The 111994-nt window shown below is 64.0% G+C and carries 116 protein-coding genes and 2 tRNA genes (2 of these 118 only partly in view); 45 read left to right on the top strand and 73 right to left on the bottom strand.

The genetic code is table 11. From position 1 onward, the window contains the following. Both secG and A9995_RS00790 read left to right on the top strand, forming a co-directional pair. On the top strand, window positions 1-231 hold the 3' portion of the coding sequence (secG, locus tag A9995_RS00795) for a preprotein translocase subunit SecG (RefSeq protein WP_067607812.1). Its footprint begins 141 nt before the window's first position; 231 of the gene's 372 nt are visible here — the last part of the coding sequence; the start codon falls outside the window, past its left edge; its stop codon occupies window positions 229-231. Between the two features lie 104 nt (window positions 232-335). Next, window positions 336-1970, top strand: coding sequence for a CTP synthase (locus tag A9995_RS00790; RefSeq protein ID WP_067607809.1), 1635 nt, complete (start codon window positions 336-338; stop codon window positions 1968-1970). Window positions 1971-2353: 383 nt separating this feature from the next. Here A9995_RS00790 and A9995_RS00785 read toward each other — a convergent pair whose 3' ends face one another. Beyond that, window positions 2354-2827: an Hsp20 family protein gene (locus tag A9995_RS00785; RefSeq protein WP_067607806.1), complete on the bottom strand. Its 474-nt coding sequence runs from the start codon at window positions 2825-2827 to the stop codon at window positions 2354-2356. 176 nt (window positions 2828-3003) lie between these two features. On the opposite strand from A9995_RS00785, the gene grxC reads away from it, so the two are divergent. From grxC to A9995_RS00760, 5 genes are all read left to right on the top strand, one after another. Continuing rightward, the gene (gene grxC, locus A9995_RS00780; protein WP_067607803.1) at window positions 3004-3267 is read left to right on the top strand and encodes a glutaredoxin 3; all 264 of its coding nucleotides are present in this window, start codon (window positions 3004-3006) and stop codon (window positions 3265-3267) included. A gap of 10 nt (window positions 3268-3277) precedes the next feature. Then, window positions 3278-4093, top strand: a complete 816-nt coding sequence (locus tag A9995_RS00775; protein ID WP_067607800.1) for a carbon-nitrogen hydrolase family protein — start codon at window positions 3278-3280, stop codon at window positions 4091-4093. A 9-nt stretch (window positions 4094-4102) separates the two neighbouring features. Next, complete coding sequence (locus A9995_RS00770) at window positions 4103-4570, top strand: DUF1178 family protein (protein WP_067607798.1); 468 nt, start codon at window positions 4103-4105, stop codon at window positions 4568-4570. A 63-nt stretch (window positions 4571-4633) separates the two neighbouring features. Next, window positions 4634-4710 (top strand) — tRNA-Arg (locus A9995_RS00765). A 285-nt stretch (window positions 4711-4995) separates the two neighbouring features. Then, the gene (locus A9995_RS00760) at window positions 4996-5322 is read left to right on the top strand and encodes a hypothetical protein (protein ID WP_067607795.1); all 327 of its coding nucleotides are present in this window, start codon (window positions 4996-4998) and stop codon (window positions 5320-5322) included. Here A9995_RS00760 and A9995_RS16905 read toward each other — a convergent pair. From A9995_RS16905 to hppD, 17 genes are all read right to left on the bottom strand, one after another. Next, window positions 5299-5463: a hypothetical protein gene (locus A9995_RS16905; protein ID WP_168157303.1), complete on the bottom strand. Its 165-nt coding sequence runs from the start codon at window positions 5461-5463 to the stop codon at window positions 5299-5301. The two genes, A9995_RS00760 and A9995_RS16905, sit on opposite strands and share 24 nt — an antisense overlap. Before the next feature lie 337 nt (window positions 5464-5800). Then, window positions 5801-6889: a phage major capsid protein gene (locus A9995_RS00755; protein WP_067607792.1), complete on the bottom strand. Its 1089-nt coding sequence runs from the start codon at window positions 6887-6889 to the stop codon at window positions 5801-5803. An 11-nt stretch (window positions 6890-6900) separates the two neighbouring features. Then, window positions 6901-7527 (bottom strand): HK97 family phage prohead protease, encoded by a 627-nt coding sequence (locus A9995_RS00750; protein WP_067607789.1) that lies wholly within the window; start codon window positions 7525-7527, stop codon window positions 6901-6903. Between the two features lie 135 nt (window positions 7528-7662). Further along, window positions 7663-7884: a hypothetical protein gene (locus A9995_RS00745; protein WP_067607786.1), complete on the bottom strand. Its 222-nt coding sequence runs from the start codon at window positions 7882-7884 to the stop codon at window positions 7663-7665. Further along, the gene (locus tag A9995_RS00740; RefSeq protein WP_067607783.1) at window positions 7881-8123 is read right to left on the bottom strand and encodes a hypothetical protein; all 243 of its coding nucleotides are present in this window, start codon (window positions 8121-8123) and stop codon (window positions 7881-7883) included. Before A9995_RS00740 ends, A9995_RS00745 begins: the two co-directional genes overlap by 4 nt. Before the next feature lie 778 nt (window positions 8124-8901). Continuing rightward, window positions 8902-10293, bottom strand: a complete 1392-nt coding sequence (locus A9995_RS00735) for a phage/plasmid primase, P4 family (protein WP_082992443.1) — start codon at window positions 10291-10293, stop codon at window positions 8902-8904. 50 nt (window positions 10294-10343) lie between these two features. Continuing rightward, window positions 10344-10646, bottom strand: a complete 303-nt coding sequence (locus A9995_RS00730) for a hypothetical protein (RefSeq protein WP_067607780.1) — start codon at window positions 10644-10646, stop codon at window positions 10344-10346. Window positions 10647-10887: 241 nt separating this feature from the next. Then, window positions 10888-11082, bottom strand: coding sequence for a hypothetical protein (locus tag A9995_RS00720; protein ID WP_067607775.1), 195 nt, complete (start codon window positions 11080-11082; stop codon window positions 10888-10890). Continuing rightward, window positions 11082-11261, bottom strand: a complete 180-nt coding sequence (locus A9995_RS00715) for an AlpA family transcriptional regulator (RefSeq protein WP_067607773.1) — start codon at window positions 11259-11261, stop codon at window positions 11082-11084. The genes A9995_RS00720 and A9995_RS00715 overlap by 1 nt, the downstream gene beginning before the upstream one ends. 105 nt (window positions 11262-11366) lie before the next feature. Further along, window positions 11367-11822, bottom strand: a complete 456-nt coding sequence (locus A9995_RS00710; protein ID WP_145916755.1) for a hypothetical protein — start codon at window positions 11820-11822, stop codon at window positions 11367-11369. Between the two features lie 101 nt (window positions 11823-11923). Then, window positions 11924-13087 (bottom strand): site-specific integrase, encoded by a 1164-nt coding sequence (locus A9995_RS00705; RefSeq protein ID WP_067607767.1) that lies wholly within the window; start codon window positions 13085-13087, stop codon window positions 11924-11926. A 2-nt stretch (window positions 13088-13089) separates the two neighbouring features. Next, window positions 13090-13317: a hypothetical protein gene (locus A9995_RS17290; RefSeq protein WP_067607764.1), complete on the bottom strand. Its 228-nt coding sequence runs from the start codon at window positions 13315-13317 to the stop codon at window positions 13090-13092. Beyond that, window positions 13314-13601: a hypothetical protein gene (locus tag A9995_RS16450; RefSeq protein ID WP_145916754.1), complete on the bottom strand. Its 288-nt coding sequence runs from the start codon at window positions 13599-13601 to the stop codon at window positions 13314-13316. The genes A9995_RS17290 and A9995_RS16450 overlap by 4 nt, the downstream gene beginning before the upstream one ends. Window positions 13602-13872: 271 nt before the next feature. Beyond that, a complete protein-coding gene (locus A9995_RS00695; protein WP_067607761.1) occupies window positions 13873-15063 on the bottom strand; it encodes an MFS transporter in 1191 nt (396 codons plus the stop codon). Between the two features lie 70 nt (window positions 15064-15133). Further along, complete coding sequence (locus tag A9995_RS00690; RefSeq protein WP_067607758.1) at window positions 15134-16003, bottom strand: mechanosensitive ion channel family protein; 870 nt, start codon at window positions 16001-16003, stop codon at window positions 15134-15136. An 82-nt stretch (window positions 16004-16085) separates the two neighbouring features. Then, window positions 16086-16658 (bottom strand): VOC family protein, encoded by a 573-nt coding sequence (locus A9995_RS00685; RefSeq protein WP_067607755.1) that lies wholly within the window; start codon window positions 16656-16658, stop codon window positions 16086-16088. A gap of 48 nt (window positions 16659-16706) precedes the next feature. Continuing rightward, on the bottom strand, window positions 16707-17819 hold the full coding sequence (hppD, locus tag A9995_RS00680) for a 4-hydroxyphenylpyruvate dioxygenase (RefSeq protein WP_067607752.1): 1113 nt from the start codon (window positions 17817-17819) through the stop codon (window positions 16707-16709). A gap of 183 nt (window positions 17820-18002) precedes the next feature. Here hppD and A9995_RS00675 point away from each other — a divergent pair, with 183 nt between their 5' ends. The 3 genes from A9995_RS00675 to A9995_RS00665 all read left to right on the top strand — a co-directional run bounded on the left by A9995_RS00675 (window position 18003) and on the right by A9995_RS00665 (window position 20960). Further along, window positions 18003-18329: a septum formation initiator family protein gene (locus tag A9995_RS00675; RefSeq protein WP_067607749.1), complete on the top strand. Its 327-nt coding sequence runs from the start codon at window positions 18003-18005 to the stop codon at window positions 18327-18329. Window positions 18330-18479: 150 nt separating this feature from the next. After that, entirely contained in the window at window positions 18480-19571 is a 1092-nt protein-coding gene (gene pdhA / locus A9995_RS00670) for a pyruvate dehydrogenase (acetyl-transferring) E1 component subunit alpha (protein WP_067609391.1), read from the top strand. Window positions 19572-19574: 3 nt separating this feature from the next. Beyond that, window positions 19575-20960 carry a pyruvate dehydrogenase complex E1 component subunit beta gene (locus A9995_RS00665; RefSeq protein WP_067607747.1) on the top strand — a complete coding sequence of 462 codons (1386 nt, stop codon included), beginning with the start codon at window positions 19575-19577 and terminating at the stop codon, window positions 20958-20960. A gap of 27 nt (window positions 20961-20987) precedes the next feature. Here A9995_RS00665 and A9995_RS00660 read toward each other — a convergent pair whose 3' ends face one another. The 3 genes from A9995_RS00660 to A9995_RS00650 are packed head-to-tail and all read right to left on the bottom strand — an operon-like array spanning window position 20988 to window position 23789. Continuing rightward, window positions 20988-21623, bottom strand: a complete 636-nt coding sequence (locus tag A9995_RS00660) for a TadE/TadG family type IV pilus assembly protein (protein WP_067607744.1) — start codon at window positions 21621-21623, stop codon at window positions 20988-20990. A gap of 1 nt (window position 21624) precedes the next feature. Continuing rightward, on the bottom strand, window positions 21625-22239 hold the full coding sequence (locus A9995_RS00655) for a TadE/TadG family type IV pilus assembly protein (RefSeq protein ID WP_233998031.1): 615 nt from the start codon (window positions 22237-22239) through the stop codon (window positions 21625-21627). Then, a complete protein-coding gene (locus A9995_RS00650) occupies window positions 22239-23789 on the bottom strand; it encodes a Tad domain-containing protein (protein WP_067607738.1) in 1551 nt (516 codons plus the stop codon). The genes A9995_RS00655 and A9995_RS00650 overlap by 1 nt, the downstream gene beginning before the upstream one ends. Window positions 23790-23921: 132 nt before the next feature. On the opposite strand from A9995_RS00650, the gene A9995_RS00645 reads away from it, so the two are divergent. Continuing rightward, window positions 23922-24608 (top strand): hypothetical protein, encoded by a 687-nt coding sequence (locus tag A9995_RS00645; protein WP_067607735.1) that lies wholly within the window; start codon window positions 23922-23924, stop codon window positions 24606-24608. Window positions 24609-24636: 28 nt separating this feature from the next. After that, window positions 24637-25101, top strand: a complete 465-nt coding sequence (locus A9995_RS00640; protein ID WP_067607732.1) for a hypothetical protein — start codon at window positions 24637-24639, stop codon at window positions 25099-25101. Here A9995_RS00640 and trmFO read toward each other — a convergent pair. Further along, window positions 25098-26465 carry a methylenetetrahydrofolate--tRNA-(uracil(54)-C(5))-methyltransferase (FADH(2)-oxidizing) TrmFO gene (trmFO, locus tag A9995_RS00635; RefSeq protein WP_067607729.1) on the bottom strand — a complete coding sequence of 456 codons (1368 nt, stop codon included), beginning with the start codon at window positions 26463-26465 and terminating at the stop codon, window positions 25098-25100. The genes A9995_RS00640 and trmFO overlap by 4 nt on opposite strands. 65 nt (window positions 26466-26530) lie before the next feature. On the opposite strand from trmFO, the gene A9995_RS00630 reads away from it, so the two are divergent. Beyond that, window positions 26531-27193 (top strand): lysoplasmalogenase family protein, encoded by a 663-nt coding sequence (locus A9995_RS00630; protein WP_067607726.1) that lies wholly within the window; start codon window positions 26531-26533, stop codon window positions 27191-27193. Between the two features lie 83 nt (window positions 27194-27276). Here A9995_RS00630 and gyrA read toward each other — a convergent pair whose 3' ends face one another. Continuing rightward, window positions 27277-30123 carry a DNA gyrase subunit A gene (gene gyrA / locus A9995_RS00625; RefSeq protein WP_067607723.1) on the bottom strand — a complete coding sequence of 949 codons (2847 nt, stop codon included), beginning with the start codon at window positions 30121-30123 and terminating at the stop codon, window positions 27277-27279. A gap of 304 nt (window positions 30124-30427) precedes the next feature. On the opposite strand from gyrA, the gene A9995_RS00620 reads away from it, so the two are divergent. Beyond that, on the top strand, window positions 30428-31747 hold the full coding sequence (locus A9995_RS00620) for a hypothetical protein (protein ID WP_145916753.1): 1320 nt from the start codon (window positions 30428-30430) through the stop codon (window positions 31745-31747). Window positions 31748-31851: 104 nt separating this feature from the next. On the opposite strand, the gene A9995_RS00615 is transcribed toward A9995_RS00620, so the two are convergent. Next, window positions 31852-32562, bottom strand: a complete 711-nt coding sequence (locus A9995_RS00615) for an NYN domain-containing protein (protein ID WP_067607719.1) — start codon at window positions 32560-32562, stop codon at window positions 31852-31854. Between the two features lie 36 nt (window positions 32563-32598). After that, a complete protein-coding gene (locus A9995_RS00610; protein ID WP_067607715.1) occupies window positions 32599-33237 on the bottom strand; it encodes a carbonic anhydrase in 639 nt (212 codons plus the stop codon). 62 nt (window positions 33238-33299) lie between these two features. Between A9995_RS00610 and lipA the strand changes: the two genes are divergently transcribed. After that, the gene (gene lipA / locus A9995_RS00605) at window positions 33300-34253 is read left to right on the top strand and encodes a lipoyl synthase (RefSeq protein ID WP_067609389.1); all 954 of its coding nucleotides are present in this window, start codon (window positions 33300-33302) and stop codon (window positions 34251-34253) included. After that, window positions 34253-34708 (top strand): type II toxin-antitoxin system RatA family toxin, encoded by a 456-nt coding sequence (locus tag A9995_RS00600; RefSeq protein ID WP_067607712.1) that lies wholly within the window; start codon window positions 34253-34255, stop codon window positions 34706-34708. The genes lipA and A9995_RS00600 overlap by 1 nt, the downstream gene beginning before the upstream one ends. Here the strand turns inward: A9995_RS00600 and A9995_RS00595 are convergent. Further along, window positions 34705-35223: a CinA family protein gene (locus A9995_RS00595; RefSeq protein ID WP_369815786.1), complete on the bottom strand. Its 519-nt coding sequence runs from the start codon at window positions 35221-35223 to the stop codon at window positions 34705-34707. The two genes, A9995_RS00600 and A9995_RS00595, sit on opposite strands and share 4 nt — an antisense overlap. A gap of 19 nt (window positions 35224-35242) precedes the next feature. After that, a complete protein-coding gene (locus tag A9995_RS00590; protein ID WP_067607709.1) occupies window positions 35243-36391 on the bottom strand; it encodes a bifunctional 2-C-methyl-D-erythritol 4-phosphate cytidylyltransferase/2-C-methyl-D-erythritol 2,4-cyclodiphosphate synthase in 1149 nt (382 codons plus the stop codon). 78 nt (window positions 36392-36469) lie between these two features. On the opposite strand from A9995_RS00590, the gene dusB reads away from it, so the two are divergent. From dusB to hflX, 7 genes are all read left to right on the top strand, one after another. Further along, a complete protein-coding gene (gene dusB, locus A9995_RS00585) occupies window positions 36470-37489 on the top strand; it encodes a tRNA dihydrouridine synthase DusB (RefSeq protein WP_067607706.1) in 1020 nt (339 codons plus the stop codon). Next, a complete protein-coding gene (locus A9995_RS00580) occupies window positions 37486-38571 on the top strand; it encodes a nitrogen regulation protein NR(II) (protein ID WP_233998030.1) in 1086 nt (361 codons plus the stop codon). The genes dusB and A9995_RS00580 overlap by 4 nt, the downstream gene beginning before the upstream one ends. Next, on the top strand, window positions 38568-39977 hold the full coding sequence (gene ntrC / locus A9995_RS00575) for a nitrogen regulation protein NR(I) (protein ID WP_067607703.1): 1410 nt from the start codon (window positions 38568-38570) through the stop codon (window positions 39975-39977). Before A9995_RS00580 ends, ntrC begins: the two co-directional genes overlap by 4 nt. 61 nt (window positions 39978-40038) lie before the next feature. Beyond that, on the top strand, window positions 40039-42282 hold the full coding sequence (locus A9995_RS00570) for an ATP-binding protein (RefSeq protein WP_067607700.1): 2244 nt from the start codon (window positions 40039-40041) through the stop codon (window positions 42280-42282). 9 nt (window positions 42283-42291) lie between these two features. Further along, window positions 42292-43677 carry a sigma-54 dependent transcriptional regulator gene (locus A9995_RS00565; RefSeq protein WP_067607697.1) on the top strand — a complete coding sequence of 462 codons (1386 nt, stop codon included), beginning with the start codon at window positions 42292-42294 and terminating at the stop codon, window positions 43675-43677. Between the two features lie 168 nt (window positions 43678-43845). After that, window positions 43846-44415 (top strand): RNA chaperone Hfq, encoded by a 570-nt coding sequence (hfq, locus tag A9995_RS00560; RefSeq protein WP_082992390.1) that lies wholly within the window; start codon window positions 43846-43848, stop codon window positions 44413-44415. A gap of 47 nt (window positions 44416-44462) precedes the next feature. Then, window positions 44463-45731: a GTPase HflX gene (hflX, locus tag A9995_RS00555; RefSeq protein WP_082992389.1), complete on the top strand. Its 1269-nt coding sequence runs from the start codon at window positions 44463-44465 to the stop codon at window positions 45729-45731. Here hflX and mazG read toward each other — a convergent pair. Genes mazG through A9995_RS00510 form a run of 10 tightly spaced genes read right to left on the bottom strand, consistent with a single transcriptional unit; the run spans window position 45728 to window position 54587 of the window. Further along, on the bottom strand, window positions 45728-46498 hold the full coding sequence (gene mazG, locus A9995_RS00550) for a nucleoside triphosphate pyrophosphohydrolase (RefSeq protein ID WP_067607688.1): 771 nt from the start codon (window positions 46496-46498) through the stop codon (window positions 45728-45730). The genes hflX and mazG overlap by 4 nt on opposite strands. 53 nt (window positions 46499-46551) lie before the next feature. Further along, window positions 46552-46722, bottom strand: coding sequence for a hypothetical protein (locus A9995_RS16900; protein WP_168157302.1), 171 nt, complete (start codon window positions 46720-46722; stop codon window positions 46552-46554). After that, the gene (locus A9995_RS00545) at window positions 46719-47486 is read right to left on the bottom strand and encodes an MBL fold metallo-hydrolase (RefSeq protein ID WP_067607685.1); all 768 of its coding nucleotides are present in this window, start codon (window positions 47484-47486) and stop codon (window positions 46719-46721) included. The genes A9995_RS16900 and A9995_RS00545 overlap by 4 nt, the downstream gene beginning before the upstream one ends. Then, the gene (locus tag A9995_RS00540) at window positions 47483-48259 is read right to left on the bottom strand and encodes a TatD family hydrolase (protein WP_067607682.1); all 777 of its coding nucleotides are present in this window, start codon (window positions 48257-48259) and stop codon (window positions 47483-47485) included. Before A9995_RS00540 ends, A9995_RS00545 begins: the two co-directional genes overlap by 4 nt. After that, complete coding sequence (gene metG / locus A9995_RS00535) at window positions 48259-49815, bottom strand: methionine--tRNA ligase (protein WP_067607679.1); 1557 nt, start codon at window positions 49813-49815, stop codon at window positions 48259-48261. The genes A9995_RS00540 and metG overlap by 1 nt, the downstream gene beginning before the upstream one ends. Continuing rightward, complete coding sequence (locus A9995_RS00530) at window positions 49808-50755, bottom strand: DNA polymerase III subunit delta' (protein WP_067607676.1); 948 nt, start codon at window positions 50753-50755, stop codon at window positions 49808-49810. Before A9995_RS00530 ends, metG begins: the two co-directional genes overlap by 8 nt. After that, the gene (tmk, locus tag A9995_RS00525) at window positions 50752-51396 is read right to left on the bottom strand and encodes a dTMP kinase (RefSeq protein ID WP_067607673.1); all 645 of its coding nucleotides are present in this window, start codon (window positions 51394-51396) and stop codon (window positions 50752-50754) included. Before tmk ends, A9995_RS00530 begins: the two co-directional genes overlap by 4 nt. Beyond that, window positions 51393-52547, bottom strand: a complete 1155-nt coding sequence (locus A9995_RS00520) for a D-alanyl-D-alanine carboxypeptidase family protein (RefSeq protein WP_233998029.1) — start codon at window positions 52545-52547, stop codon at window positions 51393-51395. The genes tmk and A9995_RS00520 overlap by 4 nt, the downstream gene beginning before the upstream one ends. 32 nt (window positions 52548-52579) lie before the next feature. Next, entirely contained in the window at window positions 52580-53587 is a 1008-nt protein-coding gene (locus A9995_RS00515; protein ID WP_233998028.1) for an SPOR domain-containing protein, read from the bottom strand. Further along, window positions 53571-54587: a lytic murein transglycosylase gene (locus A9995_RS00510; protein WP_199797188.1), complete on the bottom strand. Its 1017-nt coding sequence runs from the start codon at window positions 54585-54587 to the stop codon at window positions 53571-53573. Before A9995_RS00510 ends, A9995_RS00515 begins: the two co-directional genes overlap by 17 nt. Before the next feature lie 162 nt (window positions 54588-54749). Here A9995_RS00510 and A9995_RS00505 point away from each other — a divergent pair. Beyond that, window positions 54750-54839: transfer RNA gene (locus A9995_RS00505), tRNA-Ser, on the top strand. A gap of 27 nt (window positions 54840-54866) precedes the next feature. On the opposite strand, the gene A9995_RS16895 is transcribed toward A9995_RS00505, so the two are convergent. From A9995_RS16895 to A9995_RS00485, 5 genes are all read right to left on the bottom strand, one after another. After that, on the bottom strand, window positions 54867-55040 hold the full coding sequence (locus A9995_RS16895) for a hypothetical protein (protein ID WP_168157301.1): 174 nt from the start codon (window positions 55038-55040) through the stop codon (window positions 54867-54869). Window positions 55041-55137: 97 nt separating this feature from the next. Then, a complete protein-coding gene (gene lpdA / locus A9995_RS00500) occupies window positions 55138-56547 on the bottom strand; it encodes a dihydrolipoyl dehydrogenase (RefSeq protein WP_067607662.1) in 1410 nt (469 codons plus the stop codon). 164 nt (window positions 56548-56711) lie between these two features. Further along, entirely contained in the window at window positions 56712-57134 is a 423-nt protein-coding gene (locus A9995_RS00495) for an acyl-CoA thioesterase (protein ID WP_067607659.1), read from the bottom strand. After that, window positions 57131-57616 (bottom strand): hypothetical protein, encoded by a 486-nt coding sequence (locus A9995_RS00490; RefSeq protein WP_067607656.1) that lies wholly within the window; start codon window positions 57614-57616, stop codon window positions 57131-57133. Before A9995_RS00490 ends, A9995_RS00495 begins: the two co-directional genes overlap by 4 nt. A gap of 14 nt (window positions 57617-57630) precedes the next feature. Beyond that, window positions 57631-58965, bottom strand: a complete 1335-nt coding sequence (locus A9995_RS00485; protein ID WP_067607653.1) for a pyruvate dehydrogenase complex dihydrolipoamide acetyltransferase — start codon at window positions 58963-58965, stop codon at window positions 57631-57633. Window positions 58966-59118: 153 nt separating this feature from the next. Between A9995_RS00485 and A9995_RS00480 the strand changes: the two genes are divergently transcribed. Further along, window positions 59119-59571, top strand: a complete 453-nt coding sequence (locus tag A9995_RS00480; protein ID WP_067607651.1) for a universal stress protein — start codon at window positions 59119-59121, stop codon at window positions 59569-59571. A gap of 27 nt (window positions 59572-59598) precedes the next feature. On the opposite strand, the gene A9995_RS00475 is transcribed toward A9995_RS00480, so the two are convergent. The 10 genes from A9995_RS00475 to radA all read right to left on the bottom strand — a co-directional run bounded on the left by A9995_RS00475 (window position 59599) and on the right by radA (window position 71517). Beyond that, window positions 59599-60114 carry a redoxin domain-containing protein gene (locus tag A9995_RS00475; RefSeq protein ID WP_067607648.1) on the bottom strand — a complete coding sequence of 172 codons (516 nt, stop codon included), beginning with the start codon at window positions 60112-60114 and terminating at the stop codon, window positions 59599-59601. A gap of 68 nt (window positions 60115-60182) precedes the next feature. Then, the gene (rnr, locus tag A9995_RS00470) at window positions 60183-62624 is read right to left on the bottom strand and encodes a ribonuclease R (protein ID WP_067609383.1); all 2442 of its coding nucleotides are present in this window, start codon (window positions 62622-62624) and stop codon (window positions 60183-60185) included. 21 nt (window positions 62625-62645) lie between these two features. Continuing rightward, window positions 62646-64022 (bottom strand): M28 family peptidase, encoded by a 1377-nt coding sequence (locus A9995_RS00465; protein ID WP_067607645.1) that lies wholly within the window; start codon window positions 64020-64022, stop codon window positions 62646-62648. Window positions 64023-64098: 76 nt separating this feature from the next. Beyond that, window positions 64099-65643, bottom strand: coding sequence for a proline--tRNA ligase (proS, locus tag A9995_RS00460; protein ID WP_067607642.1), 1545 nt, complete (start codon window positions 65641-65643; stop codon window positions 64099-64101). Window positions 65644-65743: 100 nt separating this feature from the next. Next, window positions 65744-66325, bottom strand: coding sequence for a polyhydroxyalkanoate synthesis repressor PhaR (phaR, locus tag A9995_RS00455; protein WP_067607639.1), 582 nt, complete (start codon window positions 66323-66325; stop codon window positions 65744-65746). An 84-nt stretch (window positions 66326-66409) separates the two neighbouring features. Continuing rightward, on the bottom strand, window positions 66410-67444 hold the full coding sequence (locus tag A9995_RS00450) for an alanine racemase (RefSeq protein WP_067607636.1): 1035 nt from the start codon (window positions 67442-67444) through the stop codon (window positions 66410-66412). After that, window positions 67437-69098: an MFS transporter gene (locus tag A9995_RS00445; protein ID WP_067607633.1), complete on the bottom strand. Its 1662-nt coding sequence runs from the start codon at window positions 69096-69098 to the stop codon at window positions 67437-67439. The genes A9995_RS00450 and A9995_RS00445 overlap by 8 nt, the downstream gene beginning before the upstream one ends. 50 nt (window positions 69099-69148) lie before the next feature. Beyond that, window positions 69149-69592, bottom strand: a complete 444-nt coding sequence (locus tag A9995_RS00440) for an iron-sulfur cluster assembly scaffold protein (protein ID WP_199797187.1) — start codon at window positions 69590-69592, stop codon at window positions 69149-69151. After that, on the bottom strand, window positions 69589-70128 hold the full coding sequence (locus A9995_RS00435; RefSeq protein WP_067607630.1) for a CvpA family protein: 540 nt from the start codon (window positions 70126-70128) through the stop codon (window positions 69589-69591). Before A9995_RS00435 ends, A9995_RS00440 begins: the two co-directional genes overlap by 4 nt. 21 nt (window positions 70129-70149) lie before the next feature. After that, complete coding sequence (gene radA / locus A9995_RS00430) at window positions 70150-71517, bottom strand: DNA repair protein RadA (RefSeq protein WP_067607627.1); 1368 nt, start codon at window positions 71515-71517, stop codon at window positions 70150-70152. A gap of 71 nt (window positions 71518-71588) precedes the next feature. On the opposite strand from radA, the gene A9995_RS00425 reads away from it, so the two are divergent. Next, window positions 71589-73907 carry a patatin-like protein gene (locus tag A9995_RS00425; protein ID WP_067607624.1) on the top strand — a complete coding sequence of 773 codons (2319 nt, stop codon included), beginning with the start codon at window positions 71589-71591 and terminating at the stop codon, window positions 73905-73907. A gap of 22 nt (window positions 73908-73929) precedes the next feature. Here A9995_RS00425 and dnaJ read toward each other — a convergent pair whose 3' ends face one another. Then, window positions 73930-75045, bottom strand: coding sequence for a molecular chaperone DnaJ (gene dnaJ, locus A9995_RS00420; RefSeq protein ID WP_067607622.1), 1116 nt, complete (start codon window positions 75043-75045; stop codon window positions 73930-73932). 74 nt (window positions 75046-75119) lie between these two features. Then, the gene (dnaK, locus tag A9995_RS00415; protein WP_067607618.1) at window positions 75120-77051 is read right to left on the bottom strand and encodes a molecular chaperone DnaK; all 1932 of its coding nucleotides are present in this window, start codon (window positions 77049-77051) and stop codon (window positions 75120-75122) included. 164 nt (window positions 77052-77215) lie between these two features. On the opposite strand from dnaK, the gene A9995_RS00410 reads away from it, so the two are divergent. From A9995_RS00410 to A9995_RS00400, 3 genes are read left to right on the top strand one after another with little or no spacing between them, the layout of a single operon-like run. Then, complete coding sequence (locus A9995_RS00410; RefSeq protein WP_082992387.1) at window positions 77216-77701, top strand: copper chaperone PCu(A)C; 486 nt, start codon at window positions 77216-77218, stop codon at window positions 77699-77701. Further along, window positions 77698-78243 (top strand): vgr related protein, encoded by a 546-nt coding sequence (locus A9995_RS00405; protein WP_067607615.1) that lies wholly within the window; start codon window positions 77698-77700, stop codon window positions 78241-78243. The genes A9995_RS00410 and A9995_RS00405 overlap by 4 nt, the downstream gene beginning before the upstream one ends. Beyond that, a complete protein-coding gene (locus tag A9995_RS00400; RefSeq protein WP_067607612.1) occupies window positions 78240-78824 on the top strand; it encodes a hypothetical protein in 585 nt (194 codons plus the stop codon). Before A9995_RS00405 ends, A9995_RS00400 begins: the two co-directional genes overlap by 4 nt. An 85-nt stretch (window positions 78825-78909) precedes the next feature. On the opposite strand, the gene A9995_RS00395 is transcribed toward A9995_RS00400, so the two are convergent. The 4 genes from A9995_RS00395 to hrcA all read right to left on the bottom strand — a co-directional run bounded on the left by A9995_RS00395 (window position 78910) and on the right by hrcA (window position 82162). After that, window positions 78910-79203: a glycine zipper domain-containing protein gene (locus tag A9995_RS00395; RefSeq protein WP_067607609.1), complete on the bottom strand. Its 294-nt coding sequence runs from the start codon at window positions 79201-79203 to the stop codon at window positions 78910-78912. Between the two features lie 66 nt (window positions 79204-79269). Continuing rightward, entirely contained in the window at window positions 79270-80499 is a 1230-nt protein-coding gene (locus tag A9995_RS00390; RefSeq protein ID WP_199797186.1) for a threonine synthase, read from the bottom strand. 6 nt (window positions 80500-80505) lie between these two features. After that, window positions 80506-81105, bottom strand: coding sequence for a nucleotide exchange factor GrpE (gene grpE, locus A9995_RS00385; RefSeq protein ID WP_233998027.1), 600 nt, complete (start codon window positions 81103-81105; stop codon window positions 80506-80508). Between the two features lie 13 nt (window positions 81106-81118). Continuing rightward, a complete protein-coding gene (gene hrcA / locus A9995_RS00380; RefSeq protein WP_067607607.1) occupies window positions 81119-82162 on the bottom strand; it encodes a heat-inducible transcriptional repressor HrcA in 1044 nt (347 codons plus the stop codon). Window positions 82163-82268: 106 nt separating this feature from the next. On the opposite strand from hrcA, the gene rph reads away from it, so the two are divergent. Both rph and rdgB read left to right on the top strand, forming a co-directional pair. Further along, complete coding sequence (gene rph / locus A9995_RS00375; RefSeq protein WP_067607604.1) at window positions 82269-82985, top strand: ribonuclease PH; 717 nt, start codon at window positions 82269-82271, stop codon at window positions 82983-82985. Beyond that, complete coding sequence (gene rdgB, locus A9995_RS00370; protein WP_067607602.1) at window positions 82982-83608, top strand: RdgB/HAM1 family non-canonical purine NTP pyrophosphatase; 627 nt, start codon at window positions 82982-82984, stop codon at window positions 83606-83608. Before rph ends, rdgB begins: the two co-directional genes overlap by 4 nt. Window positions 83609-83621: 13 nt before the next feature. Here rdgB and A9995_RS00365 read toward each other — a convergent pair whose 3' ends face one another. Next, a complete protein-coding gene (locus A9995_RS00365; protein WP_067607599.1) occupies window positions 83622-84221 on the bottom strand; it encodes a CAP domain-containing protein in 600 nt (199 codons plus the stop codon). Window positions 84222-84267: 46 nt separating this feature from the next. Here A9995_RS00365 and hemW point away from each other — a divergent pair, with 46 nt between their 5' ends. Both hemW and A9995_RS00355 read left to right on the top strand, forming a co-directional pair. After that, window positions 84268-85419, top strand: a complete 1152-nt coding sequence (hemW, locus tag A9995_RS00360; protein ID WP_067607596.1) for a radical SAM family heme chaperone HemW — start codon at window positions 84268-84270, stop codon at window positions 85417-85419. Next, window positions 85416-86315: a tyrosine recombinase XerC gene (locus tag A9995_RS00355; RefSeq protein WP_067607593.1), complete on the top strand. Its 900-nt coding sequence runs from the start codon at window positions 85416-85418 to the stop codon at window positions 86313-86315. The genes hemW and A9995_RS00355 overlap by 4 nt, the downstream gene beginning before the upstream one ends. Before the next feature lie 3 nt (window positions 86316-86318). On the opposite strand, the gene A9995_RS00350 is transcribed toward A9995_RS00355, so the two are convergent. From A9995_RS00350 to rsmI, 4 genes are read right to left on the bottom strand one after another with little or no spacing between them, the layout of a single operon-like run. Then, the gene (locus A9995_RS00350) at window positions 86319-86921 is read right to left on the bottom strand and encodes a DedA family protein (protein ID WP_067607590.1); all 603 of its coding nucleotides are present in this window, start codon (window positions 86919-86921) and stop codon (window positions 86319-86321) included. Between the two features lie 30 nt (window positions 86922-86951). Further along, window positions 86952-87917, bottom strand: a complete 966-nt coding sequence (gene gshB / locus A9995_RS00345) for a glutathione synthase (RefSeq protein ID WP_067607587.1) — start codon at window positions 87915-87917, stop codon at window positions 86952-86954. Window positions 87918-87957: 40 nt separating this feature from the next. After that, window positions 87958-88308, bottom strand: coding sequence for a YraN family protein (locus A9995_RS00340; RefSeq protein ID WP_067607585.1), 351 nt, complete (start codon window positions 88306-88308; stop codon window positions 87958-87960). Beyond that, complete coding sequence (rsmI, locus tag A9995_RS00335; RefSeq protein WP_067607582.1) at window positions 88305-89159, bottom strand: 16S rRNA (cytidine(1402)-2'-O)-methyltransferase; 855 nt, start codon at window positions 89157-89159, stop codon at window positions 88305-88307. Before rsmI ends, A9995_RS00340 begins: the two co-directional genes overlap by 4 nt. A gap of 38 nt (window positions 89160-89197) precedes the next feature. On the opposite strand from rsmI, the gene A9995_RS00330 reads away from it, so the two are divergent. After that, window positions 89198-90355 carry a penicillin-binding protein activator gene (locus A9995_RS00330; RefSeq protein WP_067607579.1) on the top strand — a complete coding sequence of 386 codons (1158 nt, stop codon included), beginning with the start codon at window positions 89198-89200 and terminating at the stop codon, window positions 90353-90355. 86 nt (window positions 90356-90441) lie between these two features. Further along, window positions 90442-92433, top strand: a complete 1992-nt coding sequence (gene parE / locus A9995_RS00325; RefSeq protein WP_067607576.1) for a DNA topoisomerase IV subunit B — start codon at window positions 90442-90444, stop codon at window positions 92431-92433. A 25-nt stretch (window positions 92434-92458) separates the two neighbouring features. On the opposite strand, the gene A9995_RS00320 is transcribed toward parE, so the two are convergent. Next, entirely contained in the window at window positions 92459-93670 is a 1212-nt protein-coding gene (locus tag A9995_RS00320; protein WP_067607573.1) for a bifunctional alpha/beta hydrolase/OsmC family protein, read from the bottom strand. Between the two features lie 206 nt (window positions 93671-93876). Here A9995_RS00320 and A9995_RS00315 point away from each other — a divergent pair, with 206 nt between their 5' ends. Then, entirely contained in the window at window positions 93877-95172 is a 1296-nt protein-coding gene (locus tag A9995_RS00315; RefSeq protein ID WP_067607570.1) for a serine hydrolase, read from the top strand. 75 nt (window positions 95173-95247) lie between these two features. Further along, window positions 95248-96099: a MoxR family ATPase gene (locus A9995_RS00310; RefSeq protein WP_067609373.1), complete on the top strand. Its 852-nt coding sequence runs from the start codon at window positions 95248-95250 to the stop codon at window positions 96097-96099. A gap of 42 nt (window positions 96100-96141) precedes the next feature. On the opposite strand, the gene A9995_RS00305 is transcribed toward A9995_RS00310, so the two are convergent. Then, window positions 96142-97542, bottom strand: coding sequence for a methyl-accepting chemotaxis protein (locus tag A9995_RS00305; protein ID WP_067607566.1), 1401 nt, complete (start codon window positions 97540-97542; stop codon window positions 96142-96144). 134 nt (window positions 97543-97676) lie between these two features. Between A9995_RS00305 and A9995_RS00300 the strand changes: the two genes are divergently transcribed. After that, entirely contained in the window at window positions 97677-98858 is a 1182-nt protein-coding gene (locus tag A9995_RS00300) for a VWA domain-containing protein (RefSeq protein ID WP_067607563.1), read from the top strand. 88 nt (window positions 98859-98946) lie between these two features. Next, window positions 98947-99354: a hypothetical protein gene (locus tag A9995_RS00290; protein ID WP_145916752.1), complete on the top strand. Its 408-nt coding sequence runs from the start codon at window positions 98947-98949 to the stop codon at window positions 99352-99354. A gap of 45 nt (window positions 99355-99399) precedes the next feature. Here the strand turns inward: A9995_RS00290 and A9995_RS00285 are convergent, their stop codons facing one another. Next, window positions 99400-100692: an MFS transporter gene (locus A9995_RS00285; RefSeq protein ID WP_067607554.1), complete on the bottom strand. Its 1293-nt coding sequence runs from the start codon at window positions 100690-100692 to the stop codon at window positions 99400-99402. An 81-nt stretch (window positions 100693-100773) separates the two neighbouring features. Beyond that, the gene (locus A9995_RS00280) at window positions 100774-101973 is read right to left on the bottom strand and encodes an exo-beta-N-acetylmuramidase NamZ domain-containing protein (RefSeq protein WP_067607551.1); all 1200 of its coding nucleotides are present in this window, start codon (window positions 101971-101973) and stop codon (window positions 100774-100776) included. Window positions 101974-102056: 83 nt separating this feature from the next. On the opposite strand from A9995_RS00280, the gene A9995_RS00275 reads away from it, so the two are divergent. After that, window positions 102057-102554, top strand: coding sequence for a TspO/MBR family protein (locus A9995_RS00275; protein ID WP_067607548.1), 498 nt, complete (start codon window positions 102057-102059; stop codon window positions 102552-102554). Here the strand turns inward: A9995_RS00275 and A9995_RS00270 are convergent. Beyond that, window positions 102551-103081 (bottom strand): DOMON-like domain-containing protein, encoded by a 531-nt coding sequence (locus A9995_RS00270; RefSeq protein ID WP_369815785.1) that lies wholly within the window; start codon window positions 103079-103081, stop codon window positions 102551-102553. The genes A9995_RS00275 and A9995_RS00270 overlap by 4 nt on opposite strands. 41 nt (window positions 103082-103122) lie before the next feature. Here A9995_RS00270 and tyrS point away from each other — a divergent pair, with 41 nt between their 5' ends. The 4 genes from tyrS (at window position 103123) to cysK (ending at window position 107123) form a co-directional block, all read left to right on the top strand. After that, window positions 103123-104352 carry a tyrosine--tRNA ligase gene (tyrS, locus tag A9995_RS00265; protein WP_067607544.1) on the top strand — a complete coding sequence of 410 codons (1230 nt, stop codon included), beginning with the start codon at window positions 103123-103125 and terminating at the stop codon, window positions 104350-104352. Between the two features lie 109 nt (window positions 104353-104461). After that, a complete protein-coding gene (locus A9995_RS00260; protein WP_067607541.1) occupies window positions 104462-104800 on the top strand; it encodes a PilZ domain-containing protein in 339 nt (112 codons plus the stop codon). A gap of 83 nt (window positions 104801-104883) precedes the next feature. Then, window positions 104884-106206 carry an MFS transporter gene (locus A9995_RS00255; RefSeq protein WP_067607538.1) on the top strand — a complete coding sequence of 441 codons (1323 nt, stop codon included), beginning with the start codon at window positions 104884-104886 and terminating at the stop codon, window positions 106204-106206. Beyond that, window positions 106203-107123, top strand: coding sequence for a cysteine synthase A (gene cysK / locus A9995_RS00250; protein ID WP_067607535.1), 921 nt, complete (start codon window positions 106203-106205; stop codon window positions 107121-107123). Before A9995_RS00255 ends, cysK begins: the two co-directional genes overlap by 4 nt. 117 nt (window positions 107124-107240) lie before the next feature. On the opposite strand, the gene A9995_RS00245 is transcribed toward cysK, so the two are convergent. The 4 genes from A9995_RS00245 to A9995_RS00230 form a co-directional block, all read right to left on the bottom strand. Next, window positions 107241-109046 (bottom strand): acyl-CoA dehydrogenase C-terminal domain-containing protein, encoded by a 1806-nt coding sequence (locus A9995_RS00245; protein ID WP_067607532.1) that lies wholly within the window; start codon window positions 109044-109046, stop codon window positions 107241-107243. A 71-nt stretch (window positions 109047-109117) separates the two neighbouring features. Next, the gene (locus A9995_RS00240) at window positions 109118-109585 is read right to left on the bottom strand and encodes a MerR family DNA-binding transcriptional regulator (RefSeq protein WP_082992386.1); all 468 of its coding nucleotides are present in this window, start codon (window positions 109583-109585) and stop codon (window positions 109118-109120) included. 32 nt (window positions 109586-109617) lie between these two features. Further along, entirely contained in the window at window positions 109618-109992 is a 375-nt protein-coding gene (gene hisI / locus A9995_RS00235; RefSeq protein ID WP_067607526.1) for a phosphoribosyl-AMP cyclohydrolase, read from the bottom strand. Window positions 109993-110288: 296 nt separating this feature from the next. Then, complete coding sequence (locus A9995_RS00230; RefSeq protein WP_082992440.1) at window positions 110289-111125, bottom strand: ComF family protein; 837 nt, start codon at window positions 111123-111125, stop codon at window positions 110289-110291. A 10-nt stretch (window positions 111126-111135) separates the two neighbouring features. Between A9995_RS00230 and A9995_RS00225 the strand changes: the two genes are divergently transcribed. Beyond that, window positions 111136-111936, top strand: a complete 801-nt coding sequence (locus A9995_RS00225) for a methyltransferase domain-containing protein (RefSeq protein WP_233998026.1) — start codon at window positions 111136-111138, stop codon at window positions 111934-111936. Here A9995_RS00225 and ppdK read toward each other — a convergent pair. Beyond that, window positions 111933-111994: the 3' end of a pyruvate, phosphate dikinase gene (ppdK, locus tag A9995_RS00220; RefSeq protein ID WP_067607516.1), read on the bottom strand. Its footprint extends 2602 nt past the window's final position; only the last 62 of its 2664 coding nucleotides appear in the window; the start codon falls outside the window, past its right edge; the stop codon is at window positions 111933-111935. The two genes, A9995_RS00225 and ppdK, sit on opposite strands and share 4 nt — an antisense overlap.

The following is a 111994-nucleotide window of genomic DNA, read 5'->3' as shown; positions in this document are numbered from 1 at the left end:
TTCTTGACTCGCTCGACTCGCTGGCTGGCTGTGCTGTTCGTGGCGCTGTCGATCGCGCTGGCCGCGGTCGCTGCCAGCACCGGCGGCGCGGACACTCTGGAAACGACGCTCGATCGCTCCGTGACGCCGGTCGAAAACAGCGATCCGCTCGGTAGCAATCCGCTCGGTGGGAGCACTCCTGCACCTGCGACCGCTCCGGCCGAGCCGGCAACCGACCCGCTCGCTCAATAAAGTTGTCGCTGCGGAAACATCTGTGGATTGAACGCCTCGGCGGGCGTTCCATCTGCCGAATGCGCTTGCGCCGACTCCCGATGCACGACTAACAGCCACCTCCCATGGCGCGGTACATTTTCATCACCGGCGGCGTGGTCTCCTCGCTCGGCAAAGGTCTCATGGCGGCATCGCTTGCAGCGCTGCTGCAGGCGCGCGGCTACAAGGTCCGCATTCGCAAATTCGATCCCTATCTGAATGTCGATCCGGGGACGATGAGCCCCTATCAGCATGGCGAGGTCTATGTGACCGACGACGGGGCCGAGACCGATCTCGACCTCGGCCATTACGAACGCTTCACCGGCGTTTCCGCGCGACAATCGGACAATGTGACCTCGGGCCGGATCTATCAGCAGATCATCGCGCGCGAGCGCCGCGGCGACTATCTGGGCGCCACCGTCCAGGTGATCCCGCATGTCACCGACGCGATCAAGGAATTCGCGCTGGCCGACCAGGGCGACCACGATTTCATCCTGTGCGAGATCGGCGGGACGGTCGGCGATATCGAGAGCCTGCCGTTCATGGAGGCGATCCGCCAGATGCGGAACGAGCTGGAGCCGCTGCAGACGCTGTCGATCCACGTTACGCTGGTGCCTTACATCGCCGCGGCGGGCGAACTGAAGACCAAGCCGACGCAGCACTCGGTCCGCGAACTGGCGAGCCTGGGCATCAAGCCCGACATGCTGCTGTGCCGCGCCGAACGGCCCATTCCGGAAAGCGACCGGCGCAAGATTGCCCAATTCTGCAACGTCCGCGCCGAAGCGGTGATACCCGCGCTCGATGCGAGCTCGATCTATTCGGTGCCGCTGCAATATCACGGCGAAGGGCTCGATCGCGAGGTACTGCGCGGCTTTGGCATCACCGATGCGCCCGAGCCCGACCTTTCGCGCTGGTACGACGTCGTGGATCGCTATTCCAACCCCGAGGGTGAGGTCACGATCGGCGTCGTGGGCAAATATGTCGGCCTGCCCGATGCCTACAAATCGCTCAACGAGGCGCTGGTCCATGGCGGAATGGCGCACCGGGTGAAGGTCAACATCCGCTGGATCGACGCCGAAGTGTTCGAGCAGGACGATGGCGATATCGCCGCCCAGCTCGAGCCCATGCACGCCATTCTCGTGCCCGGCGGGTTCGGCGAGCGCGGTTCGGAAGGAAAGATCGCGGCAGTGCGCTTCGCCCGCCAGCGCAAGGTCCCGTTCTTTGGGATCTGCCTGGGGATGCAGATGGCCTGTATCGAGGGCGCGCGCGAGGCCGGCTTCGATGCCGCCTCGTCGACGGAGTTCGGCACGACCAACGAACCGGTGGTGGGCATCATCAACGAATGGATGAGCGAAGCCGGGTTGCAGCAGCGCGCCGAGGATGGCGATCTTGGTGGCACGATGCGGCTGGGTGCCTATGACGCGAAGCTGGCCGGCAACAGCCATGTCTCGCGGCTCTATCACGGGGCGACCACGATCTCGGAGCGCCATCGCCACCGCTACGAGGTCAACAGCGCCTATATCGAGCCGCTGGAGAAGCAGGGACTGGTGTTCTCCGGGATGTCGCCCGACGGCTTGCTGCCGGAGATCGTCGAACGCCCGGACCATCCATGGTTCGTAGGAGTGCAATTCCACCCCGAATTGAAGTCGAGGCCCTTCGATCCACACCCGCTTTTCGCCGGATTCGTCGGTGCGGCGCTCGAACAGGCGCGGTTGGTCTGAATTTTTTACTGGCCGCCGGTCGGTCCAATTCGGTTCTAACATTCTGAAAACGAGCGCAATGCGGGCGGGAAACCTATGCCCCGTCTCGCGGCGCTCGAACCGAACCGTGCATCGCCCCTTTATCTTTTGACACACTTGTTGCAAACAAGCTGTCCGCAGTGCCTTTCGGCATCGAGGGAAGATTGCGGGTCGCGCGACAGATTGTTGCGCCGACAGGGGCTTGCTTCGACGTTGGTTGTCTTCTGCGACCCGGACGATCGACATCGGGGCTTGGCGGCGTCAAGCGTCGCGGGGGCGGAGCGTTAAGCTCCGCCCCCTATTCGTTTACAGGGCCTGCGGAGCGTCAAGCTCCGCCGCCTGTGGGTGTCATTGGGGCAGGGGGGTCACGCCGCTTCGGCGCTGGCCTCCTCGTCATCCTTCACCACTTCGAGCGTGGCCTTGCCGCCGATGGCGATCTTCTTTGGCTTCATCGCTTCGGGCACTTCGCGCACCAGATCGATGGTCAGCATCCCGTCGGCGAGATCGGCATTGGCGACCCGGACGAAATCGGCCAGTTCGAAGCGTCGCTCGAACCCGCGATTGGCAATGCCGACATGAAGCATCTCGCCATCGGGCTGTTCGTCGCGCTTGCGGCCCTGCACGGTGAGCAGGTTCTGCTGGGCAATGATATCCAGGTCAGCGTTGCGGAAGCCTGCCACCGCCAGCGTAATGCGGTAGGAGTCCTCGTCGCGGCGCTCGATGTTGAAGGGTGGGTAGTTCTCGCTCGAACTGTTGCGCGCCTGACTTTCGAGCAGGTCGAAAAGCCGGTCGAAGCCGACGGTCGAGCGACGATAGGGGGTCAAATCAATACGGTTCATCGAAACAAATCCTCTTGTGAGCAATTTGATACAGTGAAGGAGCCTGCGCTCGGCAGCGCCCCCTCGATCGTCCACCACGCCCGTTCGGGCCGAAGTGGACGCATTCGAGATAGTTTCGTGCAGACCCATGTCAAGACGGGTATGGCATCCGCGATTTCAATTTTTTAAGGTCCGATATGTCTCAGCCCGAAGTCACCATCTACACGAAATTCACCTGCGGTTTCTGCGCACGGGCCAAGCAATTGCTGGATCAGAAAGGCGTCGATTACACCGAGTACGACATCACCATGGGCGGCCCGAAGCGGGACGAGATGCAGGCGCGGGCACCCGGCGCGCGGACCGTGCCGCAGATCTTCGTCGGCGACACCCATGTCGGCGGTTCGGACGAACTTGCCTCGCTGGAGCGCCAGGGCAAGCTCGACCCATTGCTTGCACGCTGAGCCGGCCGGCATGACCCGCATCGCCGTCCTGCAGATGACTGCCGGGATTGATCCCGAGGCCAACGCCGCGGCTATCGAGAGTGCGATCACGCAAGCAAAGGCCGGCGGCGCAGTGATGCTGTTCACTCCCGAGATGAGCGGGATGCTGGATCGCGATCGCGCCCGCGCCGCACGATCCATCTCTGCGGAGGCCGACGATCCGGTCCTGAACCGCGTGCGCGAGGCCGCCGCGCGCGAGGGGCTGTGGGTCGCGCTCGGCTCGCTGGCGCTCGACAATGGCGATGGAAGCTGGGCCAACCGCTCGCTGGTGGTAAATGGGCAGGGCGAGATCGTGGCGCGGTACGACAAGATCCATATGTTCGATGTCGACCTCGACAGCGGGGAGAGCTGGCGCGAATCGCGCACCTATCGCGCTGGCGAGCGGGTGGTGACGGTCGAGACACCGGTTGGTCGGCTCGGGCTGACGGTGTGCTACGATCTGCGCTTCCCCGCTTTTTTCGAAGCGCTTGGCCGTGCACATTGCGATGTCATCGCCATTCCTGCCGCTTTCACCGTCCCAACCGGCGAAGCGCACTGGCACGTCCTCCAGCGTGCCCGTGCAATCGAGGCCAGCGCCTTTGTCGTTGCCGCAGCACAGGTGGGCACTCACGAGGACGGGCGATCAACCTATGGTCACAGCCTCGTGGTCGATCCCTGGGGCGAGGTGCGGCTCGATCTGGGCGATGGCGGCGCGACGCTCGGTTTCGCCGATATCGACAGCACCCGCATCGACGAGGTTCGTCGCCAGATCCCCAGCCTTGCCAACCGGCGGGAAATCGCCAACTAGCCTGCCTGTATGATCGTCTATGACCTCCATTGTGCCCAAGGGCACCGCTTCGAGGGCTGGTTCGGCTCCTCGGATGATTTCGCCGACCAGCAGAACCGGAATCTGGTCGAATGCCCCGAATGCGGCTCGCAAGACGTCGGCAAGGCGCCGATGGCGCCCGCGGTCCCGCTCAAGGGCAACCAGCGGACCAGCGCTGTCATCCCGAAGGATGGCAAGCCGGTCACCAATCGCGAGATCCCGCCCGAAGTGCAGCAGGCCATGCGCGCGCTCGCCGAAGCGCAGGTCAAGGCACTGCGCAAGAGCACCTATGTCGGCGACGGCTTCGCCGAAGAATCGCGCGCGATGCATTATGGCGAGAAGGACGTGGAGGCGATCCACGGCAAGGCGACGGTGCGCGAAGCCAAGGAACTGATCGAGGAAGGCATCGCGGTCGCCCCGCTGCCCTTTCCGATCGCGGAGCCCGACAAGCTCAACTGATCTACTGCGAAGCGACCGGCGCCGTTGTCAGGCGCGCAGCGCTCGCTTATTGGCGAAGCCGGCGCGCCCGTAGCTCAGTAGGATAGAGCATCAGATTCCTAATCTGGGGGCCACAGGTTCGAATCCTGTCGGGCGCACCATTAAATCAATGGGTTAGATGTTACCAGACCATTGTCGAGGTAACGTATAGGTAACTGAGGGGCGGTGTGGCCGATGACAGATGTTTGGCCAAAGTGGTCAGAAAGCGCCACTCGAGGCGACCTTATCCAATTGGTGATACTCCAACGGAGAGTGAACGTCCGCTTATATAAAACCATGAGCGCGCTGCTAAGCCAGGATCCTGCAGCTGCCACTCAAAAGCTTGGTGAAGCAATTGACGCAGATGCGGAATTAAGTGCGCTGATTAACGATCTAGGCGGCGGAGAATGAGCGAGAAAGACAATGAAATTGCGATAGTTCGAAGGCTGAAAGAGGAAAGCGAACAGCTGAATGCCGAGAACAAAGGCTTGAAAAAAGGCGGCGATGGTGGCACTTTTGACGGCATGGAAGCTCGTGTTAATCGCTTGGAAACAAGGCTCGACAAGACGAATGACACCCTTGGCGATGTCCGGGTGGATTTGAGCACTCTAGTTGAGCGAGTTGCCCACCTGCCAAGCAAAGGCTTTATTGTAACTGCGTTGGGGACTGGCGTCTTAATTTTGGGCGGGATTACCTTAGCCGCTGAACGTCTAAAGGGCCTGATCGGGCTTTAGGGCAGTTTCCTTTTTCAGCGGACGCACCCGCTCCCCCGGCAATAGCCACGTCTTTGCGTCCGCCAGCGAAGCGAACACGTGGATTTCATCCTGTTCATTTTTGAGCGGCGAACCGTCCGCCTGTTCGATCAGGTAGTGCATGGGTGTGCTTAGAACAGAGAGCGAACGATTCGTGCAAGGCGAAAGCCGGTTGGGTAGGTGCAAGGACGCAAACATATCGGGGTTAGGGGGTCAATGCCCGCGCCCTTACTCGAAGACAATGCCCGCCCGATGCCGCCAGTTCCCAGATCGACATTGCCCGCCGAAAAGAAACCCCCGCTGAAGCGAGGGTCAAGGTGCGTGGAGTGAGAACCGGGTCGCAGGTTTCACTTGGCGAGACCTAGTCAGCAATTGTGACAGCATCATGCCAGATCGCACGATAGTTCACCCCATGCGAGGAATGGCGGGAGCGGCCATGTTGCAGCCGCTCCCATCCGAATTAAACTGGCAGGGTGCCGGTGATGAACGAAGCGGGACGTTTCACGCCCAAGCCGACCCTGGTTTCCCCCAAGATCGCACAAAGATTGCGGGTGAAATAATCCGCATGCTCTGTGCTCACCATGATAGTTGCCGCCATGCGGTCGTAGAGCGTCGCTCCGCCATCGAAGGGACCAACAAGGAACGAACCTGCGGTCATGGCCTGAGTGGCCACCACGCGCCGCCCAAACAGGACTGGGGGGACATCCGCACCCGGCGCGCCAAGAATGTAATTGCCATCCGCGTCCTTCAGCATGCGCATGCGCTGCCAATCGGTCGGGTGAATGATAACGCCATCCGCCGGCACATCGGTAAGGTCGGCCTGCAGCAGGGCAGAGCCAATCGTGTCGATTTGGTTCGGAGCAGCAAGGGTCAGAGGGTCCGCAAAAGCGGTCGCCTGCGGGATAATGCCGGGAAGGTTCTGCCCGGTGCCATCGCCGTAGAGGATTTGCCCCTCTTCCTCCATCTGCAGACCATAGCGAAGCTCATTGTCGATCAGGGCGCGAAGTTGGGGGGCATCAGCAAGAACCTGCCGCGAGGCCGTTACCCAGTGCGCCAGCGTGACGGTCTTCACAGTTTTCATTGTGAAGGCCATCGCACTTTCAGGCTTCAGGGCAGATTCCGCCACCGGAGCCGCCTGATCGGCGCGCGTGGTCTGTTCCGGATATTCGATATCCTGCGAGGTCACCGGGACGGTGCGCAGCAAGTCGCGGATAGTCAGCCTGCGACGGGGAAGCATAACTTCCATGTCGCGGTTCGGACTGTGCAAGCCGCCGCCGCTATCCACCGCGTTGGTAATAGCTTTGACCTCGATCCGGCGGGCCGCGCCGTTCGAACTGGAGTTTAGGACTTCCTTGATCTCATCGGCCCGCGCGACCTGTTCGCCCACGCTGAGCGACTGGCCAAAAGGGTTGCCGGTGCCGCTGCGATTAAGCTTGCGCTCGATCTCGGACATCCAATCGCTGTAGCCTTCCGTGGTCTTGGACAGGTCCGTCAGCTTGGTTTCCACCCCGGCGGTGTGTTCTTTCAAAAGTTCTGCAATATCGGTCATGATAATCTCCGTTAAATCGTGCTGAGTCGGTTGATCGAGGCGGACAGGATCGCTGCCAGCTCGTCGTCGTTGTTCGGTTCGGTTGAGTTGATTGCGGCCCATGCAGCGTTTGCAGCCACCCGCGCCTTGCGTCCGGACAATCCGCTGCGCAGCAGATCCTCCAATTCGCGAATGTTGCCGATCGACTTAACAGTGACGATCCGCGCCTTCGCATTCATCGGGACCGCCACAAGGCTTGCCTCGTGCAGTTCCAATTGCTGCAGCAAGCGAGCATCGCCGCGCCGCCCAGCTACCTTCACGCCATAGCCGACCGAAAGCCCGCCCAGCGCCCCATCGCGGGCAAGCGCATAGGCTTCCGCACCATCGGTGCAGTCGCGGGTGATCTTGCCCTTGGCCAGCAGGCCATCTTCGGTTTCGGATAGTTCGGTCCAGCGGCCAATCGGCCTGGACATGTCGTGGTGCAGCAGCATCGCAGGGGCGGTTCCCGCTGCCTTGTGCTGTGCGAGGGTCTCCGCGAAGGCCCCCTTTTCAATGATATCGCCGCCGTGATCGAGGTTGCCGAATGCTGCAGCGAAGCCGACGATTTCGCCACCTTCGGACAGATTCTTTATCTCGAGCGGGAATCCCGCAATTTCCATTAGACGCACTCCGCCTGTAATCCGTGAATGTTGGATTGTGGCCGGTCAGTGCGCCCTACGGGGCGGGACTGGATCCGTGCCTGCGCAGCAACGGCGCGCTAGACAAACCCGCTAGACCACATTTCGATTGGAAAGTCAAGGTGGAGGGTCGGTTAACTGCCCCGCATCTACCCGATCAGCCAAGGTTCTGAGCCAATGGGAGGTCTTTTCCTTGCCCCCGGCCCGCACCGCGCGCTCGATTGCCGCGACGGTGAACGCGACCACGGCCATGTGCTCGGTTGTCCCTGAGATCAGCAGGTGATCGAAATGCTCGTGCGCGTGGCGGTTGGTATCCACTAGCTCGCGTTCTTGGCTCACTGTTCGGTCTCCGAATGCTGCGCTCTGGCAAGAGCCTCGATCCGTCGCGCCTCGCGTTTCATCCACGCTGCGGCATCCTTTGGTTCAGCGATTAGCGAGAGGTGATCGCCGAATATTCTGGCAACGGCGTGGAACCTGTCGCCCATGTCTGCGCCATCCTGTTCTGCCAGGATCGTGATGCGGCGAAACTCGGCGAGCAGCTTCGCCGCTGCGGGTGTCAGCATGCTTTCATCGGCCATGTTAAATCCTTTCCCCTCGCGCGCGCGCGAGAAAACTTGAGTTAGCGATAGTGTCACGGTTACCCAGCGGTCCCCCGATCCCGCTCGACAGGGTTGGAAACGCCCCCAGGCCATGCTCGGTGATGTCATTCCGATTGCTCCCAATGTTACGGTTTATGATTGGCGAGGTATCCAAGCGGTCCCCGGACGCGGCGCTGCAGGGATGGATAGGGGGCGGGGTCATGATAGGCTCTCGATCGGCCAGCCATCGCTGTCGCAAGGTCGAGGGCTCTCAATCGTGATCGGCGTTTGCGCAGCGCGTTCCACGCGGCGGCGATATGCAGCTTGGCGCTTGCATCGCTCGGCACAGTAGAGCTTGGGTGAAGTCCTTAGAGCGTCGATGGTGGCTTCGAACGTGAAGGGTTCGCCGCAGAATGCACAGTCGCCATCGCCGCGAACGTAGCCAAGCCGGGTCATCTCACCCCCCAAATCTTAATCTGGTTTTGCGTGAAATTTTGACCAACAGCGGTCCCCGGCTTGCGCTGTTCAGAGGCAACAGGCCCCCGGCTCCCTCGCGCGCGCTTGCGCGCCCGCGCGTGCGAGGCGACGCTAGACGAGTTCGGGGTTGCGTTTTCTTCGCTAGAGTGGCGGTGGTGTCTTAGGCTCGCAACACAGAGATGAGGTAGGGCCTGCCATGTCGCATGTCGCTTCATGTCAGCAGATTGCCTATTCAGCTTCACATACGCGCGCGCATGAGACCAATGGGGAAAACAGTGACATGATGTGACATGCGACATGGTCAGTCCTCCACGATGCGGCGGGAGTAGAGATCGATCCCGCGATAGAACCGGCCAAGTGCGTTGTTGCGGCTGCGTTCGAAGCCGCGCTTTTCAAGCACCTCGGCAAAGGCCCGTTGGGTTCCTTCCTCCTCGCCATTCTCGCGCACGAAATCGCGCCAGCTTTCGAAGAGAGGGGTTGCCTTGCCCATCGCGCCCACGCGGGTTTCGCACCGCTCGGCAATCCACTGGCCTAGAAGGTCCTGATCCTCGAAATAGCGGTCGGTAGCGTGCGCGATGGCCTCGGGGCGGGTGAGGCCGGTCTCATGCCATTGACGCGCGCCCTCGATCATCCAGGCGAGGATTTGCGGGTGCTCAGCCGCGAGCTTTTCCTCGAGGTCCTTATCGGGGTTCGGCGGAATGTGCAGGAACGGGATGATGTTAAAGCGGCGGCGGGTGGCTTCGTCCACATTGTGCAAGCGGGGCCGGAAGTTGCCCACGATGAACAGCTTAAAGCGCGGCGTGAATTCGAAGAAATCTTGCCGCATGAAGCGAGCCGCGATGCGGTCGCCGCCGGTCAATTGCTTGATGCGCGATTCCGCCCATGCTCGACCTTCCTCGGTTTCCGATGCAGCCACCAGCCGCGCCCCGTCGAGCCTTGCAAGGTCAGTTGGATGCTTATCGCCTCGGCTGGCCGTGAAGGTGTCCATTGCGGCGGTCGTGGCGTATTCGCCCATTATCCGTGCCGCCGTATTCAGCAGAACGGACTTACCATTTTTGCCCCCGCCATAGCCAAAGAACAGGGCATGTTCGCGGGTCGAGCCGGTCAGGCAGTAACCCAGCACAAGCTGTAGAAAATGGGCGACCGTATCGTCGCCGTTTGTGGCCTCCCGAATGAATTGCAGAAACCGCTTCGGCTCGCCGCCCGCTGGCGCGATCGAGGTCGAGCGGGTTATCATTGCCGTGCGGCTGGCCTGCAGCCGCTTGCCGGTTCGGAGATCGACCATTCCCTTCGGCGTCCCCAGCTGGAAAGCGTCCGGGTCCCAAACATCATGCTCAACCACTGTGCGGCGATCGATCTGGCAGAAGGTTTCCACCCCTCGCGCGACCGATGCCTTCGCGAGCGCCGGTTGCGGCTTGGTGTTGCCGCCCCGGCCCTCGGCTGCAGCCTGAATATGTTCACGGATTAGCTGGAGAGCTCGCCGGGTCCGATCCTGTTTCCAGCGAGATCCATCCCACTCGAACCACCGTTGAATGCCAGCGTCGAAACGCCAGTCGGCATGGTGGTTCGTCGCCCATTCCCTCGCCAGCGATTCCTCGGTCGAGGTCTTGCCATCGATTGCGAAGGAGCCGGGGCGAACGTAAACAGGCTCGCCCGCTTTAACAGACTGCGGATGACTATAATCATCGGCCATCGAAGCGAGCGCGGCTAGTTCGCTATCATCGACCTTCATGGCGCTATCGTTCATTCTCCGAACCTTTCGAGATCGATCTGTTCGGCTTGGATCGCCGTGAGCATAAAGCGGGTGCAGAGCTTGTTGAGATCGTCCAGCGCCTGGGTCGCACCGGGGCTGTAGAGCGCCTGGGTGGCGTATTCGGTCGCGAACCACGCCAACGCGCGGGCCGTGTCGCTTTCAGTGCTGGCGATCATTGCAGCCGCCGCATTGCGCAGGCTGCGCAGCTTGGAACGCTTTTCAAATTCCTCGGCGGGGATGCTGCCAAGAAAGGTCGTGATTTCGTCCGGTTTGATCGCGGTTTGAGCATTCATGCCGCCGCCCTCCGTCTGCATTCGGGATGGATCGTGACGGGGAGGCCGCGCGGATCATCTCGCAAGTGCCTCAGAACGGTTGCGAGGGGTCCCTGCATGGGCTCAAGGCCACCGTCGATCGGATAGCCGCCCTGTCTGACCAGAACGAAGTCGCGACCGATTTCATCGCCGGGGATGACGACGAAGGCGCGGAGCGGGACGCGTGTCCAAGGGATGATTGTCGAGCTGGTCGGGAGGTCGCTCACTGCGCACCCCCAAACGCCAGCGCCGCCAGCGTTAGCGCCATTTCGGGGCGCACATGGCGGTTAGCGATCAGGTGCAACGCGCGGAGTTCGCACACGTTCGAAGGTTGCAGGGACGGGGTTTTTTCGGTAGGAACGGAGCGTTCGCCGCCAAGCAGAACAGCGCCGTCCCCAAGGGGGCGGCGTTTCTGCATTATGCAGCCTCCATCCTTTCAGCCATCCAGTTTTCAACGTCCGCCGCATTGAATGCGAGGCGGCGTTCGGTCAGCTTCAGCGGAGCGGGAAACTTGTCTGCAGCGACCAGCCGATCGAGCGTGGCGCGGCTCAGCGCGATCTTATCGCAAACCGCCTTGGGAGTTAGGAATTGTGCCATATGTCACCTCACTGGTTCGAACCATTCGAACGGGTGACATGTTTAATAACGGCATTCTCGCGGGTTACTGCAAGCTTGACCGGACTGATTAGGCAGGAATTTCGCCTATTGTTTCCCCGGCATGCGGGCAAGTGCCTTTTGAACCGTGTCGGCGGCGTCTGCGACAGAAATTCTAAGCTCTTGGCAGGCGACATCAAAGGCGGCGACCAGCGGGCCGTTGTTGCGGGCGTCGGGCTCAATCCCGGCTTCCGCTAGGGCGAATTCCAATCGCCCAATCAGGCGCGATATTGCCTTACGCGGTGCGCCAGCCCCTACGCCCTTAGCCGCCTCGGCCTCGGCATGGCGCGCTAGTCCGGACAGCCTAAGGAGCCTTGGTTTCATCCGCTCTGGCAGCATCGGATCGCCAAAGGCGACACATTCCCCGCCAAGGTATGCGAGCAGTTCATCGCTGCCATTCGCGAGCAGCTTATAAAGCGCCCGCGCCGCATCAGAGATTTCGCCTAGATCGTCGCGGACGCCCTTAGGGGTTTGCGCTTTATGCCTTTGGTCGATTGGATACATGCCCACCGCAGAGCAAAATGCAGCGACGGGAAAGTCTGGGGCTACCCGCCGAAGCTCCGCGATTGCCCAGTCCGAGGGCTGGTGCATTGCGCCACCGGGCATCAGGCTTTCCCCATCCGGACGACATTGCCGCCGCGCTCGCCATTCACCGCCCGATCGACCTCGGCTGCCCACAGGTCGAGCGCGTGGCGTTTTTCCGGTGCGTAGGAATGCAAAGCATAAACCCTTGCGGTGACGCCTATCGCGGCATGATTTAGGACGCGGCCCACCACTGTCTCGGTGATGCCAAGACGGACTAGATGCGTGGCGGTCGAGCGGCGCAGGTCGTGCAGCCGCCAAGGGGCGGGGGCAGGGCCGTTGCCAGCCATGAACTTGTCTAGGCGCAGCTTGCCCTTCGAATAGCCGCTAATATGCGTCTCGCCATCATTGCTGAAAACGAATTCGCCCAGTTCGGGCAGGCCTTCCAACATTTCGACAGCGGGCTTGCTGAGCGGCACTAGGTGCGTCCGCTCGGCTTTTGTGTCGCTTGCGGGAATGATCCATGTCCCGGCTTTAAGGTCCAAGTCTGCCCACCGCATACCGGCAACCTCAGTGCGCCGCTGGCCAGTCAGCACAAGTGTCCGAACAAACGACCCGAAGGGGAAACCGGCGAGGGCGCAGGCCTCCCATATCCGCTTGATTTCATACATATCCAACACCCGATCACGGACGGGCTCAGCGTTCGGCTTTGCGATGCCCTCGACGGGGGAAGCCTCCAGCCAATCGCGCGACATGGCAAAGCGGAAAATGGTTTTGATTGCCGACAACACCCGGTTGGGCAGCACCACGCCTTCGATGCCCTCGAGCAATTCGCGAACGTCAGCCCGCTTAATCTCGACAATCTTTCGATCCCGCCATGTCGGATAGACATGCAATTCCAGCTTGCGGTGAACGTCCTTCCAACTGTCGTTTTTCGGCTTGGCGACCTTTTCGATCCAGTGCTCTGCTACGGTGTAGAACGTGCGGTCGAGCGCCTCTGTGCTGCCATCCCTAGCCAAAGCCTCCAAAAGCCTCTCAGCGGCCTTTCTGGCGTCCGCTAAGCCCATGGGCGGATAGGTGTCTAGTTTCTTGTTCAGCACCTTTGCGCCAACCCTGCGGCGCACAATCCAAGTCATTGTGCCGCCATGGCCGACGCGAAGGCGGAGCCCAGTCACCTTATGGTCGGGATGCTCTTGCTGCCCGGTTTCGGGTGGCTTGATTGCTCGCAGCTTCGCGTCGGTTAGCATGGTCAGGCCCCGCGCTTTGTTTTGCGCTTCAAGGGCAGAATTTTAGCAGAGGCGGCGATGTTCTGATTGCTGACCGCTTCCCTAGCAAGCCGTACCATTCCTTCCCCGAGGCACGTAGCTTGCCCAAAGTTGAGCGCAATCTCGACCTCGCCGTTCCCGCTTGGGATTGTGGCGATGATGCGATCTCCGTCCTGTTTAATGACAGGGCGACCGGTACAAAGGGCGATCATCGATCATCTCTTTCTGCTTGCGAGATGACCTCGATCCGCTCGCCCATCTTAGTCACTTCGGCAATTTCACGCTCAATCAGATCCGAAAGGTTTATGATGTTCTGGATCTTGCGCCCTCGGGCGCGTTCCTGCGTCTCGCTGAAGGCATCGTCAGCGGTTGCGCCTATGCACTCAGCTAGGCTGCGAACGCGCGAGCAACACGTCTGTAAGTCAGTGGCAAGCTCGTAAGCCTCTCGAGCGGGCTTTGCGGGGGCTGTGGTCGATTGTAAGGTATCGGTAGCCATGATGATCTCTCCCTGGATCGTTGTGGTCAGAGCCGGGCTGGGATCTAGACCATCCCGCTCGGCTCACCTGTTACCTTATCGGCAGCAGGTAACGCGATAGGTAACATCGCGTGAGGTTTCATGCAATGCATGAAAAGCATGAACCGCAGAAATCCGTCATCTAAAGGCTAGTGAGGCCCTATGGTAAGCGTCTCACAGGATTCCTAATCTGGGGGCCACAGGTTCGAATCCTGTCGGGCGCACCATTCCCCTTACCCCCGGCCAGATCAAGCTATTCTTGACGGCCGTACATTCGCCACGAAACCAGCGAGATCGCGATGATCGCGAGGCATGAGGCGAAGACGTACAGCGCCGTACCGTTCCACCCGTAGAAATCGTAGATTGCGGTGCCTGCGATGCTGCCGATCGCGCCGCCGATGAACATCATCACGATGTAGATCGTGGTCAGCCGCGTGCGCAGCCCGGGGGCGAGTGAGAGGAAGGTCATCCTGCTGGTGACGTCGATCGCCGGGCCGACCAGATTGCCGAAGAAGATGGGAATCATCAGCAGCCAGAGGTTGTTGCCGAAGGGGATCAGCAGCGCGATCCCCGCGGTCTGGACCAGCGAGAAGTAGAAGCGCGCCCGCCGGGGGCCGAATTTGTCGGCAAGTTTGCCGAGCCGTGGCGTTGAAAGGATGCTGATCGCGGCAAAGCCGGCGAGATAGCCGACCACGTCGGTTCCATAACCCATCTCGGGCGAGGTAAGGTGCAGCGCGAGGCCCAGCCACAGCGCTATGAACTGCGCAAAGCCGATCCCCTGGATCGCGCCCGAGAGCAAAATCTCGCGGTGCGAGCGCAGCAGCGGGAAGACCGACATCACCAGCCCGAAGTAATTGCCCGGTATTTTATCGCGAGTCGCCTCAAGCTGCGGCATGATGCGGGGCAGGGCGATCGCGATGGCGATCATCGCACCGCTGGCGATCCAGTAGACCGCGCGCCAGCTGAAATATTCCGCGATCACGCCTGCCCCGACCCGCGCGATCAAGATCCCGAATATAACGCCAGCGGTGAGCGTGGCGGTGACATGGCCCAGCCGCTCCGGAGCAACCCGCTTGGAGGCGTAGGCCGGTAGCAGATAGGGCGCGATGGTGAAGAAGCCGAGCAGCGTCGATCCGGCAGTGAACAGTACAAAGTCCTGCGCCAGCGTCATCATCCCCAGACCGATGCATTGCCCGACGGTAAACAGCACCGTCAGCCTGCGGTTGGAAAAGCGGTCGCCAAGCGGAAGCAGGAGGAAGATGCCTACCGCCAGCGCCAGCTGGTTCAGAGCCGGGACCAGTCCAATGGTCGCCGTGCTGACCCCGAACCCGTCGGCGACTTCGCCGATGATCGGATGGATGTAATAGGCATTGGCGGTCACGACCGCCGCCGCGAGCGCGAGCAGCAGTTCCTGTCGACGCGTTAGATACCCGGGGTTGCTCAAGCAATCCGGCCCGCTAGGTCACAGAACACGGCCATCGATTTTCCTTCCATGGACCACGAGCCTGGGCCCGTCAGTCCGCGCTGTCGGTACTCTGGCTCAGCGGGACCCGCTCCTTGAAGGTATGCGTCACATAGGGGAAGGGGATTTCGATCTCCGCCGCGTCGAGGCCCGCCTTGATTGCGCGAACGACCTTGTCCTTGCTCTCCCAGCCGGCGCGGGGCGTGGAACCGGCCCACCAGCGGACGAGGAAGTCGACCGAACTGGAGTTGAATTCCTGCGCGAAGATATCGACCCCGCGGTCCGGTTCGAGCCCATCGACCGACTCCACCGAGCGGCGAATAACATCGGCGGCATGGTCGAGATTGGTGTCGTATGAAACGCCGACCACGACCTCGTGGCGGCGTTTGATCTCGTCGGTCAGGATCTCGACCGGGTTCTTGAAGATCATCGAATTGGGGACGATGGTCAGCTCGCCCGAGAGGCGGCGAACATGGGTTTCGCGCAGCGTGATCTTCTCGACCTTGCCGGTGATGCCCTCACATTCAATGATGTCGCCGATCCGCATCTTCTCGCGCAGCATGATCAGCACGCCCGCTAGGAAATTCTCGAAGATGTCCTGAAACGCAAAACCGATCGCGACCGCACCGATACCGAGCCCGGTGAACAGCGCGGCGGGGGTCAGACCGGGCATCACGACGATGGCGGCGATCATGATCCCGATCAGCCATATTGCCAGCTTGACCACTGTATCGGTCAGGGCCTTGAGGTTGGGGCGGATTTCGGTCCGACCCACCAGCATGTCGGCGATCTTCACCGCAAAACGCGCGACGATCCAGGTGATGACCAGAACGATCAACGCGATCGCGATGCTGGGCAGCGCGGCAACGAAGCCGGTCGCCATGGCCTGCACCTGATCGCGCAGCGTAGCGATATAATTCAAGACGAGAGCCTCCCTTTCGGGGCCAACGAGGAGCGCCGGGGGATGTTCCGAACCGCTCGGTCTCAGCCGATGCGCATGTGGCTCAGCCCTTGGTGTGCTCCGAGCGGGCGATCTCGTGAAGCCAGGCGGCATGCTGCGGCGCGGTCTTGGTCTCGCTCCATTCCTCGAGCATCGGCATGGCAACGCGCTTCAGTTCGGCATATTGTTCGTCGGTGCCGATATCGGTCGCCAGCTCGACGCGGTGGCCGTTGGGATCGAAGAAATAGATCGATTTGAAGATGCCGTGATGCGTGGGGCCGAGCACGTCGATGCCGAGGCTCTCGACATGCGCCTTGGCCGCGAGCAGTTCGTCCTCGCTGTGCACCCGGAAGGCCAGATGCTGGACCCACGCTGGGGTATTCTCGTCGCGCCCCATATCCTTCTGCTTGGGCAGTTCGAAGAAGGCGAGAATGTTGTCGTTACCCGCGTCCAGGAAGACATGCATGTAGGGGTCATATTCGCCGGTCGAGGGGACGTGGTCCTCGGAAAAGGCGCTGGTGTAGTCCATGCCGAGCACCTTTTCGTACCATTCGACGGTCTCCTTGGCGTCCTTGCAGCGATAGGCCGCGTGGTGGACGCCGCCGAGGCGGATGGGGTGGGAGCTGTGTTCGGTCATGGCCGGTTCCGTTCGTAATGGGGGGCGGGAAGCGATGCTGGTGGCAGCTTACTCCGCTGGTTCTGTTTCGCGGTCCTCGAGCTTAAGCGCACCGCGCTTGATCTGGTCGCGTTCCATACTCTCGAACAGCGCCTTGAAATTGCCCTCGCCGAAGCCATCGTCGCCCTTGCGCTGGATGAACTCGAAGAACACCGGCCCGACCTGCGCCTCGGCAAAGATCTGCAGCAGCAACCGCGGAGTGCCGCCTTCGGTGGTGCCGTCGAGCAGGATGCCGCGCATCTTGAGCGCTTGGACATCCTCGCCATGGTCGGGCAGCCGCTCGGCGAGCATCTCGTAATAGGTCTCGGGCGGGGCGGTCATGAAGGGGACGCCGAAGTCTTTCAGCCGGTCCCATGCGGCGACGAGATCGTCGCAGATGAGCGCGATGTGCTGGATCCCTTCGCCGTTGAACTGCTTGAGGAACTCCTCGATCTGGCCCTTGCCGCCTTCGCCTTCCTCGTTGAGCGGGATGCGGATCTTGCCATCGGGCGCGGTCAGCGCCTGCGAGGTGAGGCCAGTGTATTCGCCCTTGATGTCGAAGAAGCGGATCTCGCGGAAGTTGAACAGCGTCTCGTAATAATTGGCCCAATACGCCATCCGCCCGTTGTAGACGTTGTGGGTGAGGTGATCGATGACGTTGAAGCCGGCGCCCTCGGGATTGCGATCGACGCCTTCGACATATTCGAAATCGATGTCGTAGATCGACAAGCCGTGGCCGGTCTCGTCCGCGTAGCGATCGATGAGATAGATGATCGCTCCGCCGATGCCGCGGATCGCGGGGATGCGCAGTTCCATCGGGCCTGTCTCGACAGTAACCGGTTCGGCACCGCGCTCGAGCAGTTCGGCATAGGCCTTGGCAGCGTTCTTCACCCGGAAACCCATTCCGCAGGCCGCAGCGCCATGTTCACGCGCGAAATACCACGCCGCCGAACGCGGTTCGTAATTGGCGATCAGATTGATCGAGCCCTGGCGCCACAGATCGACGTCCTTGGAGCGGTGCGAGGCGACCCAGGCAAAACCCATGGCTTCGAAAACAGGCTCGAGCTGGCCCTTCTCCGGCGCACAGAACTCGACGAATTCGAAGCCGTCGAGGCCGATGGGGTTTTCGAAGAGATCGGGCATGGGCTGTCCTCCTGATTGTGATATTAGTTTCATTGGTAACTACATGACATCGTTTGCGATGTCAAGGTCGCTGCCACCAAGAGAGCGCCAGGGCTCCATTTGCCCATCCCGGCGACGCTCCTGCCTGCACATGAATTCCCTTTTGCGCTTGCGCCCTCAGGCCAAGTGTGATTCTGGTCATCTATGAAGCGCGCAGGTGACAAATACGGCATTCGCAAAGAACGCGGCGTTCAGTCGCTGGCTCTGGGCGTTCTGCTGGTGATGGGCGGCCTGGCGATCGCCGGTCCATCCGGACTGCTTTCCTGGAGTGAGAACCTGCGGCTGCTCGACCAGCGCCAGGAACACCTCGCGGCGCTGACCACGGAGCGCGATGCGCTGCGCAATCGCGTCGCTCTGCTAGATCCGGACAGCGCCGATCCCGACATGGTCGGCGAATTGCTCCGCAGCCAGCTCAACGTCGTTCATCCCGACGAGGTGGTAATCCGCCTCGACGATGAGGGCGTGCGCTAACCCACTGACGTTACGGTTTCGCACCCATAGCCGCCGCGCCCCGTTGCGCGCGCTACGAGCTTGCGCCTATAGGCCACGCGACCCGGCCCCGGGATCGAGCACAGCTCCGGGGCGATCGACGGGACCAGAATGATCGAAGGGACACCGGACTTGGCCAAGACCCCCGCCAGCGCGACGAAATCCGCGAAAAGCGACCCGAAGAAGCGGAGCGAGTCGCCCGACGAATTCGCGCTGCACAGCCTGCAGGACGAGCACGAGAAGCAGAAGCGCTACGATGCCAGCCCGGAGCAAATGCTCGCCTTCTACGAGCAGATGCTGCTGATCCGCCGCTTCGAGGAGCGCGCCGGCCAGCTTTACGGGCTCGGGCTTATCGGTGGTTTCTGCCACCTCTATATCGGCCAGGAAGCCGTCGCCATCGGGCTGCAGTCCGCGCTCGACAACGATCGCGACAGCGTGATCACCGGCTATCGCGATCATGGCCACATGCTTGCCTACGGGATCGATCCCAAGGTCATCATGGCCGAGCTCACCGGGCGCCAGGCGGGTATTTCCAAGGGCAAGGGCGGCTCGATGCACATGTTCAGCACCGAGCACAAATTCTACGGCGGGCACGGCATCGTCGGCGCGCAGGTGGCGCTGGGGGGCGGCTTGGCGCTTGCGCATCAATACAATGACGATGGCGGGCTGTGCCTCGCCTATTTCGGCGATGGTGCGGCCAATCAGGGTCAGGTTTACGAAACCATGAACATGGCCTCGCTGTGGAAACTGCCGATCGTTTTCGTGGTCGAGAATAACCAATATGCCATGGGCACCGCGGTCGGCCGTTCCAGCGCCGAGACCGATTTCTATCGCCGCGGCACCGCGTTCCGTATCCCGGGCATGTTCGTCAACGGCATGGACGTGCTCGAAGTGCGCGCTGCCGCGGAAGTTGCTTTCAAGCATGTCCGCGATGGGAAGGGCCCAGTGCTGATCGAATGCAACACGTATCGCTATCGCGGCCACTCCATGTCCGATCCGGCAAAATACCGGACCCGCGAGGAGGTGCAGGATTTCCGCGACACCAAGGACCCGATCGAGGCGATGAAGAAGGTCCTGCTCGACAACGGCAAGACCGAGGAAGATTTGAAAGCGATCGACAAGGCCATCCGCAACACCGTTTCCGAAGCTGCGGACTTTGCCGAGAATTCGCCCGAGCCCGAGCCGGCGGAACTCTACACCGATGTTCTGGTGGGGGAGTACTGAGCGATGGCTATCGAACTCAAGATGCCCGCGCTGTCGCCGACGATGGAGGAGGGCACGCTTGCCAAATGGCTCAAGCAGGAAGGTGATGCGATCCAGCCCGGCGATATCATCGCCGAGATCGAAACCGACAAGGCAACGATGGAATTCGAGGCCATCGACGAGGGCACGCTTGGGAAGATCCTCATTGCCGAGGGCACCGAAAATGTCCCGGTCGGAACGGTCATCGCCATGCTGGCGGGCGAGGGCGAGGACGCCTCCGATATCGAGGCACCTGCAGAGTCTCCCGCGGACGATGTCGCGGGCGAGGGCAAGGATGTCGGCCGCAAGGATGAAGACGCCTCGATCACTCCCGAGAAGCCGAAGTCGAAGCCCAAATCCGATCCCGACATTCCGCATGGCACCAACATGGCCACTGTGTCAGTTCGCGAAGCGCTTCGCGATGCGATGGCCGAGGAAATGCGCCGGGACGAGCGCGTGTTCGTGATGGGCGAGGAGGTTGCGCAGTATCAGGGTGCCTACAAGGTCACCCAGGGCCTGCTCGACGAATTCGGTCCCAAGCGCGTGATCGACACGCCGATCACCGAATACGGCTTTGCCGGCATCGGCACAGGTGCGGCCATGGGCGGCCTGCGCCCGATCGTCGAGTTCATGACCTTCAACTTCGCGATGCAGGCGATCGACCACATCGTGAATTCGGCGGCCAAGACCAATTACATGTCTGGCGGCCAGATGCGCTGCCCGGTGGTTTTCCGCGGACCCAATGGCGCCGCCAGCCGGGTCGGCGCACAGCACAGCCAGAACTACGGCCCTTGGTACGCCAGTGTCCCTGGCCTGATAGTGATCGCACCCTACGACAGCGCGGACGCCAAGGGACTGCTCAAGGCGGCGATCCGCTGCGAGGACCCGGTGGTTTTCCTCGAGAACGAGCTGGTCTACGGCAAGACCTTCGAACTCCCCGAGCTCGACGACCATGTCCTGCCGATCGGCAAGGCGCGGATCGTCCGAGAGGGTTCGGATGTGACCATCGTCAGCTATTCGATCGGCGTCGGCTATTCGCTCGAGGCGGCTGAGAAGCTCGCCGAGGAGGGCATCGAGGCCGAGGTGATCGACCTACGCACGCTGCGCCCGCTCGATCGCGACACCATCCTCGAAAGCCTCGCCAAGACCAACCGGCTGGTCATCGCCGAGGAGGGCTGGCCAACCTGCTCGATCTCGTCCGAGGTGATCGCGCTGTGCATGGAAGAAGGCTTCGACCACCTCGACGCGCCCGTGCTGCGGGTCTGCAACGAGGATGTGCCGCTGCCCTATGCGGCCAATCTCGAGAAGCTGGCGCTGATCGACGCACCGCGCATCGTCGCGGCGGTCAAGAAGGTCTGCTACGTGGAGTGAGCACCGGTCGGCGGGGGCGAGCTGCGCTCAGCTCCCGCATACCATCCGAGCGAGTGAATTGGCGTTGGTGAGATTGTTGGCGACCCGCCCGCGGACGTTGAAGGCACTTTCGTAGCGTATCTGATCGGGTTCGAAGATACCGAACTGAAGCAGCGGCTGATAGTCGTAGACGACCTCGGCGAACATCACCGCGGTTCCCTCTATGGAGGTTATTTGATTGCCGGCGGCCCCCATCCCGTCTTCCAAAGCGGCGTTGGTCTCCCCGAAGTTCTCGATGCCATAGAGCGACTGCTGGTCAAGCGACCCCCAGCAGCGCTGCCAGTTGATCACCTGGCCTTCGTTGCTGCCGGTCAGACCGTTGTGCTCGAGCGAGGACAGGATGACCCGGCCATTCGCCTCGAAATCGATCGATTCGCCCACTGTCGCGGCCCCGTCGAAGACCTCGTAGATGTTCGATTCGTCTATCCCGGTAGGGACCCGACCGGCGTTGTCGGCGACGGTCACGGCGATCTCGCTGACGCGCAGATGAGCGAGGGCATAATTCGCGACTTCGACCCCGCCAAGGATCAGCGTCAATAGGAGCGGTGCCGCAAAGGCGAATTCGATCATCGCGACACCGCTCGTATTGCGCGCGATCCGGGGGAGGGGGCGAGGCGCGATCACGTCACACCCCGCACAGGGTGGGAGGGGTGGGCTGGTTCGCGTAAGGCTGGTTGCGGATCGCCGTCTGCAGCGTGAGCCGGTGAATGTCCTGGCCTAGAAATGCGAAGGGGAACAACCGCGGCAGTTCGACCATCACCTCGTAGAACACAACGTCGCTGGCTCCCGCGATGCCCGCACTCCCGGCGTCGAGATCGAAATCTCCGTTCTGGTTGAAGTCCTCGAAACAGTCGTTGTCGCTCGCATCATACTGACCGTTCCCATTGTTGTCTCGCATGATCCGTTCGGGGTTGCCGACGTCCGAAAAGTCGAAATAGCGTCGCTGCGAAATGTCGTAGTCGCCGTCAATCGCCACCGTATCAAGCTGCGCGGCGATGGAATTTTCGATCCGCTCCTCCAACGCATCGCCGCTGGCGTTGAAGGTAGGGCTCTGCACGCTGGCACGACGTGCCGCGTCGCTCATCGCCCCCTGCGCAATGGCGCGGACATAGCTTTTGTAGCCTAGCTCCAGCCCGCCCATCACGATGATCAAGAAGGGCAGCAGAAGGATCGCGAATTCGACGATCGTCACGCCTTCCTCGTCCCGGCCGACCCGCCGAAGAAAGTTGCGCGCGCCCATCATTGGGTCAGCCTCAGCCGGCCGATACCCTGACCGATTCGCGCAAAGACTTCCTCGAGATCACTGCCATCGGAGATGAAGAAATGGTTCGGGCTGGATGCGCATGGTTCTATGTCGTCGGTGGCGCCGACGTCGAGGGCGATTACCCAAATGGTGATACCCATCGACCTGGCCACGTCGCAGGTGGCCGCGAACCGCGCAATGTGCTGATCGTCCTGAGATCCGGCGCCGCGCGTTCTATCCTGGTAGTCTTCGATACCATGCGCTGAATAGAGCCTGTTGCCAGTGTCCAGCAGGCCGTCGGTCATAAAAACGATGTGTTTGTTGACAGGCACGTTGTCGATCTCACTGGGGTTGTTCGCGGTGAAGAAGCCGGTTGAGGAGATGAACCGCGTGCCCCATAACATGCCGACATCGTGATAGGTGCCGCCGGTGACGTTTGCAGTCGATGTGTTGATAGCAGTCTGGAAAGCGGACTCGCTGGCATAAGTCCGAAGCGCTTGTGCTTCTGAAGGACACCCGACCTGTGACTGTCCCCGCTGCACGCCGGGATCGTAACGGCCGAACTGGCGGGCGGTATCGGTGCTGCTGGTCGACCGGAGATCGACGTCGTCGCGAGTGACCGTGTTTTGGATGCGGATAGGGCTGGTCGAACTGCCGATCGAAGCGCGCTCCTCGATGCAACCATTTCCGCTAGTGCGAAACGCGGTGAGGCTGGACTCGACGTTATTGCTCGTCGCCCAAGTGGAATTTCGAACATTGACGGTCCGCGAACCGCTGCGCTGCTCGGCCACGTTATACGTGTATTTTGTATTGCTGTTCGAAAGACCGCTGTTGGGGCGGTTGTCAGCCGTCAAATTCTGACAGTTCCAGATCTGGTAGCCGTTGCTATCGCAATACGTGTAGGCCCAATTACCGGCATAGCTTTGATCGCGCAGGAAATCGTTGTTGGACAACGAGCGCGCGACATTGACGGTATGCGAATAGGGCACGATGCCATAGCGTGTGGTGGTGTTGGGGACATCGGCCAGTGCTACGTATATGCCTCGCGCGCCCATTCTCAGGCGATCGATTTTCGGACCGCCGCCACCCGAGGCTTTCTGTGCCATCGACCCGGTTACGTCCAGGACCAGCACGATGTCGTTGTGCCCGAAATCCTTCTTAGCATCGCAGGTCACCGAAATGTCGGTCGTACGATACCCGAAAATCTTCATGAGGATAGTGGGAATCGTGGCGCTGGCTTCGCCGAGCAATTCGGCTTCGTCGTCGTTGTTCTGGACGACAGCGAATTCGATGTTGGAGGCGCCGTTCGCACCGTCGGGAAAGTTGAAGTTGAAAAAGCGATCCGCCTCGGCTTCGACAGCGGTGCCGAACGCGGTACCGGCCATCAGTTGGCGGCCGGCCAGAACGCCCGAGTCGCATGCGTTCTGGAGCCGACCCCGCGCCATGTATACGATGCTCATGTCGAGCGCGCTGCCGATCATCGCCAGAAGCGGAAGCAAGGCTGCAGCGGAGAGCATGAAGACATTGCCCGACACATCTTCGCGCAACCCGGCCAGAAAGCCTCGGCGCGACGCAAGTTTGGCTGGTCCCTGTGAGGTATGTCGGAATCCGCGCATCACGATTGTCCCCTAGTTTGTCCCGTGCATAGGGTGATCAGCCTCAAGGAAAGGTCGATAGGTATGGTTAAGGAAAGCTTGCCCGCAGGCGCGGAAGCGACGAGCGGCGAGCTGCCGCTTGTCGGTCGCATCGCCCTGGCTTGGTCGAGGGGTAACGTGCGGGATGTGCTGCTGCCGCTGCTTCTGCTCGACGACCGGCTTGCCCGGATCCTTGCCACGGTGCGCGAGCCGATGCTCGCGCAGATGCGGCTGGCGTGGTGGCGCGACCGGCTGGGCGAAGCGCGCGGGCTGCGGCCCGAAGGCGATCCGGTGCTCGATGCGATCGGTCTCCACTGGCATGGCGAGGAGACGGCGCTGGTAGCGCTGGTCGATGGCTGGGAGGAACTGCTCGGCGATGCGCCGCTGAGCGAAACCGCCTTTCAGCGGTTTGCCGAGGGGAAGGGCGCTGCCTTCGCCGCAGCCGGTCGCCTCACAGGGCAGGCAGGATATCCGGCGGCGGCACACAACGCGGGCAGTCTCTACGCATTCGGGGACTGCCTCCCCCGATTGACGGACCTGGTCGAGCGCGAAAGACTGCGCGCCGTCGCATCCCGATTCCAGCCCTATCGGAGCCGTCTGCCTAGCGCTTTGCGCCCGTTGGCGATCCTCGGAGGTCTCGGCGACCGTGTTCTGCGGCGCGGCCAAGGGCCGCTGTTCGGCGATCGCGGCAGCGCGCTGCTCGCAATGCGGCTTGGCATCCTGGGCCGATAGATTACTCTACGCATCGGAGGTGGCGCCGATGAACCGCATCGCATTGGGAGCGATCCTGGCACTCGTTCTGACCGGAGTGGGCCTGTTCTGGTGGCAGGGACGGGCCGAGGTCGAGCGCGGTGCGCCGCCGCCGCTTCCGCTCGACAGTCTGGAAATCGGCAAGGAATTCGAACTCCCGCAGGCGGACGTGGCCGACCTCATCGGGCCGGCACCGCCCGAAGCAACCGAACTCACCCGCGAGGAACGCCGGTTTTTCCGCTATGATCGCAACCGCGACCTGAGGATATCCCGCGATGAAATGCTGTCGAGCCGAACCGATGCATTTCGCAAGCTCGATGTCGATGGCAACAATCTGCTGACCTTCGAGGAATGGGCAGTGGCCACGGTCGATCGTTTCGAAGGCGCGGATACCGATGGCAACGACTGGCTGACCCCCACCGAATTCGCGACCACAAGGCCCAAGCCCCGCAAGACGCCCGCCTGCCGCTGCTAGGCCGGAATGAGCGCCCCTTCATCGATCCAGGTACCGAAATCGGCTTTGGCGCGGGAAGTGTAAGCCTCCTTGCGCTGCTTCTTCTTCACCTCGTGCAGCGGCGGGAAGAGGCCGAAATTGACGTTCATCGGCTGATAGGTCTCGGCCTCGGCGTCACCGGTGATATGCGACAGCAGCGCGCCGAAGGCCGAGGTCCGCGGCGGACCGTGCCATTCCCGCCCGGCCAGTTCGCTTGCCGCCATCAGCCCCGCCATCAAGCCGACCGCTGCGCTTTCGACATAGCCCTCGCACCCCGTGACCTGTCCGGCAAACCGGATGTGGGCTGCATTGCGCAGCCGCAATTGTCGGTCGAGCACCAGCGGCGAGTTGAGGAAGGTGTTGCGATGCAAGCCCCCCAGCCGCGCGAACTCGGCGTTCTGCAGCCCGGGAATGGTGCGAAACAGCTCGACCTGCGCACCATATTTCAGCTTGGTCTGAAAGCCGACGATATTCCACAGCGTGCCCAGCTTGTTGTCCTGGCGCAGCTGAACCACCGCATAGGGCCAGCGACCTTGGGGAAATTCGGGGCAGGCGGTGCGCGGATCGTCGAGCCCGACCGGTTTCATCGGGCCGTAGCGCAGCGTCTCTACCCCGCGTGACGCCATCACCTCGATCGGCATGCAGCCCTCGAAATAGGGAGTGTCCTTTTCCCACTCGCGGAACTCGGTCTTCTCGCCGTCGATGAGGCCCTGATGAAAGGCGAGGTACTCGTCCTTGGTCATCGGGCAGTTGATGTAATCGCCTTCCTCGTTCGAGGCGGAATTGCGCTTGTTCCAGCGCGACTGGATCCAGCAGATATCCATGTCGATGCTCTCGCGATGGACGATGGGGGCAATGGCATCGAAAAACGCCAGCCGGTCCTGCCCGGTCGCCGCCACGATACTCTGCGCCAGCGATTGCGCGGTCAGCGGGCCGGTCGCGACGATGGTCGGGCCTTCGGATGGCAGCTGGTCGACCCGTTCGCGGACGATGGTGACGTTGGGGTGCGCTGCAAGCGTGCGCTCGACCTCGGCAGAGAAGGCGTCGCGATCGACCGCCATCGCCGAGCCCGCCGGCACCCGCGCCTTTTCGCCCGCCTGCATGATCAGGCTGTCGAGACGGCGCATCTCGTGGTGGAGGAGCCCGACCGCGTTCTTCTCGTCGTCGTCCGAACGGAAGGAGTTGGAGCAGACCAACTCGGCGAGCCCGTCGGTGTGATGCGCTGGCGTGGTGTCGCCGCTGCCGCGCATTTCCGACAGGCGCACACGATAGCCGCGTTGTGCCAATTGCCAGGCTGCTTCGCTCCCGGCGAGGCCGCCGCCGATGATTTGGATGTCGTGGGTCATTGCTGGATTGCCCTAGAACCGGGGGGCGGTATCGTTCAAGGCCTGTCCGCGGGAGGAAATGCAGAATGCCCAGACGCGCCTTGAGCGAACACCGACCGTATCTGCTGCTCAGCCTGCTTGCCGGGATCAGCTATTTCTTTGTGGCGGACAGTGCCATCGGGGGCCTCTGGTTGATGGTTTGGAAGGGTGCTGCGGTCGCCTTCCTCGCGGTCTATGCGGCAAAGCGGGGCAAGGGATTGGACGGAGCGCTGATCGCCCTGGCGATGGGACTGGGCGCGCTCGGCGATGTCGTGATCGAGCTGGACTTGCTTGCTGGCGGGGCGGCGTTCGCACTGGCGCATCTGGCGGCGATCGCGCTCTATCTGCGCAATTTGCGCGGCAAACGGGCGGGGAGCCAGAACGCAGCCGCGTTGGCACTGGCGGTGTTCGCACCGCTGCTGGCCTGGCTGATCACCCGTTCCGATCCCGACTGGCCCATCGCCACATGCTATGCCGCGATCCTCGGCCTGATGGCCGCGACCGCCTGGCTCAGCCGCTTCCCGCGCTATCGGGTAGGGCTGGGGGCGGTGCTGTTCATCGTTTCGGATCTGGTGATCCTGGGGCGCGAGGGCGGCGGGCTCGATCCTGCGCTCGCCGGCTGGCTGGTCTGGCCGCTTTACTATGCAGCGCAATTGCTCATCGTGACGGGGGTCGTGCAGACGCTGCGGCTGGAGAGGCCGTCACACTGAGCGATGCCGATCCGGAGCGCTATCGCTCCGGATTTCATCGGCCCTCGACCGAGCGCAATTGTCGCCCACCGATATCGCCAGGATCAGCCGCCCGGTTCGCCCTCGATATTCTTGTCGGAATGCGCGGTCGTGTGCGGTTCGGTGACCTGCGCCTCGCGATCGGCGATTTCTTCCGCGATCGCTTCCTCGGCCGGGTTCTCTGGCTCTTCGGTCTCGTCGATCTGCGCCGCGCCGACGATATGCTCGCCCTTGGCGACATCGAAAATGCGGATCCCCGAGGATGTCCGGCCATAGACCGCGATGCCCTTGTGATCGTCGAAGCCGCCTTCGACCAGATGGCGGAAATCGATCGGCAGGCGGATTAGCTTGGCCTGATCGGTGACCAGCATCAATTGCGAGCCATGGCTCACCGGGAAGCTGGCGACCACCGGGCCGTTGCGATCGGGGTTGCTCGAAGGTTCGCCGATATTGGTGAGCCCCTGACCGCCCCGGCCGATGGTGCGGTATTCATACGCGGAGGAGATCTTGCCATAGCCATTTGCGGTGAGCGTGAGGATGAACTCCTCGCTTTCTGCCATCGCAGCGGCATCGCCCGCCGGCAGGGTGGCTTCGGTCTCGTTGTTTTTCCATGAGGCGGCGCGCAGATAGGCCTCGCGGGTTTCGGAATCGTAGCGATTGCCTTCGAGCACCGCCATCGAGACGACCTTGGCACCTTTACGCAACGTCATGCCGCGGACCCCGATTCCGGTACGGCTCTTGGTCTCGCGCGCATCGGAGGCGGCGAACCGGATCGCCTTGCCGGAGTTCGAGGCGAGGAAGACTTCCTGGCCTTCGGACAGCAATTTGACACCGATCAACCGGTCGCCGCTGCCATCGACGAAGCCCATGGCGTATTTGCCGTTGGAGGGGATATTCGTGAACGCATCCATCGAATTGCGCCGCACCATGCCCTGCTCGGTGGCGAACACGATGTTGAGCGCGCTCCATTCGCTCTCGTCCTCGGGGAGCGGGAGCACGTTGGTGACGCGTTCCTCGTCTCCCAGCGGCAGGAGATTGACCATCGGGCGACCCTTGGTCTGCGGCCCGCCCTCGGGCAGCTTCCACACCTTCAGGCGATAGACCCGGCCGGTATTGGTAAAGAAAAGCACGGGGTTGTGGGTCGAAGTTACGAACAGTTCGACAACCGCATCCTCGTCCTTGGTTGCCATGCCGGCACGGCCCTTGCCGCCGCGGGCCTGCGCGCGGAAGGTCGAAAGCGGGGTGCGCTTGATATAGCCGTCGTGGGTCACGGTCACGACCATCTCGTCGCGCTCGATCAGGTCCTCGTCTTCGAGACCGTCCCAGGCGGGGGCGATCTCGGTGACACGCGGAGTGGCGTAGAGATCGCGGACCTCCTGCAACTCGTCGCGCAGCACGCCGTAGAGCTTGACCCGGTCGGCAAGGATCGAGAGAAATTCCTCGATCGCATCGGCCAGCACTTTCAATTCGCCGCCGATCTCATCGCGCCCGAGCGCGGTCAGGCGGTGGAGCCGCAGGTCGAGGATCGCCTTCACCTGGCGTTCGGACAGCCGATAGGTGCCACCTGCCTGCTCGGCATCGGGTTCGATCGCCTCGATCAGGCGGATATATTGCGCGATATTGCCGATCGGCCATTCGCGCGTCAGCAGCTTGGCGCGCGCTTCGGCGGGCGTGGAAGCGCCGCGGATGATTGAGACTACTTCGTCGAGGTTTGACACCGCGACCACCAGCCCAAGCAACATATGCGCACGATCGCGCGCCTTGTTGAGCTCGAACTTGGTCCGGCGTGTGATGACCTCCTCGCGAAAGGTGATGAAGGCCTGGATGATGTCGCGCAGCGCCAGCGTTTCGGGGCGGCCGCCACGGATCGCGAGCATGTTGGCGGGGAAACTCGACTGTGCCGGGGTATAACGCCAGATCTGGTTGAGCACGACCTCGGGCGAGGCATCGCGCTTGAGATCGACGACCACGCGCATGCCCTCGCGCGAGCTTTCGTCGCGGATGTCGGAAATGCCCTCGATCCGCTTTTCCTTGGCGGCATCGGCGATCTTCTCGACCAGGCCGGACTTGCCGACCTGGAAGGGGATCGAAGTCAGGACGATCGACTGGCGGCCTTCGCTCTTGGCGCCGCGGGTCGCCTCGATCTCGTGGCGGGCGCGCATCAGGATCGAACCGCGTCCGGTGGTGTAGGCTGCCTTGGCGCCCGCATGACCAAGGATCAGCGGCGCGGTGGGGAAATCGGGCCCGGGAATGATCTCGAAGAGTTCTTCGGATGTGATCGCGGGGTTCTCGATGTAGGCGAAACAGCCGTCGATGACCTCGCCCAGATTGTGCGGCGGGATGTTTGTCGCCATGCCGACCGCGATACCGCCGGCACCATTGACCAGCAGATTGGGGAAGCGCGCCGGCAGTACCGTGGGTTCGCGGCGCGAGCCGTCGTAATTGTCAGCGAAATCGACCGTGTCCTTGTCGAGATCGTCGAGCAGCATGTTGGCGACGCGTGCCAGCCGCGCTTCGGTGTAGCGCATCGAGGCGGGCGGATCGGGATCCATCGAGCCGAAATTGCCCTGACCGTCGATCAGGGGGACGCGCAGCGACCAGTCCTGCGTCATCCGCGCCAGCGCTTCGTAGATCGCGGAATCGCCGTGCGGGTGATAATTGCCCATCACGTCGCCGACGATCTTGGCGCTCTTGCGATAGGGGCGTCCGGCGACGAAGCCGCCTTCCTGGCTGGCAAACAGAATCCGGCGGTGAACCGGCTTCAACCCGTCGCGGACATCGGGAAGCGCGCGCGCAACGATCACGCTCATCGCGTAATCGAGATAGCTCGCCTTCATCTCGTCGACGATGTCGATGCGGGTGTATCCGCCGCTTGCGGGAGCGGGTTCGAGAATGTCGGTATCGTCGCTCAAAAGGGGGTACTGCTTTTCGGTAGTTGAAAGGGCGTATAGCTGCCGTAAAGCCTAGGCGAGTTGCCCTGCAAAAGCCACCAATTGCGGGAACCGGGTGCCGATCTCGAGCGCTTTTTCCACATGTGGCTGGAAACGCGGGTTTGCCGCGCTTCTGAACGGCGAAAGCAGAGGGTATTCAATCGCTATTCAGCCCAGCTACCGTAACACGATTTGCAATCGGATAGCGGTCGGGGCATGTGCCCGTCGATCGTGATCCGGACGAGGGTGTAGTTAGCATCCTTTCTTATTCTTGGGAGTTAACCTTATGAAATTACGTTCCTCAACGAAACGAAGCTCGACCATGGCGTTGGCCTTCGCGCTTGTCGCCGGTACCGCATTTACCGGTGCGGTATTTGAAACTCCGGCTCACGCGCAGAAGAAGGAAGCGCCGGCCAAGGCCGATTACTCCAAGGGCTTCATCGCCGCCTACACGCCGGTTAACGAGAACGTTTCCGGCGAAGCGCCAGATTATGCCTCTGCTGCAGCGGCCGCCCCCGGTCTGGTCGCCGCGGTCGAAACCGCCGACGACCGCCATGCGGCGGGCAGCATCATCTACAGCGTCGGCACGAAATCGGACAATAACCAGTTGATGGTGCAGGGGCTCGAGTTGATGCTCGCGAGCGGCAAGGTCGCTCCCGAGCAGGTTGGCCAGTTCCACTGGACATCCTATCAGCTCAACCAGCGCCTAGGTAATACGGCTGCGGCGCGCCAGGGGCTGGAAGGCGCCATCGCGGTGAACTACACGCTCGACGCGCAGTTGACCGATGGCTCGACGCGAACGCTTGGTTCCGATGATATGCACCGCATGATCGCCGACCTCTATTTCGAGGCGGAAGATTACCCGACCGGCTTCGCCTATCTGGATGAGCAAATGTCCGCTCGCCAAGCGGCCGGCCAGCCGGTTCCGGAAGCTTGGGTGAAGCACGCTTTCGTGACGGCATATAACAATGAGATGCCCGAGCGGGCGCGCGAATACTCGCTGCTTTATGTCGAAGAATATCCGACCAAGACCACCTGGGGCGATGCGATCGCGGTTGCGCTCAACAGCACCAGATATGAATATCCGGAAATTCTCGACATCCTGCGCCTATCGCGCCGGACCGATACCTTCCGCGATGCGAGCATGTACACCGAATACATCGAGGCCGCCGACCCGCGCAAGTTCCCGGGTGAAGTCCTGGCGGTAATCGATGAAGGGTTTGCCTCGGGTATGCTCGATCGCACCGATCCCTATGTGACGGAATCGCGCGCCGAGGCCGAACGTCGGATCCAGGCCGACAAGAGCGATCTGCCTGAACTTTTGGCCGACGCCCGTGCCGGGAACGCCAATCTGCTGACCGTCATGGCTGCGGGCGATACCTTCCTTAGCTACGATCGGGCCGCGGAAGCCGAGGAGTTTTACACCAAGGCGCTGACTATGTCGGGTGTGAACACTCCGCTCGTGCTTACGCGGATGGGCATTGCCCAGCTCGACCAAGGCAAGCACGCCGAGGCCGAAGCGACATTCAAAAAGGTCGAAGGTGCGCGCGCACCGATCGCCAATCTTTGGGCGGTCTATACCACCCAGCAGAATGCCGGAGGCTGATCACTCGGTCAGGAAGTGGATTGAGCTAGGGCGCGAGACTTGGTCTCGCGCCCTTTTTTCTCGCGCACCTTAGGCGTCGATCCGTGCCGGTATCAGCGCCGGTATCAGCGTAGCCGCTTGACGTACGCTTGCCCCGAATCGCGCCGCTCGACAGAGAAATTCGGGATCGATTCGATCAGATCGATTAAGCGCGCGAAACCGTAATTGCGCGTGTCGAAGCTTGAGCGATTGCCCGCGAGTTGCCCCACTTCCGACAGCTTGGCGTAGCCCTTGTCGTCGCGGCGGCTGGCGTTGTAGGCATCCACGAGCAGGTGGAGCATTTCCTCGTCGATCTTATCTGTCGCCGCGGGTCTGCGCTCTTCCTGCTTCTCCGCCTTCACCAGCGCGTTGACGTCGATGAATCGTGTGCAGGCTTCGCGAAACGCCTCGGGGGTCTTGGCGCCGCCGAAGCCGTAGACCGGATGGCCGTCCTGGCGGATCCGCATCGCCAGCGGCATGAAATCGCTGTCGCTCGACATGATTCCGAAGCCGTGGACGCGACCGCGATAGAGCAGATCCATCGCATCGATCGTCATCTTCATGTCGGTGGCGTTCTTGCCTTTGGTGATGTCGAACTGCTGCTGCGGTTCGATTCCGTAGCGATGCATCCGGTCGATCCAGCCCTTCAGGCTGGTCTTGCGCCAATTCCCGTAGGCGCGGCGGATGTTCACCTGCCCCAGTTCGGCGAGCACGGTGAGAACCGGATCGATGCCCGATGGGCTCGCGTTGTCGGCATCGATCAGCAGGGCGATGTTGAGTTGGTCAGTGGTAGACATGGCGTGCCAATGCCGCGCAGCCGTTGGTCGCGCAAGTCAGTCGGCGGGGGAAAATTCGCCGCGCGTTTCGTCGAGCTGATGCAGTACGCCGTCCGAGATGGCGAAGAACGCCCCGTGAAGCGCAAGTGAGCCGTCGGCCTCCTTCTCTTGCACGCAAGGGAAAGTACGCAAATTCTCGAGGCTCTTCTTGACGGCTGCCAATTCCATCGCGCGTTCGGCCTTGCGTCCGGTGGTGCCGAATTCGCGTGCGATCGGTTCGCGGACATCGTCGAGCATGGCAATCCATTGCGCCACGAAACCGCCCCTGCCGAGCGCCTTGCCATGCATGCTCTGCGTCAACGCCGCCTGGCATCCGCCGCACAGCCCATGGCCCATCACCACGATATGCCGGACCTCGAGGAACTGGACCGCGAATTCGAGCGCGGCGGAAACGCCATGCTGGCCGGGGCTGGTCTCGAAGGGCGGGACCATCGCCGCGACGTTGCGGACCACGAAGATCTCGCCTGGATCGACATCGAAGATCTGCGCCGGGTCGACCCGGCTGTCGGAACAGGCGATGACCATCACCTTGGGCTCCTGCCCTTCGCGCAGTTGCTCCCACCGGGCGTGCTGGGTTTCCCAGGTGCCGCTGCGGAAGCGCTGGTAGCCCGCGATCAATTCGTCATAGCTCTTCATGGGCAATGCTCCTGCCGCGCGGCATTGCCTATGGCAAGCGCCATCCCTAGATGGACCACAGCATGAACGATCTCTCCACCGCACCGAAGCCCGAGGGCGAGCGCCCGGCCCGTCAACGCAAGCCCGACTGGATCAGGGTGAAAGCCCCGACCGGCAAGGGCTATCACGAGACCCGCCAGCTGATGCGCGGGCTCGATCTCACCACCGTGTGCGAGGAAGCCGCCTGTCCCAACATCGGCGAGTGCTGGGAGAAGAAGCACGCCACGATGATGATCCTGGGCGATGTCTGCACCCGCGCCTGCGCCTTCTGTAACGTCAAGACCGGGATGCCGCGGATCGTCGATCCGCTCGAGCCCGAGCATGTCGCCACAGCCGCAGCGACGATGGGGCTGCAGCATATCGTCATCACCAGCGTCGATCGCGACGATCTGCCCGATGGCGGGGCGGGGCAGTTCGTCAAGGTGATCCAGGCGCTGCGACGCAACACGCCCAACACCACGATCGAGATCCTGACTCCGGACTTTCGCGGCAAGATGCGCGCCGCGGTCGAGGCGATCTGCGAGGCGGGCCCCGACGTCTACAACCACAATCTCGAGACCGTACCGCGGCTCTATCCGACGATCCGCCCGGGTGCGCGCTATTACGCCTCGCTGCGGCTGCTGGAAGAGGTGAAAAGCCACGACCCGCTGATTTTCACGAAATCAGGCATCATGCTGGGGCTGGGCGAGCAGCGGCTCGAAGTGCACCAGGTGATGGACGACATGCGGTGCGCCGATGTCGATTTCATGACCATGGGGCAGTATCTCCAGCCCACGCCCAAGCACGCGAATGTCGAGGAGTTCGTCACTCCCAAGGCCTTCACGGCCTATGGCTCGATCGCCCGCGCCAAGGGCTTCCTGCAGGTCGCCTCGAGCCCGCTGACCCGCTCCAGCTATCACGCCGGCGACGATTTCGCCGAAATGAGGGCGGCCCGCGAAGCCAGGCTGGCCAAGGAGCGCGCCAGGGTCGGCGCCTGATGCCGGGCAGTCGCGAAACCCGCCGGCTTCCCTACAGCTGCGAGCAAATGTTCGATCTGGTCGCCGATGTCGCGCGCTATGACGAATTCCTGCCATGGGTCGTGGCGACGCGGGTGCGGTCCGACAGCGAGACCGAGATGGTCGCCGACATGCTCGTCGGCTTCAAGGCGATCCGCGAGAAGTTCACGTCGCGCGTGGACAAATTGCGACCCGACCGGCTCGAGGTCCATTACCTCGATGGGCCCTTGCGCGATCTCGACAACAGCTGGGTTTTTCGACCTACCGAGAATGGGGGCTGCGAAATCGACTTCGCTGTGGAATTCACCTTTCGCAATGCAGTGTTCGAAGCGATTGCGGGGCAATATTTCGACCGCGCCTTCCGGAAGATGGTCGAGGCCTTCGAGCGACGGGCGGACGACCTCTACGGTCGCGAAGCCGCACCGGGCAATGGCTAGGGCAGCAGAAGTTCCAGCGCGCAGGCCGTCGCTTCCTGGCGGATTGCCGCGCGGCCGGGTCCTTCGAACAGTCTGAGTTCGCCTTCGGGATCCTTCTGCGAATCGCGGGTGACCCGGGCAAAGACGACCGTGCCGACTGGCTTGTGCGGCGAACCGCCGCCAGGGCCTGCAACGCCGCTGATGGCTACCGCAACATCGGCGCTGCTGCGCTCGAGCGCACCCTTGGCCATCGCCCAGACGCATGCCACCGAGACGGCTCCAAAAGTCTCGATGATATCGCTCGGCACCCCGAGCATTTCCATCTTGGCCTCGTTGGAATAAGTGACGAAACCGCGGTCGAGCACGGCAGATGAACCGGCGATTTCGGTAAGGGCCGCGGCGACCAGCCCACCAGTACAGCTTTCGGCCACGACCACCTTGCGCCCCGCTGCGGCATTTTCCTCGACCACTCTCTGTGCCAGCCGGACGATGGGTTCGGGGAGCAGGCCCTCGGTCACGTGGTTGTCGGGGTGCATTGCATTTGGACGAGCCTCGTCATTCGCGGATCAGGGTCGCGATGGCCTGAGCGGCAATCCCTTCGCCGCGTCCGGCAAACCCCAGTCTCTCGGTGGTGGTGGCCTTCACCGATACAAGACCGATGTCAACACCGAGCAATTCGGCGATCCGCGCCTGCATGGCAGCCCGGTGCGGGCCGATTTTCGGCGCTTCGCAGATCAGGGTGAGATCGACATTGCCGATGCCATAGCCGGCCTCGTGGGCCAGGCCGACGGCGTGAACGAGGAAACGGTCGCTGCTGGCGCCTTTCCATTGCGGGTCGGACGGCGGGAAATGGCTGCCGATATCGCCGGCCCCGATCGCGCCCAGAATGGCGTCAACGAGCGCGTGCAGGCCGACATCGGCGTCGCTGTGTCCGGCAAGCCCCTTGTCGTGTTCGATCCGGATCCCGCCGAGCCAGAGCTCCTCGCCCGCGGCGAGCTGGTGGACATCGAGGCCCATTCCGGTGCGGATGGCTGGCAGGTCGGTCATGAAATCCTCAGCATAGGTGAGCTTGGCCAGCTTTTCGTCGCCCGCCACGAGCACGACCTCGCCGCCAGCGGCCCGCAGGACCTGCGCATCGTCACCGGCGAAATGGTCCGCATTCCATTGGCGGTGGGCGGCAAGGATATCGGCAAAGCGGAACGCCTGCGGTGTCTGGACGCGTCGGAGGCTTTCGCGGTCCGCTGCTCCGGCCATCAAGCCGTCCGCGTCGAGCGCGAGGCTGTCGATCACCGGCAGTACTGGAATTGCCCCCGGATAGCCGGCGAGTGCCGCCAGCAGTCGCGCAATGATTGTCCGGGGCAGGACCGGACGCGCTGCATCGTGAATAAGCACATTCTCGCAGGAGGTTGCGGACAGTTTCTCGAGTGCGTTGGCAACCGAGGTCTGCCGTTCTTCCCCGCCCGAGACCAGTTCGATACCGGTCAGTCCCTCCAGTGCGGCGCGGGCAGCCTCGTCGCCGTCCGGAGGAATGGCAACGATCACTCTCGTCGCCCCCGCTTCGAGCAGCGCCTCGACCGAATGGCGCACGACCGGCTTCCCGCGCCAGTGGGCGAATTGCTTGGGTACCGCCTGTCCAGCGCGCAATCCCTTGCCGGCTGCCACGACAATGGCTGCAAAGGGGGGAAGGGGGGCGGGATCTGGCATGGTCGCCCACGGCTAGCGGCTTGCCGATTTCGCTGCAATGCACTATGTCTGCCCAAGAATTAGGCAGATATCACCATCATGAGCGCGCATCCCCTCCCTCCGGTCCCGCCGAAGCCGATCCAGATCGGCTCCGTGACCATCGATACGCCGGTCGTGCTGGCGCCGATGACCGGCGTCACCGACTTGCCGTTCCGCAAGCTCGTGCGCCGTTATGGCTCGGGGCTCAACGTCACCGAAATGATCGCCAGCCAGGCCGCGATCCGCGAGACGCGTCAGAGCATCCAGAAGGCCGCCTGGGACCCGATCGAGGAGCCGGTCTCGATGCAACTCGTCGGCTGCGACCCGGTTTCGATGGGCGAGGCTGCGCGTCTCAACGCCGACCGGGGCGCCGACATCATCGACATCAATTTCGGCTGCCCGGTGCGCAAGGTGGTCAACGGGCTCGCCGGATCGGCGCTGATGCGCGAAATCCCCTTGGCGACCCGGCTGATGGAAGCGACCGTCAAGGCGGTCGATGTGCCCGTCACCGTCAAGATGCGGATGGGCTGGGATCACGACAGCCTCAACGCCCCCGAACTGGCGCGGATTGCCGAGGACATCGGGGTCAAGATGATCACCGTCCACGGCCGCACCCGCAACCAGATGTACAAGGGCAGCGCCGACTGGTCGTTCATCCGCAAGGTCAAGGAAGCCGTCTCGATACCGGTTATCGTCAATGGCGACATCTGCACGATCGCCGACACCGCCATGGCGCTCGAACAGTCCGGGGCCGACGGGGTGATGATCGGGCGCGGTGCCTACGGACGGCCGTGGCTGCTGGCGCAGGTGATGCACTGGTGGCGCAGCGGCGAAGAGCTGGCGAGCCCCGGTTTCGACGAGCAATATTCGGTTTTGGTGGAGCACTACCGCGCCATGCTGGACCATTATGGTGAGGACGTCGGCGTGAAATTCGCGCGCAAGCATCTGGGCTGGTACACCAAGGGGATGCACGGCTCGGCAGAGTTCCGCAATCGCGCCAACTTTATCGACGATCCGGTTGTAGTGCTTGCAGAAATAGAGCGCTTCTACGAGCCTTTCCTGCAGCGGCGCGCCGCGTGAAGGACATTGTCGAGGCGCCCGGTGCGCGCATGCAAATCGCCTCGATCGTCTTCGCCGTCATCCTGCTCGATCCTGCGGGCACCATCCGTGAGGCCAATCCTGCGGCCGAGGAAATGCTCGGCAGCAGCGCAGTGCGATTGTTCGGCCGCTCCTTTTTCGAAATCGTTGCCATTGGCGATCGCCGCGTGGCCGATGCCTTGCGGGATACGGACGGTCAGATGGTCGCCCGCGGCCTTGCGATCGAGATCGGCCGGCGCGAGAGAAAAATCAATCTCACCTGCTCACCGATTGCCGGCGATCCCGGCTGGCGGATCGTGACGCTCTCGGACGCGGGCCAGGAGGATGAAGATCGCGATGCCGAGCGGATCGAGTTGCGTGCTCCGACGGTGCTGGCTCACGAGATCAAGAACCCGCTCGCGGCCATTCGCGGGGCGAGCCAATTGCTCGACCGCCGGGCTACGGAGAAGGACAAGGCGCTGACGCAATTGATTGCGACCGAGGTGGACCGGATCGCGCAGCTGGTCGACCGGATGCAGCAGCTCGGCAGCGCGGCGACGATCGTCTCCGTGCCCTGCAATCTGCACGAAGCGGTCCGCAATGCGATCGCCACCGTTCGCACCTCGCGCGGGCCCGGGGTCGAAACGAAGGAGGAGTTCGACCCGTCGCTGCCGCTGGTCCTCGCCGATCGCGGTGCGCTCGAACAAATCCTGATCAATCTGATCGCCAACGCGAGCGATGCAAGCGAAGCGGTTGCCAACGCCCAGGTTACGGTGCGCACCCGCTTCACTGGCGGATTGGTCTTCAACGCGATCCGGCTGGGCAAGGCCACCCGCCTGCCGATCGAGGTCAGCGTGAGCGACAACGGCCCCGGGATCGATCCGGCGTTGCGCGACCATGTGTTCGAACCCTTCGTTTCGAGCAAGCCGCAGGGGCAGGGGCTGGGGCTTGCGCTGGTTCGCAAGCTGGTCCGCGACATGGGCGGGCGAATTGCGCACGAACGCGATGAACGCGCCGGTCTGACCCATTTTCGCATCAATTTGCCGATGGCGCAGTCGCTGGCGCAGAAGGGGGAGGGTAAGTGACCCGGAGCGTGTTGATCGTCGAGGACGATCCCGCCATCGCCGCCGTCATTGCGGAGGCGCTCGGCGACGAGGGTTATGACGTCACCCTATGCAGCCGCATAGACCGGCGCGACGAGCTGCTGGCGGAGCGCCGCTTCGACGTCATGCTCACCGACGTCATCCTGGAGGATGGCGATGGGCTCGCGAGCATCGCCGCGGTCCATTCCGCCGCACCGGAAATGCCCGTCATCGTTTTGAGCGCGCAGAACACGCTCGATACTGCGGTCCGCTCGAGCGACAGCCGGGCGTTCGAATATTTTCCCAAACCCTTCGACCTCGACGAATTGACCAAGGCGGTCGAACAGGCGGCCGCTCGGCGCCCGTCGGTGGGTCCGCAGTCCGATCCGGCCGAGGACATGCCCTTCATCGGTCGCAGCCAGGCCATGCAGGGGGTCTACCGGATGATCAGCCGGGTGTTGCGCAACGATCTTACCGTGCTGGTTACCGGCGAGTCGGGCACTGGCAAGGAACTGGTCGCCGAAGCGGTTCACGAACTCGGCGCGCGCAAGACCGGACCATTCGTTGCCGTCAATGCGGCGGCGATCCCGCACGATCTGATCGAAAGCGAGCTGTTCGGTCACGAAAAAGGCGCATTCACCGGTGCGATAAACCAGGCAATCGGCAAGTTCGAACAGGCCAACGGGGGGACGCTGTTCCTCGACGAAATCGGCGACATGCCCGCGCAAGCGCAGACGCGTCTGCTGCGCGCATTGCAGTCGGGGCGTATCCGCCGGGTCGGCGGTCGGCACGACATTGCGGTCGATGTGCGGATCATTGCCGCCACCAATCGTGATCTTGCCCCCATGATTGCCGAGGGCACCTTTCGCGAGGATCTCTATTATCGTCTGAACGTGGTTCCGATCCACATGCCGCCACTGCGCGAGCGGCGTGAGGACATTGCCGCGCTGGCGCGGCACTTCCTGGCGCTGGCCGAACGCGAGGGGTTGCCGCGGCGGTCGATCGCCGAGGAAGCCGTCGCGGCGTTGGCCGAGCGCGAATGGCCGGGCAATGTCCGCGAATTGCGCAATGTCGTTTTTCGGCTGGCGCTGATCGCGCGCAATGAGTCGATCGACCGCGCGATCGTGGACGAAAACCTGCCGGGGGTCCGCATCGAGAGCGAAGCCGCTCAGGATGGTGGCTTCACGAGCGCGCTGGCTTCATGGCTGGCGGGGCGGTCGGTACCCTCGGGAACGCTGTATCACGCGGCGCTCACCGAGTTCGAGAAGCCGCTGATCGAGCACGCGCTGCGCGAAACCGAAGGCAATCAGGTTCGGGCGGCACAGCTGTTGGGGATCAACCGCAACACCTTGCGAAAGAAAATCGGCGAGCTGGGAATCGAGCCGGAGCGCTACACCCGTCGCCGCTGACGCGCGGACTGCCGATTAATAGCTTGCATAATGGCCACAGTGTCGTTGTAACCCGGCAACGATGGCCACCCAGGCGCACTCTCCTCTTCGACAGACCCCGCGTTGGTTGCGCCGCTTCGTGGTGACATCGCGTCGCTCGAACCTGTTCGCGTGGCTCGAGATCGCCTCGGCGCTGGCGGTAGTGGCAATGGTCGTGAGCGGTTACCTCGCCTTCACCAATGCACCACCCGATGGCCAACTGCTGCCTTCCCAGCAGGTTGCCGGCCTGCTGATCGGGACGCTGGTGCCCGCAATGGCGCTACTCGTATTGCTGGGGCGGCGCATGGCATTGCGTCGCGCGGCGGGCAGCACCGCGCGGCTGCATGTCCGACTGGTGTTTTTCTTCTCGCTGATAGCAGCAGTCCCGACGCTTCTGGTGGCTGGCTTTGCAGCCTTCCTGTTCCAGTCGGGTGTGGATTTCTGGTTCTCGGACAGTTCGCGCGGGCTCATGGAGAACACCAACAGCCTCGCGCAGAACTATTACGAGGAGAACCAGCTCGACCTGTCCCAAGAGACGGTTTCGATGGCGATGGATATGCGCAGCATCCTGGGAAGCGTCGCTGTCACCGATCCCAATTTTGCGCTGGTATACGAATATCAGGCGCAGCCGCGCGACGTCAACGAGAGCGCCATCCTTCAGGCGATGCCCGACGGAAGCATGCGCACCGCCGTCGTTTACGGCCTGAGTGAAGGCAGCGATCCCGTGGCTTTCGCCGAACGCAGCTCCGAACCGCTGCAGGCGGGCGAGCCAGTGGTTGTGCAGGGATCGGAAGAACGGATCGAGGCGCTGGCGCCGATCGATCGCGACGCCGGCATATATCTCTACAACGCGCGCAATTCCGAAGGCGACAGCTTCAGGAGCTGGGAAAGCGCGCGTTCGATCACTCAGGCCTATGACGAGCTTACCCAGCGCGCCCGTGCCTTGCAGCTCCGTTTCAATCTGGCGCTGTTCTTTGTCAGTCTCGGTCTGGTCGGGTTGGCGGTGTGGTTCGCCCTGCGGTTGGCCGATCGTCAGGTCGAGCCGCTTACCGATCTCGTCGCCGCCGCGCGCGAAGTGGGCGGGGGGAATTTCGCGCTACGTGTCGAGGGGCGGACCGGCGGCGACGAAATCGGCCTGCTCAACCGCGCATTTAACCGGATGACTGCGCAGCTCGAGCGCCAGACCGATGCGCTCGTCACCGCCAATCGCCAGATCGAGGAACGCCGCAGCTTCATCGAGGCGGTGCTCGAATCGGTCAGCGCAGGTGTCATGTCGATCGACCGCGATGGGCACATCATGCTGATGAATGGCCCGGCGCAGGCCCTGCTGGGCGACGAAAATCGCGACAGCGAAGGCGCCATCCGCAACATCTACGATCTTGCGCCGCAGATTGCGGTGATGGTCGAGGCAGGGCTGGAAAAAGGGATCGTCAGCTATTCCAAGGGTTCGGACCTGCTGACTCTTGCAGTCAAGATCGGTCCCGAGCGGGATGGCCATGTGATCACCTTCGAGGACATCACCCGCCAGCTTCTCGATCAGAGGCAGGCCGCCTGGTCGGATGTCGCGCGACGTATTGCGCATGAGATCAAGAACCCGCTCACCCCGATCCAGCTCGCCACCGAACGGTTGAAGCGGCGCTATCGCAAGCAGATCCTCCAGGATGGCGAACTGTTCGACGATCTGACCAACACCATCATTCGCCAGGTGGGCGATTTGCGCAAGATGGTCGACGAATTCTCGTCCTTCGCGAGACTGCCCAAGCCCGTGTTCCGCTCCGAGGACGCGCTCGACCTGTTACGTCAATCGCTGTTTTTGCAGGAAGTCGGGCATCCCGAGGTCGATTACAGTCTGACGGGCGAAACCGACGGGCCGATCACCATTCAATGTGATCGGCATCAGTTCGGTCAGGCGCTGATCAACGTGCTCAAGAACGCCGGCGAGGCGGTCGAGGCCCAGGCCGCCCAGGCGCCCGTCGATTATCGTGGCAAGATCGAGGTCGTCGTCGAAGCGGACGAATCCGCGCTGACCGTCACCGTCGAGGACAATGGCGTCGGCCTGCCCAAGGATCGCGAACGTATTCTCGAGCCGTATGTCACCACGCGGGACAAGGGCACCGGGCTGGGGCTGGCCATCGTCAACAAGATCGTCGAGGAGCATGGGGGAGAAATGGGTTTCTCGGCCCGCGAAGGTGGGGGCACCTGTGTGAGGATGCGCTTCGCGCGCGATCCAACCGCGAGACCAACGGGAAACGGCCCGCGTTCGAACACCACCCAACCGCATGAATGAGGTAGCTTAATGGCTCTGGATATCCTGATCGTGGACGACGAGCGCGACATTCGCGATCTCGTCGCTGGCGTGTTGAGCGACGAAGGCTATGAATGTCGCACCGCCGGCGACAGCACCTCCGCGCTCGCCGCAATCGACGAGAAGCGCCCCAGCGTGGTGCTGCTCGACGTCTGGCTCCACGGCAGCCCGATGGATGGGCTCGAGGTCCTCGACGAGATCAAGATCCGCGAGCCGCAACTGCCGGTGATCATCTTCTCCGGTCACGGCAATATCGATACCGCGGTCGCGGCGGTCAGCCGCGGAGCGCTCGATTTCATCGAGAAGCCCTTCGAGGCGGAGCGCCTGCTCCTGTTGGTGGAACGTGCCACCGAAACAGAACGGTTGCGGCGCGAGAACACACGGCTGAAGAGCTATCTGGGAACCGACGATGAGTTCACGGGCAATTCGGTGGCCATCACTCAGGTACGCGCAACTCTGAAAAGGGTGGCGGGCACTGGTAGCCGGGTGCTGATCTATGGCCCGGCCGGTGCGGGCAAGGAGGTCGCAGCGCGGCTACTCCACAGCTGGAGCCCGCGCGCGGATCACGCCTTTGTCTCGGTCAACTCGGCGCGGATCACGCCCGAACGCTTCGAGCACGAATTGTTCGGCGAGGAGCAGGACGGCAAGCTGGTCCGCGCCGGGCTGCTCGAAATGGCCGATGGTGGCACGCTCTATCTGGACGAGGTGGCAGACATGCCACTTTCGACTCAGGCGCGTATCCTGCGCGTTCTGACCGAGCAGAGCTTTGTCAGGGTCGGCGGCTCGCGCCAGATCGGGGTCGATGTCCGCGTCGTTTCGTCGACCGCGCGCGATCTGCAGCGCGAAATGGAAGAAAAGCGTTTCCGCGAGGACCTGTTCTATCGTCTCAATGTGGTTCCCGTGGAGGTGCCCTCGCTGTCCGAACGGCGCGACGACATCCCCGTGCTGGCCGAGCATTTCTTTGCTCGTTATGCTGCCGAACAGGGTCTCTCGCCGCCGCAGGTGACCGATGAGGCGATGGCGGCGCTGCAGGCCTACGACTGGCCGGGCAATGTCCGCCAGCTGCGTAATGTCGTCGAGCGGACGATTATCCTTACGCCGCGCGATGAGCTCGAAAGAGTCGAGCCGGCAATGCTCTCGGGCGAAGTCACCGAAGGCAAGATCGGCGGCGGCCAGGCGATGGCGGCGATGATGGGTGCGCCCTTGCGCGAGGCGCGCGAGAACTTCGAACGCGAATATCTTGCAGTCCAGATCCGCCGCTTTTCCGGCAATATCTCCAAGACCGCGAACTTTATCGGGATGGAGCGGTCGGCGTTGCATCGCAAGCTCAAGATGCTGGGGATGACCGATCGCAAGGGTGGGGAGGGCTCATCCTGATCGCCGCGGTAGAATAGCCGCGGAACGCGCAGGCGACAAAAGCATTTGTCTTTTGGGCGGCAAGACCCACATTTGCGCATAATTCACGGGTTGCACATTCGGTTTCGACCGGATGCGCGCCCAGATTGCGGATCGCGCACAGCGACCGCCAACAACAGGAGGCAGATTATGTCCGAGAAGACCCTATCCCCGCGCCCGCGTGCGCCGAAAGCCCCGCCAAAAGCCCCGGACGCGGAAAAGCCCGCCCCGAAAGTCCCGACCGGCAAGCCTCAGAACCTGCAGGACGGATTTCTAAATCTGCTCCGCAAGAACAAGATGCCGGTAACAATGTTCCTCGTCAAAGGTGTGAAGCTTCAGGGCATAATCACCTGGTTCGACAATTTCTCGATCCTGCTGCGCCGCGACGGCCAGGCGCAGCTGGTCTACAAGCACGCCATTTCCACCATCATGCCGGGCACTGCACTCGATGCCGACCAGTTCGCCAGGCAAGGATCGGGGGCGAAGCAACGCCTGCTGCAGGATGTCTTTCTCAGCCGGGTGAGCGAGGCCGAAGCCCAGGTGACGATGTTCCTCGTGAACGGGGTCATGCTCCAGGGTCGCATCGCGGCATACGACCTGTTCTGCATGCTGCTCGAACGCGAAGGCTATGTACAACTGGCCTACAAACACGCCGTTTCGACGATCCAGCCCGCCACCGCGGTCGATCTGTCGGACGATTGGGAAGGTGAAGAAAACTGAGCTTCGATGATGATCTGCTAGGTGAAGTCTCGCGCGGTGCGCGAGCTTTGGTTATTTGTCCCGATATTCGCGGCCAGTCCTATGAACTCGATGCCGAGTCCCGGCTCGAGGAGGCAAAGGGGCTGGCGCTGGCGATCGGGATCGTAATCGCCGAGGGCTTCATCTTGCCCGTCCGCCAGGTGAAGCCCAATCTGCTGTTCGGCTCAGGGCAGGTCGACAACATCCGCATCCAGTGCGAACAGGAAGAGGCCGAACTGGTGGTGGTCGACGGGACGCTCACTCCGATCCAGCAGCGCAATCTCGAAGACAAGCTGGCACGCAAGGTCATCGACCGGACCGGACTGATCCTCGAAATCTTCGGCGAGCGCGCCGCGACCGCCGAAGGGCGGTTGCAGGTCGAACTCGCCCATCTCGATTACCAGCAGAGCCGCCTCGTCCGCAGCTGGACTCACCTCGAACGCCAGCGCGGCGGCTACGGATTCCTCGGCGGTCCCGGCGAGACGCAGATCGAGGCCGACCGTCGCCAGATCCGCCAGCGCATGTCACAACTGCGCAAGGAGCTGGAGCAGGTCCGCAAGACGCGGGCCCTGCATCGCGCCAGACGGGGCAGGGCACCCTGGCCGGTGATCGCGCTTGTCGGCTATACCAACGCTGGAAAGTCGACGCTGTTCAACAGCTTGACCGGTTCCGACGTCATGGCGGAAGACCTGCTCTTTGCCACGCTCGACCCGACCATGCGGGCGATTGAATTGCCGGTTGTCGAGAAGGCAATCCTGTCGGATACGGTGGGCTTCATCTCCGATTTGCCGACCCAATTGGTGGCGGCCTTCCGCGCCACGCTCGAAGAGGTCACGGGCGCCGATGTCATCGTCCATGTCCGCGACATGGCCAATCCCGACGCGGCCGCGCAGAAGCAACAGGTTCTGCAGATCCTGACCGATCTCGACGTGATCGATAGGGAGAGCGGAGTCAGTGAAATCCCGGTGCTTGAAGCATGGAACAAGTTCGACGCATTATCCGATGAGCGGCGCGATGAACTGACCGAAATCGCCTCGCATGACGACAAGAACGTTCCAATCTCGGCGCTGACCGGGGAGGGGGTCGAAAACCTCCTCCGGCGGATCGACGCACTGCTGACGCTGGATTCGCGAACCTATCGGATCGAGGTTGCTGCCGGTGACGGAATGCGGATCGCCTGGCTGCACCAGCATGGTCAGGTAAACGAGGAAACAAGCACCGATCTCGGTGAAGGGCCCGTAAGGCTTTTATCGGTACGGCTCACTCCGAAAGAATTCGGCAGGTTTTCCTCGCTTTAGCGGGTGCTCTTCTCATCCCGCTTGACTGCCTGCCAGAGTTCCTCCTGCTGATCGAGCGTCAGATCGGGAAAGGTATACCCGGAGCGGGTTTCCATCGCCCGAAATCGGCGCTCGAATTTGCGGTTGGCTGAGCGCAGCGCTTCTTCGGCATCGATCCCATAAGCTCGCACCAGATTGACTGCGGCGAACAGGAGGTCGCCCGCCTCTTCCTCTTTCGTGAGTGAAGAGGCCTCTTCAAGCTCTTCGATTTCCTCAAAAACCTTGGCCTTGGGCCCTTCGGTATCCGGCCAATCGAAACCGACGCGCGCTGCTCGCTTCTGGAGCTTCTGCGCGCGCAACAAGGCCGGGAGTGCCTTTGCGACACCATCCAGCGCGCTGGTCGCTCCGGCAGCCTCACGCTCGGCCTGCTTGAGGTTTTCCCAGCGCGTTTCGCCCATGGTTCCGGTCCCGTTGCCAAAAATATGCGGGTGGCGCGCCTCCATTTTGTCTGAAATCGAGCGCGCGACATCGGCAAAGGCAAAATGTCCGGCTTCTTCCGCGATACGGGCGTGAAACACGACCTGAAGCAAGAGATCGCCAAGTTCTCCCTGGAGATCGGTCATGTCAGCACGTTCGATCGCATCGGCGACCTCATAGGCTTCCTCGATCGTGTAAGGCGCGATCGATGCAAAGTCCTGCGCCCGATCCCATTCGCATCCGCGCTCGGGATCACGCAAGCGAGCCATGATGGCGAGGAGGCGGGTCAGTTGGCTGGGCGCGTCGGACATACTGGAATGATAATATATATTATGTTAAATCAGAAGGTGCGTGGTTTGGGCTCTCATCCCTCGATCACGCTGATGAAAAGCACGACGATCGCAAAGATTGCGGCCCAGGCCAACGCCATTACGACGCCTCTCTTGAGCGACAGGCGATGCGCGGATAGCGCGCTCACTGCCAACACCAGAAAGCCCACCAGCGAGATGATCGAGACGATATCGAATTGGCTCATGCGGCAAGCTCCAGCCCATCGTAACCCACGAGCACGCGTTTTGGGACTTCCTCCGACAGCGCGCGATAGTCCATGCTCTTGTCGAGATGCGTCAGCACGGTCTGCTTGGCCTTGGTCTTCGACGCCAGCTCCAGCGCCAGACCCAGACAGGCATGCGTAGGATGCGGCTGACGGCGCAGGCAATCGGTGACGAGCAGATCGACGCCGGAGAAGCAGGACAACATTTGCGGCGTGATTTCGCTGTAATCGGTCGCATAGACCAGCGATGCGCCATCGGCCTCGAGCCGGAAACCGGTGCTGTGGGTCGGTCCATGCGGCATTTCGACCCAATCGAGCGAGAAGCCGGCGATCAACCGCTGGTCCCGCAGGTCCGACAGTTCGATCAGCGTCGGATAACCATGCTGACCCTCGAAGACATAATCGAACCGCTTGCGCAGGTTCTTCGCAGTCTTTGGCTCGGCATAGCCCGGCAGCGCGTTGCTGCGCCCGTAACGCATCACCCGCAGATCGTCGATCCCGTGGCAATGATCGGCGTGGTCATGCGTCCACAGCACCGCATCGACGCGTTCGATGTCATTGGCGAGCAATTGCTGGCGCAGATCGGTGGATGTGTCGATCAGGATCCGTTGGCCGGCGTCGTTTTCGACCAGGATCGAGACGCGGGTCCGGCGGTTGCGCGGTTCGGCCGGGTCGCATTCGCCCCAGTCGTTGCCTATCCGCGGCACACCCGTCGAAGTGCCCGAGCCAAGCATCAGCAGTTTCATGCGGCTGCCTTCGAGAACAAAGCATGAAAATTGCGCGTGGTCGTCTCGGCCAGCTGCTCGAGGCTCTCGCCGCGCAATTCGGCGAGGAACGTAGCGGTGTCGCGCACGAAGCCGGGCTCGCACGGTCGGCCCCGATGCGGCACCGGCGCAAGGAAGGGACTGTCGGTTTCGACCAGCAGCCGGTCCGCCGGAACGGTTTTCGCCACCGCCTGGAGATCGCGCGCGTTCTTGAAGGTGACGATTCCCGAGATCGAGATCGACAGCCCGAGCGCCAGCACCTTCTCGCCGAATTCGGCCGAGGCGGTGAAACAGTGAATGAGCGCCGGGAAGGCACCCTTCCCCAATTCATCCTCGAGAATGGCGAGCGTGTCGTCCTCGGCATCGCGGGTGTGGATGATGACCGGCAACTGCACCTCGCGCGCCACTGCGATGTGCAGGCGGAACAGGCGCTGCTGCGCCGCGCGATCGGAATGCTCGTAATAATAGTCGAGACCGGTTTCACCGATGCCTATCACCCGCGGGTTGTCGGTGGCTTCGCGCAGAGCGGCCTCGGTTAAATCCTGGTGGTCGTCGGCGTGGTGCGGGTGGATGCCGACGCTGGCAAAGACATCGGGCTCGCGCTCGGCGGTCGCGACCACCTGATCCCATTCGGATCGCTTGGTCGAGATGTTGAGAAAGGTCTTAACGCCCGCCGCGCGTGCGCGATCGAGCACCGCGGCCTGATCCTCGACCAGACCCTTATATTCCAGATGGCAATGGCTATCGACCAGCATCAGGCGGCCTCGGTGGCGAGTTCGAGACGCGGGAACATCGGCTCTGGCTTGGCGATTCTGTGATCCGCCGCAACCAGCGCATCGTACCAGCCCGTATCGCCGAGATCGGCATAGTTGCGGGCGTCATTCGCAATGCCGAGCATGTCGAGCACGGCGCCGGCGCGGGTCGGGATGACGGGCTGGATCGCCAGCGCGAGGTCGCGGATGGCGATCACCAGCGTCAGCAGCACCGCTTCCATCCGCTCGGGATCGGTTTTCCTGAGCGCCCAGGGAGCCTGTTCGTCGACATATTGGTTGCAGGCCCAGACCGCCTGCATCCAGGCCTCGATCCCCTGGCTGAAATCGAGCGCCTCGAAGCGTTCGGGCAGCTTTTCCCGACAGGCAGTTCGCACCGTGGCGAGCAGCGCCTCGTCTGCCTCTGCCTGGGTGAACGCGCGCAGCGCGCCGTCCATGTTCTTGTGCACCATCGACAGCGCACGCTGGACCAGATTGCCGAAGCTGTTGGCCAGCTCCGCGTTGCAGCGCGCGACGATCGCTTCGGCGGAATAGCTGCCGTCCTGCCCGAAGGCGACTTCGCGCATCAGGAAATAGCGCAGATTGTCGACCCCGAAAGTCTCCGCCAGCGCCAGCGGATCGGTGACGTTCCCCAGCGACTTGGATTCCTTCTGACCGCGATTGAGGAGGAAGCCATGGCCGAACACCTTGCGCGGTGGTGGCAGATCGGCGCTCATCAGGAAAGCTGGCCAGTAGACACTGTGGAAGCGGACGATGTCCTTGCCGATCAGATGCAGACTAGCGGGCCAGAAGCGGCGCCAGTCATCGGTATCGTCGGGATAGCCCAGCCCGGTCAGATAATTGGTCAGCGCATCGACCCAGACATACATGACGTGCTCGTCGCTACCCGGGACCTTGACCCCCCAGTCAAAGCTGGTGCGGCTGACCGACAGATCGCGCAAGCCGCCCTCGACGAAGGCGATCATCTCGTTGCGCCGGCTCTCTGGTTCGAGGAAGCCGGGAGTTCCGAGCAGATCGAGCAAGGGCTGCTGATAGTTCGACAGGCGGAAGAACCAGCTTTCCTCGACGGTCCATTCGACCGGCGTGCCTTGCGGGGACAATTTCTCGCCGCTCTCCGTCTCGGTCAGTTCGCTGGCGTCGTAATAGGCTTCGTCGCGGATCGAGTACCAGCCCTCGTAGCGGTCGAGATAAAGATCGCCCTTGGCCTCCATCGCCTTCCAGATCGCCTGACTGGCACGATGGTGATCCTGCTCGACCGTGCGGATGAAGCGATCGTAGGAAATATCAAGAGCATCGTCCATTGCCTTGAAATGTCCGGACATTTCATCGGCCAGCGCGCGCGGAGTGCGGTCTTGCTCGGCGGCCTTCCGCGCCATCTTGAGGCCGTGCTCGTCAGTCCCGGTCTGGAACCGGACCTCGCGGCCTTGCAACCGCTGGAAGCGCGCGATGACATCGGCGGCGATCGCCTCATAGGCGTGGCCGATGTGCGGCCGACCGTTGGGATAGTTGATCGCGGTGGTAATGTAGAAGGGCTCAGCCATGGGTGCCCCCGCTAGACTGCGCCGCGCCGGCGAGCAAGGTGCCGATTTCCATCACCAGCAGCCCGGGATCGTAATTGTAGGTCGGCATTTCGCCCGAGAGGCGGACGAGTTCGGCATGCGCGGCGATCCGCGAAGGCAGACGCTGGCGGTCGAGATCGGCCAGTCCTTCGTCGAGGATCGAGCGCGCCAGTTCGAGCACCGCTTCAAGCCGGGCGCGATCGGGCCTGGAGCCGATCGCCGACACCAGTTCGCCGCGCAGGGTGAATTCGGGATCGCCCTGTTCGGCGATCAGATGCAGGATCTGCGCCACCGGTCCGAGGCCGAGTTCGACGAAGGCCAGCGCGCGACCGGGTGAACCGGCTGCGGCGGTGAGGGCGGCAGCGCGGGTCGCGTCGTTGGCGTCGGGCGCCAGCCGGGCCAGCAGCTCCGCAATCTCGCCATCCGCGAGCGCATGGAACCGCAGCGTCCGGCAACGCGAACGAATGGTCGGTAGCAGCTTGGCGGGGCGATGGCTGACCAGCAGGAAGAAGGTCCCTACCGGCGGCTCCTCGAGGCTCTTGAGCAGCGCATTGGAGGCGTTGCGCTCCATGTCGTCGGCGGGATCGACGATGATCGCGCGCCGCTCGCCCATGGTCGGTCGGGTATTGAGCCGCTGCTGCATCGACCGGACCTGTCCGATGGTGATGTTGCGCTTGATTTCGAAGGGCTTGCCTTCGTCGCGCTTGCGCTCCTCCTTGTCGTCCTTGGGCAGATGGGTGAGGACATGGATGTCGGGATGGTGCTCGCTGGCGGGATCCGCCCCGACCAGCTCGCGCGCCGCGGCCAGCGCGAAGTGCATCTTGCCCAGCCCCGACTTGCCCGCGAGCAGCCATGCATGATGCATCCGCTCGCCCTCCATGGCGTCGCGCCAGGCCGACCAGGCATCATCGTGGCCGATCATCCGCGCGAACCCGTCGCGAGCAGTGGTTCCAGAGCGGCGACGATACGCCCGTGAACCTCGTCCACCGAGCCTTCGCCGTCGATCAGGGCAAAGCGTTCGGGCTCGGCTGCGGCGAATTCGACAAAGGCGGCGTTGACGTTGGAGTGATAGGCCGCTTGGCGTCCGCCGATCGCGTCGGACACCGCGCCGTCGCGCGCGGCAAGCCGGGCTGCAGCGGTCGTTTCATCAACGGCGATGACCAGCGTCAGATCGGGCAACAGGCCCTCGCTGCCATATCCGTGCAAACCGCGCACAAGTTCATCGCCCAGCATTCCGGCGCTGCCCTGATAGGCGCGGCTGGAATCGAGGAAACGGTCGCACACCACCCAGCGCCCGCCCTCGAGCGCGGGCCGGATCAGACGCTCGACATGGTCCGAACGCGCCGCGGCGAACAGCAGCGCCTCGGCGCGCATCCCCCATCCCTCGCCAAGCGGATTCAACAGCAGCGCACGGATCGCCTCGGCTCCCGGCGTGCCACCCGGTTCGCGGGTGAGCAAGGTTTCAACCCCTCGTCGCTCGAGCTCGCTCGCCAGCAAGCGGGCCTGGGTCGACTTCCCCGTCCCCTCCCCACCTTCGAGCGCAATAAACCGCCGGCGCATCATGTGACCCAGCCCAGCAGGCCGTTGAACACCCGCCGCAGAGGGTTCGCCTCGACGATCGCCTGTGTCGCTACCAGAGGGACCGAATTGACTTGCTGGCCGTCGACGCTGACCAATAGCCGCGCCACTTCCTCACCCTGCGCGATCGGTGCGCGCAGAGGGCCTTCATAGCGAATGGTCAGCTTGATATTCATTTCGCGATCACGCGGGATCGACAGCCCGACAGGAGCCTGCGCCGCCAGCGGAACCGCACTGGCGCTGCCATCCTGGACACGGGCTTTGGCGATCGCCTCGTCCTTTTCGAACAGGCGGACGCCGGCGAAATTGGCGAAACCCCATTCGATGAGATCGCGCGACGCCGAGTTGCGCGTACGTCCGCTGGGGCTGGCAGCGACAACCATCATCAGCCGTCGCCCGTTGCGCTCGGCGCTGCCGAGAAAGCCATAGCCGGCCTGATTGGTAAAGCCGGTCTTGATCCCGTCCGCGCCCTCGACCCTGCCGGTGATGGGATCGTGATTGCGCTGGGTGATGCCGTTGTATTCGAGCCCGACCGCGCCAAAGAAGTGGCGATATTTCTCCGGGTGTTGAAGCACCAAAGCGCTGCCCATCGTCACCAGATCGCGGGCGGTGGTGAAGGTCCGTCCGTCGTCCATCCAGCCGTTGGGGGTGTTGAAATGGCTGTCGTGCATGTCGTATTTGGCAGCGGTCGCGTTCATTCCCGCAAGCCATTGCGCCACCGAGCCCGCTGCGCCTTCGGCCAGCACGACCGAGGCATCATTGCCCGAAACCGTGGTGATGCCAAACAGCAGTTCCTCGACCGTCACCCGTGCATCGTCAGGTATATACATGGTCGAGCCGACGCGGCTCCAGCGCCGGAAGGTCTCGGGCCGGACGGTCATCGCCTGTTCCGGAAACAGCCGGTGATCCTCGATCATTTCGAAGGCCAGCAGTGCGGTCATCACCTTGGTGATCGAGGCCGGCATGAAGCGCCGGTCGCTCTCGCGCGCGAACAGCGTCTGGCCGCTCGACAGATCGACGAGCAGTGCGATCGGCGCGTCCTGCGCGCTGGGAGGGCGCAAGCGATCCCCCTGCGGTGCAGGGCTGGCAGCGCCCAGCATCACGGCTGCCAGGCATAGTGCGATGGTTCGGATCAAATGTGCTCCCGCCACCGGGAGCACCCGGTGGCCTATCTCAGCGTTACAATCTGGGCGCCGCTATAACCGGCACCACGCACCTTGGCGAGCGCCGCCGAGGCCTGTCCACGGGTGGCGAAAGGCCCGCTCCGCACGCGCCACAGCCTGCCGACCGGTTCGAGATAGCCGCCGATGCTCTGAGCGACGCGCTCGGCCGAGGACTTGGACGAATAGGCTCCCGCCTGCACCGCATAATCGCCGCTGGCGACCGGCCTCGGAGCGGGATTGGGAACCGCTGCCGCTGCAGTGGACGCTTCCGCAACCGCAACGGGTGCTGCCACGGTGCCGCTCGTGACCTCGTCCTCGATTGGTATCCGCGTCGAGGGCACACCGCTGTTGGGATCGACCGAGCGGATCGCCGCAGGTGCAGAGCTGGCAATAGCGGCCGGTTCCTCTCCCTCGGTGCGGGTCAGCGAAGCCGAACCCACCGCGGGAAGCTTGCGCTTGAGCACTTCGAGCAGCCCCGGCGGGGTTTCCATGCGCAGGCTTGCCATCCGGTCGCCGCGCAATTCGGCGCGCTCCTCCTCAGGCGGATTGACGCGGCGAACCCGGACCGGGGTGCCCTCGGCCACGCCGAGCTGCGCGCGCGCATCCGGCGAGAGCGCGATCAACCGCACATTGGTCATCGGCCCGCGCCGCTCGACGCGCACCAGGGTCGTCCGTCCGCTCTCGAGCGAGGTGACCTCTACATAGCTGGGTAGCGGAAGCGTCCGATGCGCAGCGCTGATCCCGGTCGCGCCCGGCTCGTCGATCGTTGCATAACCGACCTCATCGTGGTTGAGCACATCGATCGGAGTGTGAGTGATGCCATCGATGGTGAAGGGTTCGCCGACCACGACCGGATAATCGGCCTGCGGGCCTGTCTGCCCACCGGCATTGATCATCCCGTCGGACGCCATCGGCGCGCTCTCTACTGCGGTCGCTCCTGGTATGCAGGAGGCGAGCGTAAAGCCCAGCGCGACCGCACCGAAGCCGGTCAGTTTTTTAACGGGAAATCTCATCTGCCAGCAAACCCACACTCATGGCGTAGTAATTGGAGCAGTTATATTCGAGGATAACCCGATAATTTGACGTTAACAGCCAAGCCGGTGTGCCAGGCCCATCGGGCTGGAACAGCGAGGCCATCGTGGTTTCACCAAGCGGGCGCAGCGGCTGCACACCGAGCGCGCGCCACTCGGCTACCGTCTTGAATTGGCTGTGCCGCTCGTGGACGCGCGGGCAGACGGCCGCGACAAGCTCGGTGCTGACGGCGTTGGTGTCGAATCCGCGTGGCACAGAGGCGCTCACGCCCCAGGGCTGGCCGGTGCGCCAGCCGGCATCGCGGAAATAATTGGCGATCGAGGCCAGCGTATCGGCGCGGTTGGTAAAGATGTTTGCCGCCCCATCGCCATCACCATCGCTAGCGAGGCGCAGATAGACGCTCGGCAGGAATTGCGGATTGCCGAAAGCACCGGCCCAACTACCCTGGAGCTCCGACCGCGAATAACCGCGATCCGCGACTTTCATCAAAGCGAGAAACTCGCCCTCGAACAACTCGCGGCGGCGCCCCTCCCAGGCCAGCGTGGCCAAGGCTTGCGACAGATCGAACCCGCCACGGACAGCGCCATAGGCCGTCTCGTGGCCCCAGATGGCGACGAGGATTTCTCCAGGCACACCATAGTCTCGCTCGACGGCGCCGAGCGTCGCGCGGGCGTCGGCGTACGCGCGCCGGCCGCCGTTGATCCGCGCGGAATCGACGTGGCGTGCAATGTAATCTGAAACCGGAGGGAATCCCGATCTGGTCGGCGATCCCGGCTGGGCCTGATCGAGTTCGATGACCCGGCGATTGGGCTCGAGCCCTGCGGTCATCCGGGTGATCGTTCCATCGCTGACGCCCTGAGCACGGGCCTTGGCCATGAGCAGTTGCACATAGGCATCAAAGGACATGTCCTGAGCGTAGGCGGGCTGCGCGGCGAAGATCGCGGCGGCAATGGCCATGGTCCTGCTCAGCCGTTTGAGCATCGGGCGTTCGAATATCATAGGTGCTCCCTCGCACATCGCCAATGAACGCGATATGTCTTGCGGCTCCTATCCACGGCGGGCTGGCTTGTTCCAGAGAAGCGGGCATCTCGGCGCGTCAGGGCGTGACAATCCTGTGCTTGCGCATTAATGGCGGCGACGAGCGGACAGGTGGCAGAGTGGTCGAATGCACCGGTCTTGAAAACCGGCAAGGGTGCAAGCCCTTCGTGGGTTCGAATCCCACCCTGTCCGCCATTGTTGTCAGTCAGTCCGGCTGAATGATCATTTCTTCTTGCCCACCAATGACTGCGCCCGGCGGTCCTTCACCGGATAATCGGTGGCCTTGACGCTCGACTGATTCTTCAGTGCCCTATGATCCTCAACGATGCCGCCGGTGCGGTCACCGAGGTTCTTGTCTTTTTCGCCCTGCGGATCGTCGTCGATTTCGTATTCCATATGTCGTCTCCTTAAAGGTCCAACCGATCAGGAGGCAAACCGGCACAGGCACTGACGACGAGCCGAGGGGTTGGCGCGGTGAGACGCAACGCGCGCGTCAGATGTGCAGCGCGCGGTCGTACGCAGCCAGCACGCTTTCGTGCATCATCTCCGAGAGGGTCGGGTGCGGGAAGATCGTCTGCATGAGCTCAGCCTCGGTGGTTTCGAGCTGCTTGCCCACGGTGTACCCTTGGATCAGCTCGGTGACCTCTGCCCCGATCATATGCGCGCCGAGCAATTCCCCGGTCTTGGCATCGAACACCGTTTTGACGAAGCCCTCGGCCTCGCCGAGCGCGATGGCCTTGCCGTTGCCGATGAAGGGGAAGCTGCCGACCCGGACCTCGTGCCCGGCCTCTTTCGCCTTGGCCTCGGTCAGTCCGACGCTGGCGATCTGCGGGTGGCAATAGGTGCAGCCGGGGATGTTGGCTCGGTCAAGCGCGTGGGGCGCGACCTCCTTGTTACCCAGTTCCTGCGCGATCGCTTCGGCGGCGGTGACACCCTCGTGGCTGGCCTTGTGCGCCAGCCAAGGGCCGGGAGTGCAGTCGCCGATGGCCCACAGCCCCTTCGACTTCGTTCGCCCGTAGGGATCGATCTGGACAAAGCCGCGATCCATTTCGGCGAGCTTCTCGAGCCCGATATCCTCGGTGTTGGGGACGATGCCCACGGCGACGATCACATGGCAGAATTCGGTGGTCTCGACCTTGCCATCCTTGCCCTTGATCTTGGCGGTCACTCCCTTGGCTGCGACCTTCAGATCCTCGACGCCGGCGCCGGTCTTGATCGTAATGCCCTGTTTGGTCAGCGTTTTCGCCAGGAAGGCGGAGACTTCCTCGTCCTCGACCGGGACAACGCGGTCGAGCATTTCGACCACGGTCACCTCGGCGCCCATGTCGTTGTAGAAGCTTGCAAACTCGATCCCGATTGCGCCCGAGCCGATGACCAGCAGCTTGGTCGGCATTTCCTTCGGCGTCATCGCGTGGCGATAGGTCCAGACGCGCTTGCCGTCTGCCTTGGCGAAGGGCAGCTCGCGCGCACGTGCGCCGGTCGCGACGATGACGTGTTTCGCCTCGAGCTTTTCTTCGCCCTTGTCGGTCTTGACCGTCAGCGAGGTCGGGCCGGTGAGCCGACCCTCGCCCATATGCACCACGATCTTGTTCTTCTTCATCAGGTGCGTGACACCCTGATTGAGCTGTTTGGCGACCCCGCGGCTGCGCTTGACCACTGCGTCGAGATCGGCCTCGATCTCCTTGGCCTTGAGCCCATAGTCGCCCGCGTTCTGCATGTAGTGGAAGATTTCGGCCGAGCGCAGCAGCGCCTTGGTGGGGATGCAGCCCCAGTTGAGGCAGATCCCGCCGAGCAGTTCGCGCTCGACGATTGCGGTTTTGAGGCCGAGCTGCGCAGCGCGGATCGCCGCGACATAGCCTCCCGGCCCGCTTCCCAGCACGATCAGATCGTATTTCTCAGCCATGCGAACCCTGTTGTTTACGGTAATTGGCCAGCGCGAAGGCCACAATCGGAGCTGACACTCTCGTGGGTTTCAAGCGGTCGTTTGCCGGAGCCGCGAATGCTGAGGAAAGATGAATACGAAGCATCGCGCGAGCATGGCCCGGCGCAAACTCTGTAGGGAAGCGTTCAGGCATCGTTCTGCGCGCCTGCCTTGTCGCGCGATGGCAACGCCGCTTCGGCCGAGAGGCGCACCGGACGCGGGCGATCCTCGTCGTCGAGCAGGACGAATTTGAATGTTCCTTCGGCGACGCGGGTGCTCGCCTCGCCATTGCGTTCGCGCGCGATCGCCTCGGCGGCGACGGTCATGGAAGTTTTGCCGACTGCAGCGATCTCGCAATAGACCGACAGCTCGTCGCCCACCGCCATCGCGCCGGGAAAGGCGAAATCGCTGGCCGAGACGACCACCGCCTTGCCCTGCCCCGCACGGCTCGCCAGCGCGCCAGCGCCAAGCGCCATCTGGCTCATCAGCCAACCCCCGAACACCCCCCCATAGGGATTGGTATCGGCCGGCATGGCGGTGACGCGGATCAGCGGGACGCGCTCGGTCATGATTGGCTTCCCATCAGTCGAATGTATTCCTCGCGGACCCAGCCCGAGCGGCACGGACCCTCGTAATTGCGCGCATCCGGAACCGGCGACCCGGTCCCGCAATCGAGCAGCTCCTCGAGCGCCTCGCCTTCTGCAGCCTCGGCAACCGGGGGCGGATAGACGATGCCGATCCAGCCGCCGACCTTCTGGCACATGGCAACGCCGGTGCCAGCCGCCAGCTGATCGACCTCGGCTGCGCTTCCGGCCGGCGCGGCGCGGACCGTAAGCGTGTCTTCGCCGCGCGGATTGAAACTGGTGACCTCGCCATAGCTGGCGCAGGCAGCGAAGCGCCGCCCGTCGAACCCGATCTGCACCGGGCGGGCATCGACCACGGCAGCGTCCTCGGCGGATTGCGTATCGTAGGTGCGCGCCTCGCCCTGATCGGTTTGGTAGTCGCAGGCGGTCGCACCCAGCAGCAGGACGATAGCGGAGGGGCCGGCCATGTGGCTCGTCTTTATCAAACCACCAGCCCCATCGGGTTTTCGCACAATTGCTTGAAGGCTTCCATCAGCTGCGCGCCATCGGCGCCGTCGATGGCGCGGTGGTCGAAGCTGCCGCTGGCGGTCATCACGGTGGCGATCTGCAGCGAGCCGTCGACCACATAGGGGCGCGGCTCGCCCGCGCCGACCGCCATGATCATCCCCTGCGGCGGGTTGATGACCGCGTCGAACTGCTTGATCCCGAACATGCCCAGATTGGACAGGCTGGCGGTGCCGCCCTGATATTCGTGCGGCTGCAATTTGCCATCGCGCGCCTTCTCGGCCAGCGCTTTCATCTGGGTGCTGATCGAGGCCAGCCCGCGGGTGTCGGCTTCGGTGATGATCGGGGTGATCAGCCCGCTGGGTGCGGCGACCGCCACCGAGACATCGGCGCGCGAATATTTGTGGATCGTCTCGCGCTGGAAGCTGACGTTGCATTGCGGCACCCGCATCAGCGCACGCGCCAGCGCCTTGATCAGCAGATCGTTGACCGACAGCTTGACCCCGTCCGCCTCGAGCGTGGCGTTGATCTGCTTGCGCAGATCGAGCAGCGCATCGAGCCGGACATCGACCGCGAGATAGTAATGCGGGACCTGCTGCTTGCTCTCGGTAAGCCGCCGCGCGATGATCTTGCGGACGCTGGAGAGTTTTTCTTCCTCATACGGCGCGCCATGGTCGCTGGCGGAAGCGGGTTTTGCAGGTGCCTTGGCGGAGGGCTGGTCGGCTTGCGCGTCTTCCTGGCTCTTCGCGGGCGCTGTGGTACCTGCCTCGGCGCTCTCGACATCGGCCTTGACGATACGGCCGTTGGGACCGCTCCCGGTCACGGTCGCGAGGTCGATACCCTGCTGTTCGGCGATACGCTTGGCGAGCGGGCTGGCGATGATGCGGTCGCCTGTCGGTTCTGGCGCGGGTTCGGGTGCGGCTCGGCCGGCATCCGCCGCCTTTTCGGCCTTTTCGCCCTTATCACCTTCAACGGGTTCGGGGTCCTTTTGGGCTTCGGGCTCTTTTTCGGCCTCGGGCTCTTCCCCCTCATCGGCGGTCCCGCCCTTCGCCACCTCGTCCACATCCTCGCCCTCTTCGGCGAGCATCGCGATCACGGTTCCGACCTTGACCCCCTCGGTGCCTTCCTCGACCGCGATCGAGGCCAGAATGCCTTCATCCACCGCTTCGAATTCCATTGTCGCCTTGTCGGTTTCGATCTCGGCCATGAGATCGCCCGAGCTGATGGTATCGCCCGGCTTGACCAGCCATTTGGCGAGCGTGCCTTCCTCCATGGTGGGAGACAGGGCGGGCATCTTGATGGCGATCGGCATGGGGTGAAGCGCGTCCTCGCTGCGTCGGAATGGCGTGCCGCACCTCTGGCCAATTTGCCCGCTTCCCGCAAGGTTCTTGCGAAGCGCGGGTTTATCCCGGATACCCCGCGCGAAAGATCTGGCCCGGAACCGGGTGGGGATCGGAGGCAAAAGATGCGCAAATATCTGGTCGTCATGGACGAAACCGAAGAAGCCAAGAGCGCGCTGCGCTTCGCCAGCCACCGCGCCGCGCAGACCGGCGGATCAGTGCATATCCTGGCGCTGGTGCCGCGGCAGAATTTCAACGCTTTTGGCGGGGTGCAGGCGACCATCGAGCAGGAAGCGCGCGAGCGGGCTGAGGTCATGGCCAATTCGGCAGCGGGGAATATCTTTGCCGAAAGCGGCAAGATGCCGCAGATCGCGGTGCGGCTTGGCGATCCCGAAACAATCGTGCGGGGTTATCTGGAGGAGCGCGAGGATATCGCCGCGCTGGTGCTGGGCGCGGGCTCCGAAGGCGGCCCGGGACCGTTGGTGAGCCATTTTTCCGCGCACGCCGGGACGCTGCCCTGCCCGCTCTACATCATTCCCGGCGGGCTCGACCGCGAGGCGCTCGACCGGCTGGCTTGAGCGGGTCCGGATCCGCTGCGATAGCGCTCAGGTGAGCGTACCGCGGGTCGGGTAATCCTTCTTGGTGACGATATCTATGCCCTCGAGCAGCTGGTCGAGATCGGGCCGGGTAAAGGGCGCGCTCTGAACCACCTCGAAAAAGACCGACCGATCGGGCCTGAGCAGGAACAGTCCGGGCTCGGAAAACACTTTCGGCTCATCGCTGTCGGCGCGCGCGCCGGACAGGAACAATCCCCATTCGCGCGCCTGATCCTCGCTCAGCGAATGCGCCAGCGGGAGGTCGTGCGTTTCCCAATCCTCATGCGCGGTCGCTGCGCGCTCTGGGGAATCCATCGAGATCGCAAAGACATTGACCCCGCGGCTGGTGAAATCATCCAGTCGGCCACCGAGCTCTGTGAGGTATTGCTTGCAGATCGGGCAGTGGCTGCCGCGATAGAACACCAGCATGGTGAAAGCATCGGGATGCTGATCGGACAGCACGAACCGCGCCTTGATGGTCAGCGGAAGGTCGAGGTCGGGGGCGGCGGCGCCGGGGGTGATCATTGGGGGCAGTCTCCTTTCCCCAATCAATGAGTGCGGCGAGCGGCTGTTCCGGTCCGACCTCGGCTCGGCTACTTCTTCTTGCGCCCCTGGTGCCTGATGTTCGCTGGCCTGCCGCGCTGGCCCTGCGCATGCTGACCCGTCTCGGGCTTGCCTTGTGCAGGCTTGCCTCCTGCGGGTTTGCCCTGCGCGGGCCTACCTCCTGCAGGCTTCCCCTGACCGGGTTTGCCCTTCGGCGGTCCGGCATTGCCCTTGGACTGGCCGTTCTTGCCGCCGCGTCCACCGGAACGCCCGCCGGGACGTCCGCCGCCCGACTTGTTGCGCCCGTCGTCGCGTTTGCCACGCGGTTCGATTCCCTTGCCTTCGCTCTCGGGCACCGCGAATTTGAGCGCGCCCGTCAAAGCGTTGGCTTCGGCCAGCGTCAGCTTGAGCTTGTCGCCCACCGAATAGCTCGTGCCGCTGCCCTCGCCCTTCAGCGTCTGCGACGCCTCGTCGTAGCGGAAATATTCGCGGCCCAGCGTCGAGACCGGGACCAGCCCGTCGCCGCCCAGCTTTTCGATCGTCGCGAAGAAACCGAAGCCCTGCACCCCGGTGATCCGGGTGTCGAAGGTCTCGCCCACCCGGCCCGAGAGCCAGGCGGCGACATAGCGGTCGGTCGTATCGCGCTCGGCCTCCATCGCGCGGCGTTCGGTCTGGCTGATCGCGTCGCTGATCGCCTGCAGCGAATCGCGGTCGCGATCGGCGAGACCGCTACCCGGCGGCAATCCGCCGCTCGGCTTGGGCTGTTCGAGCTTGTAGCCATCAACCAGCGCGCGGTGGACCAGCAGATCGGCATAGCGGCGGATCGGCGAGGTGAAATGCGCGTAGGAACCGAGCGAAAGCCCGAAATGGCCCGCATTTGCGGGGCCGTAATAGGCCTGCGACTGGCTCCGCAGTACCGCTTCCATCACCAGCACCTTTTCGGCCTCGTCGGTGACATCCTTGAGCAGGCGGTTGAACAGGCTGGGGGTGATCACCTGACCGAGCGCGATCTTGCGCCCCTGCGTCGCCATATATTCGCGCATCGCGATCAGCTTGTCGCGGCTCGGCGGTTCGTGAATGCGGTAGACCACCGGTGCGGTCTTGGCCTCAAGCGCTTTCGCCGCGGCGACATTGGCGGCGATCATGAAATCTTCGACCACGCGGTGGGCATCGAGCCGTTCGCGCACCGCGATCTCCTCGATCTGGCCCTTGTCGTTCAGGCGCACCTGCCGCTCGGGCAGGTCGAGCTCGAGCGGGTCGCGCGCGGTCCGCGCCTGATGGAGCAGCTTCCACGCGCCCCACAGTTGGGTCAGCGCTTCGGGTGCATCGCCGCCATCAATCGCGGCCTGCGCGTCCTCATAGGCGATGTTGCGCGCCAGCCGGACGATGGCGCGGGTGAAGCGCCATTCGGTGATCTGGCCCGCTGACGAAATCCGCAGATGGCAGGCCATTGCCGCGCGGTCGACGTCCTGCTTGAGCGAACAGACATCGGCGCTGAGCACTTCGGGAAGCATCGGCACGACCTGATCGGGGAAATAGACCGAATTGCCGCGCTTGCGGGCTTCCTTGTCGAGAGCCCCGCCGGGCCGGACGTAGAAGGCGACATCGGCGATGGCGACGATGGCACGGTAGCCACCCGATCCATCGGGTTCGGCCCAGATCGCATCGTCGTGATCGCGCGCATCGGCGGGATCGATCGCCATGATCGGCACACCGCGCAGATCTTCGCGCTTGTCGTCGGACAGCGGCAGCTTGGCAGCCTGCTTGGCCTCTTCCAGCACCTCGTCGGGGAACACGTGCGGGATGCCATGCTTGGCGATGGCGATCATACTGAAGCTCTTGGGCGCCAGCGGATCACCGACGACCTCGACGACCTTGACACCGGCGCGTGGCGAATTGCCGGTGCGCTCGACGATCACCAGCTCGCCGTCCTCGGCGCCGCCAAGATCCGAGATGGGCGAGGAATTGCGAACCTTCTTGTCCACCGGAGCAAGCCAGGCCTTGCCCGCCTGGTCGATTTCGACGACCCCCATCAGCCCTTCGGTGCGCGCTGGCAATTTCTTCATCGGATGCGCGCGCCAGCCGTGCTGGGTCTGCTCGGTGCGCGCGAGGATGCGATCGCCGCGTTTGAGCGCGCCGTGCTTCTTGCTTTCCTTGACCAGCATGCGCTGGGGCTTGTCTTCCGCCTCGCCATCCTGACCCTCGGGTTCGGCGTAGAGCTCGCCATCCTCGATCGACACGATCTTGAGCACGGTGACCTTGGGGACATCGCCCTTGCGGTGATAGGCGGTGCGCTTGCCGTCGATCAGCCCTTCTTCGGCCATCTGCTTGAGCCGCTTCTTGAGCGTGATCTTCTCCTGGCCCTTCAATCCGAAGGCCTTGGCGATCTCGCGCTTGCCGGCTGCGCCATCGTAGCCCTGGATGAATTCGATGATTTCGGTCTGGGAAGGCATGCCGGCGGTCCGGCGATTGTTATCGGTTTTGTCATTCATGCCCGCCATATGGGGTCGCGGCTAGTCGCTGTCATCCTCTTCGACCACGACGGGCGCAAATTGCCCCGCCGGGACGGCGCTGGCAAAGGGGCTCGTTCCCCCCGGTCCGAAAGATGCGACCCCGAAAATCCAGTCGTCCCCTCGCACCGGTATCACCACACTGTGCGTCCGCTCACCTGCTGGTGTCACGGCACCGGGACGCGGCCGTTCGTAGTTCACGATCGGACCGTCCTGCGTCCAATCCGGTTCGTCGGTGCGGCGCATTTTGACGACATAGCCCGAAGCACCCGCGACGCCTTTCCACTCCAGCAGCGTATCCGTCCGCACTGCGGCCTGCGCGGTGGGCACCGGAGGAATGGGCACGGAAGCCAGCTGGTCGAGCGCACGCACATTGAGCTGCGTCACTTTTGCGAGATAAGCGAAATCCATTTCATCCACCGTGTCGCCATATGCGGTGCCGTCTTCGACGCGCAGATCCTGATGCTGGTGTTCGTAATCCTCCACGGCAACGCTGAAGCGCACCGCGGGATAGCCCGCTTCGAGAAAGGGAATCTGGTCCCCGCCCCGCCCCATGCGATCGACTCGCCAGATTTGGCGGACATCGAGGCCCGCTTCGTCCTGCTCGGCGAGACCGTCGATCCAGCGCGAGAGGTTGCGACTAGGCGAATCGTTCTCGCCGCCCTCGCGGCGCTGCGCCGCGCGCAAGGAATCGGTGAGATCGGCACGCGGCCCCTCGGAGAAGACGCGGACATGGTCGGGATCGCAATATCCGTCGCTGCCGCAGCTGTTACCGACGACATCATTATTGAGCACGGCCTTGACCGTATAGCCCTGCTCGCCGAGCCAGTCGGCCAGCAGCCTGCCACCGTAGAGACCCTGTTCCTCGCCCGAGAGCAGCGCATAGACGATGGTGGTGGGGTGGCTCTTGGCGGACAGCACGCGCGCGGCCTCGATCACCAGAGCGGTTCCCGAACCATCGTCATTGGCGCCGGGCGCATCGCTGGTGAAATCGGAGACATCCGAAACCCGGCTGTCGATATGCGCCTGGACAACGACGACTTCGTTCGGTCGCTCGGTGCCGCGCTGGATGGCGACGACGTTGCGCAGCCGCGTTGCTGTCGGCACCCGGCTGCCCTCGATCATGCGTTCGGGCAGAACCACTTCGAGGCAATTGTCGCAACCGGCTGAGATGTTTCGCATTTCCGAAGCACCCCAATCGACCGCCGCGCCGATCCCGCGCTCGGGATTGTCCTGCTCGGACAGCGTATGTCGGGTGCCAAACGAGACGAGCTTTTCGACATCGGCGCGCAAGCGTTCGGCGGAAACCTGTTCGGCGGGCTGGACCTGCGCGACAAGCGGTGTGGCGAAGACGGCGGCGAGCAGGGCGGTTTTTCTCATACGCCGTACTCTTGCGAGATTGTGGGCAAAGATCAACGGCCCTGCTCCAAACTATTCCCCCGACAAGAGACGTGGATCAGTAGGCCCGCGCCAGCAGCACCCGCTCCACCGCGGGCTCGCCAGTGAAGATGCAGGACCCATCGGCAGGACGCGCGCCGATCGGCACATTGCGCACCGTCAGCTTGAGCGCCTTCAACCGCTCGACCACCGCATCGAGTGCGGGGCCGGTGGGCTTGCACCATTGCACCTCGAGCCAGCCAGGATAGCGCTGGTCCTCGGCGAAATGCGCCTCGACCGTATCCATGCTGGCGACATCGCGGGTGATATTGACCTCGCGCCGCTCGCTTGCTTCGGAAAGCAGCCCGGACTGGATCTCGGCGAGCATGCCGGGGAGCGCCTGCGCCAGCGCCTCGCGCGCCGGGTTCTCGAATGCGGGTTTGCCGGTGCCGGCGTCCCACAGGCTGTCGCGGCGCAGCAGTGAGACCACGCCCTGCTCCATGTCGCGGCCGCCAACCTCGACGATCACGGGCGCGCCCTTGCGAACCCAGTCCCAGCGCTTGGCCGCGGCCTTGCCCGGCTTGGTGTCGAGCAACACCCGCATAGGCTCGTCGAAGGCGCGCTCGGCGGCAAGCATGGCACGGAGCTCCTCGCAATAGGCGAGCAGCGCCTCGTCTTCGGGCTTGTCGCGCAGCATCGGCAGGATGACGACCTGCCACGGCGCGATCTGCGGGGGGACGCGCAAGCCGTCGTCATCGCCATGCGTCATGATGATCGCGCCGACCATGCGGGTCGAGACGCCCCAGCTGGTGGTGTGGCAATAGGTCTGTCCACCATCCTTGTCCTGGAACTGGATACCGCTGGCGCGCGCGAAATTCTCGCCGAGATAGTGGCTGGTGCCCGCCTGCAGCGCCTTGCCGTCCTGCATCATCGCCTCGATCGACCAGGTCTCGACCGCGCCCGGAAAGCGCTCGTTCTCGGGCTTCTCGCCCGCAATCACCGGGAGGGCGAGATCGTCTTCCGCGAAGGCGCGATAGACCTCGAGCATCCGGAGCGTGTGCTCCTTCGCCTCGGCGGCGTCGGCATGCGCGGTGTGGCCTTCCTGCCAGAGGAACTCGCTGGTGCGCAGGAACATGCGGGTGCGCATTTCCCAGCGCACCACATTGGCCCACTGGTTGAGCTTCAACGGCAGGTCGCGCCAACTGCGGATCCAGCGCGCCATGGCATCGCCGAAGATGGTCTCCGAGGTCGGGCGCACCACCAGCGGCTCTTCCAGTTTCGCCTCGGGATCGGGGACCAGCCCGCCATCCTTCCCCGCGATCAGCCGGTGATGCGTGACCACGGCCATTTCCTTGGCGAAGCCCTCGACATGCTCGGCCTCGCGCTCGAAATTGGCGAGCGGGATGAACAGCGGAAAATAGACGTTGTCGTGGCCGGTCGCCTTGATCCGGTCGTCGAGCAGCCGCTGCATCCGCTCCCAGATGCCGAACCCCCACGGCTTGATCACCATGCAGCCGCGCACCCCCGATTCCTCGGCCATATCGGCGGCGCCGATGACCTCCTGATACCAGGCGGCGAAATCATCGGCGCGGCGGGCGGTCAGGGCGTGGCGAATCTCGGCCATCGGGCAATCTCGTTCAATAAGGGGTGGTCGCCGCAGCCCCTAGCCGCAGCGGTCGCGGCTAGTCGAGCCGGGTTTTGCGCGAGAGGGAAAACGAGGCTTGCTAGCTATCGAGCTCGTCGAGCTTCTTCTGCATTGCCGCCATCTGCTTGCGCATCTGCGCCAGCTCGTCCTTGGGCGCGGGCTCCGCGGGCGGCCCGGCCGGCGTCTTGGCGGTGGGCGTCTTCCCGGCGGGCTTGCTCCCGGGCATGAAGACCTCGGCGGCGTTCTGCATCAGTTTGAGGTTGGTCTCGACCATCTTGGCCATCGGATTGACCTCGACCCCCTTCTGGAACGCCTCCTGCAACTGCTCGCGGTTCTTGCGGAAGCTGGCCATGCTGGCTTCCAGATAGCTGGGCATCATGCCCTGCACCGAATTGCCATACATCGAGATCAGATCGCGCAGGAAGCTGACCGGGAGCATCTGTTCGCCGGTGCTTTCCTGCTCGACGATGATCTGGGTCAGGATGGTATGGGTGATGTCGTCGCCGCTCTTAGCGTCGATCACCGAGAAATCGACATTCTCGCGGGTCATCTTCGCCAGATCGTCGAGCGTGATGTAGCTCGAGGTGTCGGTGTTGTAGAGCCGCCGGTTGGCGTATTTCTTGATGACGATGGGGTCTCCGTCGCGGGTGCGCTTGGCCATACGGGGTCAATCCTCTCTCTGCCTCGATGCCGCATTAGCACCTGCACAATGTGCAGCGCAACACGGCTCCGGAAGCCGCCCCGGTCAGCCGAAGCGATTGCCCAGCACGGTCAGCAATTCATATTGCGAAAGAGCGGTTTGCCGCGCAGCATCCGGTAGCAGATAGGGCAGCGAGACCCAGTCGCCTTCGTGCAGGTCGGGGGCCTGGGCGAGGTCCACCACGATCATGTCCATCGACAGCTTGCCGAGCATCGGGAGGCGGCGGTCGCCGTGCACAAAATGCGCTCCCGCCCAGCTGCGCATGATGCCATCGGCATAGCCCAGCGAGACCACCCCGACGCGCATGGGGGCGGGCGCGGTGAAGGCGGCGTTGTAGCCCACCGTGGCGCCTTCCGCGACATCGCGGACCTGCAGCAAAGCGGCTTCGGGGTAGGCAACCTGGCGGATGGTGTCTGCGAACTCGGACCGCGGAACACCGCCATAAAGCGCGAGGCCCGGGCGGGTGAGATCGCAATGATAATCGGCACCCAGCGCGATCCCGGCGCTGTTGGCCAGGCTGGCCTCGCGATGCGCAACATGCGGGATCACCGCGCGGAAAGCCGCGAGCTGGCGAGCGTTCATCGCGCTGTCCTCGTCGGCGCAGGCTAGATGCGACATCAGTACCTGGATATCGAGGCTCTGGACCAGCGGATCGGCGATCTCGGACGGCGCGATCCCAAGCCGGTTGATCCCGCTGTCGATCATCAGATCGCAGCGCCCGCCTCCGCTTTCGGACCAGACCCGCGCCTGATGAAGGCTGTCGATCACCGGGCGAACACCCACGGCGCGCGCATAGGCTGCCTGTGCGGCATCGAACACTCCGTGCAGCACCGAAACCTGCGAGGCCGGGATATATGCCAGCACCGATTCGACTTCGGACCAGTGTGCCACGAAGAAATCCCGGCACCCCGCATCGCGCAGCACCGGCAGGCAGCGTACGACCCTCAGACCGTAGCAATCTGCCTTCACCGCCGCCCCGGCGCGCGCCGTCCCCGACATCGCATCGAGGACGCGCCAATTGGCGGCCAGCGCTGCCTCGTCGAGCCCGAGCCGGAGGGTGGATGGTGGCACGTCAGGCATTGCCGGCAGTCTCGTCGGAGAAATCGCGCGGCGGGCCGCCGGGCAAGCCCCACCACACCACTACCAGCCCGAGCGCGACCACCACCCAGGTGTACCACAGCCCGGCATAGACATCGCCCGAGCGCGCCACGATAATTCCCGAGATCAGCGGCAGGAAACCGCCGAGATAGCCCGCGGCGATGTGATAGGGGATCGACATCGAGCTGTAGCGAATTCGCGGCGGGAACAGCTCGGCCAGCAGTGCCGCGACCGAGCCATAGGTCAGCGCCGAGAGCAGCCCAAGCACCAGCAGCAGCGCGACGATGCCGAGAATGTTCGCCAGCGGCGGCGCGCGGCGGTCGAAATCGAAGCCCTGCGCGGTCAGTGCCGCGAGCAGCCCGTCGCGCCGCGCTGCGCCATCGGCGAACCATTCGGGTGGCAGCGCGATCGCCTCGGCGCCGACCGTCAGCGACAGCGCTTGCGCCGGTTCGACGCTGTAGGCGACGCCGCTCGCGGTCAGCGTCTCGAGCAGCTTGCCGCATTGGCTCTGCTCGCGGTCGAACAGTTCGGCGAAGGGATCGGTCGAGCATGCGCTCCCCGACACCACCACCGGACGCTCGCGCGCTGCTTCGGCGAGCCCCGGATTGGCGAGACTACCGATCCCCCAGAAGATCGGGAACAGCAGCAGGAGGCTCAGCAATGCGCCGATCACTATCGGGCGGCGGCGCCCGATCCGATCGGACCAGCGCCCGACGATCACATAGAAGCTCATCGCAATCAGCCCGGCCACGAGCAGCATCCATTCGACCACGCTCTCCTCGAGCCGCATGGGACCGCGCAGGAACGACAGGCCAGAGAAAAAGGCGGTGTACCAGATCGTGGTCAGGATTCCGGTAACCGCGAAGGCAATCAGGAGGCGACGCTTGTTGCCCGGGTAGGTGAAGCTTTCGACGAAGGGGTTGCCCGCAGTCTCGCCCGCCGCCTTCATCGCCTGAAAGACCGGGCTTTCCGACAGCTTGAGCCGCATCCACAGCGAGATCGCCAGCAGGATCAGCGACAGCAGGAAGGGCACCCGCCAACCCCATTGCGCGAACTCCTCCTCAGAAAATGCGGCGCGGCAGGCGATCACCACCGCGATCGAAAGCACGAAACCGCCGACCACGCTGGCCTGGATGAAGCCGGTGTAGAAGCCGCGTTTTTCGGGCGGAGCGTGCTCGGCGACATAGATCGCGGCGCCGCCATATTCGCCGCCCAGCGCCAGCCCCTGAAGAACGCGCAGGCCGATGACGATGATCGGCGCGGCAATCCCGATGCTGGCGGCGGTGGGGATCATACCGACTCCTGCCGTCGCCACGCCCATCAGCGTGACGGTGACGAGAAAGGTGTATTTGCGACCCAGCCGGTCGCCCAGAAACCCGAACAGGATTGCGCCAAGCGGGCGGAAACCGAAGCCGACCGCGAAGCCCGCCCAGACCAGGAGTATCTGCAGCGTCTCGTTGTCGCTAGGGAAGAAGGCGGCACCGATGACCGCCGCGAGCGTGCCATAGATGAAAAAATCATACCATTCGAAAATCGTCCCCGCCGAGCTGGCGGCGATGACGAGGCGGATTTCCTTCGCGGTGGGTTCACGCGTCAGTGGTACGGCAACACCGTCTGCGCTCGTGCTGGTGGTCATGGTACCGCCCCCTCCCTACTGCCGCGCAATTGCCGCGTGCCTCGCGCGATTTAGCGCGTGGGCGGGAGGTTGGAAAGCGCGGCCAGCGCGGCTCTCCACGGCAGGCGGATCGCATCGTGGCGTCCGGCATGTGGCAGCGCGGGGTCGAGCGCTTCGAGCCCGGGCCAGTCCGGGCGCTCGGCGGTGCCCTCCAGCCAGTGGTCCAGCCCGGCGAGGCTGCGCGTCAGCGAAGCGGTGTCGCGGCCATGCGCCTCGCGCGCGAAGATCGCGGCCGAAGCCTGCCCCACCGCGCAGGCGCTGACCCGCATGCCCAGTTCGGCGATGGCGCCCTGCTCATCGGTGGTGCAGCCCAGCGCGAGCGTGCTGCCGCAGCTGCGCGAGCGTGCCTCGCCGCGCAGCGCCAGTTCGTCGGTGAGGGGATAATCGGCCAGTTCAACTGCAAGCCCAAGCAACGCGGGAGAGTAGAGCGCGCGCCCGCCCCCGCCCGCGTTCATGCCGCGTCGTCGGCCGCTTCCGCCGCCTCGCGTTCTTCGCGCAATTGAGCGCGTCGCACGGCTACCATCTCGACCATGCTGCGCGAGCTGGCATCGACGAAATCATAGGAGCGTGCGCCCGAGATCCAGTCGGGGCGACCCTTGAAGCCCCAGACGCTGTCATAGCCCAACACGAGCAACGAGAAGGCGATCACCACGATCACCGCGCCTTTAAGAGCTCCGAAACCGAAACCGAGCACACGGTCGATCGGTCCCATAACCGAGCCGCGCGAGGCGCCGCTGACATTGCTGGCGATCACCTTCATCGCGGCATAGGGAATGAGCAGCAGCAGCGCGAAGGCGAGCACCGCGGTGGTGATGTCGCGCCCGGTGAAATCGGAGAGCGCCTCGGTCAGCGGGGTGTGCATAAACCGGATGGCGAAGATCGCCAGCACCCAGGCGGCCAGCGAGAACACTTCCTGCACGAAGCCGCGCATGAAGCCGCCCGCAGCTGCCACGCCGACAATACCCAGCACTATCCAGTCGAAACCCGTCATCACACTTCCAAGGCACCAGGACTAAGGTCCCCCCATGACGCGGTCGACCAGAATGGGCAACTGGCCAATCTCGCGATACTCGAGCTTTGCAGACGCATGATCGACATCGCGGGGGCCGAATCCGCGCTCGAAACCAAGCTTGGCCGCCTCGCGCAGCCGTAACGGTGCATGCGCCACCGAGCGGATCTCGCCCGCGAGCGAAACCTCGCCCAGCCACACGCTGCGCGCGGGCAGCGGCTTGTCGGCGAGCGCGCTGACCAGCGCGGCGGCGACAGCCAGATCGGCGGCGGGATCGGACAGGCGATATCCCCCGGCGACATTGAGATAGACCTCAGCCGAACTGAAATTGAGCCCGCAGCGTGCCTCGAGCACCGCCAGCAGCATCGCCATCCGGCCATTGTCCCAGCCGACCACCGCGCGGCGCGGGGTGGCGCCCGACTGCAGCCGCACGATCAGCGCCTGGATCTCGACCAGAACCGGGCGGGTGCCCTCCATCGCCGGGAACACCGCGCTGCCCGCGAGCTGCTCCTGACGCCCGGAAAGGAACAGCATCGAAGGGTTCGCGACCTCTTCCAGCCCGTCGCCAGCCATCGAGAACACCCCGATCTCGTCGACCGCGCCGAAGCGGTTTTTCAACGCACGCAAGATGCGGTACTGGTGGCTGCGCTCGCCCTCGAAGCTCATCACGACATCGACCATATGCTCGAGCACGCGCGGCCCGGCAATCGAGCCGTCCTTGGTGACATGGCCGACCAGTACCAGCGCGACGCCGTTTTCCTTGGCGTAACGGATCAGCTCGAAGGCGCAGCCGCGAACCTGACTTACCGTGCCCGGTGCGCCCTCGATACTGTCCGAATGCATGGTCTGGATCGAATCGATTACCAGCATGGCAGGGGGCTCGCCCTGCCCCAGCGTGGTGAGGATATCGCGCACGCTGGTCGCGGCGGCGAGCCGCACCGGAGCATCGCCCAGCCCCAGCCGGCCTGCGCGCATCCGTACCTGCGCGGTGGCTTCCTCACCGCTGACATAGATGCAGGATTTTCCTGCGCGCGCCACCGCTGCAGCGGCCTGGAGCAGCAGGGTCGATTTGCCGATGCCGGGGTCGCCGCCCATCAATATCGCCGAGCCGGGGACCAGCCCGCCACCCAGCGCGCGGTCGAATTCGGCAAGCCCGGTGGTGGCGCGCACCGGCAGCGCGCCGGGCTTGTCGAGCGAGACGAACTCGATCCCGCGCCCGCCGCTCGACAAATCGTGCTTCTGCTCGAAGACTGTGGCCGGAACGTCTTCCACCAGCGTGTTCCACTCGGCACAATCGGGACATTGCCCCTGCCAGCGGTGCGAGACGCTGCCACAGGCCTGGCAGACATAGCGACGTTTGGGTTTAGCCATGCGGCGGCGATAACCGGAACATTGCAGGAACGCAATTGCCATCACGGGCCGACTGCGCCAGTACCGCCGGGATGCGGCAGAAAGAACTCAGGATTGCGCTGGTTTGTTATGGCGGTGTGAGCCTGGCGATCTACATGCACGGGGTCACCAAGGAAGTGTGGCATCTGGCGCGCGCCAGCCGGGCCTATCATGACGGCAGCGAGAAACCCGGCGGCGTCGCGGGGGTCTATCGCGAGCTGCTCGAGCATATCGAGCGCGAGCGGCAATTGCGGCTGCGAGTCCTTCCCGATATCCTGACCGGGGCGAGCGCAGGCGGGATCAACGCGGTGTTCCTCGCGCAGGCGGTGCATTCGGGCTATTCGCTCGACCCGCTGACCGAGCTCTGGCTCGACATGGCCGATGTCGACGAACTGGTCGATCCCGATGCGCGACCGGTTTGGCGCTTCGCCAAATTCTGGACCCAGCCGCTGGTGCGCTGGGTGCTCAGCAGGCCCGGCAATCTGGTCAGCGAGAGCGTGGCGCCCGAAACCCGGGACGAGGTCCGGCGCAAGGTGTCCAGCGTCATGCGCGGGCGCTGGTTCGAGCCGCCGTTCAGCGGAGTTGGCTTTTCCGCACTGCTCGAACGCGCTTTTGCCGCGATGGAGCGGACCACTCCGGAAGCGCCGCTGCTGCCGCCGCGCCATCCGCTCGACCTGTTCGTTACCGCTACCGATTTCCATGGCCACCTTTCGCTGCTGCGGCTCAACAGCCCGCCGGTAGTGGAAGAGAGCGAGCATCGCATGCCGATCGATTTCCGCAGCCGGACGCCCTATTCGGGCGGGCAGGATTTCGCCGCCCCGGTCGAGCTGGTGTTTGCCGCGCGTGCCACCGCGAGCTTTCCGGGTGCTTTCCCACCGCTGATGGTGGCGGAGATCGATGCGCTGGCAGAAAAGACCGGGCGCGACTGGACCAACCGGCATAATTTCCTCGAACGGATCATGCCGGTCCATCTGCACGAGGATACGGTCGATCAGGTCTCGCTGATCGATGGCTCGGTGCTGGTCAACAAGCCCTTCGAAGGAGCGATCGCCGCGCTTCAGGGCCGTCCTGCGCAGCGCGAGGTCGACCGGCGCTTCGTCTATATCGATCCGCGCCCCGACCGATCGAGCGCGCTGCGCGAGATAGAAAAGAGGCCGGTCGGGTTCTTCTCTGCCATCCTCGGATCGCTCTCCACCATCCCGCGCGAGCAGCCGATCCGCGACAATCTCGAGGCGCTCGAACAGCAAAGCCGCGAGGCGTTGCGGCTGCGGCGGATTGTTACCCGGTTGCGGCCCGATGTCGAAGGTGCGGTCGATCGCTTGTTCGGGCGGACGCTGTTTCTCGACAAGCCGACCCCGCGGCGGTTGAGCAACTGGCGCCAGCGCGCGCAGACCGCTGCCGCGGAACAGGCGGGCTTCGCCTTCCAGTCCTATGCGCAGACCAAGGTTTCGGGGATCGTCGCGCGGCTTGCCAAGCTGACGCTGGAAGCGGCGCCGCAACTGGGGCTGCCAGATGCGCAAGCCATCGAGGCGGTGTTTCGCGAGGAGCTGACGCGGCGCGGGCTCGAGAGTCTGTCGGCGCCCGGTGGCGGGGCGCATGAGGGCGCGATCGCTTTCTTCCGCGCGCATGATCTGGGGTTTCGCATCCGCAGGCTGCGGCTGCTCGCGCGGCGCGTCGCCAGGGACTGGGAAGCCGATCCCGATATCCCCGACGATTCGCTCGAGACAGCGCGCGATGCGCTCTACGGAATCCTGGCGTTGTATTTCGACCGTGAAGGGCTGGCGTCACTCGGACCGGATTTCGGCAGGCTGGCGGAGAATGTGCTGCAGGATCCGGCGGCGGTGCTCGATCACCTCGAGGACAACCGCTTGTTGCCGCAGGTCGATGACGAGGCCGAACTGCTGCTCGCCGAAGCGCTGGCGCAGATGCCCAAGGACCTCAAGCGGCGTATGCTCCTCACCTATCTCGGTTTCCCCTATTACGACGTCGCCACGCTGGCGCTGCTGCGCGACGAGGGTCTGAGCGAATTCGACCCCGCCAAGGTCGATCGCATCTCGCCCGAGGATGCACGGTCCATCCGCGAAGGCGGGACGAGGGCCACGCTGCGCGGCACCGAGTTCTACAATTTCGGCGCCTTCTTCAGCCGTACCTATCGCGAGAACGATTATCTCTGGGGCCGGCTCCACGGCGCCGAGCGAATGATCGATCTGGTCGGCTCGACGCTCGAGGACAAGCTGCCCGAAGAGGACTGTCGCAGCTTCAAGCGCGCCGCCTTCCTCGCCATCCTCGACGAGGAGGCGGCTGCGGCGCGCTGTTCGGGCGGTCTGATCGCTTCGCTAAGGGACGAGATCGTCGAACGCATGCCCGAATGAAAGCCTGCCCGAATAGCCGCGCCTAGGCGCCCAGAACGGTCTTCAGTTTCTCGAAGAAGCCCCGGCTTTCGGGGCATTCGTCGCCGGTCTCGGTTTCGCGGAACTGCTCGAGCAGCCCGCGCTGTTCCTTGGTTAGCTTGGTCGGGGTTTCGACCGCGATTTCCACCACCAGATCGCCGCGTCCGCGCCCCTGCAGCACAGGCATGCCCGCGCCGCGCTGACGCAATTGCTTGCCCGACTGGATGCCCGCCGGGATCGAAAGCGCCACCGCCTCGCCCGCAAGGTCGAGAATCTCGATCTCGCCGCCCAGCGCGGCCTGGGTGAAACTGATCGGCACGCGCGTGGCAAGCGTGGTGCCCTCGCGCTGGAAGATCGCATGCGGCGCGATATGGACGAAGATGTAGAGATCGCCCGGAGGAGCCCCCTGCGGCCCCGCCTCGCCCTTGCCCGAGAGCCGGATGCGGGTGCCGGTATCGACCCCGGGCGGAATCTCGACATCGAGCGTCTGCGGGACATCGACGCGCCCCTCCCCGCGGCAGGAGCGGCAGGGATCGGTGATCACCTCGCCGCGGCCGTGGCAATTGGGGCATGGCCTCTCGACCACGAAGAAACCCTGCTTGGCTCGGACCTTACCGTGCCCCTGGCAAAGGTTGCAGGTGCGCGCCCGCGTCCCGGGACGTGCGCCGCTGCCGTGGCAGTCGTCGCACTGTTTCGAGACCTCGATCTCGACCTCGGTGTCCTTGCCGTGGAAGGCTTCTTCAAGCGTGACCTGCATGTCGTAGCGCAGATCGGCGCCGCGTCGCGGCCCGCGCTGCGCGCCGCCGCCAAAGGCCTGGCCGAAGATGGTCTCGAAGATATCGCCGATATCGCCGAAGTCCTGCTGGCCGTGGCCACCACCCATGCCCTGCTGGAAGGCTTCCATGCCGTAGCGGTCGTAGGCCGCCCGCTTCTGCGGATCCTTGAGGCAGTCGTAGGCGACGCTGATCGCCTTGAATTTGGCCTCGCTCTCGGAGCAGCCCGGATTGCGGTCCGGATGGTGCTTCATCGCGAGCTTGCGATAGGCAGATTTGATTGTCCCGCCGTCCGCATCGCGCGAAACGCCAAGCAATTCGTAGAAATCGATTTCGGTCGCTGACATAAATTCTCCCGCCCGATACCTGTCCGCCACCGGTGCTGGATGGCACCGGTGGCGGCTAGGCGTTTATCGGGCGATCAACCCTTGTTGTTCTCTTCGTCGACCTCGGAGAATTCCGCGTCGACGACGTCTTCGTCGCCCGAACCGGACTGGTCGGGTGCGGCTTCACCATCGGCGGGTGCGGCCTTGGCCTGCTCCTGCTCGTAGATGGTCTGGCCCATCTTCATGGCAACCTGAGTCAGTTCTTGCGCGGCGGCGTTGATCTTGGCAGGATCGTCGCTTTCGAGCGCGGTCTTGACCTCGGCGATCTTCGCCTCGACTTCGCTCTTGAGATCGGCGTCGAGCTTGTCGCCGTGCTCCTCGAGCTGCTTCTCGGTCGTGTGGACAAGGCTGTCGGCCTGGTTGCGGGCTTCGGCCGATTCCTTGCGCTTCTTGTCTTCCTCGGCGAATTTCTCGGCATCCTGGACCATCTGGTCGATATCGCTGTCGGTCAATCCACCCGACGCCTGGATCTTGATCGTCTGCTCCTTGCCGGTGCCCTTGTCCTTGGCGCTGACGTTGACGATGCCGTTGGCGTCGATGTCGAAGGTGACCTCGATCTGCGGCACGCCGCGCGGCGCAGAAGGAATCCCGACGAGGTCGAAATTGCCAAGCAGTTTGTTGTCCGCCGCCATCTCGCGCTCGCCCTGGAACACCTTGATCGTCACCGCCTGCTGGTTGTCCTCGGCGGTCGAATAGGTCTGGCTCTTTTTGGTCGGGATGGTGGTGTTGCGATCGATCATCCGGGTGAACACGCCGCCCAGCGTCTCGATGCCCAGCGACAGAGGGGTCACGTCGAGCAGCAGCACATCCTTGACGTCGCCCTGCAGCACGCCGGCCTGGATCGCGGCGCCCATGGCAACGACTTCATCGGGATTCACGCCGGTATGCGGCTTGGAGCCGAAGAATTCCTCGACCACTTCGCGGACCCGCGGCATGCGCGTCATGCCGCCGACCAGGATAACCTCGTCGATCTCGTCCTTGGTGACGCCGGCATCGGCCAGCGCCTTCTTGCACGGCTCGAGCGTCCGTTTGATTAGATCGCCGACCAGCTTTTCCAGATCGGAGCGGCTGAGCGTCTCGACCAGATGCAGCGGGGTCGAACTGCCGCCTTCCATGCGGGCGGTAATGAAGGGCAGATTGATCTCGGTGGTCTGCGTGCTCGAGAGCTCGATCTTGGCCTTTTCGGCGGCTTCCTTGAGACGCTGGAGCGCAAGCTTGTCCTTGCGCAGATCCATATTCTCCTTCTTCTCGAACTGGTTGGCGAGATATTCGACGATCGTGGTGTCGAAATCTTCACCGCCGAGGAAGGTATCGCCATTGGTGGACTTCACCTCGAAGACGCCATCGCCGATTTCGAGCACGGAGACATCGAAAGTGCCGCCGCCGAGATCGTAGACCGCGATGGTCTTGCCCTCGTCCTTGTCCATCCCATAGGCGAGCGCGGCCGCGGTCGGCTCGTTGATGATGCGCAGCACTTCGAGACCGGCGATCTGGCCGGCGTCCTTGGTCGCCTGACGCTGGGCGTCGTTGAAATAGGCCGGAACTGTGATGACCGCCTGGGTGACGGTTTCGCCGAGATAGCTTTCCGCCGTCTCTTTCATCTTCTGCAAGATGAAGGCCGAGACCTGGCTGGGGGAGTAATCCTCGCCGCCCGCTTCGACCCAGGCATCGCCGTTCTTGCCCTTGACGATGTCGTAGGGAACGAGATCCATGTCCTTTTTGGTCATGGGATCGTCGAAGCGGCGCCCGATCAGGCGCTTGATCGCGAACAGCGTGTTGTCGGGGTTGGTGACCGCCTGGCGCTTGGCCGGCTGGCCGATCAGTCGCTCGCCGTCCTTGGTGAAAGCGACGATCGAAGGCGTGGTGCGTGCGCCCTCGGAATTCTCGATGACCTTGGGTTTACCCCCGTCCATAACCGCGATGCAGCTATTGGTGGTGCCGAGGTCGATACCGATAACTTTGCTCATGGATTCCCCATCTGCTTCTACTGATTGGACGCCGCTCAGCTGGTCCCCCATCGATGGCGGAACCTTTCGGCGGCTCGGTTACCTCGAGGATATAGGTGCGCATTTTCTTGGCACAAGGGACCCGCTCGGCTAGAAAACACCCCATTGTCTGGAGAAAATTTTCAATGATGAAGCCAGTTTACGCCGCCTTGCTGCTAGCCGGAACCGGACTCGCTCTGGCCGCCTGTTCGGATGGGGCCGAGACCCCGGTCGAGGACGGCGCGCCCGAGGGAATCGCCGGGCTCGAGATCACCAATGGCCGAATGATGCTCCCCCCGGTCGCGGGCAATCCGGCGGCGGTATATTTCGACATCGCCTATGACGGCGAAGGCGAGACCACGATCGCCAGCGCCGACGTTGCGGGCGCCGATCGGGCCGAATTGCATGACATGTCGGGATCCGCTGGGGCGATGGTCATGGGTGAAATGGCGCCGTTGGCTCTGCAGCCGGGCGAAAGCGCCAGTTTCGAGCCGGGCGGCAAGCATGTCATGGCCTTCGACCTTACACCCGAACTGACGGCGGGTGGCTCCACCGAGGTCACGCTCACGCTTGCAAGCGGTGACAAGCACAGTTTCGAAGTCGAGATCCAGTCTGCAGGCGACGCGCGCTGAGCGCAGCCGCGACCGGGTCTGCGACGCCCTGCCCGGTCGGCGGCGAGCGGGCGCTGACTGCGGGCGAGATCCGCATCGCGCGTTCGGTGTTCGGCGATGCGCTCGATTGCGGTCCGGTGAGGATCCGGCGGCGAAAATGGTTTCCGCTTCAGCCCAAAGCGGTGACGATGGCGCCGCGCGGACATCTGCATTTTCATCCGCTTGGAAGCGGTTACTGCGACGATTTCTCGCGTGAGAGCATGATCCGGCAGGGGTTGCTGGTCCACGAACTCACGCATGTCTGGCAGACGCAGACCCGCGGGGACTGGTATCTGGTCACTCACCGGATGCCCTGGGCGCGCTATGATTACAGCCTCAAGCCAGGGTGGCCGCTCGAACGCTACGGGATCGAGCAGCAGGCCGAGATCGTCAAACACGCCTTCTGGCTCAGGAACGGCGTTCGCCTTGCTGGCGCTCCGGATGCATCGGCCTATGATCTGCTGGTGCGGTTTCCCAATGCCGGCCTTTTTGCCGACAGCCCCCGGAATGGAGATGGCCAGTGAGCGAATTCGAATTCCTGTTTGCGCTCTATGCCCTGCTGCTCGGCCTGTCGCTGGTTTCGCTGCTCGGAGGTCTGGGCAACGCACTCGAACGGGCATTTGCCGAAGGAGCGCGGGACGAGCGATCGGAGCAGTTTCGCATCGGCTGGCTGTCGCCCCTCATGGCTGTGTTCGTCGTCCTCGATCTTATGTCGTTCTGGGCTTTCGCCTGGCTGGTCCGAGACCTGGTCGCGGTCAATACGCCGACCTTGCTGGGAGTGGTTGTCTTCGCCAGCGCCTACTATCTTGCGGCCAGACTGGTCTTTCCCGGCGATCCTAGGCGTTTCGAGGATCTCGACGTCCATTATTTCCGCGTTCACCGTACCATTCTTGCAATTCTGGTAGTGCTGGTGCTGGTTCAGTGGACCTACCTGCTCTCGCTCGAGCAGTTGCGTTCCGCCTTGTTGGAGCCGATCACCATCGGTGCGACCGTGGTGTTCGTGGCGTTGATGATCGCGGGTATTTTCGTCCGGCGTACCGGTTGGCAGATTGCACTGCTATCGCTGTTGATAGCGCGGTACCTGGTTTTGTATCTCATAGCCTGAACCAGATATTTGCCTGAACCAGATATGCGAAAGCGACCCGCCTTCCAATGGAAAGGGGCCGCTTTCGAAGTCGTTCGAGATTGGATCAGCGGCGCGGGTCGGCCGGATAACCGCGGGTGCCGAAGCAGTCCGCATCGAGATAGCCGTCGCGATCGTAACCGTCGCAGCCATCGTTCTTATCGACGAAGTAACCGCCGAGGCCACCGGCTGCGGCGCCGGCGAGCGCATAGCGGGTGATATCCCCACCGGTCAGCGCGGCGATACCTGCCCCGGCAGCGGCGCCGATCCCGGCACCTTCCGCAGCGTAGTTCTCGGCGCAAGCGCCAAGGCTCAATGTCGACATCGCGAGTGCGGGGACGAGCAGCAGTTTGGTTTTCATGATTGTTCTCTCCGTTTGAACCCTGTTCCGCTTCTTACGGACGGAGAGAGCCGGAGTTCCCGGAAGCTACAGACTCGCCAGATCGGGCAAATCATGTTTGTCGAGCGCGGCGGACTGATCGGGAAGCGGATATTTGAGCCCGGTCGCGCAGTTGAACAGCACCACCTCGTCGTCCGCTTCGACCCAGCCCTGCGCCACGGCATTCCGCCAGGCCGCGAGCGTCGCGCCGCCTTCGGGGCATAGCAGCATGCCGTCTTGCACGGCGCTCTCGGCGGTAGCGCGCACCAGCTCGGCTTCCTCGACCGCGATCGCCCTGCCGCCGCTCTCGCGGACCGCGCGCAGGATGAGGAAATCGCCAACGGCCTTCGGAACGCGGATGCCCGCGGCGACGGTGTGAGCATTCTCCCAGCGCTCGGCGTGTTCCTCGCCCGCATCGAAGGCGCGGACGATCGGCGCGCAACCGCTTGCCTGGACCGCGAACATCTTGGGACGCTCGGAGCCGATCCAGCCGAGCTGCTCGAGCTCGTCGAAGGCCTTCCACATGCCGATCAGCCCGGTGCCGCCGCCGGTGGGATAGAAGATCGCCTTGGGCAGCCGCCAGCCAAGCTGCGCGGCAAGTTCCAGCCCCATCGTTTTCTTGCCCTCGATCCGATAAGGCTCCTTGAGCGTCGAGAAATCGAACCACAGCCCCTCGGCCGCGCCCTTCCCGACGATCGCGCCGCATTCGTCGATCAGCCCGTTGACGCGGTAGACCCGCGCGCCCTGCGCCGCGATCTCGCGGACGTTGATCTCGGGCGTATCGTCCGGGCACAGAACCACGGTCTCGATCTCGGCACGGGTGGCATAGGCGGCGAGCGCGGCACCGGCATTGCCATTGGTCGGCATGGCGATCTTTGTGACGCCGAGCTCCTTGGCCATCGCCACCGCCATTACCAGTCCGCGCGCCTTGAAGCTGCCGGTTGGCAAGCGCCCCTCGTCCTTGACCAGCACATTGGGCCCACCCGAATTCGGGATCGGGATCAGCGGAGTCTCGATTTCGCCGAGGCTGACGATGCTGTCCGTGCGGCGCACCGGAAGCAGTTCGCGCCAGCGCCACAGATCAGTCGGGCGGGCTCCGAGAGCATCGCGCGACAGTGCCTTGCCCAGCGCCTCGAGATCGTAGCGCACGAGCAGCGGGCGCCCGGCCTGCGACAGCCCCTGCAGCCGGTCGGCCTCGTAGCGCTCCCCGGTGAGCGAGCATTCGAGATGGGTGACGAAGGTCGCTCGCTCGCCGGTCAGATTGTCCGTCAGGGCCATCCGCGTTCAGTCCGGCTTCTTGGCGACGGCCACCATCGCGGGCCGCAACAAGCGGTCCTTGATCATGTAGCCTGCCTGCATCTCCTGGACGATCGTGCCCGGCTCGTGTCCGTCGGTGGGCACTTCCATCATCGCCTGGTGCTGGTTGGGGTCGAGCGGCAGCCCCTTTGCGGCGATGCGGGTGATGCCGTGCTGGCCGAACACCTTGTCGAGCTCGCGCTGGGTCGCCTCGATCCCGACGATGAAGCCCTTCATTTTCTCGTCCTCGCGGATTTCGGCGGGCACCGAATCGACCGCACGACCGAGATTGTCGGCCACGCTCAGGATGTCGCGCGCAAAGCCGGTCGCGGCGTAATTGCGCGCGTCCTGGACGTCCTTCTCGGCGCGGCGGCGCACATTCTGCGCGTCGGCCTTGGCATAGAGTACGTCCTGCTTGGCAGCTTCCAGATCGTTGCGCAGCGATTCCAGCGCTTCGCCGAGCGAATCCTCGCTGTCTTCGTTCTCGCCCTCGTTCTCGATGCCGTCGTCGCGGAATTCCTCCGGAACGCCTGCCATTTCCTTCTCGACCGCGGCATCGCGCGGCTTGCTCTTGTTGTCGTCGCTCACGAAAATTCCCGTTCTATCCGATACGTTTGCCCAGCTGTCGGGCCGTGAAATCTACCATGGGCACGACTCGGGCGTAATTCAACCGAGTCGGACCGATCACCCCGAGCACGCCGACCACCTTGCCGTCGCGGTCACGATAGGGCGCGGCGATCACCGAGGAGCCCGAAAGCGAGAACAGCCGGTTCTCGCTGCCGATGAAGATCCGCGTCGCCTCGGCATGGCGCGCGTTCTCGAGCAGTTCGGCGACCGATTGCTTGCTCTCCAGATCGTCGAGCAGCGAGCGCACCCGCTCGATATCCGACAGCGCGGCGTCGTCGAGCAGCTTGGCTTGGCCGCGCACGATGAGCACCGGACGTTCGGCAGCGTCCTGCGACCAGGTGGCGAGCCCGCGGGAGACCAGATCGCGGCTGGCATCGTCGAGCGCGGTGCGGCCATTGGCGATCTCGTGCTCGATATGGCGCGACGCTTCGGCGAGCGTGCGCCCGGCGCTTCTTGCCGTGAGGTAATTGCTCGCCTGTTCGAGCGAGGTACCGAGCGCGGCGGCCGACAGCGCGAGGATGCGGTTCTCGACATGGCCGTCGTCGGCCACCAGCACCGCCAGCACGCGGTTGGCATCGAGGGCGGTCAGCGAAATCTGCGCCAGCCGCGATTCGCGCGGTGGCACCATCACCATTCCGGCTGCTCCCGAAAGATCGGACAGCAGCGCGCTGGTTTCCTCGAGCGCGCGTTCGATCGGACCGGGTTCGGCAATGCGCTGCTCGATCGCGGCGCGCTCCTGCTCGGTCGGTTCGCCCACCTGCATCATCGCATCGACGAACAGCCGCAGCCCGCTTTCGGTCGGCATCCGACCCGCGCTGGTGTGCGGCGCCGAGAGCAACCCGCGCTGCTCGAGCTCGGCCAGCACCGAGCGGATCGAGGCTGGGGAGAGGTTGAGGCCCCGGTCGCCCGCAAGCGTCTTGGACCCGACCGGCAGGCCGCTGCCGAGATAGCCCTCGACCACCAGCCGGAAGATGTCGCGGGCGCGATCGGTCAGTTCGGTGAGCGGGGGCGAAGCCATGGATGGTATCTAGACACATCGCTTGCGCCCTCAAGCCCCAAGCGCCTATCGGCTCGGCACCATCCCCCGGCGCATCATGCGCGACACAGCTATTACGGAGACCCCCATGCGACCTTCAGGACGTGCGCCCGATGAAATGCGCGCCATCACCATCGAGACCGGCTACACCAAGCACGCTGAGGGCTCGTGCCTGATCAGCTTCGGCGATACCCGCGTGCTGTGCACCGCCAGCGTCGAGGATCGCACCCCGCCATGGCTGCGCGGCAAGGGCCAGGGCTGGGTCACCGGCGAATATTCGATGCTCCCGCGCGCCACCCACACCCGCGGCGACCGCGAGGCGGCGCGCGGCAAGCAGTCGGGCCGGACGCAGGAAATCCAGCGGCTGATCGGGCGCAGCCTGCGTTCGGTGGTCGATCTCAAGAAGCTCGGCGAGCGCCAGATCACACTGGATTGCGATGTCATCCAGGCCGATGGCGGCACCCGCACCGCCGCGATTTCGGGCGCATGGGTCGCGCTGCGGATCGCGGTCGGCGGGCTGATGAAGAGCGGTGCGATCACCCACGACCCTATCGCTTCCAAGATCGCCGCGGTCTCCTGCGGGATCTACCAGGGCACCCCGGTTCTCGATCTCGATTACCCCGAGGATTCCAACGCCGAGGCGGATGCCAATTTCGTCCTGCTCGAAGGCGGCAAGATCGCCGAGGCGCAGGCCACCGCCGAGGGCGCGGCCTATGACGAGGAAGGCCTGCTGCGGCTACTGCGACTTGCCCGGATCGGCTGCGATCGCATCTTCGCGGCGCAGGAGGAGGCCGTAAAGCCGTGACCCGTCGTCTCGGCCCCGGCTCGCTGGTGATCGCCACGCACAATGCGGGCAAGCTGAAGGAAATTTCGGCGCTGCTCGAGCCGTACGGGCTCAAATGCCTGTCGGCCGGCTCGCTGGGCCTCCCCGAGCCTGCCGAGACCGGGACCACATTCGTCCAGAATGCGCTGCTCAAGGCGCATGCCGCGGCGGAAGCTTCGGGCATCGTCGCGCTGGCCGACGACAGCGGGCTGGCTGTCGAGGCGCTCGACGGGCGACCCGGGGTCTACACCGCCGACTGGGCCGAGCGGCAATGGTTCGAAGGCTCGGCCGGGCGCGACTGGTTCATGGCGATGGGCAAGGTCGAGGGGATGCTGCAGGAGCGCGGGGCCGATGCCTCGCGCGGCGCCGCCTTCCGTTGCGTGCTGGCGCTGGCCTGGCCCGATGGCGAGAGCGCGGTCTACGAAGGCCGCGCGCCGGGCAGCCTGACCTGGCCGCCGCGCGGGACGCTGGGTTTCGGCTACGATCCGGTGTTCGTGCCCGAGGGCATGGAACGGACCTTTGCCGAGCTCGACCCTGCCGAGAAGCACCGCATCAGCCACCGCGCCGATGCCTTTGCCAAGCTGGTCGCCGAGCAATTCGGCTGAGCCCGCCAGCGGTTCAGAACGCGCGCGCGCCCCAGACATTGCCTGCGGGCCAATAGCGGCACACCAGCACGTCGTTGCCGCGTGTGGTCACCATGGCGCAGCCGACCTCGCGGGTGTCGCGCCAGACGATCTGCGTGTAATGCCCGACATCGGCCCAATTGCCGGTGCGCGAGACATCGGGAAAGGCGCCGTGGCGGTAGTGTTTGCGTTCGTCGAGGAACATCCCGACCATGGTCTCGACGTTCCAGGCGCCCGCTGTGCCCATCCAGAGGTTTTCGCCGGTGCCATTGCGATTGCTCCCATCCGCGTGTTCGAGCACGCCCCGGCGTCCGAGCGATTGCGCCCAATGGGAAGCCTCGCGCTCGAGATGCAGGTTCCATTTCAGGCGCGGCAGCCGCAACCGCTCGCGTTCGGCGTTGTGGGTAGCCAGAATGCGCGACGCTATCCGGTCGCCGCGGTCGAAACCATAAGCCGTTTGCTGGATTTTCGCCGGACGCTCGGAGGCACTGTCATTGCTGCGCCAAGAGGCTTCGCTTGCGAACAGGGGCGCAGCCGTGGCACATAAGATGGCGATGGCGCTGCCGAGCAGCGCGGATTGTCCGATCCGTCCCATAGACGGTACTTCGCCTCTTGAGGCTTAAGATTCGCTGAAGGCGCCTATGGCGAAAGCCCTATATATCCACTGGCCGTTCTGTCTGGCGAAGTGCCCCTATTGCGACTTCAACAGCCATGTCCGCCAGACAATTGTGGCTTCCCAATGGGAAACGGCGTTGCTGGCCGATCTGCGCCACGAGGCCCAACATGCCGGCGGCGAAAAGCTCGAGAGTATTTTTTTCGGCGGCGGCACCCCCAGCCTGATGCCGCCTGCGCTGGTCGCGCGCCTGCTGGACGAAGCCGAACGCCTGTGGGGGTTCGCTCCCGATATCGAGATCACGCTGGAGGCCAATCCCTCCTCGGTCGAGACCGGCAATTTCGCTGCACTGGCCGCGGCCGGGGTGAACCGCGTCTCGCTCGGGGTGCAATCCTTCGAGGATGACGCGCTGCGGTTTCTCGGGCGGTTGCACGATGCGGGTGAGACGGTGTCGGCGATCGGGGTGGCGCAGCGCCATTTTGCGCGCGTATCCTTCGACCTCATCTACGCAAGGCCCGGCCAGGACGAAGCCACCTGGCGCGCCGAGCTGGAGCGCGGGCTGGCGTTCGGGACGGGGCATCTCTCGCTCTACCAGCTGACCATCGAGGCGGCGACGCGCTTTGCCACCGATGTCCGGCGTGGGGTCTTCACCCCGCTCGACGACGAACGCGCAGCCGATCTGTTCGCGCTCACCCGCGATATGACCGCTGCCGCCGGGCTGCCCGCCTACGAGATCAGCAATCATGCAAGGCCCGGCGAGGAGAGCCGCCACAACCTCACCTATTGGCGCTATCGGGACTATGCCGGGATCGGCCCGGGCGCGCACGGGCGGCGCGGTGGGCTGGCGACCCAGCGCCACCGCAAGCCGGAAAACTATCTGGCCGCGATAAGTGATTCAGGCCACGGAATCGTCGAGGAGCGGGTGCTCGACCGCGCCGAACAGGCGACCGAGGCGCTGCTGATGGGATTGCGGCTGGGCGATGGAGTCGATTGCGCCGAACTGTCGGCGCGGTTCGGTTTCGCGCGCGACGAACTGATCGATGAAGGCAAGCTCGCGCTGCACCGCGATCTCGGGCTGGTCGCGACGCAGGGATCGCGGATCGTGGTGACCGATGCGGGCATGCCGCTGCTCGACGCGCTGCTCGCCGATCTGGTTGCGGGCGAACTGGTGGCGGCGTGACGCGCGAGGCGCTGCTGGCGAGCTGGCACGACCATCTCGCGCAGGCCCGCCGCCGCTCGCCGCACACCGTGCGCGCCTATTGCGCCGTCGCCCGGCGGCTGCTCCATCGCCTCGATCTCGAAAGCTGGGACAGCGTCGCGGCGCTCGATACCAATGCCCTGCGCGGACAGCTTGCCGATCGCCGCGCCGAGGGACTTTCCAACGCCTCGGCAGCGCGTGAGCTTTCGGCGTTGAAGGGTTTCGTCGGCTTTGCGCGCGAGCAGGCTGGCGTTCCCGCAGCCGGGGCGCCGCGGCTGCGCGGACCTCGAATCAAGAAGGGCCTGCCCCGTCCGGTGACCCCAGACGAAGCGGTTAATCTGGCCGATACCGTCCACGCACTGGCCGCCGATGAATGGATCGGCGCGCGCGACCGCGCGGTGCTGCTGCTGCTTTACGGCGCCGGGCTGCGGATCGCCGAGGCGCTGTCGCTCAAACTCGGCGATCTGCCACTGGGCGAGCGCCTGTCGGTGACCGGCAAGGGCGGCAAGCAGCGGGTGGTCCCGATCTTGCCGATCGTCGCCGAGGCGGTGGCGGATTACGCCGCGAAACTCCCCTTCCTGCTCGACGCCGACGACCTGCTGTTCCGCGGTGCCCGCGGTGGCCCACTTTCGCAGGGCATGATCCAGAAGGTGACTGCAAGGGCGCGTGTGGTTCTGGGCCTGCCTGCGACGGCGACTCCGCATGCGCTGCGCCACAGTTTCGCGACGCATCTTCTCGGTGCCGGCGCCGATCTGCGCAGCCTGCAGGAATTGCTCGGCCATGCCAGCCTCGGTTCGACGCAGATCTACACGCGGGTCGATGCCGCCAGTCTGCTCGAAACCTATCGCAATGCGCATCCCCGCGAATCACGCGACTGATTGTCAGCGCTGGCTGCGCGGCTTCCAGGTTGCGAGCCGCCAGGCATAGCCGACCACCGCCAGCACCAGAGTGGCGATGATTACCCAGCTGACGACGTCGGAACCCTCGAAGGTACGCGACAGCCATTGCATCCCGCCGATCAGGATCGCGTTCCACAGCGCGGCGCCCGCCGCGGTGAAGACGCAGAATTTGAGCTTGTTCATATGCGCGAGGCCAGCGGGCAGGCTGATCATGGTGCGCATGAAGGGCGCGGCACGCATAAAGAACACCACCCAGTGCCCGTGCCGCTCGAAAAAACTGGTTGTTCGTTCGACGTCTTCCCATTCGAGCGTCAGCCAGCGGCCCCAGCGATCGATGAAGGGACCGAGCCGTTCGTATCCCCAGCGATCGCCGATCCAGAACCACGCGTAATTGCCCGCAAGCGTGCCAAGCGTTGCAACGATCATCACCGGCCAGAACTGCATCGACCCGCGCTCGATCGCCAGCGCCGCCGAACCCATGATGGCTTCGGAGGGCATCGGCGGGAAGATGTTTTCCAGCGCCATGAGCAAGGCAATTCCGGCAAGGCCAAGCCGTTCGACGATAGCAACGATGAGCGAATCCATGTCAGCCCAACCGCCAGGGCGGCAATGGGTTCACCCAGCGATGCGTTTTTCGATCGCGTCCCAGATCATACCGGCGGTGTCGGTGCCGTTGAACCGATCGATCGCGACGATCCCGGTCGGGCTGGTGACGTTGATCTCGGTCAGCCATTGCCCGCCGATTACGTCGATCCCGACGAACACCAGCCCGCGGCGCTTGAGCTCAGGCGCCATCGCGGCGCAGATTTCCTCCTCGCGCTGCGTCAGCCCGGCGGCCTCGGCATAGCCGCCCTGCGCGAGGTTGGAGCGAAACTCGCCCGCGCCCGGCTTACGGTTGATCGCCCCGGCGAACTCGCCATCGACCAGCACAATACGCTTGTCGCCCTCGGCAACCTCGGGAAGGAAGCGCTGAACCATATGCGGTTCGGGCCAGGTCTGGTTGAAGACCTCGAACAGCGCCGACAGATTGGTGCCGTCCTCGTCGATCCGGAAAATTGCCTTGCCGCCATTGCCGTGGAGCGGCTTGACCACCACCGCACCGTGCCGGGTCTGGAATTCGCGGACCTCGTCGAGCGTCCGCGCGACCAGCGTCGGCGGCATGTATTGGGCATAGTCGAGCACGAACATCTTTTCGGGTGCGTTCACGACCTCGCGCGGGTCGTTGACCACCAGCGTCTCGCCGCGCAGCCGGTCGAGGATCAGCGCGGCGCTGATATAGCCCAGATCGAAGGGCGGATCCTGGCGCATCAGCACCACATCGACATCGCGCGCCAGATCGATCCGGCGGCGTTCCTCGATGGTGAAGTGATTGCCCTCGACCCGCTGGACCGTCACCGGCGCGCCATGCGCGGTGATCCGCCCGCGCGCGCTGCCGTCGCTTTCCCAGGCGAGCGAGCCGACATCGTAGTGCATCAGTGAATGCCCGCGCGCCTGCGCCGCTTCCATCAAGGCAAAGGAGGAATCGCCGGCGATCTTGATCGATTCCATCGGGTCCATCTGGACGGCGACGCGTAAGCTCATTGGGATTTACCTCGGATTGAATGGGTCGGGGAACGCAGCGCTAGGGCTGCCAGGCGTTGGCGATGTGGCGTGGCAGGCTGCCCGGCGCAAGGAGGATGACGTCGATCCTGATATCGTCGCCCTCCCCCGCGTAATCATGCGCGACGCATTCCACCGCCGCCGCCACCCGCGCCAGCCGGTGTTCGTCGATCGCATGGTCGAGATCGACCTTGGCGCGGCGGTATTTGACCTCGACGAAGGCGACCAGCGATCCGCGCCGCGCGATCAAATCGATCTCGCCGCGCGGGGTTTTCACCCGGTTGGCAAGGATCCGCCACCCTTTCGCCCGCAACCACAGTGCGGCGCGTCTCTCTCCCTCGCGCCCGCTCCGCTCGGCGAGGCGGCGCTTCATCCCCGCTTGAGCTCCATCGCCCGCGCATAAAGCAGCTTGCGGTCAAGCCCGGTGGCCTTCGCGACCTGAGCCACCGCCTGCGAGGCCTTGCTGGTTTCCAGCGCGGCGAGCAGCAGCGCATCGGCATCCGCCTCGCTCGCCAGCTGCTCGAGCGGCGGGCCGATAAGCAGCACGATCTCGCCCTTTGGCGGATGCGCGTCGAACCAGGCGATCAACCCGTCAGCGAGGCCGCGGCGCAATTCCTCGTGCATCTTGGTGAGCTCGCGTCCCACCGCGATCTCGCGGTCGGGGAGGATGTCGCGGATTGCGGCGAGCGATTTGGTGAGCCGCGGCGAGGTCTCGTAAAAGATCAGCGTGCTGTCGATATCGGCGAGCTCGGCCAGCACATCGCGCCGTGCCTTGTCCTTGCTGGGGAGGAAGCCCGCGAACAGGAAGCGGTCGTTGGGCAAGCCCGAGACGCTCAGCCCGGCGATCGCGGCGCAGGGCCCGGGCAGCACCGTGACCGCAATGCCCTCGGCGCGGCAATCGTTGACCAGTCGATAACCCGGGTCCGATACCAACGGTGTGCCTGCATCGCTGACCAGCGCCACTGCGCGGCTGCGCATCGATTCCACCAGCCGCCCGCGGTCGCGGTGCTCGCTGTGATCATCGTAGCGCCACAGCGGCTTGGAGATGCCGAGATGCTTCATCAGCTTGCCGGTGACGCGTGTGTCTTCGCAGGCCACTCCGTCGCAGCGTCGCAGCACATCGGCGGCGCGCATGGTGATATCCCCGAGATTGCCAATCGGGGTCGCGACGATATAGAGCCCGGGTTCAAGAGGTTCGGGTACAGAGGATGCGGTTTCGCTCACGGCTGACCCATGAACCAGCAATGAGGGACGCGGCAAGGATGAAGCGCTTTACAATCACCCGTCGGCAGATCGCCGTCACCGGTCTGGCGGCACTGCTGGGCGCCTGCTCGATCATTCCCAAGAGCGGCGAACCGGTCAGCCGACCGGTCGACACACCGACCCCGATGCCCAGCGCGACCGCGCTGCCCGACGATGGCACCCATCACCGCATCGCGCTGCTGGTGCCGATGGCGGGCGACAACGGCGCGGTCGGCCAGTCGATCGCCAACGCCGCGACCATGGCGTTGCTCGATACCGATGCCGGCAATCTGCGCATCACCACCTATGACACCTCTGGCGACGCGCGCGATGCCGCGCGCCGCGCGATTGCCGATGGCAACAAGCTGATCCTCGGGCCGCTGATGGGTGACAATGTCGGCGCGGTGCTGGCCGAAGCGCGGCCCGCCGACGTGCCGCTGATCTCCTTTTCCAACGATGCCACCATCGCCTCGCCCGATGTTTTCGTCATGGGGCACATCCCCGAGCAGTCGATCCGCCGCTCGGTGCAATATGCCCGCAGCCAGGGCGCCCGCGACTTCGCGGTGATCGCGCCCGATGGCGAATACGGCCGCCGCGCCGAAGCGGCTCTGCAAGGGGCGGTGCAATCCTATGGCGGGCGGGTAACCGGCGCGGAACGCTATGCGCGCGGCAATACCTCGATCATGTCGGCGGCCGACCGGCTGCGCAGCCGCGGCGGCTACGACACCGTGCTGATCGCCGATTCTCCGCGGCTCGCGCAACAGGCAGGCGTGCGCGTCGGCGGGGCAAACACCCGTATTCTCGGCACCGAATTGTGGAGCGGCGAAGTTGCGGTCACTCGCGCCCCGGCGTTGCGCGGAGCGTTGTTCGCCGCGGTTTCGGACAATCGCTACCGCCGTTTCGTCGACAGTTATGAGGCGCGCTTCGGCGGCCAGCCCTATCGCATCTCGACGCTGGGCTACGATGCGGTGCTGCTGGCGCTGCGGGTGGCGCAGGACTGGCGCGTGGGCCGCGACTTTCCCATCAACAGCCTGCGCGACCGCGGCGGGTTCCTCGGTCTCGACGGCGCTTTCCGCTTCCAGCGCGACGGCGTGGTCGAGCGCAGCTTCGAAGTGCGCGAGATCCGCGATGGCGAAGTGGTGATCGTCGATGCCGCGCCGGCCCGCTTCGAGGACTGAGCGCGCCATCTTCCGGACCGCCAACCCTGACGATAAGACCGGCCCTTCGCTTGCCGCCGGGGAATCGCGCGCGATATAGTGGTTGAATGTCAGACGATCTGTTCGAAAACACCCCCGCCTCGAGCGGCGATTACGACGCTTCCTCGATCGAGGTGCTCGAGGGGCTTGAGCCGGTCCGGCGTCGCCCGGGCATGTACATCGGCGGGGTCGACGACCGCGCGCTGCACCATCTCGTCGCCGAAGTGCTCGACAATGCGATGGACGAGGCGGTTGCGGGTCACGCGACCCGGATCGAACTGCGCCTCGACGAGGACAACCGCGTCACGGTAGCCGACAATGGCCGCGGCATCCCGGTCGCCGAACACCCCAAATATCCCGGCAAGTCCACGCTCGAGGTGATCCTTTCCACGCTCCACTCAGGGGGCAAGTTCTCGGGCAAGGCCTATGCCACCAGCGGCGGCTTGCACGGCGTCGGGATCAGCGTGGTCAACGCGCTGTCCAGCCACACCCGCGTCGAGGTCGCGCGCGACCGCCAGCTCTATGCGCAGGAATTCTCGCGCGGCGAATCGCTGGGCGGTATCGAGGAGCTTGGGCCCACCCCCAACCGCCGCGGCACCACCGTCGCTTTCACCCCCGACACGCAGATTTTCGGCGACCGGTCGTTCAGCGCCAAGCGCCTGTTCAAGCTGACGCGTTCCAAGGCCTATCTCTTTGCCGGGGTCGAAATCCGGTGGAAATGCGCCCCCAGCCTCGCCACCGACGAAGTGCCCGAGGAGGCAGTGTTCAAGTTTCCCGGCGGGCTGTCCGACCATCTCGCGGAGCAGATCGGCGAACGTCCCTGCGTCACCGCGCAGCCCTTCGCCGGGCGCCACGATTTCGCCGCTGGCGAGGATGGCATCTCGCAAGGGCGCGCCGAATGGGCGATCGCCTGGCCGCTCTATTCCGACGGTTCGACCAGCTGGTATTGCAACACCGTCCCTACCCCCGATGGCGGCACCCACGAACAGGGCCTGCGCGCCGCACTGGCCAAGGGCCTGCGCGCTTTTGGCGAGCTGACCGGCACCAAGAAGGCCAAGGACATCAGCGCCGATGACGTGATGACCGGCGCCGAGGTAATGCTCAGCGTTTTCATCCGCGAACCCCAGTTCCAGAGCCAGACCAAGGACCGGCTGACCTCGCCCGAGGCCGCGCGACTGGTCGAGAGCGCGATGCGCGACCATTTCGACCATTTTCTCTCGGACAATATGGAGCGCGGCAAGGCACTGCTGGGCGAGGTGATGGAGCGGATGGACGAGCGCCTGCGCCGCAAGCAGGAACGCGAGATCAAGCGCAAGACCGCGACCAGCGCCAAGAAGCTGCGCCTGCCGGGCAAGCTCACCGATTGCTCGGGCGAAACCGATGCCGAGACCGAGCTGTTCATCGTCGAGGGCGACAGCGCCGGCGGCAGCGCCAAACAGGCGCGCAACCGCAAGACGCAGGCGATCCTGCCGATCCGCGGCAAGATCCTCAACGTCGCCAGCGCCAGCGCCGACAAGATCCGCGCCAATGCCGAAATCGCCGACCTGACGCTGGCGATGGGCTGCGGGGTGCGCAAGGATTGCGACCCGGGCTCGCTACGCTACGATCGCATCATCATCATGACCGATGCCGATGTCGACGGCGCGCATATTGCCACTCTGCTGATGACCTTCTTCTTCCAGGAGATGACCGAGATCGTCCGCAACGGGCATCTGTTCCTCGCACAGCCGCCGCTCTACCGGATGACGGCGGGCAAGGAGAGCCGCTACGCCCGCGATGACGCGCATCGCGCCGAGCTCCAGGAGACGGTGTTCAAGGGTAAGAAGGTCGATGTCGGGCGGTTCAAGGGCCTCGGCGAGATGAACCCGCAGCAATTGCGCGAGACCACCATGAGCCCCGACAGCCGCAGCCTGATCCGGATCACGCTGCCGACCGAGTTCGAGGACCGTGCGGTGGTCAAGGAACTGGTCGATCATCTGATGGGCCGCAATCCCGAGCATCGCTTCAATTTCATCCAGAACCGCGCCGGCGAGCTGGACAAAGAACTGATCGACGCCTGAGGCCTGTCCCGGTCGCTGCGCGAACTCAGTCCACGGTGTGGATGTGCAGGGGCCCTTCGAGCGTCCGGTGCACCGGGCATTTGTCGGCGATGGCCAGTATCTTTTCGCGCTGTTCCCAGGTCAGTGCCTCGCCGAACAATTCGATCCGCCGGGTCAGCGCCTGGATGCGGGCACCCTCGCCTGCGGCGCAATCCGTGCAATCCGCCTTGTGGTTGCGTTCGTGGGTGAGGTGGATCGTCGCTCCCTCGAAGGGCCAGCCCTTCTTGTCAGCGTACATCTTCATGGTCATCGCGGTGCAGCTGCCCAGCGCGGCGAGGAGGAGGTCGTAAGGCGTCGGGCCGGTATCATCGCCCCCAACGCTGCGCGGCTCGTCGGCGACGAAGCGATGGCTCTCGGTGTGGACCTCGGTCCCGAATTTGCCATGCCCGCTTTTCACCACCACGCCCTCTTCCGGCATCGGCCAGTCGTCCCGCAGCGGCAGGTAGCGGTGTGCCCAGCTGGCGATCATGCTCGCGGCGAATTCGGCGTCGCGGGCGTCGAGCAAAAGATGGTCGGCGCCCTCGAGGCTGACGAAACTCTTGGGATGCTTGGCGGCGCGGAACAGCGCCGAAGCGTTGTCGATCCCGACTATGGCATCGGTCGGGGAATGCAGGAACAGCACCGGCTTGCGCAATTTGCCGACCTCGGCGAGCAGATCGGCGTTCTCCACCCGCTCGATGAATTCGCGCCCGAGCCGGAACGCACGCCCGCCAATGGATACCTCGCCCTCACCGGTCTCGCGGATCGCGGCGAGATCGCCATCGATCCGTTCGAGCACATGCGGAACGTCCGAAGGCGCGCCGATGGTGGCGATCGCGGCGATGTTGTCGGCGCCGATATCGTCAGCCGCAGCCAGCACCGCCGCTCCGCCCAGGCTGTGCCCGACCAGCAGCACCGGCTGTTCGAAGCGTGCGACCAGATGGTTCGCCGCCAGCACCAGATCGGCGACATCGGTGGCGAAACCCGCCCGCCCGAACTCGCCGCCGCTGCCCCCCAGCCCGGTGAAATCGAACCGCAGGCAAGCGATGCCTTCCTTTGCAAGCGCGCGTGCCACCGCCACCGCGGCCTTGCTCTGCCGCGTACAGGTGAAGCAATGCGCGAACAGCGCCGCGCCGCGCACCAGCCCGGTTGGCATCTCGAGCGAGCCTTCGAGCGCATGCCCGGCTTCGGTCTGGATCGTGAGGGTCTCGGTCGGCATGCGGGTCTCCGGTAGTTGCGGTGTCGATCTGGGCCGTCAATCTGGGGGGAGATCTTGGGTGTCGATCGGGGATGTCGTGGTTGGGCATAGGGGAGCCGGGGCCCAGCGCCAACGGTACATGCAGCCGGCGATCGCGCTGTCCGAACCCTCGCGGTTGAGCCTGCGCCAATCGCCGCTAGGATAGCGCCCGATCAAGGAGTGTTCGCATGAAATGTCTCGCCCCCGCCCTGCTCTCGCTCGGCGCAGTTATTGCCCCCCTGGCTCCGCTCGCGGCGCAGGAGGCCACCATGGACGAGCCGGCCGAAACCACCCTTCTCGAGCAGCGCACCGCTCAGGTGGTCGGGCTGGTCAACGTCACGCTCGATCCACGGGAGGTGGTCTCCGACAGCTTCCTGCAGGCGGTCCCCGCCGAGCAGTTGAAGGCGTTCGGCGCGCAGCTGACCGCGCAGTTCGGCCAGGCGCTGGCGGTCGAATCGATCGTGCCAGTGAGCCCCACCCGCGCCGCCATCACCATCCGCATGGAGCGCGCGCTGGCGAGCGGCGGGATCGCGATCCAGACCGAAGCGCCGGGCAAGATCACTGAATTGCTGCTCCAGTCCTTCGCCCCGATCGACGACAGCGCCGACAAGATCACCGCCGACCTCGCCGCGCTGCCCGGTAGCGCCGCCGCATGGTTCGGCCCACTCGATGGGGAGCCCGCCTTCGCTTTCGGCGACCCACAGCGGCAACTGGCGCTGGGTTCGACCTTCAAGCTCTACGTCCTCTCGGCGCTCGATCGCGCGGTGGCGGAGGGTCGGCTGGACTGGGACGATGTCGTCACTCTGGGCGACAGGAGCTTTCCCAGCGGCGTAACGCAGGACTGGCCCGATGGCGCTCCGCTGACGCTGCACACCGCGGCGACGCTGATGATCTCGATCAGCGACAACACTGCCACCGACTTGCTGATCGACGCGGTCGGGCGCGAGGCCGTAGAAGCGGAGATGCGCGCGACGGGGCATTCGGCACCCGATCGTTCGACGCCCTTCCTCAAGACGGTCGAGATGTTCGTGCTCAAGGGCGGCGACCAAGGCGCGGCCTATGCAGAGGCCGACGAGGCCGGCCGCCGCGCCATTCTCGCGCAGCTGGACACAACGGGCGCCGATCCCGCTCCCATCCTCGCTGTCTTTGCGGGCGGAACCCCGGTGATGATCGACAGCATCGAATGGTTCGCCAGCATGGAAGACGAGCGCAGGCTGATGCGGCGGCTCGCCGAGACCGAGGACGACACCGCGCGGCAAATCATGGCGGTGAACACCGCGCTCGAATCCGGCGCGCGCGCGGACTGGAGCTATGTCGGCTACAAGGGCGGCTCGGAGCAGGGCGTGCGCAACCTCAGCTGGCTGCTGCGCGACGAGGCGGGGGCCTGGCACATGCTGGCGCTTTGCTGGAACAACCCCGCAGCCGAGACGGACACCGCGACCCTGCTGGCGATCGCGCAGCGGATCCTCGCGCTGGACCGGTGACACGCACTCTTGCCCCGGAGCGCGTCGATCCCTAACCGGGTTGCAAATAGCAATCGGACAATTTCGGGAAACATGATGACGCAGCGTTTCGAAGGCACCCAGAACTACATCGCCACCGACGATCTCAAGGTCGCGGTCAATGCCGCGGTAACGTTGCGGCGGCCGCTGCTGGTCAAGGGCGAGCCGGGCACCGGCAAGACGGTGCTGGCCGAGGAAGTGGCCAAATCGCTGGGCGCGCCGCTCATCGAATGGAACGTGAAATCGACCACCAAGGCGCAGCAGGGCCTTTATGAATACGATGCGGTCGCCCGCCTGCGCGACGGCCAGCTCGGCGACGAGCGGGTCCACGACATCGCCAATTACATCAAAAAGGGCAAGCTGTGGGAAGCCTTCACCGCGCCCGAGCTGCCAGTGCTGCTGATCGACGAGATCGACAAGGCCGATATCGAGTTCCCCAACGACCTGTTGCAGGAACTCGACCGGATGAGCTTCGATGTCTACGAGACCCACGAGACGATCACCGCGGTGGAACGCCCGATCGTGATCATCACCTCGAACAACGAGAAGGAACTGCCCGACGCCTTCCTGCGCCGCTGCTTCTTCCACTACATCAAGTTCCCCGACCGCGACACGATGCGCGAGATCATCGAGGTCCACTTCCCCGATATCCAGAAGACCCTCGTCACCAAGGCGATGGATATGTTCTATGAGCTGCGCGAGGTCCCCGGGCTCAAGAAGAAGCCCAGCACCAGCGAATTGCTCGACTGGCTCAAGCTGCTGCTCAACGAAGATATGCCGCTCGAGGTGCTGCAGGACAGCAACCCCAATTCGGCGATCCCCCCGCTTCACGGCGCGCTGCTCAAGAACGAGCAGGACGTTATGATGTTCGAACGCCTTGCCTTCATGGCGCGCCGCAATCCGGGCTAGGCCCGAAGTCGCTTGGGCGCGCCCCTTCGGTAGCTCCGCCGATCAATCGATCGAATAGGCCACTTCGAAATCGCCCCAGCGGCGGCCCTGGATGGTCATCGGCACATAGACGTTGCGGACCACGCGATAGGTCTGGCCGTCGCCTTCCTGGCGGTAGACCGCCATCATGTAGGGGGCGAAGCTGCGCTTGGCCTTCTGGTCGATGGGCTCGAGGATCATGCGCCCGTCGCGACAGAACTGGGTGTCGTGGGTCAGATCGCCGGTCGGAGTGCGCGAATGCTTGCTGATATGGGTGGGCAGGTAGCCCTTCATGTCGGTGCAGGCGGCGGCCATGATCCGCTCGTCCTCGGCGGGCAACGCGTCCAGCGCGGGGCGCCATTTGCGGTGCGCCCAGTCCATCAGACCAGTGCGGAAGCGCTGCGGATTGGAGCCTTCGATCAGGCGATAGTCCTGGTCGAACACCTGCTCGAGCGTCAGTTCGCCTGCGGCGATCGCCTCCTCGGTAAGTTTTTCCACCAGTCGGGCCTGGCGCTGCGCCTTCTCGACCATGACGCTGTCCTGCGGTGCGAGCCCGGACTGGACCAGCCGGTCGAACATGTCGCTGGCGACCATCTCGAGGTCTTCCATCCGGCTATGGACGGTGGCGAGCTTCTGTTCGTTGCCGTTGGCGGCCTTGTCGAAGCTCTCGAGCACGTCCTGCACGCGCATGACATTGCCGGTCATCATTGCGGTGGCCTTTGCAATCTGGTCGTTCTGGGCATCGACCTCTTCGACCAGGTCGGTGACCCCGGTGAGCGTCTGTTCGATGCTGGCGACCGAGTTCTTGGCCTGGCTGCTAGCCTTGGCGCCTTCCTCGATCCGTTCGATCACGGTGGTGGCTTCCGCCCCCAGCGTCTCGATCACGTCGCCGATCTCGTCGGTCGCCTTGCGGGTTTCCCCGGCGAGCGATTTCACCTCGTTGGCAACCACCGCGAAGGTGCGCCCGGCATCGCCCGCGCGCATCGCCTCGATGGTGGCGTTTAGCGCGAGGATATTGGTGGTCTCGGCGATCTGCGCGATGTCCTTGGAGCAGCGTTTGACCTGGTCCATGGCAGCGGCGAAGCCAGTGACATGGGTGGCCAGCGTCTCGACCATGTCGAGCAGCCTGGTGATCTGCGACAGCGAGGACTGGATCTGGCTGGTCCCCTGCCCCAGCCGCTCAATGGCGCTAGCCGAGAGCAGCCGTGCCTCGTCGCTGGCTTCGGCGACCCGGCGCTGGTCCTTCTCCAGCTCATGGACGGTGCCCTGCAGTTCGCGATGCTCGGCGCGGAGCACGCCCGAGGTCTCGATCACCGCCTGGACGATGCCCGCCACATCCGAGCACCCTACGGTAACCTTGCCGCAAGCCTCGGGTATCGTGTCGAGCGCGGACGCCCCGCGAGCATCCAGTGCCGTGCAATCCATGATATGGCGTATTCCCTCGCAATTCGGGGTTTGTCATAATCGCAATGTGTTAGCGGCTTCTTAAGCATGCAGACCTTTGCCAAATGGTGCGGCGCGAGGCTGGCGCTCCGCACAGAGGTTGCTATACATAGCGCATGTTTTTCGATTTCATGGACGAGCTGAGGGCGGCCGGCATCAAGGCCAGCTTCAAGGAACACCTCACGTTGCTGGAGGCACTCGACCGCGAGGTGATCGAGCAGACCCCCGAGTCGTTCTATTATCTCAGCCGCGCGACCTTCGTGAAGGACGAGGGGATGCTCGATCGCTTCGACCAGGTATTCCAGCGGGTTTTCAAGGGAATCATCTCGGATTACGGCCAGAACCCGGTCGATGTCCCCGAGGACTGGCTCAAATCGGTCGCCGAAAAGTTCCTCTCGCCCGAGGAAATGGCCGAGATCGAGAAGCTGGGCGACTGGGACGCGATCATGGAGACGCTCAAGCAGCGAATCGCGGAGCAGCAGGAACGCCACGAAGGCGGCAACAAGTGGATCGGGACCGGCGGAACCTCGCCGTTCGGGAACTCGGGCTACAATCCAGAGGGCGTCCGGATCGGCGGCGAGAGCAAGCACAAGCGCGCGCTCAAGGTGTGGGACAAGCGCGAGTTCAAGAACCTCGACAACACCAAGGAACTGGGCACCCGCAACATCAAGATGGCGCTGCGCCGGCTGCGCCGCTTCGCTCGCGAAGGTGCGGCGGACGAACTCGATATCGATGCCACGATCTCGGGCACCGCCAAACAGGGCTGGCTCGATATCCACATGCGCCCCGAACGGCACAATGCGGTCAAGCTGCTGTTGTTCCTCGATGTCGGCGGCTCGATGGATCCCTTCATCAAGGTGACCGAGGAACTGTTCAGCGCCGCGACCAGCGAGTTCAAGAACCTGGAATTCTTCTATTTCCACAATTGCCTCTACGAAGGCGTGTGGAAGGACAACCGCCGCCGCTGGGCCGAGCGCACCAAGACCTGGGACGTGCTCCACAAATACGGCCACGACTACAAGATTGTGTTCGTGGGCGATGCAGCGATGAGCCCCTACGAAATCACCCACCCCGGTGGCAGCGTCGAGCACATGAACGAGGAAGCGGGCGCGACCTGGATGAAGCGGGTGACCAACACCTATCCCGCGACCGTGTGGCTCAACCCGGTGCCCGAAAAGCAGTGGAGCTATTCGCAGTCCACCAAGGTGATGAAACAGCTGGTCAACGACCGGATGTATCCGCTGTCGCTCGACGGTCTGGAAGCGGCAACGCGCGAATTGAGCCGCAAGCAGGGCTAGTTACACTCCCGCTTTCAGAACCTGCCTGGCGCTCTGCGAATTGAGATTTGATCGGAAGTGGTCTATCTCCTGCTTCAGGAGACTAGAAATGAGTCCAGCGATCGTCCTGAGCAGTGCGCTTTTCGTCATCGCCGCAGTAGGCCCTGCCTCTGCCGAAGGCCAGAGCGCGGATCCCGCAGACACGGGCGTGACCACCGCTTCGAACCAGCCCCTTTCCGCCATGCCGTCTTATCAAAGGCCAGCGCTGGCCTGGGAGAGCACGGACGATGCCGAGATCGATCAGGCGATCTGTCGCGACCGGATACACAAGGCGCGCGACCAATTGGGTCAGCCTGAGCTTGATCGCGAACCCGCAACCGGAGACGAAGCGATGGCTATCTGGGCGGTTGATCGCCGCGAAGATGGTTGCGCGGTGCTGGTCGCCATGGGCGATCCCGAGGACATTCGGCCGATTCCGCGGATCAAGAAGCAATTCGGGCTTCGCCCTGCCAATTAAGATGGCAGGGAAGGCACCGACTCCCTCTCTTAAACGGCGAACCCGCTACCCCTTTTGGTCGAGTTCTTCCTGCAACCGCAGGCTGCAACGCCAGAAGAAGAACGCCGGCACCAGCCCCAGGAACGCCGCACCGTAGAGCACGTAGCGCACGCTTTCCTCGCCATAAACAGGCTGGAGCAGGTCCGACAGCATCCCGAAGAACAATGGGCCGAGCCCGAGCCCGATCAGGTTCTGGAAGAACAGCAGCACCGCCGCGGCGATCGCCCGCACTCGCAGGGGAACCAGACCCTGCGCTGCGGAATACGTCGGGCCGTAGTAGATCGAATTGCACAACGTCGGGATGATCAGCAGCACCAGTGCCACCTGCCAGGTCGAGGCCTGATAAGCGAGGAAGGCGATCGGTGCCGCCACCGCCATCGCCACCGCCGGAGCCGTCAGCACATGGCGGCGATTTTTCGCGCCAAAGCGGTCGGCCAGATAGCCACCCAGCCAGGTGCCGAAAATTCCCGCGCCGCCGCTGATCGCGCCGAACCACAGGCCGACCTCGCCCGGGGTCATACCATGGGTGCGCTGGAAGAAAATCGTCGTCCAGGTGGTCTTGCCATAGGCGAGGAACGAAGCGGTAGATCCCGCGAGCAGCAGCAGCACGAAGGCGCGCGACTGCATCACCGTGCTTACCGACGCCCAGAGCGAGATCTCGGGCGCAGGGGTTCTGTGCGCCTCGAGCGCCGCTGCCATCTCCTTGCGCGGTTCGCGCAGCACGAAATGCACCACCAGCGCCAGCCCGACGCCGGGCAGCCCGACGATCAGGAAGGCCATCCGCCAGCCGACCCAGTCGGCCAGCAACCCGCCGATCATCATCCCCAGCAGGGTCCCGATCGGGATCCCGAGCGAATAGAAGGCGAGCGCCGAACTGCGCTTCTCTGGCGGGACGAGATCGCTGATCAGCGAATGCGCCGGCGGGGTGCAGCCGGCCTCGCCGACCCCCACCCCGATCCGCGCGAGCAGCAGCTGGTAGAAATTCTGCGCCAGCCCGCACAGCGCAGTCATCGCCGACCAGATCGCCAGCGCGATCGCGATCAACCGCGGGCGGTTGGTGGTGGCGCGATCCGAATAGCGCGCGAGCGGCAGCCCCAGCGCGGTGTAGAACAGCGCGAAGGCAAGCCCGGTCATCAGCCCGATCTGGGTGTCGTTGAGCCCCAGCTCGAGCGCGATCGGCTCGGCGAGGATGTTGACGATCTGGCGATCGATGAAGTTGAAGATGTAGACGATCAGCAGGATCCACAAGGTGGCCCTGAGCGAACTTTTCGTGGTAGTGGTTTGCGACACTGTCGCCATGGTTCGACCCTCTCTCAAGCGCAGGTTTGCCCGTCGCCGGGAGCGAACCTTCCCTAGTCGGCGGTCCCCGTCAACCGGCGATCACCGGTAACGCAGCAGCGGCGCAGTTTGCTCGCGCCATTCCGCTTCGTCGCTGCTGGCCAGCCGGTCGAGATCGCCCGGCTCCGCCGCCGCGTCGTCGACCCATTCGCGCAGGGCCGGCCCGCCGTTGATGACGTCGATCGCCAGTCGCTCGAGCTCGTACTCATAGGGAAAATCGCGCCACAGATCGTAATCGGGATGCAGCGTCCGGATCGCCTTGAAGGCCAAAGCCTGCAGCCGCCATGGTCGGAAGGCGGCGTGATCATATTGCGGTCCTTCGGCGTGGATCATCAGCGCGCTGCACAGCTTGTCCGCGTGCTTGTGGAACGTCGGGGTGAACCAGCAGGGGCGCAAGGTACAGCCTGCCAGCCAGTCCGGCGCCAGCGCCTGCATCTCCGCCAGCACCGCGCTGGCATCGAGGTCGGGCGCGCCGAACAGCAATTCGAGCGGGCGGGTCGTGCCGCGCCCCTCGCTCAGATTGGTACCCTCGAGCATGACTGTGCCGGCATACGCGCGTGCCATGTTGACGTTCGCGGCGTTGGGCGATGGATTGATCCAGATCCGGTCCTCGGGCCAACCGTGGCCTGCCCCTTTAAGCTGCCAGCCCTCCATCTCGACCACGCGGTAAGCAACATCGAGCTTGAACCGCTCGATGAACCAGTGCCCCATCTCGCCCATGGTGAGCCCATGCCGCATCGGCATCTCGGCCGCGCCGACGAAGCTTTCCTGACCCGGCACCAGCAGCGTTCCCTCGATCGGGCGCCCTGCGGGGTTGGGACGGTCGAGCACCCAGACTTCCTTGCCGTGCCGCGCCGCTTCCTCGAGCAGATAGAGCAGCGTGGTGACGAAGGTATAGATCCGGCAGCCCAGATCCTGGAGGTCGAACAGGAACACGTCGGCACTCGACATCATCTGCCCACTGGGGCGGCGTACTTCGCCATAGAGGCTGAACACCGGGATGCCGTAGACGGGATCGGTCTCGTCCCCGGTCTCGACCATATTGTCCTGCTTGTCGCCCTTGAGCCCATGCTGCGGACCGAATGCGCTGGTGACGTTGATCCCGGCGGCGATCAGCGCGTCGAGCGAGTGGGTCAGGTCCTGCGTGACCGAGGCGGGATGCGCGACGAGCGCGACGCGTTTGGCCTCGAGCGGGCGGCGCAGGGCGGGGTCGGCGAGCAGCCGGTCGATACCGAATTTCATCGCCACCGGTTGTATCAAGAGGCCAACAAAGGCAAAGGTTTTCCTCTGCGGGAAGCGGTCTGCGAAAGGTTTGCTGTTGCACCATGGATATTGACTGGACCCCCGCGATCATCGGTGCCGCCTGGGCGATCGTGCTGGGCGGCGCGGGCGGGCTGCTGACCGAGATCGGCGACTGGTACCGCAATCTGAAAAAGCCCAGCTGGCAACCGCCCGACTGGCTGTTCGGCCCCGCCTGGACGCTGATCCTCGGATTTGCCGGGTGGAGCTTCTACCTCGCCTGGACCAATGCCCCGGCGCCCTCCGACCGGGTGTTCATCGGCGTGCTGTTCGCGGTGAACTTCTTTGCCCATCTCGCCTGGTCGCCGCTGTTCTTTGTCGCCAAGCGGCCCGATTGGGCCTTGCGCGAAGTTCTGGTCCTGTGGCTTTCGGTGCTGGCGCTGGTGGTGGGGCTGGCGCCCTATTCCGAGCTCGCCGCCTGGCTCAACGTGCCGTATATCTCCTGGGTCACCTTCGCGACGCTGCTCAATCGCAAGATCGTCCAGTTGAACGGGCCATTTGGCAAGCCGGCCCGGCAAGCCTAGGGATCGCGCGGCGGATCGAGGGCCAGCACGAATCCATCCGCATGATGGAAATCGGGCTGGTCCGCCGGGTGCGCCAGCGCCCAATAGCTTTTGGTGCCGCCGACCTCCTCCAGCACCGCGCTGGCCGCGAGCGCGGCGGGCAGGTCGGGCAACCCCGACAGCGGGATCGCCGCGTCGAACAATGAGAACGCCGAGCCCGCGCGCCAGGTGCAGACCGGCTCGCACGGCAGATCACGCTCGCGCATCGCAGCGCGGTAATCGCTGAAATCATACGCCGCCCAATGCTCCGACGGCGAGAGGTTGAACTCGGCGTACGCGGGCCCCTCGCCATCCCGCACGAAGATCTCGAAGCAGGTCGCCTGCCACAAGCCGTCCGCCCGGCCCCGCCCTGCGAGTCTCGGAATTGCCAGATCGCCCTCCCCCGACACCCGCCAGCGCAAGGTCAGCCAGTGCTCGGCGATCGCCCACGAAAAGCGCATCTGCCAGCGGCCTGCGGGAGGGCTCGCGGGATGCGGCGTCAAATCCATCTGTTGCACCCAGGCTCCCCCATGCTAGCGCGCTGACCATCATGACCAGCTACACCTCCGATCTGATGCGCCTGCTCGACGAGCGCGGCTATATCCACCAGGTAACCGACGCCGCGGGCATCGATGCGCTTGCCGGCAAGCAGATCGTGCCGGGATATATCGGCTTCGATCCCACCGCGCCATCGCTGCATGTCGGCAGTCTGGTGCAGATCATGATGCTGCGCCGGTTGCAGCAGGCGGGGCACAAGCCGATCGTGGTGATGGGCGGTGGCACCGGCAAGATCGGCGACCCCTCGTTCCGCGACGAGAGCCGCAAGCTGATGAACGACGCGACCATCGCCGAGAATGTCGCAGGCATCTTCACCGTTTTCGACCGGCTGCTGACCTTTGGCACCGGGCCGACCGATGCCGTCATGGTCAACAATGACGAATGGCTGGGCGAGCTCGGCTACCTCGAGATGCTCCGCGATGTCGGACCGCATTTCACCATCAACCGGATGCTCACCTTCGATTCGGTCAAACAGCGGCTCGAGCGCGAGCAGGCGCTGACCTTTCTCGAATTCAACTACATGATCCTCCAGGCCTATGATTTCGTCGAGCTGGCGCGGCGCTATGATTGCAAGCTCCAGATGGGCGGCAGCGATCAGTGGGGCAATATTGTCAACGGGCTCGAACTGGGCCGGCGGATGGAGGGGCGCGAGCTGTTCGGGCTGACCACTCCGCTGCTGACCACCGCCGATGGTGCTAAGATGGGCAAGAGCGCATCGGGCGCAGTCTGGCTCAACGAGGCGCAGCTCCCGGCCTATGATTTCTGGCAATATTGGCGCAATGTCGATGATCGCGACGTCGGCCGCTTCCTCAAGCTGTTCACCGATCTGCCGCTCGACGAGATCGCCCGGCTCGAGGCGCTCGAGGGGGCCGAGATCAACGCTGCCAAGATCGTCCTCGCCAATGCGGTGACCACGCTGGTGCGTGGGTCCGAGGCGGCGGGCATGGCCGCAAGCACCGCCTCGGAAACCTTTACCGGGGGGGGCCTCGGCGAGGATCTGCCCGTGCTCCAGCTCGGTCCCGATGGGATGCGGATCGGTGCTGCGCTTACCGAACTGGGCTTCACCGCGTCGAACGGCGAGGCCAAGCGCAAGCTGGCCGAGGGTGCGGTCAAGCTCGACGGCGTGAACGTGGGCGATGTCGGCCATCTGCTGGTCCTCGCACCCGGCGCCGAGGCGCGGTTGAGTCTCGGCAAAAAGAAACATGCGATCATCCGGGGCTGACCTGCGACAGGGCGCTTGATAGCTGCCTTTTCGCTGGTCCGACTTTACCAATTGTCAGCCTTTGCCCTCCATTAAGGCGGTCTACAGTGAAAACGGAGGATTGGCTTTCATGGGTGCCGGAGCTCAGCTCAGCGTCACCGACCAGCGGCGCATGGCGCGCCACCCGGTGGATCATCCCTTGATTGCGGAGCATTTTCGCGTCGGCGACATGCGGATGCATGTATCGAACATCTCCGCCACCGGTTTCATGATCGACGATGCCGGGGATCTGGCACGCGGCGACCGGGTGATCATTCGCCTGCCGATCGTCGGCCGGATCGAGGCTTATTGCATCTGGATCCGGGACAACCGCGCGGGCTTCCAGTTCGAGCGGATCATCCGGCCCGACGATTTCCTCCCCATGATCGACCAGCTCCAGCCCAACCCGCGGCTGCGCCGGAACCGCTGACGGCAGCACCGCCTGCCGGGCCGCGCGCCGGGCCGCGCGTCGGAACGTGATGATTTAGCCGCTGGCAGGGGAAGTTTCTTCCCATGCCGCGCCCCCGCTGTCATGGGCCGCGCGTGAGCGAGCCGACCCACCCCTTCCGCGTCCACAATTTCCGCGCCTATTGGGTCAGTCGGCTGGCGATGACGCTGGCGCAATATGCGATGATGCTGATCATCGCCTGGCAGGTCTACAACATCGCCCGCGATGGCGGCTCCTCGGTGGAAGAGGCGTCGTTCCAGCTCGCGCTGATCGGACTGTTCCAGTTCGTCCCGCTGTTCCTGCTGACGCCCTTTTCCGGGCTCGCCGCCGACCGTTTCGACCGCCGCAATCTCGCGCGGATCACCGTGGTGGTGCAGTTCTTCTGCGCCGCCGCGCTGGGCTGGTTGACATGGCAGCAGACGATTGCGCTCGAATGGCTCTACGCCATCGCGGTCGTGCTCGGCGTGGTCCGCGCATTTGCCGGCCCCGCGCTATCGGCGCTCGCGCCCAATCTGGTGCCACGTGCCATCCTTCCCAACGCCATCGCGCTGTCGAGTATAGCCTGGCAGGTGGGGATGATCGTGGGTCCGGCGATCGGCGGCTACACCTATGCGATCCTGCCCGCGCTGCCCTATGCAGTCGCCTGCGCGCTGTTCACGGTCTCCTTCATCGCGCTCAGCACCATCGGCCATGTGCCGCGGGCGAACAGCGTCGGAACCGCGCGCCCGATCGCCCGGATCATCGACGGATTGCGCTATGTCGGGCACAACAAAATGGTGCTGGGCGCGATCACGCTCGATCTCTTCGCCGTGTTCCTCGCCGGGGCGACCGCTCTGTTCCCGGTTTATGCGCGCGACATTCTCGAGGTCGGCGAGACCGGGCTGGCACAGCTGGCGATGGCCCCCGCCTGCGGCGCCGCGCTGACCGCGCTGTGGTTCTCCTTCCGCCCGCTGCGCACCCAGGTGGGCCCCAAGATGCTGTGGTCGGTGGTGGTGTTCGGCGGGGCGACGGTGGGGTTCGGGCTCTCGACCTGGATGCCGCTCAGCCTCGCGATGCTGTTCGTTATCGGCGCCGCCGACATGTTCAGCGTCTATATCCGCCAGTCCCTCATCCAGCTCCACACGCCCGACGAAAAGCGCGGCCGGGTGTCCGCGGTCAGCCTGCTGACGATCAGCGCCTCCAACGAGTTCGGCGATTATTTCTCGGGCACGCTGGCCTCGATCGTCGGCCCGGTCGCCGCGGTGGTCAGCGGCGGGGTCGGCGCGATCGTCACCGTGGGCTTGTGGGCGCGCGTGTTTCCTGTTTTGCGTACGACGCGGACCTTCGACCCGCCTGAGGAATTGGTAGCAGAGACACCCGAAGAAAAACTCCAGGAGCGAATCCCATGAAAGCCCCATCCGTCCTCGCCACCATCGGCAACACCCCGCATATCCGCCTCGCGCGGCTGTTCCCCGACCACGAGGTCTGGGTGAAGAGCGAGCGCGCCAATCCCGGCGGATCGATCAAGGACCGGATCGCGCTGGCGATGGTCGAGGATGCGGAAAAATCGGGAAAATTGCGCCCGGGCGGCACGATCATCGAACCCACCAGCGGCAACACCGGGATCGGGCTGGCGATGGTCGCCGCGGTCAAAGGTTATAAGCTCGTACTGGTCATGCCTGAAAGCATGAGCATCGAGCGCCGCCGGCTGATGCTGGCCTATGGCGCCAGCTTCGATCTCACCGATAAGGCCAAGGGCATGAAGGGCGCGATCGAGCGTGCTCAGGAACTCGCCAGCGAGACCCAGGGCGCCTGGGTTCCCAGCCAGTTCGACAATGAGGCGAACTGGAAGGTTCACGCCGACATCACCGCCAAGGAAATCCTCGCCGACTTCGCCGATGACCCGCTCGATGCGATGATCACCGGGGTCGGCACCGGTGGCCATATCACCGGTTGCGCCGAAGTGCTCAAGGCGAAGTGGTCGGGCATGAAGGCCTATGCCGTCGAACCCGCGGGCTCGCCCGTGATCAGCGGCGGCCAGCCCGGCCCGCACCCGATCCAGGGCATCGGCGCGGGCTTCATTCCCGGCAATCTCCACACCAAATCCATCGATGGCGCGATCCAGGTCGATCCCGAGGACGCCAAGGAATGGGCGCGCAAATCGGCCAGCGTCGAAGGCCTTCTGGTCGGCATCTCGAGCGGCGCGACGCTGGCGGCGATCGCCAGCAAGTTGCCTGAGCTTGGCAATGGGACGCGGGTCATGGGCTTCAATTACGACACCGGCGAGCGCTACCTCTCTGTCCCGGACTTCCTGCCCGAGGAGTGAGCACCGCGGCGGCGCGGAAGGCTTGCCCGCCCGCCAGCAGACACAATCCGCGCCGCGGCTCCTCCGGGGAACCGCGGCGCGCAAGTGTCTGATCCATTCAGCGTAGGATCGAGCGCTTTACGCCGCGGTGGCGAAAGCCTCTTCACCCAGCGCCATCATGCTGTCGCTACCGGTCTCGATCTTGCGGCGGAAAGCGCCGACATCGGGCAGATAGCGATCCATGAAATAGCGCGCGGTCGCCAGCTTGGCCTCGTAAAATGCCGCGTCGTCCGCGCCCTCGGCAAGCTTGGTCTGCGCGACCTTGGCCATCCGCAGCCACATGAAGCCCAGGGTCACGATGCCCATCATGTGCATATAGTGATGCGCGCCGGCACCCAGATGATTGGGGTTCTGCATCGCATTGCTCATGAACCACATAGTCGATGCCTGCTGCTCGGCGAGTGCCTTGCCAAGCGGTTCGGCGAGCGCACCGAGCGTCTCGTCGCCCTTGGCCTGTTCCAATTCGCCGCCGATCATCTTGAAGAAGGCCTGGATCGCCGCGCCGCCCTTCTGAGCCAGCTTGCGGCCGCACAGATCCATCGCCTGGATGCCATTGGTGCCTTCGTAGATCTGCGCGATGCGGGCGTCGCGGACGAACTGTTCCATCCCCCATTCGCGGATATAGCCGTGGCCGCCGAAGACCTGCTGCATATTGGTCGCGACCTCATAGCCCTTGTCGGTGCCGTATCCCTTGATCACCGGCGTCAGCAATCCGATGATCAGATCGGCCTGCTCGCGCTCTTCCTCGGTCTCGGCCTTGTGGCTCAGATCGACTTGGAGTGCCCCCCAGAGACACAATGCACGCATGCCTTCGGTAAAGGCCTTGGCATCCATCAGCATCCGGCGGACATCGGGATGGACGAAGATCGGATCGGCCTGAGCCTCGGGTTCGGCGGGGCCGGTCAGCGCCCTGCCCTGCCGCCGGTCGAGCGCATAGGCGACAGCGTTCTGATAGGCGGCCTCGGCCTGGCTCAGGCCCTGCACGCCGACACCAAGTCGCGCAGCGTTCATCATGATGAACATCGCGACGAGGCCCTTGTTCTCATCGCCGACCAGCCAGCCCTTGGCTTCGTCGTAATTGAGCAGGCAGGTCGAATTGCCGTGGATGCCCATCTTTTCTTCGATCGAGCCGCAGACCACCCCGTTGCGCTCGCCGACCGAGCCATCCTCGTTGACGAGGAATTTGGGCACCACGAACAGCGAGATGCCCTTGGTGCTGTCGGGCGCGCCGGGGGTTTTGGCGAGCACCAGATGGATGATGTTCTTGGTGAGATCATGCTCGCCCGCCGAGATGAAGATCTTGGTTCCGGTCAACGCATAGCTGCCATCGCCCTGCGGCTCGGCCTTGGTGCGGATCATGCCGAGATCGGTGCCGCATTGCGGCTCGGTCAGGTTCATCGTGCCCGACCATTCGCCCGAGATCATCTTGGGCAGATACATATCCTTCTGCTCCTGCGAGCCCTTGGCGATCAGTGCCGAGACCGCGCCATTGGTGAGCCCGGGATACATCCCGAAAGCCTGGTTGGCAGAGGAGATGAATTCCTCGAGCGCGAAGCCGAGCGCGTGCGGCATGCCCTGCCCGCCGAATTCTTCCGGCGCGGCAATCGTGCCCCAGCCGGCCTCGACGAATTGCGCATAGGCCTGCTTGAAGCCCGCAGGGGTGGTGACCGAGCCATCCTCATGACGGGTGCAGCCTTCCTCATCTCCGGTGCGATTGAGCGGAGCGAGCACCTCGGCGCAGAATTTGCCGCCTTCGCCGAGCACGGCGTCGCTGACATCTGGGGTGGCCATCTCGAAGCCGGGCAAATGGGCAAAACCGGCGAGATCGAGCATCTCGTTGAGGATGAAACGGGTGTCACGCGTGGGAGCGGTATAGCTGGGCATCGGGGTGTCCTTGCTGGATGGAAGATTATCGGGGCTGGATGGGAGATTATGGGGAGATTGGAAGCGGAAGATTATTTTACGGGATCGAGCGATTCGATATGGCCGATGAAGTCGGTCAGCTCCTTGATCGAGCTGTCGATATCGTCGCGCTGCCGCTTGAGCTTGGCGACATGCTTGCGGCATTTTTCGACCGTCACCCGGCGCTGTTCGACCCGGCCGTCGTCGAGATCGTAGAGATCGATCATCTCGCGGATTTCGGTGAGCGAGAAGCCGACATTCTTGGCGCGCATGATCCAGGCAAGCCGCGCCCGGTCGCGCTGCGAATAGATGCGGCTCAGGCCGACCCGCGACGGAGCTATCAGGCCCTCATCCTCGTAGAAGCGCAGCGCCCGCGCGGTGCAGCCGAATTCCAACGTCAGATCGGAGATCGTGAACTGCTCGCGGGCGAGCTTGTCCGGGCGGTCGAGCAAGGCGCCCGAACCACCGCGAACCGGCTTGTTCTGGGCGGGAGCCCGGCTTTGAGAACTGGCTGTCGTCATGCAAGAATGGGTACCATCCGTTTACGTAAACGTCAACTCGCAACCTGCGTCAGCGCGCCATTTTCGAGCCGCCGATACAGGCAACTCGTCGCCCCGGTATGGCAAGTCGGCCCCGCTGGCCGACATCGCAGAACAAGCGCGTCCTGATCGCAGTCGACCAGGATTTCTTCGACCGTCAGCACGTTGCCCGAGGATTCACCCTTCTTCCACAACCGCCCGCGCGAACGCGAGTGGAAATGCGCCTCTCCACTTGCCAGCGTGGCATCGATCGCTTCCTTGTCCATGAAGGCGACCATCAGGACCCTCTCGTTCGACGCATCGATCACCACCGCCGAGAGCAGGCCGCGATCATCGAATTTCGGGAGAAAGCGCGTGCCCTGTTCGCGCTCGGCGGTGTCATTGGTCATTGCGATTCCTTGCCCTTTGAAATTCTTCAATTTGTTGCACACCCGCAACAACAGTCTCTGAAAACCGGCGATAGCAAAATTGCAGGTTTGAGGAACGGCGGTTTGGTGGAATATTCGCAATGTGGCTCGAAAGAGCTATCCGCTTGGCGAGGGTGCCGAATAGAGCACCGGGTTCAGGGGGGTACAAGGAGCGCTGCCGGCCTTCGTGGCATGGCGCGCACCAAGCGATGAGGGATAGGACCCGGCGTATTCATGGGGGGTGCGCCAGCCCTTAGGGGAAAGGTCCGTTACATTCGTCACGTGGCGCCCGGGACCTTCGTGGTCTCGGGCGTTTCGCTTTCCGACAGCAGGACCGGCGGCGGAGCCGACATCGTCGCGCTGCGGTCACCGTCGAGAACCCGGGCAAAGCAGCAGATCACCACGCTGGTCGCGCCCGCTCGCTTGAGCGCTGCGACGCAGGCCTGCGAAGTGGCGCCGCTGGTCAGCACATCGTCGACCAGGATCACCGACCGGCCCTTCACCGCCTTGGCACCGTGGCGGCTGACCCGGATCGCGCCAGCCACTGCCCGGCGGCGGGCCTTGGCACCGAGGCCACCCAGCACCGGGGTACGCTTGGTGCGGACCAGCGCATCGACCAGCAGCGTGCCGTGGCCCATGGCTGCGAGACTGCGACCCAGCAGCGCGGCCTGGTTGAACCCGCGATACCACAGCCGCCCGCGATGCAGCGGTACGGGAACAATCAGCCGGTCCGCGGGGGCCGGAAGCCGGGCCGCCATCAACCGCGCCAGCATCGGCGTCAGCGCGATCCGGCGGCCGTGCTTGAAGGCGAGGACAAGTCGGCGCGAGACATCGTTGTAGAGCGTCGCAGCGGCGATCCCGTCGTGTTTGGGAGGGTCCTTCATGCAGGGCAGGCAGATCGCGCCCGCTTCAAGACCGGAGGCACCGAAGGGCCGCTGGCACCGCGCGCAACCGGGCTCCGAGGGGATCTCCAGCTGCTCCCAGCAAGTCGAGCACAGGCCCACCTGCTGCGCGATGGCTTCGCCGCACACCGGGCAGCGCGGCGGGTAGATGAGGTCCACCAGCGGGCCGAGCGTCTCGGCGAGGAAGCGGCGTGCGGGTGCGAGGGTGGACATGGCGCCGGACATGGCGGCGAAGCTGCACCGCTTGCGCGCGGGTGACAAGCGCGGCAGGAGACCGGCGATGTCGAACCCCGCTCCGCCCCGCATCTTTTCCCGCGACCGCCGCAAGGCCGTCTGGGACCGGGCGCAGCTTCGCCAGCAGCGCGAAGACGCGGCGCGTTTCGTGCTTGAGGACATGGCGGAGGACTTCGCCGAGCGGATCGCTTTCATGCAGCTAGCGCCCGAGCGCGCGTTGTTGATGGGGTCGCTGGTCGGCGACCTGCCCGGTCTCGACATTGTCATCCATGCTCCGCCCGGAGGTTTCGACGAGGAACTGCCCTTCCCCGGTGGTCCGTTCGATTTCATCGCCGGGTTCGAAACGCTGGCGACGGTCAACGACCTTCCTGCCGCGCTGCTGCATATGCGTTGCGCGCTGACCGAAGGCGGGGTCGCGATGGCGAGTCTGGTGGGCGCGGGCAGCCTCGCCAATTTGCGCCGCGCGATGATCGCCGCCGAGCCCGACCGGCCTGCGCCGCGGATGCATCCGCTGATCGACAATCGCGCCGCGACCGCATTGCTGGAGCGGGCGGGGTTTCGGCGCTTCGTGGTCGATTCGCGAAGCCTGTCGGTCGCGTATCGTTCGCTCGACCGGCTGGTCGGCGACTTGCGCGATCAGGCGCTGGGCAACCAGCTTGCCCGCCCCGCCCCGCCGTTGGGCCGCGCGGCACTGGGGCGCGCCAGGGCGGCGTTTCTCGAGCACGCCGACCCCGAGGGCCGCGTGATCGAGCGTTTCGAGATTCTTACCCTAACCGGCTGGAAAACCTAGCGAATACTCGCCTGCGCCGCGGCCAGCCTTGCGATCGGCACGCGGTAGGGCGAGGCCG

Origin of the sequence: Erythrobacter sp. QSSC1-22B (assembly GCF_001678665.1) — a bacterium.
Lineage (GTDB): Bacteria > Pseudomonadota > Alphaproteobacteria > Sphingomonadales > Sphingomonadaceae > Qipengyuania.
Note: the sequence above shows the minus strand (reverse complement) of the source record. Positions and strands in the feature narration are given on the sequence as shown.

Bases quoted from the DNA above. Each gene is read 5' to 3' on its own strand.
- A9995_RS00515 (WP_233998028.1), bottom strand. From the start codon at position 53,587: ATGAGATTTCCCGTTAAAAAACTGACCGGCTTCGGTGCGGTCGCGCTG.
- parE (WP_067607576.1), top strand. From the start codon at position 90,442: ATGTCAGACGATCTGTTCGAAAACACCCCCGCCTCGAGCGGCGATTAC.
- lpdA (WP_067607662.1), bottom strand. From the start codon at position 56,547: ATGGCTGAGAAATACGATCTGATCGTGCTGGGAAGCGGGCCGGGAGGC.
- A9995_RS00655 (WP_233998031.1), bottom strand. From the start codon at position 22,239: ATGGGCGCGCGCAACTTTCTTCGGCGGGTCGGCCGGGACGAGGAAGGC.
- A9995_RS00330 (WP_067607579.1), top strand. From the start codon at position 89,198: ATGAAGCGCTTTACAATCACCCGTCGGCAGATCGCCGTCACCGGTCTG.
- A9995_RS00395 (WP_067607609.1), bottom strand. From the start codon at position 79,203: ATGAAAACCAAACTGCTGCTCGTCCCCGCACTCGCGATGTCGACATTG.
- A9995_RS00365 (WP_067607599.1), bottom strand. From the start codon at position 84,221: ATGGGACGGATCGGACAATCCGCGCTGCTCGGCAGCGCCATCGCCATC.
- A9995_RS00770 (WP_067607798.1), top strand. From the start codon at position 4,103: ATGATCGTCTATGACCTCCATTGTGCCCAAGGGCACCGCTTCGAGGGC.
- A9995_RS00425 (WP_067607624.1), top strand. From the start codon at position 71,589: ATGCGGCAGAAAGAACTCAGGATTGCGCTGGTTTGTTATGGCGGTGTG.
- dnaJ (WP_067607622.1), bottom strand. From the start codon at position 75,045: ATGTCAGCGACCGAAATCGATTTCTACGAATTGCTTGGCGTTTCGCGC.
- radA (WP_067607627.1), bottom strand. From the start codon at position 71,517: ATGGCTAAACCCAAACGTCGCTATGTCTGCCAGGCCTGTGGCAGCGTC.
- A9995_RS00230 (WP_082992440.1), bottom strand. From the start codon at position 111,125: ATGTCCACCCTCGCACCCGCACGCCGCTTCCTCGCCGAGACGCTCGGC.
- A9995_RS16450 (WP_145916754.1), bottom strand. From the start codon at position 13,601: ATGGCTACCGATACCTTACAATCGACCACAGCCCCCGCAAAGCCCGCT.
- A9995_RS00270 (WP_369815785.1), bottom strand. From the start codon at position 103,081: ATGGATTTGACGCCGCATCCCGCGAGCCCTCCCGCAGGCCGCTGGCAG.
- rph (WP_067607604.1), top strand. From the start codon at position 82,269: ATGCGACCTTCAGGACGTGCGCCCGATGAAATGCGCGCCATCACCATC.
- A9995_RS00645 (WP_067607735.1), top strand. From the start codon at position 23,922: ATGGTTAAGGAAAGCTTGCCCGCAGGCGCGGAAGCGACGAGCGGCGAG.
- A9995_RS00675 (WP_067607749.1), top strand. From the start codon at position 18,003: ATGAAGCGCGCAGGTGACAAATACGGCATTCGCAAAGAACGCGGCGTT.
- tmk (WP_067607673.1), bottom strand. From the start codon at position 51,396: ATGATGCGCCGGCGGTTTATTGCGCTCGAAGGTGGGGAGGGGACGGGG.
- A9995_RS00570 (WP_067607700.1), top strand. From the start codon at position 40,039: ATGGCCACCCAGGCGCACTCTCCTCTTCGACAGACCCCGCGTTGGTTG.
- A9995_RS00410 (WP_082992387.1), top strand. From the start codon at position 77,216: ATGATGAAGCCAGTTTACGCCGCCTTGCTGCTAGCCGGAACCGGACTC.
- hrcA (WP_067607607.1), bottom strand. From the start codon at position 82,162: ATGGCTTCGCCCCCGCTCACCGAACTGACCGATCGCGCCCGCGACATC.
- A9995_RS00310 (WP_067609373.1), top strand. From the start codon at position 95,248: ATGACGCAGCGTTTCGAAGGCACCCAGAACTACATCGCCACCGACGAT.
- A9995_RS00620 (WP_145916753.1), top strand. From the start codon at position 30,428: ATGAAATTACGTTCCTCAACGAAACGAAGCTCGACCATGGCGTTGGCC.
- A9995_RS00280 (WP_067607551.1), bottom strand. From the start codon at position 101,973: ATGAAATTCGGTATCGACCGGCTGCTCGCCGACCCCGCCCTGCGCCGC.
- phaR (WP_067607639.1), bottom strand. From the start codon at position 66,325: ATGGCCAAGCGCACCCGCGACGGAGACCCCATCGTCATCAAGAAATAC.
- A9995_RS00510 (WP_199797188.1), bottom strand. From the start codon at position 54,587: ATGCTCAAACGGCTGAGCAGGACCATGGCCATTGCCGCCGCGATCTTC.
- A9995_RS00775 (WP_067607800.1), top strand. From the start codon at position 3,278: ATGACCCGCATCGCCGTCCTGCAGATGACTGCCGGGATTGATCCCGAG.
- A9995_RS00530 (WP_067607676.1), bottom strand. From the start codon at position 50,755: ATGATCGGCCACGATGATGCCTGGTCGGCCTGGCGCGACGCCATGGAG.
- metG (WP_067607679.1), bottom strand. From the start codon at position 49,815: ATGGCTGAGCCCTTCTACATTACCACCGCGATCAACTATCCCAACGGT.
- A9995_RS00285 (WP_067607554.1), bottom strand. From the start codon at position 100,692: ATGGCGACAGTGTCGCAAACCACTACCACGAAAAGTTCGCTCAGGGCC.
- A9995_RS00640 (WP_067607732.1), top strand. From the start codon at position 24,637: ATGAACCGCATCGCATTGGGAGCGATCCTGGCACTCGTTCTGACCGGA.
- hfq (WP_082992390.1), top strand. From the start codon at position 43,846: ATGTCCGAGAAGACCCTATCCCCGCGCCCGCGTGCGCCGAAAGCCCCG.
- A9995_RS16900 (WP_168157302.1), bottom strand. From the start codon at position 46,722: ATGAGCCAATTCGATATCGTCTCGATCATCTCGCTGGTGGGCTTTCTG.
- A9995_RS00465 (WP_067607645.1), bottom strand. From the start codon at position 64,022: ATGAGAAAAACCGCCCTGCTCGCCGCCGTCTTCGCCACACCGCTTGTC.
- A9995_RS00485 (WP_067607653.1), bottom strand. From the start codon at position 58,965: ATGCCGATCGCCATCAAGATGCCCGCCCTGTCTCCCACCATGGAGGAA.
- hppD (WP_067607752.1), bottom strand. From the start codon at position 17,819: ATGCCCGATCTCTTCGAAAACCCCATCGGCCTCGACGGCTTCGAATTC.
- lipA (WP_067609389.1), top strand. From the start codon at position 33,300: ATGAACGATCTCTCCACCGCACCGAAGCCCGAGGGCGAGCGCCCGGCC.
- A9995_RS00255 (WP_067607538.1), top strand. From the start codon at position 104,884: ATGCCGCGCCCCCGCTGTCATGGGCCGCGCGTGAGCGAGCCGACCCAC.
- grxC (WP_067607803.1), top strand. From the start codon at position 3,004: ATGTCTCAGCCCGAAGTCACCATCTACACGAAATTCACCTGCGGTTTC.
- A9995_RS00665 (WP_067607747.1), top strand. From the start codon at position 19,575: ATGGCTATCGAACTCAAGATGCCCGCGCTGTCGCCGACGATGGAGGAG.
- A9995_RS00320 (WP_067607573.1), bottom strand. From the start codon at position 93,670: ATGCCGACCGAGACCCTCACGATCCAGACCGAAGCCGGGCATGCGCTC.
- A9995_RS00540 (WP_067607682.1), bottom strand. From the start codon at position 48,259: ATGCTGGTCGATAGCCATTGCCATCTGGAATATAAGGGTCTGGTCGAG.
- A9995_RS00590 (WP_067607709.1), bottom strand. From the start codon at position 36,391: ATGCCAGATCCCGCCCCCCTTCCCCCCTTTGCAGCCATTGTCGTGGCA.
- A9995_RS00545 (WP_067607685.1), bottom strand. From the start codon at position 47,486: ATGAAACTGCTGATGCTTGGCTCGGGCACTTCGACGGGTGTGCCGCGG.
- A9995_RS00730 (WP_067607780.1), bottom strand. From the start codon at position 10,646: ATGAATGCTCAAACCGCGATCAAACCGGACGAAATCACGACCTTTCTT.
- mazG (WP_067607688.1), bottom strand. From the start codon at position 46,498: ATGTCCGACGCGCCCAGCCAACTGACCCGCCTCCTCGCCATCATGGCT.
- A9995_RS00290 (WP_145916752.1), top strand. From the start codon at position 98,947: ATGAGTCCAGCGATCGTCCTGAGCAGTGCGCTTTTCGTCATCGCCGCA.
- trmFO (WP_067607729.1), bottom strand. From the start codon at position 26,465: ATGACCCACGACATCCAAATCATCGGCGGCGGCCTCGCCGGGAGCGAA.
- A9995_RS00685 (WP_067607755.1), bottom strand. From the start codon at position 16,658: ATGACCGAACACAGCTCCCACCCCATCCGCCTCGGCGGCGTCCACCAC.
- tyrS (WP_067607544.1), top strand. From the start codon at position 103,123: ATGACCAGCTACACCTCCGATCTGATGCGCCTGCTCGACGAGCGCGGC.
- A9995_RS00705 (WP_067607767.1), bottom strand. From the start codon at position 13,087: ATGCTAACCGACGCGAAGCTGCGAGCAATCAAGCCACCCGAAACCGGG.
- A9995_RS00300 (WP_067607563.1), top strand. From the start codon at position 97,677: ATGTTTTTCGATTTCATGGACGAGCTGAGGGCGGCCGGCATCAAGGCC.
- A9995_RS00275 (WP_067607548.1), top strand. From the start codon at position 102,057: ATGGATATTGACTGGACCCCCGCGATCATCGGTGCCGCCTGGGCGATC.
- A9995_RS00450 (WP_067607636.1), bottom strand. From the start codon at position 67,444: ATGCCTGACGTGCCACCATCCACCCTCCGGCTCGGGCTCGACGAGGCA.
- A9995_RS00595 (WP_369815786.1), bottom strand. From the start codon at position 35,223: ATGCACCCCGACAACCACGTGACCGAGGGCCTGCTCCCCGAACCCATC.
- hisI (WP_067607526.1), bottom strand. From the start codon at position 109,992: ATGACCAATGACACCGCCGAGCGCGAACAGGGCACGCGCTTTCTCCCG.
- A9995_RS00305 (WP_067607566.1), bottom strand. From the start codon at position 97,542: ATGGATTGCACGGCACTGGATGCTCGCGGGGCGTCCGCGCTCGACACG.
- A9995_RS00490 (WP_067607656.1), bottom strand. From the start codon at position 57,616: ATGGCCGGCCCCTCCGCTATCGTCCTGCTGCTGGGTGCGACCGCCTGC.
- A9995_RS00790 (WP_067607809.1), top strand. From the start codon at position 336: ATGGCGCGGTACATTTTCATCACCGGCGGCGTGGTCTCCTCGCTCGGC.
- rnr (WP_067609383.1), bottom strand. From the start codon at position 62,624: ATGAATGACAAAACCGATAACAATCGCCGGACCGCCGGCATGCCTTCC.
- A9995_RS00715 (WP_067607773.1), bottom strand. From the start codon at position 11,261: ATGGCACAATTCCTAACTCCCAAGGCGGTTTGCGATAAGATCGCGCTG.
- A9995_RS17290 (WP_067607764.1), bottom strand. From the start codon at position 13,317: ATGATCGCCCTTTGTACCGGTCGCCCTGTCATTAAACAGGACGGAGAT.
- A9995_RS00710 (WP_145916755.1), bottom strand. From the start codon at position 11,822: ATGTATCCAATCGACCAAAGGCATAAAGCGCAAACCCCTAAGGGCGTC.
- A9995_RS00390 (WP_199797186.1), bottom strand. From the start codon at position 80,499: ATGGCCCTGACGGACAATCTGACCGGCGAGCGAGCGACCTTCGTCACC.
- A9995_RS00245 (WP_067607532.1), bottom strand. From the start codon at position 109,046: ATGCCCAGCTATACCGCTCCCACGCGTGACACCCGTTTCATCCTCAAC.
- A9995_RS16905 (WP_168157303.1), bottom strand. From the start codon at position 5,463: ATGCACTACCTGATCGAACAGGCGGACGGTTCGCCGCTCAAAAATGAA.
- hemW (WP_067607596.1), top strand. From the start codon at position 84,268: ATGGCGAAAGCCCTATATATCCACTGGCCGTTCTGTCTGGCGAAGTGC.
- A9995_RS00475 (WP_067607648.1), bottom strand. From the start codon at position 60,114: ATGATCACCCCCGGCGCCGCCGCCCCCGACCTCGACCTTCCGCTGACC.
- proS (WP_067607642.1), bottom strand. From the start codon at position 65,643: ATGGCCGAGATTCGCCACGCCCTGACCGCCCGCCGCGCCGATGATTTC.
- A9995_RS00565 (WP_067607697.1), top strand. From the start codon at position 42,292: ATGGCTCTGGATATCCTGATCGTGGACGACGAGCGCGACATTCGCGAT.
- A9995_RS00740 (WP_067607783.1), bottom strand. From the start codon at position 8,123: ATGGCCGATGAAAGCATGCTGACACCCGCAGCGGCGAAGCTGCTCGCC.
- A9995_RS00610 (WP_067607715.1), bottom strand. From the start codon at position 33,237: ATGAAGAGCTATGACGAATTGATCGCGGGCTACCAGCGCTTCCGCAGC.
- A9995_RS00260 (WP_067607541.1), top strand. From the start codon at position 104,462: ATGGGTGCCGGAGCTCAGCTCAGCGTCACCGACCAGCGGCGCATGGCG.
- A9995_RS00785 (WP_067607806.1), bottom strand. From the start codon at position 2,827: ATGAACCGTATTGATTTGACCCCCTATCGTCGCTCGACCGTCGGCTTC.
- A9995_RS00315 (WP_067607570.1), top strand. From the start codon at position 93,877: ATGAAATGTCTCGCCCCCGCCCTGCTCTCGCTCGGCGCAGTTATTGCC.
- A9995_RS00630 (WP_067607726.1), top strand. From the start codon at position 26,531: ATGCCCAGACGCGCCTTGAGCGAACACCGACCGTATCTGCTGCTCAGC.
- A9995_RS16895 (WP_168157301.1), bottom strand. From the start codon at position 55,040: ATGGAATACGAAATCGACGACGATCCGCAGGGCGAAAAAGACAAGAAC.
- A9995_RS00445 (WP_067607633.1), bottom strand. From the start codon at position 69,098: ATGACCACCAGCACGAGCGCAGACGGTGTTGCCGTACCACTGACGCGT.
- A9995_RS00615 (WP_067607719.1), bottom strand. From the start codon at position 32,562: ATGTCTACCACTGACCAACTCAACATCGCCCTGCTGATCGATGCCGAC.
- A9995_RS00480 (WP_067607651.1), top strand. From the start codon at position 59,119: ATGCGCAAATATCTGGTCGTCATGGACGAAACCGAAGAAGCCAAGAGC.
- A9995_RS00735 (WP_082992443.1), bottom strand. From the start codon at position 10,293: ATGGCCGATGATTATAGTCATCCGCAGTCTGTTAAAGCGGGCGAGCCT.
- cysK (WP_067607535.1), top strand. From the start codon at position 106,203: ATGAAAGCCCCATCCGTCCTCGCCACCATCGGCAACACCCCGCATATC.
- A9995_RS00340 (WP_067607585.1), bottom strand. From the start codon at position 88,308: ATGAAGCGCCGCCTCGCCGAGCGGAGCGGGCGCGAGGGAGAGAGACGC.
- A9995_RS00440 (WP_199797187.1), bottom strand. From the start codon at position 69,592: ATGAACGCGGGCGGGGGCGGGCGCGCGCTCTACTCTCCCGCGTTGCTT.
- A9995_RS00755 (WP_067607792.1), bottom strand. From the start codon at position 6,889: ATGACCGATATTGCAGAACTTTTGAAAGAACACACCGCCGGGGTGGAA.
- A9995_RS00350 (WP_067607590.1), bottom strand. From the start codon at position 86,921: ATGGATTCGCTCATCGTTGCTATCGTCGAACGGCTTGGCCTTGCCGGA.
- A9995_RS00435 (WP_067607630.1), bottom strand. From the start codon at position 70,128: ATGACGGGTTTCGACTGGATAGTGCTGGGTATTGTCGGCGTGGCAGCT.
- A9995_RS00495 (WP_067607659.1), bottom strand. From the start codon at position 57,134: ATGACCGAGCGCGTCCCGCTGATCCGCGTCACCGCCATGCCGGCCGAT.
- gshB (WP_067607587.1), bottom strand. From the start codon at position 87,917: ATGAGCTTACGCGTCGCCGTCCAGATGGACCCGATGGAATCGATCAAG.
- dnaK (WP_067607618.1), bottom strand. From the start codon at position 77,051: ATGAGCAAAGTTATCGGTATCGACCTCGGCACCACCAATAGCTGCATC.
- A9995_RS00225 (WP_233998026.1), top strand. From the start codon at position 111,136: ATGGCGGCGAAGCTGCACCGCTTGCGCGCGGGTGACAAGCGCGGCAGG.
- A9995_RS00720 (WP_067607775.1), bottom strand. From the start codon at position 11,082: ATGCAGAAACGCCGCCCCCTTGGGGACGGCGCTGTTCTGCTTGGCGGC.
- dusB (WP_067607706.1), top strand. From the start codon at position 36,470: ATGAGCGCGCATCCCCTCCCTCCGGTCCCGCCGAAGCCGATCCAGATC.
- A9995_RS00750 (WP_067607789.1), bottom strand. From the start codon at position 7,527: ATGGAAATTGCGGGATTCCCGCTCGAGATAAAGAATCTGTCCGAAGGT.
- A9995_RS00240 (WP_082992386.1), bottom strand. From the start codon at position 109,585: ATGACGACAGCCAGTTCTCAAAGCCGGGCTCCCGCCCAGAACAAGCCG.
- A9995_RS00760 (WP_067607795.1), top strand. From the start codon at position 4,996: ATGAGCGAGAAAGACAATGAAATTGCGATAGTTCGAAGGCTGAAAGAG.
- A9995_RS00600 (WP_067607712.1), top strand. From the start codon at position 34,253: ATGCCGGGCAGTCGCGAAACCCGCCGGCTTCCCTACAGCTGCGAGCAA.